The organism is Vibrio qinghaiensis, assembly GCF_002257545.1.
GTDB lineage: Bacteria > Pseudomonadota > Gammaproteobacteria > Enterobacterales > Vibrionaceae > Vibrio > Vibrio ordalii.
Genome location: NZ_CP022741.1, coordinates 979,634 through 1,094,976 on the forward strand (window position 1 = coordinate 979,634; position 115,343 = coordinate 1,094,976).

100 protein-coding genes, 1 tRNA gene and 4 pseudogenes (2 of these 105 running past the window's edge) are annotated in these 115,343 nt (G+C 44.3%); 68 read left to right on the forward strand and 37 right to left on the reverse strand.

Going from position 1 to position 115,343, the window contains the following annotated elements; genetic code table 11:
• Positions 1 to 477: the 3' portion of an ABC transporter permease gene (locus tag CCZ37_RS04605; protein WP_094499869.1), read on the forward strand. Its footprint begins 468 nt before the window's first position; 477 of the gene's 945 nt are visible here — the last part of the coding sequence; the start codon falls outside the window, past its left edge; the stop codon is at positions 475 to 477.
• Complete coding sequence (locus tag CCZ37_RS04610; RefSeq protein ID WP_094499870.1) at positions 474 to 1,268, forward strand: ABC transporter ATP-binding protein; 795 nt, start codon at positions 474 to 476, stop codon at positions 1,266 to 1,268. Before CCZ37_RS04605 ends, CCZ37_RS04610 begins: the two co-directional genes overlap by 4 nt.
• A gap of 118 nt (positions 1,269 to 1,386) precedes the next feature.
• Here the strand turns inward: CCZ37_RS04610 and dusC are convergent, their stop codons facing one another.
• Complete coding sequence (gene dusC, locus CCZ37_RS04615; protein WP_010319724.1) at positions 1,387 to 2,343, reverse strand: tRNA dihydrouridine(16) synthase DusC; 957 nt, start codon at positions 2,341 to 2,343, stop codon at positions 1,387 to 1,389.
• A 116-nt stretch (positions 2,344 to 2,459) separates the two neighbouring features.
• Between dusC and CCZ37_RS04620 the strand changes: the two genes are divergently transcribed.
• From CCZ37_RS04620 to serS, 4 genes are all read left to right on the forward strand, one after another.
• On the forward strand, positions 2,460 to 3,062 hold the full coding sequence (locus CCZ37_RS04620) for a YecA family protein (RefSeq protein WP_010319723.1): 603 nt from the start codon (positions 2,460 to 2,462) through the stop codon (positions 3,060 to 3,062).
• A gap of 316 nt (positions 3,063 to 3,378) precedes the next feature.
• A complete protein-coding gene (gene lolA / locus CCZ37_RS04630; RefSeq protein ID WP_010319722.1) occupies positions 3,379 to 3,981 on the forward strand; it encodes an outer membrane lipoprotein periplasmic chaperone LolA in 603 nt (200 codons plus the stop codon).
• A 48-nt stretch (positions 3,982 to 4,029) separates the two neighbouring features.
• Positions 4,030 to 5,379, forward strand: coding sequence for a replication-associated recombination protein A (locus CCZ37_RS04635; RefSeq protein ID WP_010319721.1), 1,350 nt, complete (start codon positions 4,030 to 4,032; stop codon positions 5,377 to 5,379).
• A 102-nt stretch (positions 5,380 to 5,481) separates the two neighbouring features.
• Entirely contained in the window at positions 5,482 to 6,789 is a 1,308-nt protein-coding gene (gene serS / locus CCZ37_RS04640) for a serine--tRNA ligase (RefSeq protein WP_094499872.1), read from the forward strand.
• 79 nt (positions 6,790 to 6,868) lie between these two features.
• On the opposite strand, the gene bioA is transcribed toward serS, so the two are convergent.
• Positions 6,869 to 8,158: an adenosylmethionine--8-amino-7-oxononanoate transaminase gene (gene bioA, locus CCZ37_RS04645; protein WP_094499873.1), complete on the reverse strand. Its 1,290-nt coding sequence runs from the start codon at positions 8,156 to 8,158 to the stop codon at positions 6,869 to 6,871.
• Between the two features lie 134 nt (positions 8,159 to 8,292).
• Here bioA and bioB point away from each other — a divergent pair, with 134 nt between their 5' ends.
• The 4 genes from bioB to bioD are packed head-to-tail and all read left to right on the forward strand — an operon-like array spanning position 8,293 to position 11,969.
• Entirely contained in the window at positions 8,293 to 9,345 is a 1,053-nt protein-coding gene (gene bioB / locus CCZ37_RS04650) for a biotin synthase BioB (RefSeq protein ID WP_017048088.1), read from the forward strand.
• On the forward strand, positions 9,317 to 10,480 hold the full coding sequence (bioF, locus tag CCZ37_RS04655) for an 8-amino-7-oxononanoate synthase (protein WP_094499874.1): 1,164 nt from the start codon (positions 9,317 to 9,319) through the stop codon (positions 10,478 to 10,480). The genes bioB and bioF overlap by 29 nt, the downstream gene beginning before the upstream one ends.
• A 2-nt stretch (positions 10,481 to 10,482) precedes the next feature.
• Complete coding sequence (gene bioC / locus CCZ37_RS04660) at positions 10,483 to 11,286, forward strand: malonyl-ACP O-methyltransferase BioC (protein ID WP_010319716.1); 804 nt, start codon at positions 10,483 to 10,485, stop codon at positions 11,284 to 11,286.
• On the forward strand, positions 11,283 to 11,969 hold the full coding sequence (bioD, locus tag CCZ37_RS04665; RefSeq protein WP_208613928.1) for a dethiobiotin synthase: 687 nt from the start codon (positions 11,283 to 11,285) through the stop codon (positions 11,967 to 11,969). The genes bioC and bioD overlap by 4 nt, the downstream gene beginning before the upstream one ends.
• A 61-nt stretch (positions 11,970 to 12,030) precedes the next feature.
• On the opposite strand, the gene dsbB is transcribed toward bioD, so the two are convergent.
• Both dsbB and nhaB read right to left on the reverse strand, forming a co-directional pair.
• Entirely contained in the window at positions 12,031 to 12,570 is a 540-nt protein-coding gene (gene dsbB / locus CCZ37_RS04670) for a disulfide bond formation protein DsbB (protein ID WP_033197439.1), read from the reverse strand.
• A gap of 76 nt (positions 12,571 to 12,646) precedes the next feature.
• Complete coding sequence (gene nhaB / locus CCZ37_RS04675; RefSeq protein WP_010319713.1) at positions 12,647 to 14,233, reverse strand: Na(+)/H(+) antiporter NhaB; 1,587 nt, start codon at positions 14,231 to 14,233, stop codon at positions 12,647 to 12,649.
• Between the two features lie 655 nt (positions 14,234 to 14,888).
• Here nhaB and fadR point away from each other — a divergent pair.
• Positions 14,889 to 15,728 carry a fatty acid metabolism transcriptional regulator FadR gene (gene fadR, locus CCZ37_RS04680; protein WP_010319711.1) on the forward strand — a complete coding sequence of 280 codons (840 nt, stop codon included), beginning with the start codon at positions 14,889 to 14,891 and terminating at the stop codon, positions 15,726 to 15,728.
• 52 nt (positions 15,729 to 15,780) lie between these two features.
• On the opposite strand, the gene CCZ37_RS04685 is transcribed toward fadR, so the two are convergent.
• Together CCZ37_RS04685 and CCZ37_RS04690 are read right to left on the reverse strand one after the other, a co-directional pair.
• Positions 15,781 to 16,941, reverse strand: a complete 1,161-nt coding sequence (locus CCZ37_RS04685; protein WP_094499876.1) for a DUF1887 family protein — start codon at positions 16,939 to 16,941, stop codon at positions 15,781 to 15,783.
• A 176-nt stretch (positions 16,942 to 17,117) separates the two neighbouring features.
• Positions 17,118 to 19,109 (reverse strand): methyl-accepting chemotaxis protein, encoded by a 1,992-nt coding sequence (locus CCZ37_RS04690; protein WP_094499877.1) that lies wholly within the window; start codon positions 19,107 to 19,109, stop codon positions 17,118 to 17,120.
• Positions 19,110 to 19,466: 357 nt separating this feature from the next.
• Between CCZ37_RS04690 and hinT the strand changes: the two genes are divergently transcribed.
• From hinT to CCZ37_RS04725, 7 genes are all read left to right on the forward strand, one after another.
• On the forward strand, positions 19,467 to 19,817 hold the full coding sequence (gene hinT, locus CCZ37_RS04695; RefSeq protein WP_010319708.1) for a purine nucleoside phosphoramidase: 351 nt from the start codon (positions 19,467 to 19,469) through the stop codon (positions 19,815 to 19,817).
• A 66-nt stretch (positions 19,818 to 19,883) separates the two neighbouring features.
• The gene (locus CCZ37_RS04700) at positions 19,884 to 21,275 is read left to right on the forward strand and encodes a COG3014 family protein (protein WP_094499878.1); all 1,392 of its coding nucleotides are present in this window, start codon (positions 19,884 to 19,886) and stop codon (positions 21,273 to 21,275) included.
• Positions 21,275 to 21,664 (forward strand): YcfL family putative periplasmic lipoprotein, encoded by a 390-nt coding sequence (locus CCZ37_RS04705; RefSeq protein WP_010319706.1) that lies wholly within the window; start codon positions 21,275 to 21,277, stop codon positions 21,662 to 21,664. The genes CCZ37_RS04700 and CCZ37_RS04705 overlap by 1 nt, the downstream gene beginning before the upstream one ends.
• A gap of 22 nt (positions 21,665 to 21,686) precedes the next feature.
• Positions 21,687 to 22,277, forward strand: coding sequence for a penicillin-binding protein activator LpoB (gene lpoB, locus CCZ37_RS04710; RefSeq protein ID WP_010319705.1), 591 nt, complete (start codon positions 21,687 to 21,689; stop codon positions 22,275 to 22,277).
• 34 nt (positions 22,278 to 22,311) lie between these two features.
• Positions 22,312 to 23,163: a phosphotransferase gene (locus CCZ37_RS04715; protein WP_010319704.1), complete on the forward strand. Its 852-nt coding sequence runs from the start codon at positions 22,312 to 22,314 to the stop codon at positions 23,161 to 23,163.
• 101 nt (positions 23,164 to 23,264) lie between these two features.
• Complete coding sequence (gene ycfP / locus CCZ37_RS04720) at positions 23,265 to 23,807, forward strand: alpha/beta hydrolase YcfP (RefSeq protein WP_010319703.1); 543 nt, start codon at positions 23,265 to 23,267, stop codon at positions 23,805 to 23,807.
• Positions 23,808 to 24,161: 354 nt separating this feature from the next.
• Positions 24,162 to 25,451, forward strand: coding sequence for an NAD(P)/FAD-dependent oxidoreductase (locus CCZ37_RS04725; RefSeq protein ID WP_094499879.1), 1,290 nt, complete (start codon positions 24,162 to 24,164; stop codon positions 25,449 to 25,451).
• A gap of 114 nt (positions 25,452 to 25,565) precedes the next feature.
• On the opposite strand, the gene CCZ37_RS04730 is transcribed toward CCZ37_RS04725, so the two are convergent.
• From CCZ37_RS04730 to CCZ37_RS04745, 4 genes are all read right to left on the reverse strand, one after another.
• Complete coding sequence (locus tag CCZ37_RS04730) at positions 25,566 to 27,635, reverse strand: beta-prism lectin domain-containing protein (RefSeq protein WP_094499880.1); 2,070 nt, start codon at positions 27,633 to 27,635, stop codon at positions 25,566 to 25,568.
• Positions 27,636 to 28,045: 410 nt separating this feature from the next.
• Positions 28,046 to 28,816 (reverse strand): peptidoglycan binding protein CsiV, encoded by a 771-nt coding sequence (locus CCZ37_RS04735; RefSeq protein ID WP_094499881.1) that lies wholly within the window; start codon positions 28,814 to 28,816, stop codon positions 28,046 to 28,048.
• 28 nt (positions 28,817 to 28,844) lie between these two features.
• Entirely contained in the window at positions 28,845 to 32,306 is a 3,462-nt protein-coding gene (gene mfd / locus CCZ37_RS04740) for a transcription-repair coupling factor (RefSeq protein ID WP_094499882.1), read from the reverse strand.
• A gap of 8 nt (positions 32,307 to 32,314) precedes the next feature.
• On the reverse strand, positions 32,315 to 32,884 hold the full coding sequence (locus CCZ37_RS04745; RefSeq protein WP_094499883.1) for a PilZ domain-containing protein: 570 nt from the start codon (positions 32,882 to 32,884) through the stop codon (positions 32,315 to 32,317).
• 165 nt (positions 32,885 to 33,049) lie between these two features.
• Between CCZ37_RS04745 and lolC the strand changes: the two genes are divergently transcribed.
• From lolC to lolE, 3 genes are read left to right on the forward strand one after another with little or no spacing between them, the layout of a single operon-like run.
• The gene (gene lolC, locus CCZ37_RS04750) at positions 33,050 to 34,258 is read left to right on the forward strand and encodes a lipoprotein-releasing ABC transporter permease subunit LolC (RefSeq protein WP_094499884.1); all 1,209 of its coding nucleotides are present in this window, start codon (positions 33,050 to 33,052) and stop codon (positions 34,256 to 34,258) included.
• Positions 34,251 to 34,937 carry a lipoprotein-releasing ABC transporter ATP-binding protein LolD gene (gene lolD, locus CCZ37_RS04755; RefSeq protein ID WP_010319233.1) on the forward strand — a complete coding sequence of 229 codons (687 nt, stop codon included), beginning with the start codon at positions 34,251 to 34,253 and terminating at the stop codon, positions 34,935 to 34,937. Before lolC ends, lolD begins: the two co-directional genes overlap by 8 nt.
• On the forward strand, positions 34,938 to 36,182 hold the full coding sequence (gene lolE / locus CCZ37_RS04760) for a lipoprotein-releasing ABC transporter permease subunit LolE (RefSeq protein WP_094499885.1): 1,245 nt from the start codon (positions 34,938 to 34,940) through the stop codon (positions 36,180 to 36,182).
• A 169-nt stretch (positions 36,183 to 36,351) separates the two neighbouring features.
• Here the strand turns inward: lolE and CCZ37_RS04765 are convergent, their stop codons facing one another.
• The gene (locus CCZ37_RS04765; RefSeq protein WP_010319231.1) at positions 36,352 to 36,861 is read right to left on the reverse strand and encodes a DUF2062 domain-containing protein; all 510 of its coding nucleotides are present in this window, start codon (positions 36,859 to 36,861) and stop codon (positions 36,352 to 36,354) included.
• A gap of 6 nt (positions 36,862 to 36,867) precedes the next feature.
• Between CCZ37_RS04765 and CCZ37_RS04770 the strand changes: the two genes are divergently transcribed.
• The 5 genes from CCZ37_RS04770 to kdsB are packed head-to-tail and all read left to right on the forward strand — an operon-like array spanning position 36,868 to position 42,815.
• Positions 36,868 to 39,111, forward strand: a complete 2,244-nt coding sequence (locus CCZ37_RS04770; RefSeq protein WP_094499886.1) for a DNA internalization-related competence protein ComEC/Rec2 — start codon at positions 36,868 to 36,870, stop codon at positions 39,109 to 39,111.
• A 32-nt stretch (positions 39,112 to 39,143) separates the two neighbouring features.
• The gene (msbA, locus tag CCZ37_RS04775; protein ID WP_010319229.1) at positions 39,144 to 40,892 is read left to right on the forward strand and encodes a lipid A ABC transporter ATP-binding protein/permease MsbA; all 1,749 of its coding nucleotides are present in this window, start codon (positions 39,144 to 39,146) and stop codon (positions 40,890 to 40,892) included.
• Positions 40,893 to 40,895: 3 nt separating this feature from the next.
• Positions 40,896 to 41,903 carry a tetraacyldisaccharide 4'-kinase gene (lpxK, locus tag CCZ37_RS04780; RefSeq protein ID WP_094499887.1) on the forward strand — a complete coding sequence of 336 codons (1,008 nt, stop codon included), beginning with the start codon at positions 40,896 to 40,898 and terminating at the stop codon, positions 41,901 to 41,903.
• On the forward strand, positions 41,884 to 42,063 hold the full coding sequence (locus CCZ37_RS04785) for a Trm112 family protein (protein ID WP_010319227.1): 180 nt from the start codon (positions 41,884 to 41,886) through the stop codon (positions 42,061 to 42,063). Before lpxK ends, CCZ37_RS04785 begins: the two co-directional genes overlap by 20 nt.
• The gene (gene kdsB / locus CCZ37_RS04790; protein WP_010319226.1) at positions 42,063 to 42,815 is read left to right on the forward strand and encodes a 3-deoxy-manno-octulosonate cytidylyltransferase; all 753 of its coding nucleotides are present in this window, start codon (positions 42,063 to 42,065) and stop codon (positions 42,813 to 42,815) included. Before CCZ37_RS04785 ends, kdsB begins: the two co-directional genes overlap by 1 nt.
• 139 nt (positions 42,816 to 42,954) lie before the next feature.
• Here kdsB and CCZ37_RS04795 read toward each other — a convergent pair whose 3' ends face one another.
• The 5 genes from CCZ37_RS04795 to pflA form a co-directional block, all read right to left on the reverse strand.
• Entirely contained in the window at positions 42,955 to 44,493 is a 1,539-nt protein-coding gene (locus CCZ37_RS04795; protein ID WP_094499888.1) for a SpoVR family protein, read from the reverse strand.
• A gap of 12 nt (positions 44,494 to 44,505) precedes the next feature.
• On the reverse strand, positions 44,506 to 45,777 hold the full coding sequence (locus CCZ37_RS04800) for a YeaH/YhbH family protein (protein ID WP_094499889.1): 1,272 nt from the start codon (positions 45,775 to 45,777) through the stop codon (positions 44,506 to 44,508).
• A gap of 80 nt (positions 45,778 to 45,857) precedes the next feature.
• A complete protein-coding gene (locus CCZ37_RS04805; RefSeq protein WP_094499890.1) occupies positions 45,858 to 47,792 on the reverse strand; it encodes a PrkA family serine protein kinase in 1,935 nt (644 codons plus the stop codon).
• 287 nt (positions 47,793 to 48,079) lie between these two features.
• A complete protein-coding gene (locus tag CCZ37_RS04810; RefSeq protein ID WP_010319222.1) occupies positions 48,080 to 48,580 on the reverse strand; it encodes a YfbU family protein in 501 nt (166 codons plus the stop codon).
• 297 nt (positions 48,581 to 48,877) lie between these two features.
• Positions 48,878 to 49,618, reverse strand: coding sequence for a pyruvate formate lyase 1-activating protein (pflA, locus tag CCZ37_RS04815; protein ID WP_094499891.1), 741 nt, complete (start codon positions 49,616 to 49,618; stop codon positions 48,878 to 48,880).
• 201 nt (positions 49,619 to 49,819) lie between these two features.
• Here pflA and CCZ37_RS04820 point away from each other — a divergent pair, with 201 nt between their 5' ends.
• Complete coding sequence (locus CCZ37_RS04820; RefSeq protein ID WP_094499892.1) at positions 49,820 to 51,697, forward strand: methyl-accepting chemotaxis protein; 1,878 nt, start codon at positions 49,820 to 49,822, stop codon at positions 51,695 to 51,697.
• A gap of 16 nt (positions 51,698 to 51,713) precedes the next feature.
• On the opposite strand, the gene CCZ37_RS04825 is transcribed toward CCZ37_RS04820, so the two are convergent.
• From CCZ37_RS04825 to CCZ37_RS04835, 3 genes are all read right to left on the reverse strand, one after another.
• The gene (locus CCZ37_RS04825; protein WP_208613929.1) at positions 51,714 to 52,700 is read right to left on the reverse strand and encodes a lipid A deacylase LpxR family protein; all 987 of its coding nucleotides are present in this window, start codon (positions 52,698 to 52,700) and stop codon (positions 51,714 to 51,716) included.
• Between the two features lie 201 nt (positions 52,701 to 52,901).
• Positions 52,902 to 55,178 carry a formate C-acetyltransferase gene (gene pflB / locus CCZ37_RS04830; RefSeq protein ID WP_010319218.1) on the reverse strand — a complete coding sequence of 759 codons (2,277 nt, stop codon included), beginning with the start codon at positions 55,176 to 55,178 and terminating at the stop codon, positions 52,902 to 52,904.
• 268 nt (positions 55,179 to 55,446) lie between these two features.
• Positions 55,447 to 56,988: a DUF3360 family protein gene (locus CCZ37_RS04835; RefSeq protein ID WP_094499894.1), complete on the reverse strand. Its 1,542-nt coding sequence runs from the start codon at positions 56,986 to 56,988 to the stop codon at positions 55,447 to 55,449.
• Positions 56,989 to 57,601: 613 nt separating this feature from the next.
• Here CCZ37_RS04835 and CCZ37_RS04845 point away from each other — a divergent pair.
• From CCZ37_RS04845 to CCZ37_RS04860, 4 genes are all read left to right on the forward strand, one after another.
• A complete protein-coding gene (locus CCZ37_RS04845) occupies positions 57,602 to 58,372 on the forward strand; it encodes an ABC transporter ATP-binding protein (RefSeq protein WP_094499895.1) in 771 nt (256 codons plus the stop codon).
• A gap of 104 nt (positions 58,373 to 58,476) precedes the next feature.
• Complete coding sequence (locus tag CCZ37_RS04850; RefSeq protein ID WP_208613930.1) at positions 58,477 to 59,253, forward strand: ABC transporter substrate-binding protein; 777 nt, start codon at positions 58,477 to 58,479, stop codon at positions 59,251 to 59,253.
• 208 nt (positions 59,254 to 59,461) lie between these two features.
• Entirely contained in the window at positions 59,462 to 60,202 is a 741-nt protein-coding gene (locus CCZ37_RS04855; RefSeq protein ID WP_010319215.1) for an ABC transporter permease, read from the forward strand.
• A 2-nt stretch (positions 60,203 to 60,204) separates the two neighbouring features.
• Positions 60,205 to 60,882 carry an ABC transporter permease gene (locus CCZ37_RS04860; protein WP_094499897.1) on the forward strand — a complete coding sequence of 226 codons (678 nt, stop codon included), beginning with the start codon at positions 60,205 to 60,207 and terminating at the stop codon, positions 60,880 to 60,882.
• Positions 60,883 to 60,987: 105 nt separating this feature from the next.
• Here CCZ37_RS04860 and xthA read toward each other — a convergent pair whose 3' ends face one another.
• Together xthA and CCZ37_RS19290 are read right to left on the reverse strand one after the other, a co-directional pair.
• Entirely contained in the window at positions 60,988 to 61,797 is an 810-nt protein-coding gene (gene xthA / locus CCZ37_RS04865) for an exodeoxyribonuclease III (RefSeq protein ID WP_094499898.1), read from the reverse strand.
• A gap of 327 nt (positions 61,798 to 62,124) precedes the next feature.
• A pseudogene (locus CCZ37_RS19290) lies at positions 62,125 to 62,475 on the reverse strand (phage integrase); the annotation flags it as partial.
• A gap of 159 nt (positions 62,476 to 62,634) precedes the next feature.
• Between CCZ37_RS19290 and CCZ37_RS04875 the strand changes: the two are divergent.
• The 4 genes from CCZ37_RS04875 to CCZ37_RS04890 are packed head-to-tail and all read left to right on the forward strand — an operon-like array spanning position 62,635 to position 65,269.
• Positions 62,635 to 63,033 (forward strand): ASCH domain-containing protein, encoded by a 399-nt coding sequence (locus CCZ37_RS04875; RefSeq protein ID WP_094499900.1) that lies wholly within the window; start codon positions 62,635 to 62,637, stop codon positions 63,031 to 63,033.
• Position 63,034: 1 nt separating this feature from the next.
• Positions 63,035 to 63,586: an ATP-binding protein gene (locus CCZ37_RS04880; protein WP_094499901.1), complete on the forward strand. Its 552-nt coding sequence runs from the start codon at positions 63,035 to 63,037 to the stop codon at positions 63,584 to 63,586.
• Between the two features lie 17 nt (positions 63,587 to 63,603).
• Positions 63,604 to 64,788 carry a hypothetical protein gene (locus CCZ37_RS04885; protein ID WP_094499902.1) on the forward strand — a complete coding sequence of 395 codons (1,185 nt, stop codon included), beginning with the start codon at positions 63,604 to 63,606 and terminating at the stop codon, positions 64,786 to 64,788.
• A gap of 13 nt (positions 64,789 to 64,801) precedes the next feature.
• Positions 64,802 to 65,269 (forward strand): GNAT family N-acetyltransferase, encoded by a 468-nt coding sequence (locus tag CCZ37_RS04890; protein WP_157729199.1) that lies wholly within the window; start codon positions 64,802 to 64,804, stop codon positions 65,267 to 65,269.
• Positions 65,270 to 65,297: 28 nt separating this feature from the next.
• On the opposite strand, the gene CCZ37_RS04895 is transcribed toward CCZ37_RS04890, so the two are convergent.
• The 3 genes and pseudogenes from CCZ37_RS04895 to CCZ37_RS19295 form a co-directional block, all read right to left on the reverse strand.
• Positions 65,298 to 66,347, reverse strand: coding sequence for an N-acetyltransferase (locus CCZ37_RS04895; protein WP_094499904.1), 1,050 nt, complete (start codon positions 66,345 to 66,347; stop codon positions 65,298 to 65,300).
• A gap of 8 nt (positions 66,348 to 66,355) precedes the next feature.
• Positions 66,356 to 67,933 (reverse strand): coiled-coil domain-containing protein, encoded by a 1,578-nt coding sequence (locus CCZ37_RS04900; RefSeq protein ID WP_094499905.1) that lies wholly within the window; start codon positions 67,931 to 67,933, stop codon positions 66,356 to 66,358.
• Between the two features lie 18 nt (positions 67,934 to 67,951).
• Positions 67,952 to 68,044, reverse strand: a pseudogene (locus CCZ37_RS19295) (transcriptional regulator); the annotation flags it as partial.
• A gap of 195 nt (positions 68,045 to 68,239) precedes the next feature.
• On the opposite strand from CCZ37_RS19295, the gene CCZ37_RS04905 reads away from it, so the two are divergent.
• Positions 68,240 to 68,476, forward strand: a complete 237-nt coding sequence (locus CCZ37_RS04905) for a hypothetical protein (RefSeq protein WP_094499906.1) — start codon at positions 68,240 to 68,242, stop codon at positions 68,474 to 68,476.
• Positions 68,461 to 69,000, forward strand: a pseudogene (locus tag CCZ37_RS04910) (methyl-accepting chemotaxis protein); the annotation flags it as partial. The gene CCZ37_RS04905 and the pseudogene CCZ37_RS04910, both read left to right, overlap by 16 nt.
• A 33-nt stretch (positions 69,001 to 69,033) precedes the next feature.
• Here the strand turns inward: CCZ37_RS04910 and rsmS are convergent.
• The 4 genes from rsmS to dinG are packed head-to-tail and all read right to left on the reverse strand — an operon-like array spanning position 69,034 to position 72,660.
• Positions 69,034 to 69,204, reverse strand: a complete 171-nt coding sequence (gene rsmS, locus CCZ37_RS04915; RefSeq protein WP_013856554.1) for a pleiotropic regulatory protein RsmS — start codon at positions 69,202 to 69,204, stop codon at positions 69,034 to 69,036.
• Between the two features lies 1 nt (position 69,205).
• Complete coding sequence (priC, locus tag CCZ37_RS04920) at positions 69,206 to 69,754, reverse strand: primosomal replication protein PriC (RefSeq protein WP_026027178.1); 549 nt, start codon at positions 69,752 to 69,754, stop codon at positions 69,206 to 69,208.
• Complete coding sequence (locus CCZ37_RS04925) at positions 69,751 to 70,530, reverse strand: sulfite exporter TauE/SafE family protein (RefSeq protein WP_094499907.1); 780 nt, start codon at positions 70,528 to 70,530, stop codon at positions 69,751 to 69,753. The genes priC and CCZ37_RS04925 overlap by 4 nt, the downstream gene beginning before the upstream one ends.
• Positions 70,531 to 70,584: 54 nt before the next feature.
• Entirely contained in the window at positions 70,585 to 72,660 is a 2,076-nt protein-coding gene (gene dinG / locus CCZ37_RS04930; RefSeq protein ID WP_094499908.1) for an ATP-dependent DNA helicase DinG, read from the reverse strand.
• A gap of 513 nt (positions 72,661 to 73,173) precedes the next feature.
• On the opposite strand from dinG, the gene CCZ37_RS04935 reads away from it, so the two are divergent.
• Positions 73,174 to 74,199, forward strand: a complete 1,026-nt coding sequence (locus tag CCZ37_RS04935; protein WP_094499909.1) for a porin — start codon at positions 73,174 to 73,176, stop codon at positions 74,197 to 74,199.
• Positions 74,200 to 74,274: 75 nt separating this feature from the next.
• Positions 74,275 to 74,937, forward strand: a complete 663-nt coding sequence (locus CCZ37_RS04940) for a DUF2057 family protein (protein ID WP_094499910.1) — start codon at positions 74,275 to 74,277, stop codon at positions 74,935 to 74,937.
• A gap of 40 nt (positions 74,938 to 74,977) precedes the next feature.
• Here CCZ37_RS04940 and CCZ37_RS04945 read toward each other — a convergent pair whose 3' ends face one another.
• The 4 genes from CCZ37_RS04945 to CCZ37_RS04960 all read right to left on the reverse strand — a co-directional run bounded on the left by CCZ37_RS04945 (position 74,978) and on the right by CCZ37_RS04960 (position 78,095).
• Positions 74,978 to 75,445 carry a YchJ family metal-binding protein gene (locus CCZ37_RS04945; RefSeq protein WP_010319206.1) on the reverse strand — a complete coding sequence of 156 codons (468 nt, stop codon included), beginning with the start codon at positions 75,443 to 75,445 and terminating at the stop codon, positions 74,978 to 74,980.
• A gap of 67 nt (positions 75,446 to 75,512) precedes the next feature.
• Positions 75,513 to 76,727 carry an EAL and HDOD domain-containing protein gene (locus CCZ37_RS04950; protein ID WP_094499911.1) on the reverse strand — a complete coding sequence of 405 codons (1,215 nt, stop codon included), beginning with the start codon at positions 76,725 to 76,727 and terminating at the stop codon, positions 75,513 to 75,515.
• 102 nt (positions 76,728 to 76,829) lie between these two features.
• Positions 76,830 to 77,564, reverse strand: a complete 735-nt coding sequence (lpxH, locus tag CCZ37_RS04955) for a UDP-2,3-diacylglucosamine diphosphatase (RefSeq protein ID WP_094499912.1) — start codon at positions 77,562 to 77,564, stop codon at positions 76,830 to 76,832.
• Between the two features lie 36 nt (positions 77,565 to 77,600).
• Positions 77,601 to 78,095 (reverse strand): peptidylprolyl isomerase, encoded by a 495-nt coding sequence (locus CCZ37_RS04960; RefSeq protein ID WP_010319203.1) that lies wholly within the window; start codon positions 78,093 to 78,095, stop codon positions 77,601 to 77,603.
• Between the two features lie 179 nt (positions 78,096 to 78,274).
• Here CCZ37_RS04960 and cysS point away from each other — a divergent pair, with 179 nt between their 5' ends.
• The 16 genes from cysS to nadA all read left to right on the forward strand — a co-directional run bounded on the left by cysS (position 78,275) and on the right by nadA (position 92,342).
• Positions 78,275 to 79,657, forward strand: a complete 1,383-nt coding sequence (gene cysS, locus CCZ37_RS04965; protein WP_094499913.1) for a cysteine--tRNA ligase — start codon at positions 78,275 to 78,277, stop codon at positions 79,655 to 79,657.
• An 81-nt stretch (positions 79,658 to 79,738) separates the two neighbouring features.
• Positions 79,739 to 80,260, forward strand: coding sequence for a crossover junction endodeoxyribonuclease RuvC (ruvC, locus tag CCZ37_RS04970; RefSeq protein ID WP_010319201.1), 522 nt, complete (start codon positions 79,739 to 79,741; stop codon positions 80,258 to 80,260).
• Positions 80,261 to 80,361: 101 nt separating this feature from the next.
• Positions 80,362 to 80,982 carry a Holliday junction branch migration protein RuvA gene (gene ruvA / locus CCZ37_RS04975; RefSeq protein ID WP_094499914.1) on the forward strand — a complete coding sequence of 207 codons (621 nt, stop codon included), beginning with the start codon at positions 80,362 to 80,364 and terminating at the stop codon, positions 80,980 to 80,982.
• A complete protein-coding gene (gene ruvB, locus CCZ37_RS04980) occupies positions 80,979 to 81,983 on the forward strand; it encodes a Holliday junction branch migration DNA helicase RuvB (protein ID WP_017042275.1) in 1,005 nt (334 codons plus the stop codon). Before ruvA ends, ruvB begins: the two co-directional genes overlap by 4 nt.
• 469 nt (positions 81,984 to 82,452) lie before the next feature.
• A complete protein-coding gene (cydA, locus tag CCZ37_RS04985) occupies positions 82,453 to 84,039 on the forward strand; it encodes a cytochrome ubiquinol oxidase subunit I (RefSeq protein WP_094499915.1) in 1,587 nt (528 codons plus the stop codon).
• 17 nt (positions 84,040 to 84,056) lie between these two features.
• Complete coding sequence (gene cydB / locus CCZ37_RS04990) at positions 84,057 to 85,193, forward strand: cytochrome d ubiquinol oxidase subunit II (RefSeq protein WP_010319197.1); 1,137 nt, start codon at positions 84,057 to 84,059, stop codon at positions 85,191 to 85,193.
• 11 nt (positions 85,194 to 85,204) lie between these two features.
• Positions 85,205 to 85,312 (forward strand): cytochrome bd-I oxidase subunit CydX, encoded by a 108-nt coding sequence (cydX, locus tag CCZ37_RS04995; RefSeq protein ID WP_010319196.1) that lies wholly within the window; start codon positions 85,205 to 85,207, stop codon positions 85,310 to 85,312.
• On the forward strand, positions 85,305 to 85,607 hold the full coding sequence (ybgE, locus tag CCZ37_RS05000) for a cyd operon protein YbgE (protein WP_094499916.1): 303 nt from the start codon (positions 85,305 to 85,307) through the stop codon (positions 85,605 to 85,607). The genes cydX and ybgE overlap by 8 nt, the downstream gene beginning before the upstream one ends.
• A gap of 161 nt (positions 85,608 to 85,768) precedes the next feature.
• Entirely contained in the window at positions 85,769 to 86,212 is a 444-nt protein-coding gene (gene ybgC, locus CCZ37_RS05005) for a tol-pal system-associated acyl-CoA thioesterase (protein ID WP_167372383.1), read from the forward strand.
• On the forward strand, positions 86,202 to 86,885 hold the full coding sequence (tolQ, locus tag CCZ37_RS05010) for a protein TolQ (RefSeq protein WP_010319193.1): 684 nt from the start codon (positions 86,202 to 86,204) through the stop codon (positions 86,883 to 86,885). The genes ybgC and tolQ overlap by 11 nt, the downstream gene beginning before the upstream one ends.
• Positions 86,886 to 86,888: 3 nt before the next feature.
• Positions 86,889 to 87,332 (forward strand): protein TolR, encoded by a 444-nt coding sequence (tolR, locus tag CCZ37_RS05015; RefSeq protein WP_010319192.1) that lies wholly within the window; start codon positions 86,889 to 86,891, stop codon positions 87,330 to 87,332.
• A gap of 12 nt (positions 87,333 to 87,344) precedes the next feature.
• Positions 87,345 to 88,421 (forward strand): cell envelope integrity protein TolA, encoded by a 1,077-nt coding sequence (tolA, locus tag CCZ37_RS05020; RefSeq protein WP_094499917.1) that lies wholly within the window; start codon positions 87,345 to 87,347, stop codon positions 88,419 to 88,421.
• Positions 88,422 to 88,448: 27 nt separating this feature from the next.
• Complete coding sequence (gene tolB / locus CCZ37_RS05025; protein ID WP_415679662.1) at positions 88,449 to 89,786, forward strand: Tol-Pal system beta propeller repeat protein TolB; 1,338 nt, start codon at positions 88,449 to 88,451, stop codon at positions 89,784 to 89,786.
• Positions 89,787 to 89,816: 30 nt separating this feature from the next.
• Positions 89,817 to 90,356, forward strand: a complete 540-nt coding sequence (gene pal, locus CCZ37_RS05030) for a peptidoglycan-associated lipoprotein Pal (protein ID WP_010319189.1) — start codon at positions 89,817 to 89,819, stop codon at positions 90,354 to 90,356.
• 15 nt (positions 90,357 to 90,371) lie between these two features.
• Positions 90,372 to 91,148, forward strand: coding sequence for a tol-pal system protein YbgF (ybgF, locus tag CCZ37_RS05035; protein ID WP_094499918.1), 777 nt, complete (start codon positions 90,372 to 90,374; stop codon positions 91,146 to 91,148).
• 132 nt (positions 91,149 to 91,280) lie between these two features.
• Positions 91,281 to 92,342 carry a quinolinate synthase NadA gene (nadA, locus tag CCZ37_RS05040; protein WP_026028138.1) on the forward strand — a complete coding sequence of 354 codons (1,062 nt, stop codon included), beginning with the start codon at positions 91,281 to 91,283 and terminating at the stop codon, positions 92,340 to 92,342.
• 112 nt (positions 92,343 to 92,454) lie between these two features.
• Here nadA and CCZ37_RS05045 read toward each other — a convergent pair whose 3' ends face one another.
• Entirely contained in the window at positions 92,455 to 93,036 is a 582-nt protein-coding gene (locus CCZ37_RS05045; RefSeq protein ID WP_019283300.1) for a UPF0149 family protein, read from the reverse strand.
• A 161-nt stretch (positions 93,037 to 93,197) separates the two neighbouring features.
• Between CCZ37_RS05045 and CCZ37_RS05050 the strand changes: the two genes are divergently transcribed.
• The 4 genes and pseudogenes from CCZ37_RS05050 to CCZ37_RS05065 all read left to right on the forward strand — a co-directional run.
• On the forward strand, positions 93,198 to 95,621 hold the full coding sequence (locus CCZ37_RS05050) for a hybrid sensor histidine kinase/response regulator (RefSeq protein ID WP_208613931.1): 2,424 nt from the start codon (positions 93,198 to 93,200) through the stop codon (positions 95,619 to 95,621).
• Between the two features lie 237 nt (positions 95,622 to 95,858).
• Positions 95,859 to 96,308 (forward strand): L-alanine exporter AlaE, encoded by a 450-nt coding sequence (locus tag CCZ37_RS05055; protein ID WP_094499920.1) that lies wholly within the window; start codon positions 95,859 to 95,861, stop codon positions 96,306 to 96,308.
• 168 nt (positions 96,309 to 96,476) lie between these two features.
• Positions 96,477 to 96,564, forward strand: a tRNA-Ser gene (locus tag CCZ37_RS05060).
• Between the two features lie 319 nt (positions 96,565 to 96,883).
• Positions 96,884 to 97,368: pseudogene (locus CCZ37_RS05065) on the forward strand (integrase arm-type DNA-binding domain-containing protein); the annotation flags it as partial.
• Positions 97,369 to 97,583: 215 nt separating this feature from the next.
• On the opposite strand, the gene CCZ37_RS05070 reads toward CCZ37_RS05065, so the two are convergent.
• Positions 97,584 to 98,357, reverse strand: coding sequence for a type 2 periplasmic-binding domain-containing protein (locus tag CCZ37_RS05070; protein WP_094499921.1), 774 nt, complete (start codon positions 98,355 to 98,357; stop codon positions 97,584 to 97,586).
• Between the two features lie 452 nt (positions 98,358 to 98,809).
• On the opposite strand from CCZ37_RS05070, the gene CCZ37_RS05075 reads away from it, so the two are divergent.
• The 6 genes from CCZ37_RS05075 to CCZ37_RS05100 all read left to right on the forward strand — a co-directional run bounded on the left by CCZ37_RS05075 (position 98,810) and on the right by CCZ37_RS05100 (position 107,952).
• Positions 98,810 to 100,447, forward strand: a complete 1,638-nt coding sequence (locus CCZ37_RS05075; RefSeq protein ID WP_094499922.1) for an ABC transporter substrate-binding protein — start codon at positions 98,810 to 98,812, stop codon at positions 100,445 to 100,447.
• A gap of 67 nt (positions 100,448 to 100,514) precedes the next feature.
• Positions 100,515 to 101,489 (forward strand): ABC transporter permease, encoded by a 975-nt coding sequence (locus tag CCZ37_RS05080; RefSeq protein ID WP_010319054.1) that lies wholly within the window; start codon positions 100,515 to 100,517, stop codon positions 101,487 to 101,489.
• Between the two features lie 8 nt (positions 101,490 to 101,497).
• Positions 101,498 to 102,490, forward strand: coding sequence for an ABC transporter permease (locus CCZ37_RS05085; RefSeq protein ID WP_010319053.1), 993 nt, complete (start codon positions 101,498 to 101,500; stop codon positions 102,488 to 102,490).
• Positions 102,487 to 103,440 (forward strand): ABC transporter ATP-binding protein, encoded by a 954-nt coding sequence (locus CCZ37_RS05090; RefSeq protein ID WP_094499923.1) that lies wholly within the window; start codon positions 102,487 to 102,489, stop codon positions 103,438 to 103,440. Before CCZ37_RS05085 ends, CCZ37_RS05090 begins: the two co-directional genes overlap by 4 nt.
• Positions 103,441 to 103,451: 11 nt before the next feature.
• Entirely contained in the window at positions 103,452 to 104,438 is a 987-nt protein-coding gene (locus tag CCZ37_RS05095; RefSeq protein ID WP_094499924.1) for an ABC transporter ATP-binding protein, read from the forward strand.
• A gap of 64 nt (positions 104,439 to 104,502) precedes the next feature.
• A complete protein-coding gene (locus CCZ37_RS05100; RefSeq protein WP_094499925.1) occupies positions 104,503 to 107,952 on the forward strand; it encodes a hypothetical protein in 3,450 nt (1,149 codons plus the stop codon).
• 117 nt (positions 107,953 to 108,069) lie between these two features.
• Here CCZ37_RS05100 and CCZ37_RS05105 read toward each other — a convergent pair whose 3' ends face one another.
• A complete protein-coding gene (locus tag CCZ37_RS05105; RefSeq protein ID WP_010319049.1) occupies positions 108,070 to 109,068 on the reverse strand; it encodes a LacI family DNA-binding transcriptional regulator in 999 nt (332 codons plus the stop codon).
• Between the two features lie 532 nt (positions 109,069 to 109,600).
• Between CCZ37_RS05105 and CCZ37_RS05110 the strand changes: the two genes are divergently transcribed.
• On the forward strand, positions 109,601 to 111,196 hold the full coding sequence (locus tag CCZ37_RS05110) for a glycoside hydrolase family 16 protein (RefSeq protein ID WP_094499926.1): 1,596 nt from the start codon (positions 109,601 to 109,603) through the stop codon (positions 111,194 to 111,196).
• A 64-nt stretch (positions 111,197 to 111,260) separates the two neighbouring features.
• Here CCZ37_RS05110 and CCZ37_RS18840 read toward each other — a convergent pair whose 3' ends face one another.
• Positions 111,261 to 111,449 carry a hypothetical protein gene (locus CCZ37_RS18840; RefSeq protein WP_157729200.1) on the reverse strand — a complete coding sequence of 63 codons (189 nt, stop codon included), beginning with the start codon at positions 111,447 to 111,449 and terminating at the stop codon, positions 111,261 to 111,263.
• A 191-nt stretch (positions 111,450 to 111,640) separates the two neighbouring features.
• Between CCZ37_RS18840 and CCZ37_RS05115 the strand changes: the two genes are divergently transcribed.
• Positions 111,641 to 112,924, forward strand: coding sequence for a carbohydrate porin (locus CCZ37_RS05115; RefSeq protein WP_094499927.1), 1,284 nt, complete (start codon positions 111,641 to 111,643; stop codon positions 112,922 to 112,924).
• A 167-nt stretch (positions 112,925 to 113,091) separates the two neighbouring features.
• Here the strand turns inward: CCZ37_RS05115 and CCZ37_RS05120 are convergent, their stop codons facing one another.
• The gene (locus CCZ37_RS05120; protein ID WP_094499928.1) at positions 113,092 to 113,961 is read right to left on the reverse strand and encodes a helix-turn-helix domain-containing protein; all 870 of its coding nucleotides are present in this window, start codon (positions 113,959 to 113,961) and stop codon (positions 113,092 to 113,094) included.
• 133 nt (positions 113,962 to 114,094) lie between these two features.
• On the opposite strand from CCZ37_RS05120, the gene CCZ37_RS05130 reads away from it, so the two are divergent.
• Positions 114,095 to 115,343: the 5' end (the start) of a glycoside hydrolase family 3 protein gene (locus CCZ37_RS05130; RefSeq protein WP_094499929.1), read on the forward strand. It continues 1,568 nt past the right edge of the window; the window shows 1,249 of its 2,817 coding nt (coding positions 1-1,249); the start codon lies at positions 114,095 to 114,097; its stop codon lies beyond the right edge, outside the window.

The following is a 115,343-nucleotide window of genomic DNA, read 5'->3' on the forward strand; positions in this document are numbered from 1 at the left end:
GGACTTGGGCTGCGTGCTACGGGCGTTAATGCCCGCATGGTGAGAGCACAAGGCGGAAGCACCTCGTTTTATACCTATTTTGCTCTTGCGTTATCGAATGGTTTTGTCGGTTTTGCTGGGGCACTGTTTGCGCAAACCAACAGTTTTGCTGATGTAACTTCGGGCGTAGGGACGATTGTAGTTGGCCTTGCTGCTGTGATTTTGGGGCAGACGTTGATCCCCGGTCGTCGGATCTGGGTTGCAGTGCTGGCGGTCATCGTCGGTTCAGTGCTGTACCGTTTAGCGGTCGCCTTTGCTTTGAGCTCGGGTATGTTCGGTTTGCAGGCATCAGATCTCAACTTAGTTACTGCTGTGCTGGTGGCCATTGCACTGATTGCGCCAAAAATGAAAAGGAACTTCAAAGTAAAAAAGGGTAATTCTCCTGCTCAGAGGTCGGTTGTTGCTAAGCAGGATAAAGCGTCAGGAGAAACATTATGATTCGTTTAGAAGATATTCAAGTCACGTTTAACCCTGGCACAATTTTAGAAAATAGAGCGTTAAGAGGTGTTCACCTCGAAGTAACTGAACATCAATTTTTAACTGTGATTGGCTCAAATGGTGCAGGGAAATCGACCTTACTAGGTGCTGTAACGGGCGAAACGCCCATGATGGCAGGCAAAGTACTCATCGATGAAGTCGATGTCACGCGTCAGAGCGTGGATCAGCGCGCACGTTTATGCGCTCGCGTGTTCCAAGACCCACTTGCCGGTACATGTGGCGATTTAACCATTGAAGAGAATATGGCTTTAGCCTACATGCGCGGCAAGCGCCGAGGGTGGGGGCTGTCACTTTCTTCATCACGTCGCAAGTTGTTTCAAGAGCGAATCGCTATCCTTGGTTTGGGATTAGAAGATCGTTTAGGCGATAACATCGGCTTACTGTCTGGTGGGCAGCGTCAAGCGGTTAGCTTAGTGATGGCAACCTTATCTGACAGTAAATTGTTACTGCTTGATGAGCACACTGCGGCTCTGGACCCTAGAATGGCGGCTTTTATCATTGATTTGACCAAAACAATCGTCAAAGAATTTAACTTGACGGTGATGATGGTAACGCACTCGATGAAAGATGCCTTAGCGTGTGGTGATCGCACTGTGATGCTTCACCAAGGTGAAATTGTTCTTGATGTGTCTGGTGAGCAGCGTGCCAATATGAAAGTGCCTGATCTACTGGAAATGTTTTCGAAAGTTCGAGGCGAAGAGCTGGCAGATGATAGCCTTCTGCTCAGTTAATGGTTTTATTTCGTTATCACAGTGGGTTAGTTAATACAGTGAGTTAGTTATCACAGTGGTTGACTAAGCAGCGACAGGCTTTCTCGGCGTGAGGTTGAGAAAGCCTGATGAAAACGCATTATAACGTGTTTTGTAACCGATCACGGTAACGCTGAATGTGCTCCACAATAGGTTCCGATTTGGTGAAGGTCCTGATTTCGCGAAAGAGCTCGTTAGCTTGAGGATATTCTTGACGCAAGTAGGTAAACCATTGCTTGACTCGATTGGGATAGTAAAAGCCTTTATCGCCTCTAATTTCAAATTGCGAATAGCGCAGGAGCAGATCAACCACTTCATGCCAAGGCATCACTTTATGGTTATGTTTGACCACATTGCCTAAATTGGGAACGTTGAATGCGCCTCGACAAACCATTAATGACTCTACGCCCGTCGCTTTAATACAGGCTTGACCATCGTCATAGTTCCAAATTTCGCCATTAGCGATCAGAGGCAGGGACGTCTTCTGGCGTATCTGATTAATGTAATCCCACTTAATTTCACTGGCGCGATAACCGCCCGCTTTTGTTCGGGCATGAACTGTGAGCTCGTTTGCTCCAGCTTGTTCAATCGCATCGACAATTTCAAAGCAGTCGTTAGGGTCTTCCCAACCTAAGCGAATTTTAGCCGAAACAGGGACCGCTTTCGGTACCGCATCTCGGCATGATTTTACCACTTGATAAATCAATTCCGGATGTTGTAACAGCGCCGCACCGCCTTTGTGTTTGTTGACCGTTTTCGCTGGGCAACCAAAATTCAAATCAATGCCGTGCGCGCCTAATTCAGCAACTCGTGCGGCATTTTCTGCCATCCAATGTGGCTCTTGGCCGAGCAGTTGAACGTGCACGGGAACACCTGCTTGCGTTTTTGAGCCAGTTTTCAGTTCAGGACAAAGGCGATAAAAAACGTGGTCAGGCAATAATTGGTCAACGACACGCACAAATTCAGTCACGCACAGATCGTAATCATTCATCTGGGTGAGTAGTTCACGCATCAAGTGGTCTAGCACACCCTCCATCGGGCCCAAAATTACACGCATCATCATTTCGCCTTAAAAATTCGAGGCGAGATTGTAGTGGTTACCGAATCAAAAGTCACTAAACGCAAGAGTTGGTATATAATCCTTGGTCAACCATTTTAACTGTACAGATTTTCATGACTTACTCATTGCTCTCTCTTCCTCAATCAGCTCCTCAATCCGCTCATTTTTTTGAAGGGGCTATTTTGGCATCCAATTTCGCCACTAAGCCGTTAGAACCCACAACTTGGTTAGAACCTTTAGTGGGGGAGCAAGTCAAAGCACTTGAACCTATGGTGATGGCGCAAATTAATCTGCAATATAACTTGCTCAAACGTAGCGAATATTCGGCGTTAGCCTTGCTAGATAATGCGACTCAGTGGGCTGATTTTGCTGAAGGGTTTATGAGCGTCTGGCCAGTCGTTGAACCGCAATGGTTAGAGACTCAAATTGGTGATGGTAGCCTGCGCATGCTACAAGCTTTGTTGACCACCTTCATGTTAGCCATCGATGAAACACAAACACAGCAGCAGATGAGCGAAGCGGGTTTTGCAACACCACCCAGTTTGAGTGATTTTGCTGAGCAGTTGGATGTCATGATCACAGAAGTCGCGTTAATGGCTGATGAATTAATGCTCGGCATGAAAACGCAGCGCGTTAACCCATTTAAAGAGATTGGCCGCAATGATCCTTGTCCGTGCGCCAGTGGCAAAAAATTCAAACAGTGCTGTGGCCAGTAAAGTACGCCGCCTGAGGTTGAATCTCAACAAAACGCTGACAAACCCAAGCAAATAAGCCCTTATAAACGAGTTATCCTGATAAATAAGTTATTCTGATAAGCGAACGCTTCTTAAGAGAATAGGGCCTTATCAATAAACGTTATAGAAAACGTTATATACCCAAACAACTTGGAGTTGCAGGTAGGCGGCAAGTGAGTGAGTCCCCATGAGCATAGGCAAACTATGTGATTGGGGTGAACGAACGTAGCCAACACCGCTGCGGCTTCAAGTAGGAAGGGTATAGACAAAAAATTGTTATCCATGGAGTGTGGTAATCATGAAAAGAGTGTTAGCCCTGTTGTTGTGTAGTTTTTCTGTCGCTGTTTTGGCTGCGCCAAAAGAGGAGTTGAGTCAACGCCTCGCGCTGAACGCTGGTTTTAGCGCGACCTTTTCCCAGCAAGTGATCAGCCCTGAAGGTGATATTGTGATGGAAGGTCAGGGGAACGTTGATATTGTCCGGCCAAGTCTTTTCCGTTGGCAAACGACCGCTCCTGATGAAAACTTACTGGTGTCTGATGGTAAAACCTTGTGGTATTACAGCCCATTTATCGAACAAGTGAGTATTTATAATCAAGAACAAGCGACGGAACAAACTCCTTTTGTGTTGCTGACCCGTAATCGCGCCAGTGATTGGGATCACTACAAAGTTGCACAAAACGGTGATGATTTCACCCTAACGCCAACCGCGGTAGATTCAAACCAAGGGCAGTTTCAGATAGCGATTGATGAGAAAGGGATCGTGAAAGGTTTTAACGTGATTGAACAAGATGGACAGAAGAGTCTGTTTACGTTTAGCAATGTACAACTAACACCGGCCGCTAAAGCGCGTTTCACGTTCCAGATCCCGCAAGGTGTTGAGGTTGATGATCAACGTAATTGAGATAGGGACTAAGGCGTGAGTAACTATAGTGTGGGTAACTACAGCAGTGTGGGTAACTACAGCTTAGATTTTTCGGGTGATGAAGATTTCCGTCCGTTGGCCGCGAGAATGCGCCCGCAGACGGTTGAGCAGTATATTGGCCAGCAGCACATTTTAGGCGTGGGTAAACCGCTACGGCGTGCATTAGAGGCTGGTCATATTCATTCGATGATCTTGTGGGGGCCGCCCGGTACGGGCAAAACGACCTTAGCTGAAGTGGCGGCGAATTACGCCAATGCAGAGGTTGAACGTGTTTCTGCGGTGACTTCTGGCGTTAAAGAGATCCGTGCTGCCATTGAAAAAGCGCGCGAAAATAAAATGGCGGGTCGACGTACTATTTTGTTTGTAGACGAAGTGCATCGTTTTAATAAATCTCAACAAGATGCCTTTTTGCCACACATTGAAGATGGCACTGTGACTTTCATTGGTGCCACGACAGAGAATCCCTCTTTTGAACTCAACAACGCTTTGCTATCTCGTGCTCGGGTGTACAAATTAACCTCGCTGGCTAGCGATGAAATTTTGCTGGCGCTCAATCAAGCAATCAACGATGACGATCGCGGTTTAGGTAAAGTCGCAGCGCAGTTTATGGATAACGTGCTCGAACGTTTGGCTGAATTAGTCAATGGTGATGCGCGCATGTCGCTCAATTATCTTGAGCTACTGTACGACATGGCCGAAGAGAATGCGCAAGGTGAAAAGCTTATTACGCTCAAACTGTTGGCCGAAGTTGCAGGTGAAAAAGTGTCGCGCTTTGATAATAAAGGCGATATTTGGTACGACCTTATCTCTGCGGTGCATAAATCGATTCGTGGTTCCAACCCCGATGCGGCGCTGTATTGGTCGGCCAGAATGATCGCAGCAGGCTGCGATCCACTTTATATCGCTCGCCGTTTATTGGCGATAGCTTCGGAAGATGTCGGCAACGCCGACCCAAGAGGCATGCAGGTGGCGCTCGCCGCTTGGGACTGTTTTACCCGCGTTGGCCCTGCGGAAGGTGAACGTGCGATTGCACAAGCGATTGTCTATTTAGCGTGCGCGCCCAAAAGTAATGCCGTGTATAGCGCGTGGAAGCAAGCCTTAGCTGATGCGCATAATTTGCCAGAGTATGAGGTGCCGCCTCATTTGCGTAATGCACCAACCAGTTTGATGAAAGATCTTGGTTATGGAGCACAATATCGCTATGCCCACGATGAACCGGGAGCTTACGCGGCTGGCGAAAGTTATTTGCCGCCTGAAATGAGCGATACACGCTACTACCAGCCAACAAATCGAGGTTTAGAAACCAAAATTGGTGAAAAGTTAGATTACTTGGCTAGTTTAGATGCAAAAAGCCCACAAAAGCGCTATGAAAAATAGTCTCTTTTCGTTATCTTTGTCGGGTTCAATTTTCTCTACGCGTCGCTCTGATTAGAAAGGGATGCAGGCGCGTTTTTCATAACTAAAAGCATAGGATTAGCAATGCTGGATTCTAAATTACTTCGCACTGAGCTGGATGAAACAGCTGCAAAATTAGCGCGTCGCGGTTTCAAACTCGACGTTGAGACAATTCGTCAACTTGAAGAACAACGTAAGTCCATTCAAGTAGAAGTTGAAAATTTACAATCCTCGCGCAACTCCATCTCCAAAGAAATTGGCCAAAAAATGGCCGCCGGCGACAAAGCGGGCGCAGAAGCAGTCAAGCTACAAATCGGCTCTCTAGGCAGTGACTTAGACGCGAAAAAAGCGCAGTTGAATGACATCCAAGCACAATTGGATGCGATTACTCTGTCTGTACCCAACGTACCAGATGAATCGGTTCCTGACGGTAAAGATGAAAATGACAACGTAGAAGTTTCTCGTTGGGGCGAACCTAAAACTTACGATTTTGAGCTCAGAGATCATGTTGACCTTGGCGAAATGGCCGGTGGTTTAGATTTTGCTAGTGCGACTAAAATTACTGGTGCTCGCTTTATCGTAATGAAAGGCCAATTTGCTCGTCTGCACCGTGCGATTGCTCAGTTCATGCTGGACTTGCACACACAAGAGCATGGTTATACTGAAATGTATGTCCCTTATCTTGTCAATGCTGACAGTCTGTTTGGTACTGGTCAGCTACCTAAATTTGGTCAAGACCTCTTCCATACTGAGCCACTAACTGAAAAAGTGAATGATGAAGAGCCGCGTAAACTTTCGTTGATTCCTACCGCTGAAGTACCGGTAACGAACTTAGTGCGTGACACCATTTCTGACGAAGCCGATCTGCCACTGAAAATGACGGCTCATACACCTTGTTTCCGTTCTGAGGCGGGATCGTATGGTCGCGATACACGTGGTCTTATCCGTATGCACCAATTTGATAAAGTCGAATTGGTTCAGATCACGCGCCCAGAAGATTCAATGGCGGCGCTGGAAGAGTTAACCGGTCATGCGGAAAAAGTGCTGAAATTGCTTGAACTACCGTACCGTAAAGTGGTGCTGTGTGCCGGTGACATGGGCTTTGGCTCTCGCAAAACTTACGATCTTGAAGTGTGGGTTCCTGCACAAGGTACATACCGTGAGATCTCCTCTTGCTCAAACATGTGGGATTTCCAAGCGCGTCGTATGCAAGCCCGTTTCCGTCGCAAAGGCGGTAATAAACCTGAGCTTGTGCACACGCTGAACGGTTCAGGCCTTGCTGTGGGCCGTACTATGGTAGCCATTTTGGAAAACAACCAACAAGCCGATGGCCGTATTGCCGTTCCTAGCGTACTGCAACCATACATGGGTGGCGCAACGCACATCGGTTAATCATGATGTGTTGAACACAGTAAAAAACCGACTTACGAGTCGGTTTTTTTATGCATCTAATATCATCTGTTGGTTCTATTTAAGCCCCATCGAGTTGAAAGCATTGCGAATTTTGCAATGCCACCACTACAGCGTTGATCAGTTTTTCAATGTCATCTACTTGGCTAATAAACGGTGGCATCACATAGATTAAACAGCCAAAAGGACGGATCCAGACCCCTTGCTCAACAAATAGCGCTTGAATGACCTCCATATTGACAGGGCGATGCGTTTCAATCACGCCGATAGCGCCCAGCCAGCGCGTCTCTTTTACCATCTCAAAACGGTTAAGCATGGGCAGTAAATGAGCAAATTGCGCTTCAATATGCTGGGTTTGCTGTTGCCAATCGCCCTGTTCGATGAGCTCTAAGCTAGCGCAGGCGACGGCGCACGCCAATGGGTTAGCCATAAAGGTTGGCCCATGCATAAAGCAGCCCGCTTCGCCAGCACAAACCGTATCGGCGACTTGCTTGGTCGCCAGTGTGGCCGAAAGCGTCATATAGCCACCCGTTAAGGCCTTGCCGACACATAAAATATCAGGCGCGATATTAGCGTGCTCGCAGGCGAAGAGCTTTCCAGTACGGCCAAATCCAGTTGCAATCTCATCGGCAATCAGTAGCAAACCATATTGATCGCAAAGTGCACGCACGCCTTTTAAAAACTGAGGATGATAGATACGCATACCGCCAGCACCCTGCACAATTGGTTCTAAAATCACCGCCGCAAGCTCTTGATGAGCGTGCATTATTTTCTCTCGAAAATCATCGAGATCGCGTTCATCCCACTCATCCCAAAAACCGCAAGTTGGCGAATCGGCAAAAATATGCTGCGGCAAAAAACCTTTGTAGAGCGAATGCATCGAGTTTTCTGGGTCAGTGACTGACATCGCGGCAAAGGTATCGCCGTGATAGCCATGACGTAAGGTGAGAAATTTCGCTCGTGGTTGACCTTTTGCATGCCAGTATTGCAGCGCCATTTTTAAGCTGACTTCCACGGCGACAGAGCCAGAATCGGCTAAAAATACGTGCTCAAGATTGCTTGGCGCTAATGCCAGTAATTTTTTACAAAGCGTAATGGCGGGTTGATGTGTGATACCGCCAAACATCACGTGTGACATTTTATCAATTTGCTGATGCGCAGCGTAATTAAGGTGTGGATGGTTATAACCATGAATGGTTGCCCACCAAGAGGACATTCCATCAATCAAGCGTCGCCCATCTTCCAAATAAAGATCGACACCTTGAGCGTGAGTGACGGGATAACAAGTCAATGGCGTCAGCGTTGAAGTGTAGGGATGCCAGATATGTTGGCGGTCGAAGAGTAAATCCATGGTCAGTCCATATTGCTGGGTTTGTATAAAAATTAATCAAACGTAAACTTGCGTTTTCTTTGGTTGTTGACAGTTTATCGCTTGTCAGTAGACTAGCCAAGCAACAAAATAATAAAACTGAATAAGGAAGAGATGTGGAAGTTCGTCATAACTGGACCGTTGCTGAGGTGAACGCACTGGTCGAAAAGCCGTTTATGGATCTACTGTTTGAAGCGCAGCAAGTACATCGTCAATACCATCCCAAAAATTATGTCCAGGTCAGCACGTTACTTTCTATTAAGACGGGGGCGTGTCCTGAAGATTGTAAATATTGCCCGCAGAGTGCGCATTACCGGACTGATGTTGATAAAGAACGGTTGATGGAAGTCGAGCGGGTGTTAGACGCGGCGCAAAAAGCGAAGCGTTCTGGGTCGACCCGCTTTTGCATGGGAGCGGCGTGGAAAAACCCGAAAGCGCGTGATATGCCTCTCTTGAAAGAGATGATCAGTGGCGTAAAAGAGATGGGCTTGGAAACGTGTATGACGCTGGGCATGCTAACGCCTGATCAAGCAAGCGAGTTGGCCAGTGCAGGGCTTGATTATTACAACCACAACCTAGATACCTCACCTGAATACTATGGCAACATTATCACCACCCGAACCTATCAAGATCGCCTTGATACCTTATCGCACGTGCGCGATGCAGGAATGAAGATCTGCTCTGGGGGAATTATCGGTATGGGAGAGAGCGCCAATGATCGCGCTGGCCTGTTGGTGGAATTAGCGAACTTACCAACCCATCCTGAAAGTGTACCGATTAATATGCTGGTCAAAGTGAAAGGCACACCGTTAGAGCAAGCCGAAGATGTCGAAGCGTTTGATTTTATTCGTCTGATTGCCGTTGCTCGCATCATGATGCCACAATCGGCAGTACGTTTATCCGCTGGACGTGAAAATATGAATGAGCAGATGCAAGCGCTGTGCTTTATGGCAGGTGCAAACTCCATTTTCTACGGTTGCAAGCTGCTAACGACTCCTAATCCTGATGAAGATAGCGATATGCAGTTGTTTAAAAAACTGGGTATCAATAGCCAACAAGTGAGCCAAAAACCGGATGAAATTGCAGAAAGTGAGCTGCTTGAGCGTGTCGTAAAACGGGTGGCAGCTCGTCCTACTAAAGATGATCTTTTCTACGATGCCAGCGTTTAATTCACGTATTTCAGCGGCGCTCTGTGCTCGTCGCGATCTTGGGCTTTCTCGCTCTCTTATCGAGCTTGAGGGGGGTAACCAGGTTCGATTGTGCAAAGATGGCCGCCAGTATCTTAACTTTTCCAGTAACGATTACCTTGGCCTTGCGCACGACTCAGAATTGATTGCCGCTTGGCAGCAAGGGCTGAGTATGTACGGTTGCGGTAGTGGTGCATCTCCTTTGGTCACAGGCTTTAGCTCAGCCCATCGCAACCTTGAAGCCAAATTGTGTGAGTGGCTAGGTTATGAGCGGGCCGTTTTGTTTGGCTCAGGTTTTAGTGCCAATCAGGCACTGCTGTTTAGCTTGCTCAACAAAGATGATTTGCTGCTGCAAGATAAACTTAACCACGCCTCTTTGATGGAAGCAGGAATGCTTTGCGCCGCCAGTATGAAGCGTTTTCGGCACAACGATGTTGCTCATCTTAAGAAGCAACTTAACCGTGATAGTCATACGTTAGTGGTGACTGAAGGGGTCTTTAGCATGGATGGTGATTGTGCACCGCTGTGCGAAATCACGGATGCACTGCAAGGTGAAGCTTGGTTGGCAGTCGATGATGCACACGGCATCGGTGTGTTGGGCGAGGGTGGGGCAGGCAGTTGCAGTGCGGCAGGAATAAAACCACAGCTCTTAGTGGTGACCTTTGGCAAAGCCTTGGGGTTATCGGGTGCAGCTATCTTATGCAATCAAGAGGTGGGTGACTTTCTTACGCAGTTTGCTCGTCACCACGTCTATTCTACAGCCATGCCGCCAGCGCAAGCTTATGCAGTCACTCATGCCATTTCAATGGTCACTCAGCAGTCTTGGCGCAGAGAAAAACTAACTGAGCTGCAAGCTTATTACGCTGAATCTATGCAAGGTTTCGATGGCTATGTTGAAACGCTAACGCCAATCAAACCCTACCTTGTTGGTGAGGCACAAACGGCATTGAACATCGCCGAACAATTGCGACATCACGGGTGTTGGTTGACCGCGATTCGCCCACCAACGGTGGCTCAAGGCAGTGCCCGATTGCGTATCACTCTAACCGCCAACCACACTATTGCTGACATAGAGCAACTAACCACACAACTGCAACGTGCGCTAGAGGAGAGCTGAATATGTCACAAACTCATGCGATAGAGATAAATACGCTGCATGACAAAGCCGCCATTGCCCACTCTTTTAGCCGCGCGGCAAAGCATTATGATGTACATGCCGCTTTTCAACGTGACGTAGGACACCGTTTGTTGGACAAAATGCCGCGCAATCTAGTGGGAAAAAGAGTGCTCGATCTTGGTTGTGGTACGGGCTATTTTTCAGAGCAACTGCGACGTAGAGGGGCGTATGTGGTATGTGCTGACCTCTCCAGTGAGATGCTAGTACAAGCTAAAATACGTTGTGGTGATGTTGGTATCACCTACTATCAAGCAGATGCTGAGGCGCTTCCTTTCGCCAGCGGCTCTTTTGATTACGTTTTTTCTAGCTTAGCGCTGCAGTGGTGTGATGACCTTGTTCTACCACTGCGACAAACTCACCGCGTATTGAAACCACAAGGGATGGCTTATTTTGCGACATTATTGGACGGTTCGCTGTTTGAACTGAAACAAGCGTGGACAAAAATTGATACACATCAACACGTCAATGATTTCATCACACTCAATCAGGTAAAAATTGCGTTAGCGCAATCTCACTGTTGCCACCATCAATTAGACTTGCCTTCGATCACAGTTTGGTATGACAAAGCCTTGTCCTTGATGAGAGATCTTAAAGGAATTGGTGCAAATCACGTAAGTGGACGCTCACAAGGGTTAACAAGCCGCAAGGCTCTACTGCAAGTTGAGCAGGCATACCAAGCATTTCAAAACCATCAAGGTCTTCTACCTGCAACTTATCAGGTTTGTTTAGGGGTTATACATCGATGATTGATGCATTTTTTATTGCGGGTACGGACACCGACGTTGGAAAAACGGTCGCTTCAAAAGCGATTCTACAAGCATTAGCCGCCAAGGATTTGGTGACTATTGGCTATAAACCGGTTGCCGCTGGTAGCGAAAAAACCGAATTTGGCTTACGCAACTCAGATGCATTACATCTGATGAAAGCGGCAACCAAAGAGATGCCCTATGGTGATGTGAATCCATATTCTTTAGCGCTCCCTACATCACCACATATCGCCGCAAAACATGAACACGTCGAGATTGATTATGACGTACTCAGTAGCAAATTAGCTAAGCATAAAGCGAATGCTGACATTGTGTTGATCGAAGGTGCTGGTGGTTGGCGCGTTCCGATCTCTGATACCGACTGCTTGTCTACTTGGGTTAAACAAGAACAACTACCCGTGGTATTAGTGGTAGGGATTAAGCTAGGTTGCTTAAGCCATGCAATTTTAACAGCGGAAAGTATTATTGCCGACGGGTTGAAGATTGTTGGCTGGGTAGCCAACCGAGTGAACCCAGGAACTGAGCATTACGCTGAAATTATTGCAATGTTGGAATCGCGCATTCCAGCGCCTAAGCTTGGTGAAATACCCTATGTGCCAACGGTAAAACGGCAACAAATTGGTAAGTATATTAATGTTGATCCGCTGCTTGCGTTAGAGTGAGCGATGTGAATCAGCCAAAAGGCATCTTTTAGCGAGATGCCTTTTTTGATCAAGCAGGTTATTACCGCAGCTTATTGACGGGGGTTTTCGCGAACTGAGCTAAAACAATAAAAGCGAGCACCAGCAAGTTAGCAGCATAGATGACCACTAGCCACTGTGGCATTGAAAGCGTTAAAAATTGCCATACCACTTTCGAACAGTCACCGTAAGCTTCGAACATCCAAGGTGCCCATTGATTGAGTGGTGCCCAGCTTGGGAAAGTGACAAACAAATCACAAGTGGCAAAAGGAGAAGGGTTGAATTGGTAATCCACATGTTGCAGAGCTAAGGTCAAACCTTTATAAGCACTGGCTCCCCAAGCAACGAGCCCAATCCAACGCACAATCGGATTATTGGGTGCGATTAAGCCAAACAGAGCGGCTCCGCCAATTCCTAGCATCGCCACACGTTCATAAATGCACATCACACACGGTGCGAGCATCATGATGTGCTGAAAGAAAAGCGCACAAGCCTCAAAAAAAACCACAAAAAGGAGCAATAAAGTCCAAGATTTTCTCGATTGGGAGAATAGCTTCAGAGTAGTAAAAAAAGTCACATTCAATACCTGTTAAAGAGTAAAAAGCCCTGATAGTTCAGAGCTTTTTAACTTAGATAAGTTTCATTATCAACCGAATATTTTAATGCCCGGCAGAGATGACTTGAACCGCTTTGGCTGAATGGTGCGTAATCCACCCTAAGTCATAAAAATGCGCAGTCATGGGTTCAACTAAGAAGACAATGCCAAACAGGCCAACTAAGGCCAACACGATCGTATAGGGCAGAGCCATAATGACCATTTTGCCATAAGAGAGGCGGATCAATGGTGCAAGTGCTGACGTTAACAAAAATAAGAAAGCGGCTTGACCGTTTGGTGTTGCTACTGAAGGTAAGTTAGTGCCGGTATTAATCGCAACAGCTAGTAAATCGAATTGTTCACGCGTGATAACACCTTCCAATAGAGCCGTTTTGACTTCATTAATGTAGACAGTGCCGACAAAAACGTTATCAGAAACCATCGACAAAAGCCCGTTGGCGACATAGAAGAGAGCAAGCTGAGCCCCTTTATCTTCGACATGTAATACAGAGTCAATCACAGGTTTAAATAGGTGTTGATCGATAATTACGGCTACGATGGAAAAGAAAACCGCCAGCAGCGCCGTAAAGGGTAGGGCTTCTTCAAATGCCTTACCTAGTGAATGTTCTTCTATCACACCGGTAAAGGCTGTCGCTAAGATAATAACGGAAAGGCCAATTAAGCCTACTGCGGCTAAGTGCAGTGCCAAACCAACAATTAACCAGACTGCAATCGCACCTTGAATCCAAAGCTTTGCAACATCTTGGTTGGTTCGGTTCTTACGCTCAACCGCATCAAAATCGACTAGAATTTGACGAACGTTAGCAGGCAATTCAGCACCATAGCCAAATAACTTTAGTTTCTCGACCAGTACACAGGTCACAATACCGCAAAGGAAAACAGGTACGGTTACTGGAGACATACGAATGATAAACTCGCCAAAAAGCCAACCTGCTTGATCGGCGATGATCAAGTTTTGTGGCTCACCGACCATAGTCATTACTCCGCCTAAAGCCGTACCCACACCAGCATGCATCAGTAGTGAGCGCAAAAACGCACGATAATTTTCTAGGTCGTCACGTGTTAGCTCTGAAATGTGCTCATCTTGAGTATGATCATAAGCGGGTGTCACTTGGCCTGATGCGACTTTGTGATAAATCGAGTAAAAGCCAACAGCGACACTGATGACCACTGCGATAACCGTTAATGCGTCTAAAAAGGCGGACAGGAAGGCCGCGGTAATGCAAAAGGCGACTGAAAGCATCGCTTTTGAACGTATTCCGAGAAGTATTTTGGTAAAAATGAACAGCAATAGCTGTTTCATGAAATAGATACCAGCGACCATAAATACCAGTAGCAATAGAACTTCGATATTATTCACAAGTTCATGTTTTACTTGCTCTGCACTGGTCATCCCAATGGCGATAGCTTCGATAGCCAGTAAGCCGCCAGGTTGTAGCGGATAACATTTGAGAGCCATCGCTAGGGTGAAAATGAATTCAACCACAAGTAGCCAACCCGCAATAAATGGGTCGATCAAAAAGAAAACAATCGGGTTGATAATGAGAAAAGCAATAATGGCAACTTTGTACCAGTCAGGGGCTTTACCAAGAAAGTTCTTGAGAAAAGCGCTTCCGAGGGACATCGGCATGGGTAGTTCTCTTACTGTTGAGATGATAGACGCTGTCAGCTTATCTTTAATTCATTATGTGAAGTGGCCAAATAGAACGTGTTAAACACGAAGATAGTATCTATCGGCAATGTTATAGTGAAACAATAAGCCGTTTAGGGATTATGGTTTTACCAAGACACTCCTTGAGTGAGACAAGCAATCCTTACTTCGACCGTCACTCTACTCCGCAAGCTTTTTTAGTCAATAACAATCAGGTTATTGATAAAACACTTACCGATTTTTTGGTCAAAAACGCGATCAAAGTTGGGTAAGTATAGCATAAGAGTTGTGAAAAATTCACTCTGAGTCGTATTTCGAAGTGGGGTTAAGGTAATTGGCATCTAAATGACTAAAAAGAGCCAATTTTGCAAGCTTAAATTGACTGTTTTAAGTTTATTAATGTGACTTGAATCTCTTTATTTTATATATAGTTATGAATGATTTTTTTGGGTAAGTTGATAAAAATCACCATTTCATTGATTAGGTATTGTCCATAAACAAGAACTCTTAATTCGAGTTAAAACTCTATTTTGTCTGTAATAACTTCGCGGATGGTTTGTTTCCGATAACGTTCAACTAGTGGTATGATGAGTCCCATTCGACCCAAATAAATAGAAAACTGGATAAGTACTTAATGGTTATTAAGGCAAAAAGCCCAGCAGGTTTTGCTGAAAAATACATAATTGAGAGCATTTGGAATGGTCGCTTTGCACCAGGTTCTATCTTACCAGCAGAGCGCGAACTTTCAGAATTAATTGGTGTAACACGTACAACGCTTCGAGAAGTATTACAACGCTTAGCCCGTGATGGTTGGTTGACTATACAACATGGCAAACCAACAAAAGTAAACCAATTTATGGAAACTTCCGGCTTACACATCTTAGATACATTAATGACGCTCGATGCTGAAAATGCTACCAGTATTGTGGAAGACTTACTTGCGGCTCGGACAAATATTAGCCCCATATTTATGCGTTATGCATTTAAAGTGAACAAAGAGCCTGCCGAACGCACTATTACTAATGTTATCGAAAGCTGTGAAGCACTATTAAGTGCCAAATCTTGGGATTCTTTTATGGAGTTATCTCCTTATGCACAGAAAATCCAACAGCATATTAAAGATGATGGTGAAAAAGACGAATATAAACGTCAGCAAATATTGATTGCGAAAACCTTTAACTTTTACGATTACATGTTATTTCAGCGTTTAGCGTTTCACTCAGGAAATCAAATTTATGGTTTGATTTTTAATGGGCTAAAGAAATTATATGACCGAGTTGGCAGCTATTATTTTTCTAATCCAGAAGCACGCGAGTTAGCCTTGCAGTTTTACCGTGAATTATTAGCAGTATGTGAAAGTGGCAATCGTGAGCAGTTGCCGATTGTGATCCGTCATTACGGCATTGACAGCGCTCACATATGGAATCAAATGAAAACTACGTTACCGACAAATTTTACAGAAGATGATCATTAGAAAATTCGTTTTACTGTAAAAAAGCCCGTATGAAACGGGCTTTTTTTGTAGGTTAGATATCTTCGTTACCACCCGCTTCTTTAAACCAAGCGGTTAAATGTAATTTTAAATCTTTCAGTTCATCTGGGCCGATTAAGGCTAACCCTAAATCTTCTGCACGCGTAATGTCATTATGTCGGAGTGGACGAAAGCTCACGAGCATAGCGCGAGCTTGTAGTCCACCAAGCAAATCACGTAATGATTCTAGCTTATAAAGCGTATCATCGCCGTCATCACGCATACCTTTCGTTTTACATTCAATAATATGCAGTTTGTTATTCACCACTGTAGCGACATCGAGTTCATTTCTGACTTCTCGCTCACCTAATTGACGGTAGACTTGAACATTTAAAGAGCGATCTTGAATGGTTGGCATATCATCTTGGATCTGTCTTATTGTACTGTGCACTAATGTTTCTAACCATTCTCCATTGGAAAATCGGCGCGCATCTTCGTTGGCGAAGGTTAAAATGCCATTTTGATAGGTGGCGATTTGTGCTTCGACCAGATCGGTCAACAGAATATGAAGTTCACGATAGCCTTGTTGTTTTTCTGAAAGAGCAACATCTAGTCGTTGTTCTTTGCGGCACGTCGTTGCTAAATAGTTTAATGTGGCTAAACCTGGGCCCAACTCTAATGCATGACTTGCCCAACGCTCGCCGAGTTCGTAAAGTTTTTGGTCAAGCTGTGGCGGAATATGATGTTCAATAAATTCACCCCGTGCACCAAAAATGGTTAAGTAGTCTGAAATGGTGATGTGGTCTTGCACTTGGGTATCATTTTGGCCGTCTGGATAAAGCCAACACAGTTGATCACTATTTGGTTCGACGACAAAAATAGGCCACTGGTAGCTACGGAAAACCTCATAAACGGATAATAAACGATGTCTCAAACCACAACTTGCGTTCAGTTTGACTTCGTCGTATCTGACTTTCAAATCTTCTGCTAAAAGCTGGATAGCTTGTTTGATTGCTGAGGTATTGGAACCCGATGGGATTTCAAAAAACTCAGAAGTGATATCACGCTGACTCAACACAGAGTGTAAGCGTAAATACATTGACTCCTGGCCTTGATCACCGATGAAGACAATGTGTGAACTTACCGTTCGATTATCAAGCAGGGGAGTAACCAAGCGAATAGGGTCTTGGTCGATAATGCCAACATGAACAGCCATAGATCATCCTCATGTTTGGCTTGCAAAGAGTAGGAGATAGATAATAATGCGCAAGCCGATAGTTATCATATAACGATGCGACATAGAAAAAACAAGGGCGACTTTAAATAAAAAGTCGCCCTTGGGTAATAATTCACACGCTACTAACAAGTGGAATTGAGCTCGTTAACGCTTACTCACAATTTAAAGCGATGCACCAATTCATTCTGCTGATTAGCAAGCTGAGTTAGATTGACGCTTGCCTGTGCAATTTGAGACATAGCTTGATAGCTGTGGTCTGCGATCAAATTGATATCCTCAATATTATGCGCAATGTCACCGGTTGTTTCACTTTGTTCGGCAGCCGCCTGTGTAATATGAGTACTCATCTGGCTGATTTCTAGAATTAACGCTTGGATTTCCTCCATTGCGCTATTCGCCGTTGATGCTTGCTCGACAGAAAGTTCCATATCAGTCATGCAGCTTTCAATAACAGTACTCGCAGAAGATGAGCTAGATTGCAAGTTGCTGATCATGCTTTCAATTTCAGACGTTGAATCTGTCGTACGTTTTGCGAGCACTCGAACTTCGTCAGCTACGACTGCAAACCCGCGGCCTTGCTCTCCGGCTCGAGCAGCTTCGATCGCGGCATTGAGCGCCAATAAGTTGGTTTGTTCTGCAATGTTACGAATTACATCCAAGATAGAACCAATTTGGCTGCTCATCTTTTTTAACTCACCGACGGCATCAACCGATTGATTTAAGCGAGTCTCAAGTTGATTAATGGTGGTGATATTGTCACTCATAATTTTACGGCCAGATTCAGAAGCCGATTCAACTTTCTGCACCATCGCTAGCGAGCTCTGAGCACTTTGCGCTACTTCTTGTACTGAATGAGCCATTTCCGTCATTGCGGTTGCCACGCTTGCAGTTTGCTCACGTTGGGTGCTGAGTTGTGACTGCGCTTTTGAAGAGGTAGTTTGGTTATGGCTTGCTGTGTTGGTTAAATTTTCAGAAGCATCATTCAACTGTACCAAAATATGGTGCAAATTATCTGCTAGCGAATTGATGTGGCCACTTAAGCGACTAAACTCATTGTTGTAACGAATTTCAATGCGTTGTGTCATATCCCCTTTTGTCAGCCCTTCTAGAGTTTTGAGTATACGATGTAACGGCTCACGAACACTTTGCGCAATGTGGTAACCAATACCCGTAGCCACTAACACAACCGCAATACCAATCACGATCGCCTTAATAACTCCTTGCTTATAGACTTCTCCCGCTTCTCGCAGAGATGCATTTAAACCGTCGGTCGCAGTATCGTTAAAAGAGTCTAAAATTGTCATTGCCTTATCGATCTCGATGGCCAAATTCGCAATGTTTTCATAAAGGGCTTTTTTTGCTAGTAAGTAACTATTGTGTTGATCAAGCACACCACCCTTTTGCCCAATATCTTGAGAGAACTTTTGGACGAGATCATCAAATGAGTTTTTCAGTTCAGGTAGCTGGGTCGATAAGCCTCGGTAAGCGTAGTTGAGGTGCGTGACCGCTTTTTTATTCATGGTGACGGCTTTGTCAACAAAGGCGACATCCGAACTGGCCAAGGCGTCTGAAGTGATTAATTCCGCATCTTTCAATTTAATGAAATAACTTTTCGCCATGACTTTAATGGAAATACTATTTTGTCCATCGACAAAATCTTTCATTCCTGTGCTTAAATCAGCATGAAGTCTTTGAAATTCACGAGTTGATTTTTGCACTTGAGCTTGCGCCTCAAACATCGCCTGATAATTATTCATGGCTTGCTCTGCTTCGGAAAAGTAGCGGAGTTCCATCTGTTTAAGTTGGCTTATCCGCTCTTCAAGAGAGGGGTTCATTCTACTTGCTTGTTGGAGCTGGTTTAGCACGTCAGCAAAATCTTGTTTTGCTTTAGCAAATTCTGAACGCATCACATTCATGCGATCTTGGTTTTGTGTCGTCAAAAAATCCTTAAAAGATTTATCGGCAGAAAGCAGTTGAACACTTGTTTTGTTTGACAAAGAAACGAGCGGTAAGGCGGTAGTTGATACACTTTCAAAATTAGAATGAATTTGATTCATTCCTCCCATCATAATGGCGGTCGTTACTGCAAACATGATGATGATCAGTGTGAAACCAGCGTACATTCGCCTAATCACTGAACCCTTCATAATCCTCTCCCTAGAAAAATAGTGTTTTGTTTTAAAAAATAACAAAATAATCAGCATTGTATTGAATGTGAGACGTGCATTTTATGACGGATCTGGCAAAACGCATTTTTTATATTAGTATTCTGTCATTTATGCTACGCGTATGGTGTTTTTTATTGAGCTTTTGACAGGGTTAACGCATACTCAAATCCAACTACACGCCTATTATATTCAGTAGCATTAAGGTCAAATTAGTGTCAGTTCTATCGGTTGTCGATATGTTGTCGTGGGCCATTTAGGTATTGGCCTCGAACCACTTATCTCGATCTCATGTACTTTGATGTGACTGCGTAGGCCTATTCACTAGTGGAGTATTTCATGGCTGAAGAAACCATTTTTAGTAAAATTATCCGTAAAGAAATTCCTGCAGATATCCTCTATCAAGATGATTTAGTTACCGCCTTTCGGGACATTCACCCTAGAGCACCTAGCCATATTCTTATCATTCCCAATGCGTTTATTCCGACGACCAACGATGTTGAACCTGAACATGAAGCGGCTATGGGACGTATGTTTACAGTGGCAAAAAAAATCGCTCAACAAGAAGGCATTGCACAAGATGGCTATCGCTTGATCGTGAATTGCAACGCTCATGGCGGCCAAGAGGTTTACCATATTCATATGCATTTAGTTGGCGGTCGCCCATTGGGGCCGCTTTTGATGAGCTAATGCACGGGGCGCCCAGCGACCATTGGGCGCTCGATTCACATTACTGATTTACATATGGAGTATTGAGTGAAGCGTTACGTGCGACATATTACCGTTTTGTTATCGCCCTTTTTTCTCAATGCCTGCGCCAATTTTTCAGCGGGGAACCTGTTTAGCCATTATAGTGCTCAAAATGGTAGTGTTTATCAATCGGTTAAATCAGGCCAATATCAGGAAGCTCAGGATGAGCTTGCAGAGTTTGTCGCGGGTGACATTCTGGATAACTTAGAAAAAGGTCGTGTCTATTTTCTTAATCAGCACTATGTAGAGAGCAAGCGTAGCTTCGAATTGACTGACTCTGCGGTTAAAGTCCAACAAGACAAAGCTTTGATTTCATTGAGTGATACGGCAACCAGTATTGGCGCGTTAGCGGTTAATGATAATTTAATGGAATACGTTCCCGCTGATTATGAACTTGGTTTTTTACATCTTTATCTCAGTCTGAATTATCTACAGCAGAATGATTTGGATGGTGCTCTGGTTGAAGTTCGGCGAGCGAATCAGGTACAAGAGCAAGCAAGGCAGGCTAGAGAAGCGGAACTTGAAAAGGCGCAAAAAGAGCTAAAATCACAAGGTGTGACACCAAACTTAGGCAGCGTATTAGCAAACTACCCTGATGCAGGAAAAGCTTTGCAGGCGGTGCAGAATGGTTACCTTTTTTACCTTTCTGCTTTACTTTATGAAGCCTCTGGTGATGTTAACAGTGCTTATGTCGACTACCGACGCGCTTTGGCCGTCACTCCCGATAATATCGAGGTTATAGAGGGGACATTACGCGTTGCGAAACGATTAGGGATGAGAGAAGACCTAATCCAATTAGAGAAACGCTACGGGAAATCTCATTCACTGACGGCTTCTCAAGGTCGTGTGCTTATAATAGAAGAGCAGAGTGTGGTGAAAGCCTTAGATAGCTGGCGTCAATCTTTACCCTTGTATGACAGCAGAGGAAATGGCGCATTGTATTCTCTCGCCTTACCTTATTATCCTAATACATCCGTTGAATCATTTTCATCGCTAAAGATGAATGACAAAGTACTTACGTCTCATTTATTGGCGGATGTGAATTTAATGGCAAGCCGAAACTTGTCGGAGAAAATGCCCTCTATAGTAATAAGGCAAGCGTTGAGGGTGCTGGCGAAAGATCAATTGCGCAAGGAAGCGGCCAAAGATGACAATGTTGGTAATTTAGTCTTCAACGTTTGGAATCTGCTAACAGAGCAGCCCGATACGCGCAGTTGGCTAACGCTGCCAGGGCTGGTGCAAACGGCCAGTCTGCAAGTCAATGCAGGCGAGCAACGGATAAGGGTGGGAGAGCAAGAATATCAGTTTTCTGTACCGGAAAAAGGAACTACTTTGGTGTGGATTTCTCGTCAAGGACGTCATTCAACCATCTGGCATAAACAACTAGGAAGATTGTAATGAAAAAGTGGATATTGGGGTTGTTAGTCACATTCTCATTGATTGGATGTGCTGAAAATACCGCAGGATTAAGAGTTGATGGTGCTTCGCAGAAAGTGCTGTTTGGTGACAATGTATTGGGTAATCGCTTAGTTGTTGAAGACATTGCAACTAACCAAGTGGATGGCCATACAAGGGGGCTTGTTCGTTTAGTGAGTCATTACCAAGGTGACCAAATGATCGAGTATCGTTTTTCTTGGTACGACGACGATGGACTGGAAGTCAATAATAGACAAAGTCCTTGGAAGCAAAAAATCATCAGTGGAATGGAGACGCTGTCGTTGTCGGAGATTTCGGTCAATCCAAATGGAAAACAGTTTCGCGTACAGATCCGTGGGTCAAATAATTAAATTGGGAAAGTAAGGAACCAATATGAACAAAAGTATTATCGCATTGCTAGGACTCGCTGTCATTTTGGGCGGCTGTTCAAATAAAGTCAGCTACGGAGATGCACAATCCGTTGAAACGACGACAGTTGATTTCGGGTCAACAGACTTACAAAAAATTGCCGGGGAAATGGTTGATAGCATGATGATGTCCGGCTCGGTTGCTGCCATCACTCGTGATTCGCGTCCTATTGTGTTTGTCGAGCGAATCAAAAATAAAACCAGTGAGCACATTGATACGGAATCCATTACCGATACCATTAGTACTAAAATGTTGAACTCAGGCAAGTTCCGTTTTGTGGATATGGATCGTGTTGAGGCTGTTCGCGAACAGCTTAATTTCCAAAATAACGATGAGTTGGTCAATCAAAGTACTGCTATTCAGTTTGGTAAAATGGTTGGCGCGCAATATATGCTGTATGGCAACTTGTCGAGTATTGTAAAAAATGCCGGTAGCGATAAAGACGTCTATTACAAAATGACGATGCGTTTAATGGATTTGCAAACAGGTCTTATAGAATGGGCAGATGAAACCGAAATTCGTAAGCAACAGTCTAAAAGTTTGCTCGGATTTTAATCATAAAGCAGAGTAATGAAGAGAAGAGGCCCTTATGGCGAGAATGTCTTGGCGCGAAGCTTGTCAGCTTGATCCTACGTTAACCTCGTTAGAAGGCTTCTTCTCCGCTCCTCCTGACTATGCTCAAACATTAACTGGTGGGTTAACTAACCGTTGCTGGAAGATCGTGAGTGGGGAGCAGAACTTCGTTTGGCGGCCTAATACGCCGATCACTCAAGCCTTTTCTATTTCACGTTTCCAAGAATATCAAATCTTATCTGCTATCGAATCATCCCATTTAGGTCCCAAACCACTTTCTATTAATGATCAAGGCTTATTGGTTGAATGGATTGAGGGGGAGCCGCTGACGGGCGGGTTAGCTTTCGATTCACTGCTTAAAACACAGATAAAGATCCACAATCTTATTACTGCACGTATTCCTGTTGCTCCTTTTAGTTTTATCGCTCGTGTTGATCATTATTGGCTACAGCTCAAAACTGAGTACAAAAGTGATGACTTTTTAGCGTTATACCAACGTTGGCGCACCGCACCTAACCTTGCTGATGTTGGTCAGGCGTTGTGTCACTTTGATTTGGCTGGTTACAATATGGTCAAAACCGATGAAGGTAACCGCGTGATTGATTGGGAATACGCTTCAATAGCAGACCCTCGGCTCGATCTGGCTTTAAGTATTGATATTACAAAAGAAAAGCCACTAGAAGCGGTCTATCGCTATTGTCAATTGCGTGAGATTTCAGGAGTTGATGATTGGGTGGAAGGCGTAATGGCTTGGCATCCAAGAGCAACGATGATGGCCATGTTGTGGTATCTTCTTGCGCATCAATTATGGGGTGATGATTATTATCATCAACAAGCCGAGCAACTAAAAAACACATTATGTAGCTAGGATCACTGTTTCGTCGTTTTGTTGCAGTAAATTAAGGTTAAATTCTTTTAAACCACAATCTTCGTGGTAGATTAAAAACCTCAAGGAATGGGGAAATTATTATGATTATCTATCTGCACGGTTTTGATTCAACAAGCCCAGGAAACCATGAAAAAATACTGCAGTTGCAATTCATTGACAGCGATGTCCGTTTTATTAGCTACAGTACACAACACCCAAAGCATGATATGCAGCATCTGCTGAAAGAGGTGCATAAAGTGATAGAACAGTGTGATGATCCACATCCTATCATTTGTGGCGTTGGCCTTGGTGGCTTCTGGTCTGAGCGGATTGGATTCTTATGCGGAATTAAGCAAGTGGTGTTTAATCCTAACTTGCACCCGGAAACGAATATGACTGGACGCATCGACCGCCCTGAAGAGTACGAAGATATTGCGACTAAATGTGTGGAGCAATACCGGGTAAAAAATAAAGGTCGCTGTTTGGTGATTTTGTCTAAAGAGGATGAAATTCATGACAATAGTAAAACAGCAATAGCGCTGGAAAACTACTATCCCATCATTTGGGATGAAACCCAAAGTCATAAGTTCAAAAAAATCTCGCAGCACTTGCAAGCGATTAAGGAATTTAAAGAATCAAACTAAGCATCCGCTTATCTACTCAATCAAAAAACGGCTTACCAATGTAAGCCGTTTTTTCATGGTCTATCTGCCCGTCAGTGATAATGAATTTACGGTATTCTTTGGTTGCATGGCGAGTTTTGCCCTATATAATGACTGAATTATAAATATTTTGATAAATATCAAAAAAAATTGAGAGCAAATCTTAAATTTGCCTAATTTGTGTGTAGTTATATGCATTTATCCTAATAAAACGTGTTGCGAAGATAGCTCTATTTACTGAACAAGCTTTATCTGAAGCAAGCGCATTGCTGAGAATTCCTTCAGTGTGAGATTTCACACTGAATCATGTTTATTTCTTTTTTGAGGATTATTGTTGTGACACGAATTATCGTAGTCGGTGGTGGCGCGGGTGGTTTAGAGCTCGCGACTAAGCTTGGTCGCACTCTTGGCCGTAAAAATCGCGCAGCAATTACGTTAGTAGATCGTAAAGCAAGCCACTTATGGAAACCGTTATTGCATGAAGTGGCAACGGGTTCATTAGATGAAGGAGTTGATGCGCTAAGCTATCGCGCTCACGCAAAAAATCATCGTTTTGATTTCCAAATGGGTAGCCTTGCAGATATCGATCGTGAACGCAAAGTGATTGTTCTTAGTGAATTGCAAGATGAGCACGGTGAACTGTTAATGCCAAGCCGTGAATTGGAATATGACATTCTTGTTCTGGCCATTGGCTCAACATCTAATGATTTTAATACCCCAGGAGTTCGTGAGCATTGTATCTTCTTGGATAGCCCTGAACAGGCAAATCGTTTTCGTACTGAAATGAACAATGAGTTTCTAAAACTTCATGCGAAAAATGGTAACGGTACAGTTGATATTGCGATTGTTGGCGCAGGTGCAACGGGTGTTGAATTATCTGCAGAGCTACATAATGCAGTAAAAGAGCTGCGGACTTATGGTTTTGGCGATCTTGATTCAAGCAAACTGAATGTTAACCTTGTGGAAGCGGGTGAGCGGATTCTGCCCGCTCTTCCACCTCGTATTTCTAGTGCTGCGCACAGCGAATTAACGAAATTAGGTGTCAACGTTCGTACTGCGACTATGGTCACGCGAGCGGATAAGGATGGCCTAACAACTAAAGATGGCGAAAAGATTCCTGCTCATATTATGGTGTGGGCTGCTGGCATTAAAGCTCCGGATTTCATGAAAGAGATTGCTGGCTTGGAAACAAACCGCATTAATCAGTTAGTGGTTAGAAACACCTTACAAACCACAAGAGATGACGATATTTTTGTGATCGGTGATTTAGCGCAATGTACGCAAGCCGATGGTTCTTTTGTGCCACCTCGTGCACAAGCAGCGCACCAAATGGCAAGTCAAGCGTTTAAGAATATTGTCGCTAAGCTTAATGGGCGTGAACTCAAACCGTATGTTTATAAAGATCACGGTTCGTTGGTTTCATTAAGTCGTTTTTCTACCGTTGGTAGCCTAATGGGTAATTTAACCAAAGGCTCGATGATGGTTGAAGGTCGTATTGCGCGCATAGTGTACATTTCTTTGTATCGCATGCACCAAATGGCGTTGCACGGCATGTTCAAAACAGGGTTGATGATGTTAGTTGGCCGTATTAATCGTGTGTTGCGTCCAAACCTAAAGCTTCACTAATCTTCCCCGCGTATTGGCCATAAAAAAGCCTCGCCTTTGTTAAAAGGCGAGGCTTTTTGTTATCATCCCTAAACCACCGCCTTGGGCGGTGGTGGATGTTATATCAAATTCAAGTTATTTAATGGTACTTGATCGATAGGTGTTATGTGTTAACCAACTAGGCTGAGCATTGGTTGGTACTGAGCCATCTTGGTTAATGTTTGAGAAATGGAATGAATGTTGGTTCCAAATTCTCGTTGCATTTCTCCATGGTTTATGAGCATCGGCTGATTCATAAACATAGACACCGTGGTTGATTGCGCTTTCTTTTGCATAATCATTTGCGACCACAATAAGCGATGCATTGTTGTTGCCTTCGAGATCAGCTACAACAGGGTATTCCCACAAGGTGTTCGATGAGTTAGCAATCGTTGCTAATACTGCTCCTGTGCGCCCATCAAGAATACGGACTCTCAGAAGATCTTGTACGATAACTTCATCAATGCCATCACCAGTGAAATCGTAAGCCGAAACACCAATTTTACCGCTGTTATAGTCATCATTTGCTACAGACCAAACTTTGCTACCTTGTGCATTATACATATCGACAGCATGATAACCTGCATAGACAATACCGGTGTTCAGGTAACTATCATTAATGCTTTCCCCAACAACAAACTGAACTGCATTAACGTGTTTTTTGAAGGTAAAGATAGGTTTTGGTTTGCTCCAAACATTTAAGCCTACCAATTGGGTATTGCTTGGGACTGTGTATCGTTCAGTCGTTGCTTTGCTCTTCATGACGGCAACAGCATAAGGAATCGTTTTAGTTTTCCAAACAGGAGCTAGGTAAGAAACTGTTTTGGTATGCCAGCCAAAGAACCAGTAAGAAACTTGTTTTGTTCTCCACTCCAATCCAAGATATGGAACTTCTTTGGTTCGCCACTCTAATGCTGGGTATTTAAAGGCTGAGTCTTTTGAACCTAACGTTATTTTCGAACCATCATTGAGAGTGAATTCCATCTCGAGTACGCCATATGTCCACCACGTTTTATATTTGCCGTAGGTTACATCGATAGAGCGGACTTTGCTTGCATCAATAGTATGCAGTGAACCGCCTTGACCACCCACCATATTACTGGCTGTTGATCCAATAGCGTCAATCAGATCTCCTGAGCGGATTTTAAGTTGGTTGTCATCTGCTATTTTTACTGGATGACTGTGATGTAGATGGGTATATCCATAAACAGGGGACTTAGCTATTTCATTGGTAGAGTTTGTTGCTGCATTACCAAGGAAATCAGAGATAGCTTGTACACCACCGCCAGGGTTTTCAAGGTTATTAACCTCCCATTTTACTGAGCCGTCATGCTCTAATACGGCAAAGCTACTATTTTGTGCAGAGCCTTTCGAGGCTGGAACTGATACCACAATTTCTGGTTTATTGTCGCTATCTAGGTTGGCAACGGAAGAAAACCAAACCGTATCATTCGCTTGATATTGCCAAGTAAATGAGCCATCGCTTTTATAAAGAGCGCCGTTTGAAAATACTTCTTGGATACCATCGCCATCGGCATCAAAACTGATTGGTGATGGAGCCCACTCTAAACTAAATTGCAGCCCAGTATCGTAATTATAAACACCATCGGCAGAGAGAATATCAATTGAACCATCATTGTTTAAATCAGATAGTGAAATTGCGCCAACCGAGCGCCATCCAGAAGCACTCTTTAGGATTTGTTTTTTTATTTGGCCTTCATTATCTAATATATTGATGTAGGGGCTGATTGTGCTCGTTGTGACAATTTCAACCACACCATTACCATCAAGATCTGCAACCGCAGGAGAATAGCGAGCATCGGCTATAATGCCACCATTGTCATACGACCAAAGCTCAGAGCCATCGACACCACTTAATGCCCTAACTAATCCACCTTGTGTATATTTATTACCTTCAAAAGTAATAACGATAATATCAGCGATATCATTCTCGTCGATTTTGCCATCGCCATTATCATCATTTAACTGAGCAACGATAGGTGCCGCCATAACTTGGTTAGACTCAGGTTTAAATGAACTGCCTTGCCAAGACCATTTTAATTGGGTGTTTATCTCATTAGGGTTTGATGCGGTTGCAATACTGCCAACAGCAAGACTGCTTATTGACAGTAGCCCTACCGCGCATAACGAAAAATTAGAAGTCATCAGTTAACATCTCTCTCAGTATGTATGTTTGTGTAAATTCGGATTTAAATTGATGTTGTTAACTAGTGCCATGCTTTACGGAAATTTTGCAGAAATTTGGATTGAATATTGCACATCACAAGTTAGGAGTGATTATCAAGGCTTAATTAAAGGTATTCAATCCAATATGGTTCTCATAAATGAGAGGTCTTAAAAATGAAACGCTCATTAATGAAATAAATGAGCACTGACTATGCTCAAATCAGAAGAAGTCCTTATTGGCGAGAAAAAGAACGATGATCGAGAGATCAATGATTAAAGTGGATAAAAATAATCAATGCATAGATAAATGGCGAGGAGAAGAAATTTAGTGAGTTGTATGTTTGTGGTTGATGAAGACAAAACGCCCAAGCAGGGCGCTTTGTTCGGCCTTATTCTGCAACGCGGCGAACTTGAATGATCATTCCCATTAATGGATGGTCTAGATAGTGGGTTTCGTTGCTGCGCATACGGCGTTTTTGGTCCATCCGATAGCTCTTTAAAAACTCTTCCTTTTCCACCGTTGGGGAGATGGCTTCTAGGTTTCCAAGCTGAACATCGGCATTTTGCTCTTCAGGTGTAATGTCTAACTCCAATGGTTTACTTTGGAGCACGATTTCTCGCACACTCGGGGCTTTAAGGTCGATCGTAGTTTCAGCATAAAGATAGTGCTGCACATAGATTTGCAATTTACCGTCGAGTTCATAAAGAGGACCCGCGATGTTTTGTTCTAGTACACCGTTCACTGGCGATTCTTCTAGTACAGCCACTTTTTCACTACCGTCAGCATTGAATTTAGCCGAGTAATCTTTACCTGCCTGAATATGGAAAATCGGTGCGGAAGCTCTGCCTTGATCACCTTGACGCCAAGCCGTATGCAATAGCACTTCAAAGCCGGCGTGGTTTTTCAGTTTTTGTGCTTGGTCGTTAAGTTGGTAGTCTGAAAAAGGCAGCATTTTCACGCCTTTTTCTTGGCGATAGCTTAAGTCACCAAAACTACCCGCGCGTTGAATATTGATTTCTGGTAGTGAGTTAGGCCAAGACTCACTGACCTTCTCTGCATCAATTGCACGCTTAAAAATGATCACTTCTATGTCAAATTGCCGTTGTGCCAGACTTGGCAGCGAAATAAGCAAAAGTAGGAGTGGGATCAGTTTTTTCATTATGGCTCCATCATTTTTTGTGCGTAATTTATGCTCTAGGCATTAGATTTTGTTGGAATTCGCCGAGCATACTCGACACAAATTGAATTCGTTCACGTCTATCGGCTAATGGTACAGCAAACTTAAACTTAGTTGGCCCTTCCATTGCAAATTTTTTCGGTTGTGATTGCAGAAGTCTAACCAAAAATACGGGATTAATGTCAGCATCTGGATAGAACTCAATGTAGCCGCCTTTTTCATGTGCTTCGATTTTCTTCACTTTTATTCGTGCAGCATCAATTTTGACTTCAGCTACGCCGAGTAAGTTATTTGCAGCATCAGGTAATTTACCAAAGCGATCAATCAACTCAACTTTGAGCTCGGCGAGCTCATCCCGGCTAGCGACACTTGCTATCTGTTTATACATCGAGAGGCGAGTATTTACATCAGGAATGTAATCATCGGGTAATAGCGCTGGCAAACGCATTTCCACTTCAGTTTGCTCACGAAGCAAATCGTCAAGGGAAGGCTCTTTGCCATTTTTTAGCGCTTCAACCGCTTGCTCTAGCATCTCCATATAGAGAGTAAAACCAATTGATTGGATCTGACCACTCTGTTCATCGCCCAATAATTCACCTGCCCCACGGATTTCTAAATCGTGCGTTGCTAGAGTAAAACCGGCGCCAAGATCTTCAAGAGATGCAATCGCTTCTAAACGTTTCACGGCATCTTTAGTCATGGCTTTAGGGTGTGGAGTGAGTAAGTAAGCATAAGCTTGGTGATGAGAGCGTCCTACTCGGCCACGAAGTTGGTGTAGCTGCGCTAAACCAAGGTTGTCTGCTCGGTCCATAATGATGGTGTTCGCGGTTGGGACATCAATCCCGGTTTCAATGATGGTTGTGCAAACCAATACATTGAATCGTTGGTGATAAAAGTCGTTCATCACTTTTTCCAGCTCACGTTCACGCATTTGTCCATGGGCGACGGTAATTCGAGCTTCAGGGACCAGCTTTTCTAAATCGGCGGCGACTTTGTCGATAGTTTCTACTTGGTTATGTAGAAAATAAACCTGTCCACCGCGCATGATTTCACGTAATAGAGCCTCTCGAATAGTGCTCTCATCATGTTGGCGCACAAAGGTTTTGATGGCTAAGCGTCGTGCGGGTGGTGTGGCGATAATCGATAGATCGCGCATTCCGCTCATCGCCATGTTTAATGTACGCGGAATCGGCGTTGCCGTCAGCGTGAGAATATCCACATCAGCACGCATCGCTTTCACTTTTTCTTTTTGGCGAACGCCAAAACGGTGTTCTTCATCAACGATCAAAAGACCAAGATCGCTAAATTTTAGCTCGCTGGAAAGCAGTTTGTGCGTGCCAACCAAAATGTCGACTTTGCCGTCGGCGACATCTTGTAGGATCTGCTTTTGCTCTTTCGCTGATTTGAAGCGTGATAAAACTTCAACACGGATCGGCAGGTTAGCAAATCGGTCTCGAAAGTTCTCAAAATGCTGCTGCGCGAGTAAGGTTGTCGGCACTAATACAGCCACTTGTTTATTGTTGTCGGTACACACAAAGGCGGCGCGCATGGCGACTTCTGTTTTGCCAAATCCAACGTCACCACACACTAATCGGTCCATCGCTTTTTTCTGACACATGTCTGAGAGTACGGCATTGATGGCTGTGTTTTGATCATCAGTTTCTTCAAATGGGAAACCTGCTTTAAAGGTCGCGTATTGACCACGATCCAGAGCGAACTTATAGCCCGGTTTGAGCTCTCGTTTAGCGTAAACATCCAGCAGTTCTGCTGCGACATCACGGACTCTTTCGGCCGCTTTTCGTCGTGCTTTAGTCCATGCTTCACCCCCGAGTTTATGCAATGGTGCGCTTTCTTCCGCGCCGCCAGAGTAACGGCTGATGAGATTTAGTGAAGCGACAGGAACATAAAGTTTGGCTTCATTTTGATACTCAAGAGTGACGTATTCGGTCATCATGCCACCCGCTTCAAGTGTCTGTAGCCCGATATAACGGCCGATACCATGATCAATATGAACGACGGGTTGTCCTGGTTTGAGTTCGGCTAAGTTACGAATGATAGCGTCACTATTGGTGACTTTACGATCTTTCTTACGACGAAGAATGACACGATCACCGAGTAAATCACTTTCGCAGATAAACGCTAAGTTAGCATTGTTATCAATAAAGCCGTGCTCAGATGCTCCTAATACTAGGCATAGCTTTTCTTTTGCTTGGCACGCTTGGTGGAAGGTTTCTTTTTCGATAGGGCGCAGCTTTACGCGTTGCAATAGTTCTAGTAATGCTTCGCGACGGCCTTCCGATTCGACGGAAAAAATGATTTTCCCATTAAAACTTTCACTAAATTGCCGGATGGCGGCTAAAGGCTCTTTATTTTGATGCATAACCGCCAAGTCGGGTAATGCACTGACCGCTAAATTGATTCGTCCTTGCTTTTCGGTAATCGGCTCGATGCTGAGTTGTATTTGAGCCACGTTTTTGAAAAGACTAAAAAGCTCATCTTTTTTAAGCCACAATTCGTGAGGTGGCAGTAATGGGCGAAGAGGGTCAACTTTACGCTGCTGGTAACGATATTCGACGTCGGTTAAAAACTGGTCAATCGCTGTTTCGATGTTTCCTACGACAATCAGTTGGCTTTCTGGCGCGATATAATCGAACAAGGTTTCGGTGTGTTCAAAAAATAGCGGTTGCCAGTATTCAATACCTGCGGGCCAAATCCCCTTTGAGACTTGCATATAGACTGATTCTGGTTCGCGACGCGCTTCAAATCGTTGACGCCAGCGGGTGCGAAAATCTTCAATGGCACTTTCTGTGGTGGGAAATTCATGAGCAGGCAGTAAGCGTATCTCGCTGATCTCTTCAATTGAGCGTTGATTCTCAGGATCGAAGGTGCGTATGGTGTCGATTTCATCATCAAAAAAATCAATGCGATAAGGATCGCTGCTGCCCATTGGAAATAAATCAAGAATCGAACCTCGGCTGGCATATTCGCCTGGGCCAAACACTTGATCAACATGACGATAGCCCGATTTTTCCAGTTGAAGACGTAATTTATCTAAGGAAAATTGATCACCGATTTTGACCATTAAAGTATGCTGTAGCAGAAATTCTCGCGGCGTTTGACGCTGTAATATGGTGCTCACAGGCACAATGGTAATGCCTGTTTTCAAGCTCGGTAATTGATACAGGCGTGCGATGCGATCAGAAATGATCTCTTGATGAGGCGAAAAATTATCATAAGGCAAAGTTTCCCAATCAGGGAACAGCGCTACTTCGGTGTCACTAAACTGCTCAATTTCGTGCTGCAGCTTTAAGGCGGTTTGAGGATCAGGTACAGCCAATAAGGTGTGGCTATTATGCTGGTTGGCCAGTTCTGCAATTGCCAATGCTAGGCTTGCACCACGTAGGTTACCAATGTGTTTTTTGTCGCCCGCGCCAGCAGGTTTAATCAGAGTCAGTAAAGAGTGTGTAGTCATGAGAACGCTTATGGTTTATTTCGGTCTAAAGAGCGTTGACGCAGCAATTTTTGCTGCTGGTACAGTGCGGCTTTAATTAAGAGATCTTGGTCAGTATCTCGCAGTAAATCGTATTTCATCGTGATGAGATAGTGTTGATCGTCCGCTTGGCAATCAATCACCGAACTATAGCAATAAATGGCAGCCGCCGGATGATCTAAAAACAGTTTACTGCGGGCTTGGGTGCCAATTTCTAGTGCGCTTGGATAACGAAAAGAGAAGCGGCTGGCGCCAAATGTGCTGGTGATGAAGCGTGAATGCGGTTCATCTTGCTGTGATAACATAAAGGTCAGTAACAAATTCAGTTTCGAATTTTGAGTATCAAGTAACTGAACGACATGCTTGAAATCGCTACTCTTCAGCTCTAGCCGTGCACTTTCGGTGAGTGCATCCAACTGGCTAAACTCACTAGCCACAATAAATGGGGCGGGAATTTCCGCTTCAAATATCGACTTGGAAGGTAGCATAAATGCGCTGTCTAAAAGTTCAATATTGGCTGTCAGTCCATAGTGAACCGTAAAAAATTCTTGCTCGGTCATAAAGGCGTCCTTCTCATTACTTTGTTGATTATCATCATACCGGCGAACTAATCAAGGTATGTCATTGTTATCGAGCCTATTTAACCGATAATTGGCAAATTAAAGCTACAACCTTGCATCGTTTCTCGTTACAGTACTGAGCATCACTTTTAGGCGGTTTTTGTTATGTTTCATCCTATTTCGGCGTTTATCGGCTTACGTTATCTACGTGGGCGATCCGGTGATAGATTCAGTCGATTTGTTTCTTACATGTCTACGGCGGGGATAACCATTGGCGTGATGTCATTGGTGACGGTACTTTCTGTCATGAATGGCTTTGAATCTCAGCTCAAAAATAGAATTTTGGGCGTGTTGCCTCAAGCGGTAGTTTCACAAAACGGCGATCACACTTTGCTCACGCAAGATGTGCCTCAATTTATTAACCAGCTCTCTAGCGCCAGAGCGGCTGAACCGATTGTGCGCAGTGAAGCTGTGGTGCAAAGCTCATCGCAACTTGCAGCTGGTTTGTTGGTGGGAATTGAACCAAATCAACATGATCCGATTGCGGCGCACTTGATTGAAGGTCAAGTGAGCGCACTTAATCCGGGTGATTATCAACTGTTGCTTGGCCATTCACTGGCGCGGGCACTTAACGTGACAATTGGCGATAAAGTGCGCTTGATGGTGACTTCGGCTAGCCAATATACCCCCTTAGGTCGTATCCCTGCACAACGTAATTTTACAGTCGCAGGCATCTTCAATACGGGGTCTGACGTTGATGGACAACTGATGCTGACGCACATCAAAGATGCAGCGCGATTGCTTCGTTTACCATCAAATACGGTGTCGGGATGGCGGCTCTTTTTTGATGATCCTTTTGTGGTCGCAGACCTAGCTAGCGCACCTTTGCCTGAGGGGTGGCAATGGAGTGACTGGCGAGATCAGCGTGGCGAGTTGTTCCAAGCTGTTCGCATGGAAAAAAATATGATGGGTTTGATGCTTGGCTTGATTGTTGGCGTGGCGGCTTTCAATATCATTTCCGCGTTGATCATGGTGGTGATGGAAAAACAAGCTGAGGTCGCGATTTTGAAAACGCAAGGCATGACAGATCAACAAGTACTGGCCATTTTTATGGTTCAAGGTGCGAGTAGTGGAGTGATTGGTGCGCTTGTCGGTGGTGTGTTAGGCGTATTGCTTGCCAATAACCTCAATGGATTATTAGAAAGCATGGGGGTCGCGCTGTTCTCTGTGGGGGGAACGCTGCCCGTAGTGATTAACCCTATGCAAATTATGTTGGTGGTGATAGCAGCCATCACGCTCAGCTTATTCGCGACACTGTTTCCTTCCTACCGCGCGTCATCCGTAAAACCTGCCGAGGCTTTAAGATATGAATAACCTTTTACAATGCCATAACGTATGCAAAACCTACCAAGAAGGGGAGCTACGGACTCAAGTGCTAAAAGGCGTCAGTTTTGGCATTCAAGCGGGCGAGTTAGTCTCAATTATTGGGACTTCTGGATCTGGGAAAAGTACGTTATTACACATTCTGGGTGCACTGGATGAGGCAACCGAAGGTTCAGTGTCGTTTTTAGGTCAGGATTTATCGAGCTTAAGCTCCAATAAACAAGCGAACATTCGCAATCAACATTTGGGTTTTGTGTACCAGTTCCACCATTTATTAGCCGATTTCACCGCTCTTGAGAATGTTGCCATGCCGTTGCTTATTGGTGGCCAAAAAGCATCGCGTGCTAAACAGGCCGCGCAAGCATTGCTAGAAAAAGTGGGGTTGGGGCATCGCTTATCTCATCGACCCTCTGAGCTCTCTGGTGGAGAGCGGCAGCGGGTAGCGATTGCGCGAGCGCTGGTCAATCAACCCGATTTGGTGTTAGCCGATGAGCCTACGGGCAACCTTGATCACAAAACGGCGCTGGCGATTTATGATTTGATGCGTCAAATGAATCAAGAGTTTGGCACGGCATTTTTAGTGGTAACGCATGATAGCGAACTTGCTGAAAAAATGGACAGACAGATGCACATGCAAGATGGTTTGCTGATTAATGTGGAGGCACTGTAGATGTTCACCTCGCTCTCTTTAGTGATTGGTCGTCGTTTTAGCCTGGCAAAGCAGCGTAATAAAATGGTGTCGTTTATCTCGCTCTCTTCCATTATCGGTATCGCCGTGGGCGTTGCGGTGATCATTGTTGGCTTGTCGGCGATGAATGGCTTTGAGCGCGAACTGCAGAATCGAGTGTTATCTGTGATAGCGCACGGCGAGTTCGAAGGGGTTCAACAACCCATCGCGAACTGGTCGTCATTAGTCAAGCAAGCCGTGCAGCATCCAAAAGTGGAAGCGGCTGCTCCTTATGTAAAATTGACGGCATTAGCGGAGAAAGGCGCGCAACTGAAAGCGATTGAGGTGCGTGGAATTGATCCGCAAATGGAGCGCGCCGTGTCGCGTTTATCTCAATTTGTCTCTTCCGATGCATGGCAAGGTTTTGTCGCAGGTCAGCAACAGGTCATTTTAGGCAAAGGAGTGGCGGATAAATTGGGCGCGGCAGTCGGTGACTATGTCACTTTGATGATCCCCTCTGCGAATGAGAGCGCTAAAGTTCAAGCGCCAAAGCGCGTGCGCGTCAAGGTCTCAGGGCTTTTGGAGCTCAACGGCCAAATTGATCACAGCCTTGCGTTAGTGCCATTGGCAGATGCACAAGCTTACGCCAAATTAGGAGAGCGAGTGACGGGCGTTGCTATCAAGGTCTCAGAGGTATTAAATGCGACTCAAATTGTAAGAGAGGTCGGCAATACGCTTGATCAATACGTCTATCTACGCAGTTGGCAGCAAAAGTTTGGCTTTTTGTACCGTGATATTCAGTTGGTCAGAACCATGATGTATTTGGTGATGGTGCTGGTGATTGGTGTGGCGAGCTTCAACATCGTTTCAACACTTATGATGGCGGTAAAAGATCGTGCGGCTGAAATTGCCATTTTGCGCACTATGGGCGCGACTGATGGATTAGTGAAACGAATTTTTGTCTGGCAGGGTGTTTTCTCTGGTGTATTAGGCAGTGTGATAGGTGGCGTGTTAGGTGTGTTGATTGCGTGGAATTTAACAGCGTTAATCAAAGGATTAGAACGGTTAGTCGGCCATCAGTTTTTGTCTGGTGATATCTATTTTGTCGACTTTTTGCCATCACAAGTGAACCTATCGGATGTGGTGCTTGTCTCTTCGACGGCGATTGTGTTGAGCCTACTAGCTACTTGGTATCCTGCCTCTAGGGCCAGTCAACTGAACCCGGCGTCTGTGCTTAGCGCTAAATAATCTCAACTCGGATTCTTTTCGTTCATCAGCATTGAGCTATTTTTAGCAAACAAAGTTTTTAGCAAACAAAGTTTTAGCAAACAAAAAGGACCATTTGGTCCTTTTTCAACATCATGCGACATCGTTTTACATGCTCAGTTGTATAGCCAGTCTCAATCTCTTGAAGCTTTTATCTCGCTTGGCGCTTTTGCCAGCTTCTTACGACAGAATAGCGCCATAAACCGTGAATGCCGAAGTAGCCGATTATGGCGGAGATCACTCCGCACATCATGCAACCCAAAAGGAATGGCGGACCAATGGTACTCATTTGTTGCATGATAAAATGCCAAGAGAGTTCAAAGTGAAATGGTTGTGGTGGTGTTTGCATTACCCATGCCCCAAGTTTGTAGGCGAAGTAGAACAGCACTGGCATGGTGATGGGGTTGCTAATCCAGACCAAGGCTACAGAGAGCGGTAAATTGACGCCGCACATAATGGCAAGGCCAGCGGACATGATCATTTGACTCGGAAGTGGAACAAAAGCCATGAACAAACCTACGGCGAAGGCGCCCGCTGCTGAGCGGCGGTTCAAACACCATAAATTGGGGTTGTACAGCACATTGCCAAAAATTTTTAATGCCTTCTGACGCTTAATCACTTCATGGTTAGGCATAAAACGTTTGATGAACTTTCTTGGCATCGTGACATGACTCTCTTATCTAATTACTGGACTCTAGCTTCGTTTTCGCTAACCGCCATTTCTGCTTCTTATTGGCCTTGGATGCCAGATTGGAAATGGAGTATGCCTCTATTCGCCATTCTTATACTCTCTGTCGGTTATAGAAAACTGCGCTTTCTCTCAGGAGTAACAATGGCTGTAGTCGTCATTGTGATCAGCGGGAACCTATTGCGTGAGCAGTCCAACACTCTGTTCCAGGCAGGTCCGGATATTACCATAAATGGCCAGGTTAACAGCTTTTTTAGACAAATTAGTCATGGTTACGAAGGAACAATTTCGATTCGATCAATCAATGGTCAAACCTTAAACATTTTTTTGCGACCCAAAGTACGATTAGTTGCGCCTTTGCTGTTGAAAAAGGGCGATGTGGTTGAATTTACCATTACTGTAAAACCTATCTTTGGCCGGTTAAATGAGACGGGATTTGATGTAGAGTCGTACTCTTTGAGCCAAGGTATTGTGGCTCGAGCAACCGTGAGTAATGGGCAGCCTTATCGTATTGAACCCTTGCCAGAGCGGCGAACACAATGGTATCAGAAAATCAAAACTTGGCTCGCGGATGATCCTAATCTTGGTATTTTAATGGCGCTCACATTTGGAGAACGCAGTGATATTTCAGCAGCACAATGGCAAGCATTACGAGACAGTGGCCTGATTCATTTGGTTGCCATTTCTGGTCTGCACATTGGCATCGCATTTGGTTTTGGTTATAGCCTTGGGCTCGTATTGATGCGTTTGCATCACCGTATGGGGTGGTCGCCATTCGTCGTAGGAAGCTTGTGCGCACTAGGCTATGCTTGGTTGGCTGGCTTTACCTTGCCCACTCAACGCGCGCTCATCATGTGTTTGCTTAATGTGGCGATGATTATCCTCAATGTCCGTATCAATACGTTGCAGCGACTACTTATGACGTTATCGGCGGTGCTGCTCATCGATCCTTTTGCTGCGCTATCCAGTAGCTTTTGGATGTCCTTTATTGCTGTCTCAGTGGTGTTTTACCAACTTTCGCTACCTCAAACTCAGCGATTTTTTTTATGGCGTTTATTGACGATGCAGATTGGGTTAGTGCTGTGTATGCTTCCGGTAACCGCTTATTTTTTCGGTGGGGTGAGTACCAGTGCGGCGCTCTATAACTTAGTGTTTATTCCTTGGTTCAGTTTTGTGGTGGTTCCGGCGCTCTTTGTTGCTTTAGGGTGTACGGTTTTGACTTTTGATGGCGCACCTATGGTGTGGCATTGGGTGGCTAAATTACTCATTCCCGTTGATTGGTCAATACATTATTCAAGTCTCAGTTGGTTTCCTATTTCTGGTGCTGTTTTGGTTCTGTTGAGCAGTGCTCTGTTGTTGTTTGTGTTTTCACCGTTGATCTCGCGTTTTGCGCTTGCTGTCTGTGGCTTAATTATGATGGCTTCCTGGGTCACCATTCCAATCAAAACAGGTTGGCGGATTGATGTGTTAGACGTTGGGCATGGGTTGGCGGTGTTGATCGAAAAAGAAGGGCGCTACGTGCTTTATGATACTGGTGCAAGTTGGCAAGGTGGCGATCATATCCAAACTACGGTTGCCCCTGTGTTAACCAAGCGAGGAGCGAAACAATTAGACGGGTTGATTTTAAGTCACTTGGATAACGATCATGCAGGCGGAAGATCGGAAGTTGAGCGTGTTTGGCAGCCCAAATGGAAACGTGCTAGTCAAACGATAGCGGGTTATCAACCTTGTATTGCTGGCGAACAATGGCAGTGGCAACAGCTCTTTTTTGACGTTATCTGGCCACCTAAAACTGTAGCGCGGGCTTACAATCCTCACTCTTGCGTGATCCGGATCTTTGACCCAAATACCGGTTTTTCAGTGCTTCTGCCCGGGGATGTGGATGCCATGAGTGAGTGGTTACTTGCGCGAACAGAGCAATCCTTACAAAGTCATATCCTGCTTGTACCACACCACGGTAGCAGAACATCTTCTACTGTCGCTTTGATTAATAAGGTCAATCCTGAGGTCGCTATTGCCTCGCTTGCCAAAGGTGGACGCTGGCAATTACCTTCCGCACAGGTTGTTCAACGCTACCTGCAACATGGAACAAACTGGTTGGATACGGGTGAAGACGGGCAAATTAGCGTTATTTTTGGCATGCAGAACTATCAAGTCAACAGCCTGCGTACCTCTCGCTCTCAGCCTTGGTATAGGCAGATGCTCCGTAACGAGGTAGAATGAGCGCAATATTTTCTTAAGAACAAAACATGTCTATGTCACTCAATACTGACGAAACCACTTGGCAAACCTTCAAACGCCTGTGGACCTATATCCGCCTTTACAAATCTGGCCTAGCGGTTGCGGTTGTCGCATTAATCATCAATGCGGTTTCTGACACGTATATGGTGTCGTTACTTAAGCCTCTTCTCGATGAAGGGTTTGGGAATGCGGAATCTGATTTCTTGCGCGTGCTGCCTTTTATCATCTTGGGGATGATGGCGCTGCGTGGCTTCAGTGGCTTTGTCTCCTCATACTGTTTGAGCTGGGTTTCTGGCAATGTCGTGATGCTAATGCGTCGAAAAATCTTTAACCAATTCATGCATATGCCTGTCAGTTTCTTTGATAAGGAATCCACGGGTGGCTTGTTATCACGCATTACCTATGATTCAGAGCAAGTGGCTGGGGCGACCAGCCGTGCGCTGGTAAGTATTGTTCGTGAAGGTGCGAGTATCATCGGCCTATTGACCTTGATGTTTTGGAATAGTTGGCAGCTATCACTGGTCTTAATCGTTGTTGCACCAGTGGTTGCGATGGGGATTGGCATTGTCTCTAAACGTTTTCGCAAGATCTCAAAAGGGATGCAGACCACCATGGGTGATGTGACCTCTTCAGCAGAGCAGATGCTAAAAGGGCATAAAGTGGTACTGAGCTATGGTGGTCAAAACGTAGAACGTAAACGTTTTGACCATGTCAGTAATCAAATGCGTCAACAAACGATGAAACTAGTGGCCGCACAGTCTATTGCTGACCCTATTATTCAAATGATTGCGTCATTAGCATTGGTTACCGTGCTATTTTTAGCCAGCGTTGATTCTATTCGTGCTGAATTAACACCGGGTACCTTTACAGTGGTCTTCTCGGCAATGTTTGGCTTGATGCGTCCATTGAAAGCGTTAACAAGCGTCACCTCTGATTTTCAGCGTGGTATGGCGGCCAGCCAAACGTTATTTGAGCTAATTGATTTAGAAACCGAGCGAGATACTGGCCAGTTTGAAGCCGAAAAAATACGTGGTGACGTTAGAGTTCAGGATGTGACCTTTACCTACCAAGGTAAAGAAAAACCAGCGCTGTCTCATGTGAGTTTTGATATTCCTCAAGGTAAAACTGTCGCACTTGTTGGGCGTTCCGGCTCAGGAAAAAGTACTATCGCGAGCCTCTTGACTCGTTTTTATGATGTCGATTCAGGCGCTATCTATCTAGATGATCATGATATTCGCGATTATAAACTGAAGAACTTGCGCACCCACTTTGCGCTGGTTTCGCAAAATGTTCACCTCTTCAACGATACCATTGCCAATAATATTGCTTACGCGGCAGAAAATGAGTACACGCGTGAGCAAATTGAGCACGCGGCTAAGCTCGCTCATGCCATGGAGTTTATCGACAATATGCCTGATGGTTTGGACACTATGATTGGTGAAAATGGGGCCAGTTTATCCGGAGGCCAACGTCAACGAGTAGCGATTGCGCGAGCGTTATTACGTGATGCCCCCGTTCTTATCCTAGATGAGGCAACTTCGGCGTTAGATACGGAATCTGAAAGAGCGATTCAATCAGCGCTTGAAGAGCTACAAAAGAATAAAACGGTATTGGTTATTGCGCACCGCTTGTCGACGATTGAAGAAGCTGATGAAATTCTGGTGGTCGATGAGGGGGAAATTATCGAACGTGGTCATCATGCTCAGTTAATTGCACAGGATGGGGCATATGCCCAATTGCACCGGATCCAATTTGGTGACTAATCAGTGATTGAAAAAATCTGGTTCGGGCATCATCCCGTGCGTTTTTTGTTGTGGCCACTATTGTGGCCACTGAGTGTCTTGTTTCGGTTAGTCAGTCAAGCACGTAAGCGAGCATTTCAAGCGGGCCAAAAAAAGCGTTATAAGGCTCCCATTCCTGTAGTTATGGTGGGTAATATTACCGCGGGTGGTAATGGCAAAACGCCGTTGGTTGTATGGTTAGTCGAAGCTTTACAGAAACAAGGCTTCAAACCGGGAGTTGTTTCGCGTGGGTATGGTGGTAAGGCCCCGGTTTATCCATTGGTGCTGCAAAGTGATACGCCAACCGCTCACTGCGGCGATGAACCTAAATTGATTCACCAGCGCACGGGTGCTCCGGTTGCTGTTGCACCAAAGCGCTCACAAGCCGTGCAAGCCCTGCTTCCGTTAGGTGTTGATGTCATTATCACTGACGATGGCCTCCAGCACTATGCATTAGAGCGCGATATTGAATTTGCAGTCGTGGACGGCGTTCGTCGCTTCGGTAATGAGCAGTTTATGCCTTTAGGTCCGTTAAGAGAGCCACTCTCTCGGTTATCGGAAGTCGATTTTATTGTGACTAATGGCGGTCAAGCTCAATACGGCGAATTGGCGATGCACCTTTCACCTAGCTTAGCCGTTAATTTGGTGACCGGTCAGCAAGTGTCAGTGAGTCAACTGCATGCGCTAGTCGCGTTTGCTGGTATTGGTTACCCCGCACGCTTTTTTAATACACTAGAAGCTTTAGGCGCGAAGACGGTATTAACTCAAGGTTTTGCTGATCATCAAGAGTATCAATATTCAGAATTAGAGGCGCTTGCGCAACATGGAGCAAACGTCATCATGACAGAAAAAGACGCAGTAAAATGTGCAGCGTTTGCGCAAGAAAACTGGTGGTATCTTCCTGTTTCTGCGCAATTTAGTTCGCCAGATGAACAGCGTATTTTGGACAAAATAAAAGAGGTAATGGAGCCATATGGATCACCGTCTGCTTGAAATTGTAGCTTGCCCAGTATGTAAAGGTAAGCTGACTTATGATAAAGAAAACCAAGAGCTTATTTGTAAGTTAGATCGTTTGGCCTATCCAATAAAAGAAGGGATCCCAGTGTTGCTTGAACCAGAAGCGCGCAGCATGACGATGGATGAGGGACGATAATGGCTTTCAGCGTTGTTATCCCTGCTCGTTATCAGTCGACGCGTTTACCTGGTAAGCCTTTGGCTGATATTGGCGGTAAACCTATGATTCAGTGGGTTTATGAGCAAGCGCTGCAATCGGGTGCTGAGCAGGTCGTGATTGCTACTGATGATGCTCGTGTTGAAGCGGCTGTCCATGCGTTTGGTGGCAATGTTTGCATGACATCATCACATCATGAGTCCGGTACTGAGCGTTTAGCCGAAGTGGTGAAATTAATGGGCATTGCCGATGACCACATTATTGTTAACGTACAAGGTGACGAGCCACTCATTCCACCGATCATCATCAAGCAGGTCGCTAACAATTTAGCCAACAGTAGCGCGCCGATGGCGACTTTAGCGGTTGAAATTACTGATCAAGCTGAAGTGTTTAACCCTAACGCGGTTAAAGTGGTAACAGATCAAGAGGGTTACGCGCTGTATTTCAGCCGTGCAACGATTCCTTGGGATAGAGATCACTTTGCAGCTGGTGGTCAAACAGTGATTCAGCCAGTGCTGCGTCATATTGGTATTTACGCGTATCGGGCTGGTTTTATCAATACTTATATCAACTGGCAACCCAGTGTACTTGAGAAAATTGAGTGTTTAGAGCAGCTTCGAGTACTGTGGTATGGTGAAAAAATTCACGTTGCCGTTGCCAAAGAAGCTCCGCCTGCAGGGGTTGATACACCAGAAGATTTAGAGTTAGTGAGAGCGATAGTAAGCCAACGTTAGTTAAAAGAAAGGAGCAATTGTGCTCCTTTCTCTCTCCGTTTTCAGCGGTTTATAACCTGTTTTCAGAGGCTTATAACCTTTTTTCAGAGGCTTATAACCTTTTTTCAGAAGCTTATAACCTGTTTTCAGAAGCTTATAACTAAGAGCGAGTTTCATTTTGTGGTGGGCAAGTCGCTAAAATTTCACGTCGGCCACTCTCTTTGACTTCCTCTAAAATCACATCAAACCCCCATAAACGGTAAAGATGTTTTAGTACCTCATGACAGCTCTGATCTAAAGGAATTCTATCGTGTGGAACGTGTTGCAGTGTTAAAGAACGATCACCGCGCACATCGACGTTATAGACTTGAATATTAGGTTCTAAATTACTGAGATTATATTGTGCTGCAAGCTTTTCACGGATGGCGTGATAGCCAATATCATTGTGAATTGCACTAACTTCAATGAAATTTTTACGATCGTCATCCACAATGGCAAACAGCTTGAAATCGCGCATTACTTTAGGTGAGAGATACTGGCTAATAAAGCTCTCGTCCTTGAAGTTGCGCATAGCAAAATGAACCGCATCTAACCATTCTGTTCCAGCAAGCTCAGGAAACCATTCCCTATCTTCATCGGTTGGTTCTTCACAAATACGTTTAATATCTCTGAACATAGCAAAGCCAAGCGCATATGGATTGATGCCACTAAAATAGGGGCTATTGTAAGACGGTTGCGCAACGACACTGGTGTGGCTATGTAGAAATTCAAGAATGAATTTATCAGAGACAAAGCCTTCGTCATAAAGATGATTTAAGATAGTGTAATGCCAGAATGTGGCCCAGCCTTCATTCATCACTTGTGTCTGTTTTTGTGGGTAAAAATATTGGCTTATTTTCCTCACAATGCGCACAATTTCTCGCTGCCATGGTTCAAGCAGTGGCGCATGTTTCTCAATGAAATAAAGAATGTTTTCCTGTGGCTCACTTGGAAAGCGAACCTTAAGATCTTCTTCTTTGGTTTTTGCTTTGGGTACGGTGCGCCACAGTTCATTGACTTGCGATTGTAGATAAGCTTCACGCTCTTCTTGACGTGCTTTCTCTTCTGCTATCGATATTTTTTCAGGTCGTTTATAGCGGTCAACGCCATAATTCATTAACGCGTGGCATGAGTCGAGCAGCGATTCGACTTCGGGCACGCCATATTTTTCTTCGCATTCTGAAATGTAGTTTTTGGCAAATAAGAGATAGTCAATGATGGAGCTCGCATCCGTCCAAGTTTGGAAAAGGTAGTTGCCTTTGAAAAACGAGTTGTGCCCATAGCAAGCGTGCGCCATCACTAAGGCTTGCATAGTGACGGTATTTTCTTCCATCAAATAGGCGATGCACGGGTCTGAGTTAATGACGATTTCATACGCGAGCCCCATTTGACCATGTTTGTAGCCTTGTTCGGTTTGAATAAATTTTTTGCCAAATGACCAGTGGCTGTAATTGATAGGCATGCCGATGCTAGAGTAGGCATCCATCATCTGCTCTGAGGTAATGACCTCGATTTGATTAGGATAGGTGTCAAGACGGTAAAACTCAGCTACCCGACGTATTTCAGTATGGTATTTCTCTAAAAGCTCAAATGTCCAGTCTGGCCCGTCTGGTAATAATTTACTTTTTCGCTTTGAAGTTCCCTTCGCTTTTGTTGTCATTATCATGCCTCCCTAAGCTGTTTCCTTTTGGAATAGCTCCCTAAATACAGGGAATATATCATCCACGGTGCGAATGTTTTTAATGGCAAAATTACCAAATGAGGGTTGTAATTTTTCGTACTCATGCCATAAGGTTTGGTGTGAGCGGCGAGTGATTTCAATATAAGCGTAATACTGACAATATGGCAGTAGCTTCTTGGTGAGGAGCTCTTTACACCGAGGTGAATCGTCAGCCCAGTTGTCACCATCGGACGCTTGAGCTGCGTAGATATTCCATTCACCGAGTGGATAGCGCTGCTCAATGATTTCATGCATTAACTTCAGGGCGCTAGAGACAATCGTGCCCCCCGTTTCTTGAGAGTAAAAGAACTCGTGTTCATCGACTTCTTTGGCTTGTGTGTGGTGACGAATAAATACCACTTCAACGTTTTCATAAGTGCGAGTTAAAAACAGATACAGCAACACGTAAAAACGTTTAGCAATATCTTTGGTGGCTTGATCCATCGAACCGGATACATCCATTAGACAAAACATAACGGCTTGGCTCGATGGAATAGGCCGCTTCTCAAAATTTTTGAAACGCAGGTCAAATGTATCGATGAACGGCACACTTTCGATCTTTTTGCGTAGCGCTTCAATTTCTTGTTTAAGTCGCTTCTCTTCTAATGCTTGAGCTGGCTCTCTATTCTGAATGCGTAGCAACTCTTCTTCCAATTCACCCATTAAGCGGCGTTTTCCAGCAGTCATTGCAGTGCGACGAGCTAATGATTGCTGCAAAGAACGTACTACCGCAATATTGGACGGTACACCTGCGGTTTTGAAGCCCGCACGATGAGTTTTCCATTCTGTAATCTTATTGATTTGATTTTTTTCGAGATTAGGTAATTCCAAATCTTCAAACAGCAGATCCAAATATTCATCTTTAGAGATCTGGAAAATAAATTCATCTTGGCCTTCACCGTCAGAACTCGCATCACCCTGTCCTGAACCATTACCTTGTCCACCACCTTTAGGTCTCTCAATTTTATCACCGGTAATAAACTGATCATTACCCGGGTGAACTCGCTCTTTTAGGCCGCCTTTTCCTTGGTGAAACACGGGTTCTTTAATGTCGTGATTTGGGATCGACACATCTTCGCCTGACTCGGTGTTAGTGATCGAGCGACGGTTCACTGCGTCTGCAACAGATTCTTTGATCTGCTCTTTATGACGGCGTAAAAAGCGTTGTCTATTGACCGCGCTTTTGTTTTTACCGTTCAATCTTCTATCGATAAATTGCGCCATGATTATCCCCTTGAAACGTCACCTTTGCGTTAGCCATTGTTCTTATGACTAACGCATGTACAGGTTTGATTTGCTTGAAGTTAAGAAGATTTACGGACACGTAAATACCACTCAGACAGCAGCCTTACTTGTTTTTCGGTATAACCTTTCTCCATCATACGAGCGACAAAATCATCGTGTTTTTTCTGATCATCAGATGAAGTTTTGGCATTAAATGAGATAACAGGAAGCAACTCCTCGGTATTTGAGAACATTTTTTTCTCAATAACAGTACGCAGTTTCTCGTAGCTGGTCCAAACCGGATTTTGCCCATTGTTATTAGCTTTTGCGCGCAACACAAAATTGACGATTTCATTTCGGAAATCTTTCGGATTGCTAATACCAGCCGTTTTCTCGATTTTCTCTAACTCGCTATTGAGCGATGAGCGATCGAAGAGTTGGCCAGTTTCTGGGTCTCGATACTCTTGATCTTGGATCCAGAAATCAGCGTAAGTAACATAGCGATCAAAAATATTTTGGCCATATTCAGAATAAGATTCCAAATAAGCTGTTTGAATCTCTTTACCAATGAACTCGACATAACGAGGTACTAAGTAGCCTTTCAAAAACTCCATGTACCGCTCAGCAGTTTCTTGAGGGAACTGCTCGCGTTCAACTTGCTGTTCGATGACATAGAATAGATGAACGGGGTTCGCCGCGACTTCCGTTTGATCAAAGTTGAAGACGCGTGACAATATTTTAAAAGCAAAGCGAGTCGACAAACCGGACATCCCTTCATCGACACCAGCATAGTCGCGATACTCTTGATAGCTTTTTGCTTTTGGATCGGTATCTTTTAGTGTTTCACCGTCGTAGACACGCATTTTGGAGAAAAGTGACGAGTTTTCGGGCACTTTTAGGCGCGATAGGATACTAAATTGACCAAGCAATTCTAATGTACTTGGTGAGCATGGCGCTTTGGATAGTTCGCTGTGCTCAAGCAGTTTTTGGTAAATTTTCACCTCTTCCGAGACGCGTAAACAGTAAGGAACTTTAACGATATAAACTCGGTCCAAAAACGCTTCGTTGTTTTTGTTGTTACGGAATGTCTGCCACTCGGATTCGTTTGAGTGCGCTAAAATCATGCCATCAAAGGGTAGGGCAGATAATCCTTCGGTGCCGTTGAAGTTTCCTTCTTGTGTGGCGGTTAAAAGCGGATGAAGCACCTTAATTGGCGCTTTGAACATCTCAACAAACTCCATTAACCCTTGGTTGGCTTTACAGAGTGCACCGGAATAGCTATATGCATCGGGGTCATCTTGCGAGAAATGTTCCAGTTTCCGAATATCCACTTTGCCAACCAGTGATGAAATATCTTGGTTGTTTTCATCACCGGGCTCGGTTTTCGCGACCGCAATTTGATCGAGAATAGAAGGCCGTACTTTGACGACTTTGAATTTGGAAATATCGCCGCCAAACTCGTGTAATCGTTTGGCCGCCCAAGGTGATGTAATCGAGCGTAAATAGCGTTTTTCTATCCCATATTCCTGCTTGAGGATTTCGCCATCTTCAACCACATCGAACAGACAAAATGGGTGGTCATTCACTGGGCTACGAACACCATTTGCAGACAAAACATAAATAGGCATTTGCTGCATCAAGGCTTTGAGTTTCTCAGCAAGTGAAGATTTACCGCCACCGACTGGGCCGAGTAGATAGAGGATCTGTTTTCTTTCTTCTAAACCTTGGGCAGAGTGTTTGAGGTAGGAAACAATCTGTTCTATGGCTTCTTCCATACCATAGAAATCCTCAAAAGTTTTATAACGAGAAATCACTCGGTTAGAGAAAATGCGGCTCAATCGTGGGTGTTTCGCTGTGTCTATCAGCTCTGGCTCACCAATCGCCATTAACAGCCGCTCGGCGGCATTGGCATACGCACTTTTATCTTCTTTACACAGAGCTAAAAACTCTTGCAGTGATAACTCTTCATCCTTGGCGGCTTCATAGCGTGCCTGAAAGTGGTCAAAAATACTCATAGTGAATTCCCCTCTGAAAACTGTCTAACTGACAACACCGCTTAAAAACACAAATTAATAACAATTTAAGATTAGTCCGAGTTTGGCAATTTTGCTTAACAATTATGTGTTTATTTAAATTTCGTGACACTAATAACGTCGGTGAGGTTGAGTTATTTAGTGTCTGAATATCAATGATCTGAGGGATAAGTTGGTTTGGGGCTTAATAACTGTGAGGTGGAATGCAAAAAGACGCAGTGTCTGCGTCTTTTCGTTTTTCGTCAGCCTGCCTTTTTAGGCATTAAAATCTAGGCATTAAAAATTTGTGTAAATTCTGCGGTTGATAAATGGTATTGACGAGGGCAATTACGCCAAGCAGTTAACATGCGGCGGTATTTGTCCAACATTGGCATTTGGCTGTTGAAATGGTGATCGGCTTTCTCAAATTGTGGGTAAAGTCCTTCAGATTCAACCAAGAAACGCACGTAGTGAACGCGTTGTGATTCTCTGGCGATATCAAACCCTAAAAAGTGTAGGCGACGTTGATCCACATTTTTGCTTTCAGAATCGGAGAGCATTTTGTGTGATTCTTGCATGGCGTGATACATCTCCATAATATCGATTACTTCGCGGCATTCTGCTTCGGTCAAGCAACCAAATTCTTTGTTGAGTTCTCGCATTTGCAGTTCATAACCGCGTTCAACAATCGTTTGTAACCGCTTATATTTTTCGGCATTGTTTGGATCCATTTGTGACATCAAAAAATACTGATTAGATAGAATCAGTCGTTGAGCATTGGTCATTTCCATGGAAGTAGCCTCACTAAAATTTATGTTCTATTTGATGGCATAAGATTAACAGCAATTATCGGCAATGAAACATGATCTCAACACGGATTTAATATGGAAAGTATAAAATGTGCGCAATTCTTGTTACTTTTTATGTAAGTGGTTATAGATATAACTTTGTCCAAAATGAGTATTTAAAATCGCGTAGTTGACCCAATCAGCAGCAGGAGCACCGCAAGTTGTTCCTGTTGCATGGCTAGCCTCTCTATAAAAATACCAGCGTTATGCTGGTATTTTTATGGTTGTTAGATCAAGTAATCAATATTTTATGTTTGAGTGATATTGAGCCAAGATCTCGACGATTTTGTCCATGGTCTCTTTTGACGGTGGATTCACACCTTCTAATGGATATTTTAATCCCATGGCTTCCCATTTATGAGCGCCCAATTTGTGATAAGGCAACAGCTCTACTTTCTCGATATTATCCATATCTTTGATAAAATCACCAAGCATATGAGCGGCTTCTTCGTCATCAGTGTAGCCAGGAACAATCACATAACGGATCCAAGTTTTTTTACCAATGGTGTGCAAGTAGCGCGCGAAATCTAAGGTTCGCTTATTCGACACACCAATAAAATCATGGTGGATCTCATCTTTCATGTGTTTGATGTCTAACATTACTAAATCAGTGGCATCGAGCACTTCATCAATAGCATCTGTGTGTTTGCGAACATAACCGTTGGTATCTAAGCAAGTGTGAATACCTTCGGCTTGCGCCGCGCTGAATAAATCACGAACAAATTCAGGTTGAAGCATAGCTTCACCGCCTGAGCAGGTAATTCCGCCGCCAGAGGCTTTCATAAAATGGCGATAAGATTTTGCTTCGGTAATGATTTCTTCGACAGTCACTTCCTTGCCTTCATGGGTGTCCCATGTGTCACGATTATGACAATACATACAACGCATTAGGCAGCCTTGCATAAAAATAATGAAGCGAATTCCAGGGCCATCTACTGTGCCACAAGACTCAAAAGAATGAATACGACCAGTTGTTGACATCAGTTCATCTCGAATAGGTTATTTGCCCGTTATTTTATTACAAATGGTAGGGATTAAGTAGGGTTAATGTGCAATTGCTGCCGCATATCCTGGACCACATGCTGTGGCTCAAAATGAATGCCATGACATCCTGCGCATTGACTACACTGTATAGAAATAAAAACTCGTTGAATACGATAGAGTTTAAATAAGGAATAGCTCATGGATGTACAGTGTTCTCAAAAACAAAAAATCAGTCTATTTTTGCTCATCCTTTGTGTTGGTTTTTTAGGTTTAGGGATTTATACCGCAAAAAGCCTAATGGGAATGGATGATCAGTATCGGTCTAGTGGAGACGTGGCATCTGGTTCTGTGGCGATATTTACTACTCAAGCAAATTTGTTATCGATTGCATCTGAGCTAAACAGCATGCAAGGCAATCAAATCAATTCTGTTTTGAAGAAATTGGATCTGTTAATGGGAGAGGTGAATGTTAATGTGGCTTTCCTACAAAAGACCAATTTTGCTCAAGAAGGGGAAGTGTTGCTCAAGGCAGCTAAACAATTTGATCATTTTTTGCGTCCTTGGTTGCAGGTGAAATCGGAAGTGGGTTTCAATGTGAACGAAGGTAAGTTGGGCGAGCTGAAAACGTTGGCTATCACAATAGAGAAAAAGATAGATGAGACGGGGATGGTTACAATCAACTCGGATTTTCAAGTAATGGTTAAGGCGCAGCAAAATTATTTATTAGAACCCTCTGAGCAAAACTTAAGGCTGTTTAATCGTGCTATGACCAGTTTTGTCAATATGTCTGATTCTTATTCGATGCTGGATCTATATGAAAAAGAGATACAACAATTTAAACAGGCATTTTTACGATTGAGTGAGCTGTCCCAGCAGTTAAAAATGATGGAGAAACAAAGAGTCGCTACAGAGGCGCAAGTGAAGTCGGTGATTCAAGATATTTCAACCAAGCTTTCTGCGTTGAGCGAACAATATCAGTTGGCCGCCAATATGACCGCATCGCAAACACAGTGGTCTGTATTGGCGGCCTGTGCGTTACTTGCCATATTGACCATTGCTATTTTCCTTACCTTTAGTTTTTCTCTTTCTCGTTCTTTGTCGCAAGCTATTCAGGTATTGAACAATATCTCGCGTGGTGATTTGTCACGCCGTATGCCGATGACGAATAACGAAAAGGACGAATTCAATCAACTGGCATTAGCCATTAACCAAAGTTGTGAAAATTTAGGCAAATTGGTCAGTGGGGTGCAGAAAAGTAGTGAAGCTTTGTCTGGCGATGCCACATCGTTGAATATTGGCTTGGATACTTTGGTAACAAATCAATCTGACGTTTTGGGTCAGACTCAATTATTGGCATCGGCAACGGAAGAGGTTAGCGTGATGACGCAACAAGTCTCCAACTCATTAGAATTTGTTGCGAAACTCAGCCAATCTTCTATGCAAAGCGCAGAAGAGGGGGGGAAAGTAATTTCCGTTGCTATTACGTCACTGGCTGAGGTGGGAAAAATCCTAAGTTCGGCCTCGGGGCATATTCATCAACTTGAACAAGCTTCTGTAAAAGTAGACTCGGTGATGGACACGATTAATAGTATTGCTGAGCAGACTAATTTATTGGCACTCAATGCCGCCATTGAAGCGGCGAGAGCTGGGGAACAAGGTCGTGGCTTTGCTGTTGTTGCAGATGAAGTGCGAAGTTTAGCGGTAAGAACGGTCAATGCCGTGGCCGAAATTTCCGGCACTATTGAAACTATGCAAAAGGAAAGTGCCGAAGTAATCACTTATATTGCGCAATCCGAGCAGTCTATGCAGAATGCGCAAGAAAAAGGTAATCAAGCAATCCAAGCGATAGCGAAAATTATCAAAAAAGCAGATGAAGCGGCGAATAAAACAGAAGCCATTTTTGCATCGATCCGAGATTTGGCGAAAACTAGTCACTCAATGGCGGATAACATGACGCAAATATCTCGAGCCATGAGAGCCTTGGAAGAGAACAATGAACACTTAAGAGCAACAAGCAAGATTGTAGATAAACGCTCTAGCTGTCTAAGTGCGGACTGCCAAAGCTTTACCATATGATTTCAGTTTTTCAATGTTAGAAGAAGGCAAAAAGAGAAATGCTACCAACACCGTGAATGGAGCTTTTGTCCTCCTTATACTCAGGTGTATTTGCGATGAACGTTAAACTCGCGCCAACTTGTTGAATATACCAAGCCGCACCAACTACAGCGGTCGCTTGGAGATTTTGCAAGTTAACTTGGTAATATTCTGCTGGGTGATCCAATCCGTTTAAAGGCCTATCTCCTTCGATGGTGATGTCATTGAAGCGATAGCGTCCTTCTACACCTCCGAAGAGAAACCATCCAGTATCCGAAGCACCAATCATCCCTGCGGAAAAAGGGTTTTCTGCACTGATTTGAGCACTGCCAAAGTTGCCTGCAAGATCGGTCCCCCAACGCATCATGAAACCTGTCGAAACATCACTACGAAAGTTACCAACATTGACCTTTGAAACGTTAGAAAACTCAGCGTCAGTACCAGCGTAGCTGCGATAGCGTGTCAAATTAAAATGCGATTGGTAGCCAATACTACCGACGATTTTGTCTTCTACCTGGTAGGCCCATCCGTTAGGTTCGTCAGATTTAGTGATGCTGTGCACTAACTTTTGCGCTTTTTCAGAAAGCGCAGCATCGCCAATGGTTCCAATAGTTAAATTTGCCCGCGTGGCTTGTTGGGGATGCAAACTAATATAGTTAAGCTCGGTGTGTAAATACCCAGCGTAAGGTCGTTCATTCGGCTCTGGTTTGGTAAGAGAAATCTCCGAAGGAGTCCACATTTTGTGACCGATAGTGATTTCCCATTTATCTAACGGAGCTGTTCCCCAGATCGAAAGGCTGAGTGGTTTAGCCCACCAATATGGAGTAATCGCCTCTGAGGTGTAGCTTAAAAATAAACCATTGGTGTAGTCGCGATCTACGCCAAACACACCATCGTTGTCGAGGTTAAAAGCAACGGTTGCGTGTTGAGAGGCCAGCGCAGAAGCACTGAGTAACGTCAATGGAATAATGTGAAATAACTTCATACGGACACTGCAGAATATAGACAAGCTCTAATCATATAGGAAAGAATCGCTATTTAGTTGATTAATGGGCAATTGAATCAAAATAAATGTGGTAGCCGTAACATTTGTGACCGATGGATTACACATTTTTGATCTCTGAGAATAAAAAAAACCCCACTCACCGAGCGGGGCTTAACTACTTTGCTAGTAATTTAACTGAAATTATAGAGATTCAGTGAAAGTACGCGCAATAACGTCAGCTTGTTGTTCTGCAGTCAGTGAGTTAAAACGCACAGCATAGCCAGATACACGAATGGTTAGCTGAGGGTATTTCTCAGGGTGTTTAACCGCATCTTCAAGAGTTTCGCGATTAAGCACATTCACGTTTAAGTGTTGACCACCTTCAATGCCCGCTTCATGGTGGAAGTAACCATCCATAAGGCCTGCAAGGTTTGCACGTTGACTTGCTTCTTCTTTGCCTAACGCATTTGGAACGATAGAGAAAGTATAAGAAATACCATCTTGCGCATCAGCAAACGGTAGTTTCGCTACTGAAGTCAATGATGCTACTGCACCTTTTTCATCACGACCATGCATTGGGTTCGCACCCGGTGCGAAAGGCATGCCAGCACGACGACCGTCAGGTGTGTTACCTGTTTTCTTACCATATACCACGTTTGAAGTGATAGTCAGGATAGACTGAGTTGGGATTGCATCACGGTACATCTTAAGTTTACGGATTTTGCCCATAAAGGTAGAAACAAGTTCACATGCAATGTCATCAACGCGGGCGTCATTGTTACCAAATTTAGGATAATCACCTTCGATTTCGAAATCGATCGCTAGGCCATCTTCGTCACGAATTGGCTTAACTTTTGCGTATTTGATTGCTGATAGAGAGTCAGCAGCAACAGACAGGCCAGCAATACCACATGCCATCGTACGTTTAACGTCACGATCATGCAGTGCCATTAGCGCTGCTTCATAGCTGTATTTGTCGTGCATGTAGTGAATGCTGTTTAGTGCAGTCACATATTGCTTCGCCAACCAATCCATGAAGTGGTCCAATTTTGTCCATAGTTCGTCATAGTCAAGATACTCACCTGCGATCTTGTCCATTTTAGGACCAACTTGGATTTTCAACTTCTCATCAACACCACCGTTGATAGTGTAAAGCATTGTTTTGGCAAGGTTTGCACGCGCTCCGAAGAACTGCATTTGTTTACCTACAACCATTGGCGATACACAACATGCGATAGCATAGTCGTCAGAGTTCATGTCTGGACGCATTAAATCGTCGTTTTCGTACTGGATAGATGAAGTATCGATAGATACTTTTGCACAGAAACGTTTAAAGCCATCAGGTAGCTGCTCAGACCAAAGTACAGTGATATTTGGCTCTGGAGAAGGACCCATAGTGTATAGGCTGTTTAGGAAACGGAAGTTAGAACGTGTAACGAGTGTACGGCCGTCAAGACCCATACCACCCATTGATTCTGTTGCCCAAATTGGGTCACCAGAGAATAGTTCATCGTATTCAGGAGTGCGTAGGAAACGAACCATACGCAGCTTCATTACGAAGTGGTCGATCATTTCTTGAGCTTGTACTTCAGTGATTTTACCCGCTTCTAGATCACGTTGGATGAAGATATCTAGGAAAGTCGAAGTACGGCCTAGCGACATTGCTGCACCGTTTTGTGACTTAACAGCAGCTAGGTAGCCGAAGTAAGTCCACTGAATAGCTTCTTGTGCGGTTTCTGCTGGGCGAGAGATATCAAAACCGTATTTTTCAGCCATTTTTTTCATTTGGCCAAGTGCACGGTGTTGTTCGGCAATTTCTTCACGAAGTTGCATCGTTGCCGTTAGGTCTTCGCCGTTCTCAAAACGCTCTTGTAGCGAAGTGAATTGAGCAAGCTTATCCTTCATTAGGAAATCAACACCGTAAAGTGCTACGCGGCGGTAGTCACCAATGATACGGCCACGGCCATAAGCATCAGGAAGGCCAGTCAGAACACCAGACTTACGACACGCTAGGATATCAGGAGTGTAGATGTCGAAAACGCCAGCGTTGTGAGTTTTACGGTATTCTGAGTAGATTTTTGAAATCATAGGGTCAAGAGTTCTACCGTATGCTTTGCAAGAGCCTTCCACCATACGCACACCACCGTTAGGGATGATAGCGCGCTTAAGTGGCTTCTCAGTTTGTAGACCAACGATAGTTTCAAGATCTTTTTCGATATAGCCTGCATCGTGAGCAGTGATGGTAGAAATAACGTCAGTATCGAAATCGACAGGGGCCTTAGTCGCGTTTTCCTGTTTGATACCTTCCATTACTTTAGCCCAAAGCTTGTTTGTCGCTTCAGTACCTTCAGAAACTAGGAAAGATTCGTCACCTTCATACGGCGTATAGTTCTTTTGAATAAAATCACGAACGTTAACTTCATTTTGCCACTCACCTGCAGCAAAACTTTCCCAAGCTTTAGCAAATTGCTCTGCCATGACATACCTACCTTTTTAGTAGAAAAAACACGCACTGTCTTCACTGTTGAGCCAGTTATCCTCGAAAGGAGCAGTACACTCTATTAATACAATATCTATATTCACACTATTCAATTATCTGAATATAGATATTGTGCTTTGAAGCCTTGAATACAAGATTAGGCTAAAATTTTTTTGTAAACCTTAAACTAAATCAATAAAAGTTAAACTTTTCAAATAAAGTTTGGGTAGTGCGAGCACTACCCAAATTAGTATTAGTCGAATCTCATTATAGCCAAGCTTTTAAACCGTATTGGTTTTCAAGCATACCAACCGCAAGCATAGCAATTAAACAGATGATCAGCACACCACCTGGAATGATGATTTTGTCGACAAAAGACAGCTTTGATGCACGTTCTTTGTCGCCAATCAGGCCATTATTGTCCAGTAGCATGGTCAATGCCCAAGCCAGAACAGGGTTCACCACAGCGCTACCAAAGATACAAATGCCCGCTGCTTGTGAATCTTTTGTGTTTCTTACCATTTGCATACCCGCTTCTAGTAAAGGAAGAAATACCCCTACTAATAGAGCAATACGCATTACTGGCGGCCAAACCGCTACGTCCATTGGGAAGCCAAGGATAGCAATAGTCATGACCAATAAGCCTAAAATGATGGCACCACCAGGAATTGGGCGTTTAGCAATCGCCGCTGGGATCATATACGTTCCCCATGACGATGTGATATTACCACCACCAAGTGCTGTACCTACCATTTGACGAATTGAACACATGGTCATTGTGTCATCAACATCCATCAGTACTTTTTCAGTTCTCTTCGGATAGTTCAACTCTTGGAAAATTCGGTGACCAAGGAAATCTGGTGACCACATCGCAACGGCCAAAATAGCAAAGGGCAATGAAGCGATAAAGTGTTCTACTGTTGGCAAACCAAGCATCCAACCTTCAGTGGTTGAGCCCCACCAGTAAACAGGATTAAGGTTAGGTAAGCCCATCTGAGTTTCAAATTGAAGATCAAAGCCAGTACCGAATAAAAGTGCAATCGCAAGGCCTGTCATTGCACAGACAGGAATTGCCAACCAACGCATGTTGATTTTTGCAAGAAATGCATACAACACAATATTGACACCTAAAACCACTAGGCCAACGTAACCTAAGCTGCCTGCGGCGACATCGGCCGATTGCAAACTGGTAGCCCAAGTTTGGATAGAACCAATTTGACTCATTGTTCCGGTAAAGCCGAGGAAGATAAGCAACCCGCCTGCGGTTCCCTCGGAGGTTAGATTGACCAGTTTCGAGCCTCCTTTAAAGTAACTTAAGAGAAGACCAAAAACGCCAAGCAAAATTGCCAATGCCAAAGGGTGTGCACCAGCTAATGCGATTGAGCCGATAAGAGGGATCATTGGGCCATGGTTGCCAGCTAAGTTGGCTTTTGGGTTTAAGAAACCAGAGGCAATAACACAGAAGAAGAGGGCAGGAAATAACATCTCTACACGTGCAACTTCAATCGCGAAGTCTTTACCTAGATGAATGTGATCCCATGCTTGGGTTAGGCCATCAGCCCAAGACATCATTACCGCTGAGTACATGGCGATAATGCCGATTGTACCCGCGATAGCTGGTACAAAATCTTCAAGTTCAAAACGGAAGTCACGACCAGGTAAGTTCAAACCAAAGCGACGGGGCTTCATGATCTGCAGTTCGTGGTCTAGGTAATCTGAACGGCTTGCAAACTCAGATGCTGGACGATGCAGCTCTTTATAGCTTTTCGTCTCGATTTCTGAGCGCTCATTGTTGACTACGTCTGGCATAGATTCCTCATATTTGTAAAAGTTAGTAATTCGTACTGAATCCTAGTAATCCGCGAAGAAGCGGTAATGTTTTTAATTGAATATGTAGCACATCTCATATGTGCTTGCATAACAACAACTAAAAAAAGTGTGTGGTTATTTATACAACCTTATCTTTGCTCGCGAGTTTATCTTGCTTATCCTTTAGGGTGATTGATCTTGATCACTTTAAGAATAAATGTGAAAGAAAACTACAGCAGCCTAATGAAAACAGGAGGTTGAGGCGTTACTTACTTGAAATAATGTTTCATATTGTGATGTTTGTAAAAGAGTTTCAATGATATTAATGACCTTAAATATCCTATGAATCTAGGTGTACTTTATGCCTGCATAGGTTGTCGATTTTTAAGTTTATGTTAATAGAATGAATTAAGTGTTAATCGCTTGGTGTGCCATTTATATGCGCCATATGGAGAAGTATTGGCTAAAATGTGAATTTTTAATCAGATAAAATAACTAAATATCCTTATTTTATAGGTTAATAATTTGTTGCATGTTTTTGGTGTGAATGCTAGTTTGTATCAAAAATGGGAGTTGGAATACTCTGCAGTAGCAAATACAGGGAGTTAAGCGCATGACTGATGTACTGGCGCTGAATATTAAAGAGCTGCACAAAACCTTTGGTCAAAACCAAGTACTAAAAGGAATCTCACTAGAAGCTCGTAAGGGTGATGTGATCTCCATTATTGGTTCTTCTGGTTCGGGAAAAAGTACCTTTCTTAGATGCATCAATTTACTTGAAACACCAACCTCTGGTGATATTTGGGTCAATGGTGAACTCATTCAAATGAAAAAAAATCGGCAAGGTGAAGCTTCACCTGTGAGTGAAAAGCAGGTGCAACGAATTCGCTCACGCCTTGCTATGGTATTTCAGGGATTTAACCTTTGGTCGCACATGACGGTGTTAGAAAACGTTATTGAAGCACCAATTCATGTGTTAGGAGTACCGAAAGCACGAGCCATCGAGAGTGCTGAGGTGCTGCTAAAAAAAGTCGGCCTGTATGAACGTAAAGACTATTATCCTGGACACCTTTCTGGTGGGCAACAACAACGTGCGGCGATTGCTAGAGCGTTAGCCGTAGAGCCAGAAGTTATGCTGTTTGATGAGCCCACTTCCGCACTTGATCCTGAATTGGTCGGTGAAGTGTTGGGTGTTATGAGAGACTTGGCAGAAGAAGGCCGTACTATGCTGGTAGTGACTCATGAAATGGCCTTTGCTCGCGACGTTTCAAACCATGTGATGTTCTTGCACCAAGGTTTAGTGGAAGAGCAAGGAGACCCTGCCATCCTGTTCATCCAGCCTAAATCTGAACGTTTAAAACAATTTATATCCTCTATTTATTAATGTATTCATTGCGTTGTGGTGTTCACCACGACATAAATATTAAGCAAAACCAACACAAACACAACATGATAAATAAATAAGATCTCAATCACAGGAGTATGGAAATGAAAAAGTGGTTATTAGTTGCAGCCGTTGCCGCTAGTGCAATGACTGGCATGGCCCAAGCGAAAGAATGGAAGACGGTTCGTTTTGGTATAGAAGGGGCTTATCCTCCTTTTAGCTGGACAGAGGCTGATGGATCTCTCAAAGGCTTTGATGTTGATATGGCCAATGCGTTGTGCAAGGAGATGAAAGTGGAATGTAACATCGTTCCACAAGATTGGGATGGCATTATCCCATCACTGCTCGCACGTAAATATGACGCGATTATTGCAGCCATGTCGATTACCGACGAGCGCAAGAAAAAAGTCGATTTCACTGGTAAGTACGCATTAATTCCCAATAAATTTATCGCCAAGAAGGGAGCTGCGTTGGATTTTTCTAAAGAAGGTCTAAAAGGGGTGAAAATTGGTGTACAACGTGCAACAACGCACGATAAGTATCTTACTGATAATTATGGCGATGCAGTTGAAATTGTCCGCTATGGTTCATTTGATGAAGCCTATCTTGACCTAGCCAATGGCCGTATTGCGGCAGTATTGGGTGATGCCTCTGCATTGGAAGAGGGTGTGCTTAACAAAGCGGGCGGCGAAGCGTATGAGTTCGTCGGCCCATCATTAACCGATCCGAAATGGTTTGGCGATGGTTTTGGTATTGCGGTTCGTAAGCAAGACAAAGATCTCACTCAAAAACTTGATATGGCGATTAAATCTCTTCGTCAACAAGGGATCTACCAACAAATTGCGGCCAAATACTTTGATTACGATGTCTACGGTGAATAAGCTGTAACATCATATCTTACCCATATAATTAGAAGGTGAGAGTGGGCCGAGCATATGAATATGTTTATCGATCTCTCTGTAATTAGGACTGGTTAGCTCAGTTGACTCCACCTTCTCAATTATGATGGGAATCCATTGATTCTTAACGGCTGGATCCTAGTTCCAGAAGTACCCAGTCGTTAAATTCTCCAGGGACTAGGGATGAATTATGTTGGACCTACACGGCTATGAAGCCTCAATTTTGAAGGGAGCGGTGCTGACCATTGAAGTTGCCGTGCTCTCTTTATTACTTGCCATGTTACTTGGCATGCTAGGTGCACTAGCCAAGCTTGCACCTTACCGTTGGGCAAGAGCCATTGCCACCCTTTATACGACCATCATTCGCGGTATTCCAGACCTTGTGTTAATGATGCTTATTTTCTTTGGCGGTCAAATTTTGTTGAATAATAGCCTTTATTCAATCAACGAATGGCTAAACAGTTGGTTTATGGCAAGTGACCCGAGCCATGAATGGACCGCTTATCTCCCCGATTATATTGATGTTAGCCCTTTCATTGCAGGGGTGCTAACCATAGGTTTCATTTTCGGTGCCTATATGGCTGAAACCTTTCGTGGCGCTATTATGGCGGTTGATAAAGGGGAGATGGAAGCGGCGAAAGCGTATGGTATGAGTTCCACGTTAGCATTTAGACGCATTTTGCTTCCTCAAATGGTCCGTCATGCGTTACCAGGATTTGGTAACAACTGGTTAGTATTGCTCAAAACGACGGCACTTGTTTCCATTATTGGATTAGAAGATATGGTCAGAGTCAGCTCACTCGCGGCGGGTTCGACAAAAATGCCATTCACCTTTTATATGGCTGTTGCAGTGATCTTCCTTTTCTTTACCAGTGTATCAACTGGTCTTCTCAAATTGGTTGAGCGCAAGTTCAGCATTCACACGAGGTAAATATGGATTTTTCCCTTATTACTCAAAGCCTACCAATTTATTTTAGTGGGCTGTGGACAACGGTTTGGCTGGTGGGGTTGTCGTTAATCATCGGTTTGAGCCTTGCCATCCCCTTAGCGATTGCTAGAAATAACCACAACTATTTTATTCGTACTCCAGCATGGGCTTATACCTACTTTTTTCGTGGTACACCGTTATTGGTCCAGCTTTATCTCATCTACTATGGAATGGATCAATTTTTCCCGGTGAAAGATACCTTGTGGGAAAACGCTTGGTTTTGCGCGTTGGTTGCTTTTGTTCTCAATACGTCCGCCTACACGGCTGAAATTATTCGCGGCGCGATCAATGGATTGCCGAAAGGCGAAGTTGAAGCGGCGAAAGCATACGGAATGAGTACTTGGAAAACGTATCGACGAATTATTCTACCGAGTGCGTTAAGGCGCGCACTGCCCGCTTATAGTAATGAAGTTATCTTCATGCTCCACGGCTCTGCGGTTGCTGGTATTGTTACCATTATGGATTTAACGGGAGCTGCGCGTTTAGTGAATTCTCGTTATTATGCCCCATTCGAGTCATTTTTAACCGCAGGTTTGTTCTATATGGGCTTGACCTTCATTATTTTGTTCTGCTTCAAACAGGCTGAAAAACGCTTCTTAGCTTATTTGCGCCCATTAAGCTGAAGGGCTGCGAGTAGCACGTGCGAGTTTGTTTCTATAATCAAGGCATAGATTAAAATAAGAAGCGCGCTGAATGCGCGCTTCTTATTGGCACTTTACTTTCTGTTCCTACAAAGAAAAACTGGACCAAATTGGCGCGTGATCAGAAGGTTTTTCTATTCCACGAAGCTCATAGTCGATGCCGACCTCTTGGCATTTTTCTGCTAGGTTCGGGGTCGCTAAAATGACGTCGATTCGCAGCCCACGGTTATCATCAAAGCCGCGTGAGCGATAATCAAACCACGAAAATTGATCATTTACATCCGGATTTAACTGACGGAATGTGTCAACAAAACCCCAGCCGATTAAAGTTTGTAACCATTCGCGCTCTTCAGGTTGGAAAGAGCATTTTCCCGTTTGCAACCAGCGTTTTCTATTGGCTTCACCAATCCCAATATCCAAGTCGATAGGGCTGATGTTAATGTCTCCCATCACAATTATTTGTTCGTCAGGGGAATGATGTGTCGTTAAGTAACCCATTAGATCTTTATAAAACTGACGCTTATAGGGGTATTTTGTTTCATGGGAAATATTCTCCCCTTGAGGAAAATAGCCGTTGAGTATGGTTGTTTTTTGGCCGTTGTCATCTTCAAAAGCGGCCATAATCATGCGTTTTTGATGATCTTCATTATCGCTAGGAAAGCCTTTCTGTACTGAAATGGGTTCCTTTTTGCACAACATGGCGACGCCATAATGTGCTTTTTGACCATGAAAATAGACGTGGTAGCCCATGGCTTCAACCTCCTCAAGAGGAAAAGCGTCATCGTGTACTTTGATTTCTTGAAGTCCAATGACATCAGGTTGATGCTTATCAATAATCGCTTGCAGTTGATGAAGGCGAGCTCTCAACCCGTTGATGTTAAAACTGATGACTTTCATATAATTCTGAACCTCTTGGTGTGTCTGGTAATTTGTTGTAATTTATAGGTTTTAATTCTTTTTAATATGCGGAATTACTCGTTATTTAACGATCTAATCTGACCGCCGTCGCCATTTTTAGGCGCTATATTTTCCTATCTGCAATCGGATTTAAGCGTATTACTTCTGACAGATGATTTGGAGAAAAGTGAGCATAAATCATCGTGAGTTCAATCTTCGAATGTCCTAGCGCTTGTTTCAAGTCAAGAATATTACCATCTTTACGCATGAAATCGTGATTGTTTGAACTTATAGCCATTCGTTGTTTCCACGCCCACGATCTATACCAACTCGATTTGCACGGTAATGTGCAAAATCTCGCTGAGTGAGTTGTGAAGCGATTGGTTCATTAAGAGCGTTTATGATGTCAGTCATCCGTTGGTATGTGTGAGAGCCCGATTTAAGGCCTTTCCCATGGAGATTGAACCATAAATCTAGCATGTCACTTAATCTCCTATGATCAGGTTTATCACCCAGCCAAGGCTTATCGTCCACATTTCGCATGGTGAACTTTTCAAAAGCGGCAGCTTCGCCTTTGGTGGCGAACGACTTACGCACGGGCTTACCTCTGCGCCTGTTTGGGTAGCATTCACATAACCAAGGCTTTTTGGAACCATCTTTTAAGTTTCGGATAGACATGGAAAACTTCGAGGAATTTTGTGTATTTGGACAGTATTAATTTTGTTGCATTATTTCAATGTTCAATGTCAGATGTTTCAAACAAAGTCCTATTTTGTAATGCTATTTGATACTGAACGGTTTAATATTCACGGTTATGAAATTTCTTGAGAGTTACATATGAAGGCACTTCTTTCGATAAAACCTGAGTTTGTTGAAAAAATTCTTTCGGGTGAGAAGTTATTCGAATACAGAAAAGCTATTTTCAAGCGTCCAGAAGTTAAGTCAGTTGTCATTTACTCAACGATGCCAGAAGGTTTAATCGTAGGTGAGTTTGAAATTGGAGAGATTTTGGCAAAGCACCCAGAAGATTTATGGGAGCAAACCAAAGACGCATCAGGAATCAATAAACAATTTTTTGATGAATATTTTTTAGACCGAGAAGTAGCTTATGCTATTGAGATCAAGGAGTTTAAAAGATACGAAACACCGATTAATCCTTACGAAATAGAAGCTGGCTTTAAGGCCCCTCAATCATTTAAATACATAGAACCATCATCTGAGTTATGTATCAGTTGATATGGCTAGAACTGATGATGTTGGTAAGGAAACCATGAAAAAAGTGGTGTTTGTATCGGGAGTACACGGTTCAGGTAAGGGTACTTTGTGCCATGCGTTAAACAACTTATTAGGTATTAACAGCTATTCAGCGAGCAGCCTGATTAAAAGCAATTCAGATTACATTGAAGACAGCAAATTCATCGATTCCGCAGATAAAAATCAAGCCGCTCTGATTCTAGGGCTTTCAAAGCTAACTGATGATAAATTGCTGCTTGACGGGCACTTTTGTTTACTCAACAAAAGCAAAGAAATCGTTAAGTTGGACTATTCTGTCTTTGATGCAATGGAACTTTCTTTAGTGGTTTATGTTGAATGTGAACCAGTAGAGTTAAGCCGACGTCTGATGACGAGAGATGGTGCCGATTTTTCAGTTGATTTGCTGCGTTCATTTCAGAATACTGAATATGAACACGCTCACAGCTTCTGTCTAGACAGGAATATACCACTAGTTAAGTTTCATTCTGGAATAGATGAAACATCGAACATTGTTGATGAAATAGAAAATTTATAATTAACTGAGGATGTTTAATGGCTAGTAGTTTCGGATTTTGGTTGGAAAAACAAGACTCTTTTCAGAATAAGCCTTTAGGTATCAATTCAGAATTGCATATAAATTACTGGGCTCTTCCCGACGAAAATATTCATTATATAGATATAGGTGTTAAATTAAACAACGTATTTAAGGATGATCAGCTATCTTCTAAGATAACGGGCGTTTATTTTTACTTACCTTTTGAAAAGAAATATGTTGAATATGATGGTGAGTTGGGAACTATAGTTTGTAAAGATAGCGAACTGTTGTCAGCTATTTTTAATAGTTATGTGACAGATATCTCATATGTTGCCGGTTCGGGTATTTATAAGATCACTTTGCCGGGCGGCAAAGATATGAATTTTTTTACTCAAATTGATGAAGAAAATGGTGATGGGGAGTCTGGGGTAAAAATCGGGGAATTAAAAGATAAAAGAGAAGTTGGTGTTAAACTGTTCTTTCCCATAAAGTTATTTACTCGAGCGATTGACGAAGATATACCTACTTACTTTAGATTTAGAATAAAACTATTAAATATAAAAGCTTTAAGCCGTATATCCAATATTACTAAGACCAAAGTTCCGACTTTATTCGGTGATTTTTCTAAGATAGAAGTGATAGATTTTAGAATTAATGAAGCTAGAAATTTACCTTACAAGATAAGAGAAAAAATTATCGATTTTGAATCTATTAATGTTATTCATTTCTTTTTAATTAGAGAAGCTATATCTGAATTTAAAGTTTCGCATTCCAATTATGAGAGATGTAGAGTATTAGAAACGGAACTTTGGGATAAATATCTAGATATTGATAATACTAAGTCTCAAAAGTTAATTTATCACTGGAAACAAAAAACGCCTGGGAATCCTACCGAAGATGAATTAAATGAGAAAAATCGGAAAGGTGATAAATCAGATTTATTCATAAATCACTTTTCTGCTTTTGCTAAGTTTTCGTCAAACACGATACCTTGGAAGGCTATCGTTATTGCCGTAGTATTCTCTATTTTAATTGGTGTTGCTTCTGGCCTCGCAACTAATACGCTCTGGGAGTATGCAAAGCCTTCCACTACGAATGGCTTTTTGCCAACAGACGATGAAGGAAATTCTTGTGATGTTAATAAGCTACCAAAACTTACCCCTCAATTCACATGTAGAATGTATTGGCCTCTAGTAGAATAAACAGGAAATTGAAGTGACAGATATTATTATAAAACCATCATTTAAAATCGAGTTAGCGGGTCCTAATTTCGATGTAACAAAGATAGTTCCAGCGTTAGAGTCTGTTGCTCCCTTGTATCCTGAATTTAATAGTTGGTTTAAAGATAAGTTTCTATCAAGTTTCTACAAAGGTAAGCGGGACATACTTCTAGCCCATAATGGCGATAAGCTTTGCGGTCTTAGCTTGCTTAAAAGGTCACCAGAAGAAAATAAGATTTGTACTTTCTATGTTATGCCTGAGTTTCAAGGTAAAGCACTTGGTAGTCAGTTGATGGACAAATCACTAGATTACTTTCAGGGAAAAGATGTATTAATCTCAGTCTCGAATGAAAGGATAGCTGAATTATACCCAGTGCTCGCGGCTAAAGGATTTGTTCTCGATGAGTGTGTTGAGCATATGTATCGATATGACAACATTGAGCATTTTTTCAAAACTAAATAAAAAAGCACCACTAATGTGGTGCTTTTTGTCATTTCAATAAGAATCGACTATCAACTTCGCCAAGTTCTGTGATGATATCGAATTGTCTATCTGAGAGCTTCATCACTCCCCAGTAATCACTTCTATTTAAGCCAGCAATATCCGCTAATTGTTGTCTATTAGGGCGCTTGTTAAACGCGACGTTGTAAGTAAAGTTGATAATAAAAGGATACTTTTTCTGTCTATAGATATTAGTCAGTTCTGGTTCATCAAATATGCTGAATTTTAGGCAGTACTTAACAAATTCTTCTTCCGATTCAAAGCTATCTATATGGCGCACGCCTTCGACAACGCAAAGAGAAGTGGCTACCGATCTAAATTCAGCTGGTCCTTGACCATCCCCCGTTCGATAGATAACGATTGTATCTCCGCGTTTGAAATCTAACACTCTATCCATTGCACAGATATATATCTTATGGATGCTGTTAGAGTGTGAGATGTCACGCACTACGTTTGGAGCTTCAGAGTGGAGTTTTGAGTCAGGAAACAGCCTTGTATGGAACATCGGATAAATACTAAGCATGTACTTATCGTTGCCTTTCGTTTGAACAAAAGGATAGTCCTTGTCAACGTCGCCCGTTATCTTGTTCAAATCGCGAAGCAGAACGGTTTCGCCACCTTTAGTACCGTATTTTTCAAAACCATAACGTTTGAAAAGCTCAACTAGATAGCTATGCTTTTCTGCAAAAACAGTGACATAAATGTCTTCAACTCGCGATGGAGAAGCTAACGCGTAGTCGAAGATTTTCTTTAAATATCTGTCACCACGGCGGGTTTGCTTTGGATTGAATTTAAATGTACCAACTTTCATGTGCTGTGTGTCTGGCAACAATGGAGTAGTGTCATCGCCGGGACCATTTTCATATTTACAGTACAGGAAGCCTTCGATAAGTCCGCTGTCGTTGTAAAGTACAAGTGCGTTATTGGTTGCCTTTTTTAAAACCCATTCATTGAAGCCTGCATAGTCTTCTTTTAGCGTATCAAAAAAAGGGTCTTCCAGATTTATCTCTGAAAATTTTTGGATCTTCAAATTTTCCACGAAACCTCCTAAGACTCTTCAGTACTTCGTTTTACTTTTCTAACGCGGTTATGCGGGTCAAGTTTGTCGATAGAACGAACTATTTTCATTGTTTCCTTTAGGTCGCGTAAAAAGTCAGGCACATTTTTGGTATCTGCTTTGCCATCATGAAACGAGAAAAACGTTTTAACCAAATCCTTCTTAATACCTTGACGTTCACATGGTTCTAGTTCGTTTAGATATGGGGCAATTGCCGCCAATTGAACACCTCGTTGACGATAAACGTTCTCTTTTGAACGGTGCACGGCAGCTTCTTTTAGAAAGTAGATTCCTGGTGCGGTAAGCAGTATAAGTATTGATATTCTCTTGAAGAACCATAGACTACCCGCTTCTTCAGATGCTAGTAAGTTAGTTGTAGCAATTATCTTTTCAGTAGTTGGATCTATAACTGTTTGTGTTGGAACACTGACAAGCCAGCTAAGCCACGGTACGTTTATACCAAGAGAATTGCTAAAAATAGCGATACTCATTGCAACCGCACCCAGTAAGAAGATTACACCAAGAATTTGGTGAACTAAGAAAGTCTTGAACTCTCTATTGGCCTGTATGATGTGTTCGTGAGCCATTGCTTTTTTAGACAATGTTCCCACTATATCAGTAGCTCTTGTAACCTGAATATTTAGTAGTTCTTTTACTTTTTTGTACTGTGCGATTTCTTCATTTATAGCTTCAACAATCTTTTCTTTGGCTTTTTCTTCAGCGATTTTCAGCTCTCTAGTAAGTTGTTTGCTCGCGTTAGATATCTCAATTTTTAAAAGCTGTGCTTCATCTTGAAGTTTGTAAACATCTTTTAGTATCGAATCTTTGCTTTCACTTATTGCTTCTGAAATAGAACTTTCGATATTCGTTATTGAGGTAGTTATCTCTGTATTGCGAGTTTGCAGCTGTGAAAATCGTCTTTCGAAATGTTCAATTCGTTCGCCGACAGTAATGTCAAATCGGTCATTTAAATCGTCTATTTTAGCCCTGAATTCATTGTGTAATTGATTTACTAACTCATCTGAATTTTTGCGTATCTCATTTCGCTGAGAGTTTACAGATGAGCGAAAATCACTATAGCGATCTTCAAATAATCGCTTGAGTTCATCTTGTAATTGCTCTTTCAGCTCGGAGGTTTCGGATCTGATATCGTTTATTGCGTCCGACTTTATCCGTTCTAAGTGTTTTTCATGCTGACCAGTCTTCCGATCTAGTTTGTCTGAAAACTCTTTTAAAATGTTACTGTCACTTTGTTCTTGCTCATTCATTAGCTTTTGACATTTTCTTATTAATGTTCTTGCTTTAATTTTGTTTTGCTTTGAACTGAAATTTAATGATAAATCTTTGGCTATTGACAGTATTTTATCAATATATTCAGATGGATGTGAATGATCAGTAAACAAACTTAATGGGTCATTTACTTCTGATGATAATTCTTCCATCCAGAGTCTTAGTTCATCTATGCTTTGAATTACTTGACCATTAGCAATTTGTTCCGACGCTATCATTTGTCGGTTAAAATTGACTTTTATATATTCGATTAAATCTATAATGTCCTTTTGATCCATTTTTGCTTAGTCCCCAAACTAATTCTTCAAAAGTGTCAAAGCAACTCTATCCACAACCTTCACATCACCTTCATCAACAGTAATCGTTGAGCCATTAAAGCTAATAGCTAAAGCCTGATTTGACGTGGTTTTTGTGGCTTTGCATCAATATTTCAATAACTTCCTTCCCTCCAACATACTTTGGCGGTCGAATTGGGAACTGGCATGTTTCCATCTGCGATCAATCATTCAAAATGAAATCGAACGGTATGAGTTGTACCTCTATCGTCCGTTATTAAACAATCAACGACTTACAAGGATAGCACCATGCTTTCATATCAAATAGCACTTAATGCGTCTTTTATGACTTACGAGCAGTATTCGCAGCTTTCTGGTATGCCAAAATGCACCATCATGGATTGGGTGGCAGAAGGCAAACTTCTTATTAAAACCAAAGGGAAAGCGAAAGAAACACCCATGATCAATATGGTTGCTCTACATGAAATGGCAACGCGCGAAGCATTGCAGTTGCTGTGGTCATACTCATGCGATTTTCCTCCCTGATTCCCACCAAAGAATATTGTCCGTTGTGGCTCAATGTCAATATTACCGAAATCCTAACGGTCATTGAGGGGATTTCACAGCAAAAAAATTTGCCCGCATTAAATGCGGCTATAGAAGCGGCTCGGGCAGGAGACTAAGGTCGAGGATTTGCTGTTGTAGCCGATGAGGTTCGTAATTTAGTCCAGCAGATTGAGAAGTCAATGGATGAAATACGCAAAGTGATTGAAAAGGTCCAGCAAGGAAACGCGTTAGCAAATGGAACTGCGATGCAAGTTCAAAAGGCCGTTGCTGAATTAGAAATAGTGTTTGAATCCATCTCAGCAATTAACGATATGAATAGCCAGATTGTGAAAGCGGCCCAAGAACAGCAAGCCGTCTCTGGTGAAGTCAACCTCAACCTATCCAATATTCGTGATCTTAGCGCGCAGATATTGACACTGGTCGGTGAATCAGAATCGGTTGGAGCTCAGATAAGCCAACTCTCGGCCAAGCAGCAACAGTTGGTTGGGCAATTTAAAGTCTAACGGCTGAAAGAGTAAGAAGTCGATGTTTGCTTCTTACTCTCTCGCAGTATCATCCAATTTACGCAATAAATCCTGCTGTACGATTTTCAGCGCTTCAAGTGCGGTGTGTGGTTCAATCTGATTGGTTTCTAATAAGTAGATGAGATCGACAGCGAGCTTTATCTCTTCAGACGCACCGTCTAGCGGTACAGTAGGATCATTCATTTTATTGGTTTTTCTCCCTGAACGTAATTTGTTTCTCAATTTTGGCTTTGGCTTCTTGGCAACGCTTGAGCCGCTGCTCTACGGTCAATAACGCTTTTTGTGCTTGCTGCTGACTAACAGCAGAATTTTGCTTGAGCCCGAGTTCTTTTTCTCTCACCATATCCATCAGCCTCCGCTCCCATTCTTGGTGCTGGGCCAGCTCTTGATATAACGCATTGATCGGTTTGCGATAATAGCTGCGATGCTTGGGCTCACTTTTTCTGATCGATACTGTCGATATTTCGCGTTGGATTGCCGCAATTTGTGCAAGCAGTCGATCGGTTAGATATTGAGCTCGTTGACTGGTTAGCCGTTGGCTCTCTTGTTCGCGCACGATGGAATCAAAGGTCGCTTTTGCTTCCATAACACAAGGGATTAATAAGTGCGCTTTACAGTGGAACAGGCGCTCATCAAACAGAGCCTGATGGTGTTCACCACGAGTTCGGTCAACACTGGCGGCTTGTTGCTTCAACTCTTCAATTAAGGACTTCAATTGAGAAAAATGGTTCATAAGCCTGCAAACCATGCATCATAAGTCAGCTTAATTGCAAGCACACTGACCACACTCACAAACACCGGACGAATAAATTTAGCGCCGAAACGAATCGCTGAATGTGCGCCAACAAAAGCTCCAACCATCAAACAAACTCCCATAGTCAGTCCCAACACCCAGTCAATATGCCCCAAAATGGCAAAGGTAACCAATGACGTTACATTACTGGTAAAATTCATCGCTTTAGCAAGGCCAGAGGCCAATAAAATGTTGAGTCGGTATAACGCCATCGAACTGACTGTCCAAAATGCGCCAGTCCCTGGCCCTGCCAGTCCGTCATAAAATCCAAGTATCAAGCCTTGCGCATACTGCTTTTTGTGAAGTACAGGGCTGGGGGGCGGGCTGACATTCTGGTGTGCATGTGGTGTTTTATGCCATATCGTATAGATAGCGGCAGCTAGAATAATAAGCGGCAGCACTTTTTGTAGCCAATCGGTGCTGATCGCATCGACAGCAAAAGTACCTATGGTTGCGCCAATCAAGGTGGCAATGAAAGCTCTGCCCCAGCAACTTGGTTGAAACAGCTTCTTCTGATAGTAGGTTAATGCGGCAGTTGATGAGGCAAATGTTGCTGCCAGCTTATTCGTTCCTAGTGCGATGTGCGGCGGAAGACCGATTGATAATAACGCGGGTACAGTAAGCATGCCACCGCCGCCAGCGACGGCATCGATAAAGCCAGCAATAAAAGCAACAAGCGCCAACACAATCAAAGTGGTTGGCTCAACAAATTCCATGAATAAAATCGGCCCTGAGTAATGAGATGAAAGGGCGCAGCGTTAAGCCCCTAGCTAATATTCTATTGTTCTTTTAAATGGAGGAAGCGAGTCCAATAATGATTTTCCGTAGCGTTTTGAAACGATTCGGCGATCGAGAATTACGACTCTACCAGAATCACGCTCTTTGCGCAGCAATCTCCCGACGGCTTGGATCAGCTTTTTGCTGGCTTCAGGAACGGTTATCTGAATAAAAGAGTTTCCGCCTCGCTTCTCTATGTATTCGGCGTGAGCTTGCTCAACTGGAGAGGTTGGTACGGCAAACGGAATTTTTGTGATCACCAGATTCTCCAAAAGTTCTCCTGGTAAGTCTAGCCCTTCCGAAAAGCTACTGGTGCCAAACATCACGCTCGTTTTACCACACTGCACTAGCATTTTATGTTTATTTAGAATTTCTGTGCGTGATATTTCACCTTGGACTTGCAGCGCCCAGCCTCGTTTAACAAAATCTGTTGATATTTTTTCAGCCACTTCGCGCATTTGCCAGTAAGAAGCAAACAGCACTAAATTAGCTTTGTTTGGCTGAATAAACTCAGCGAGCCGCTCTACCAGATAATCAGTATACTCTTTCGCTTGCGGTTCAAAACGCATTGCTGGAATGAGTAACTCGGCCTGATTTTGATAATCAAACGGTGAAGCGAGTGCTAGGAAACGTGTGCCATCTTCTGCCTTTTCACTGATCCCTGCTTGCGAGCAAAAGTAGCTGAACGAGTTAAGAGCTCGCATCGTCGCGGAGACTAAGATTGCGCCTATGCAGCGGCTCCAGATCTGTTGATCAAGTTGCCAACCAATTTCTAGCGGTGAAACGTTAACAATGAAATCACCTTCACGTTCAGGGTGAATTTCAAGCCAACGTGCCAAAGGGGCTCCTTTTTCTCGCTTGGGCTCCGCCATCAGCAACCATACTTGGGCAAGGTTCTCTAAACGCTGAATATAAAAGCCTAATTCAGTCAGTGCTGGTTCTGCCAACCGAGCGGCGAGTTCGCCTTCCTTAACTCGCTCAGCAATCAAGTCCGCAATTTTAGCGACGGATTGATTGGCTTTTTGAGAGAGCCGCTTCAGGGTTTTAGATTCTTCTTCAAGCCATTGTGGCAGTTCGCCATGCTCAAAACGGTATCGCTTTTCTTCAAATTGTTCGGGCACAAACTGCTTTGTCAGTTGGCTCAAGCTTGGGATAAGCTGTTGCAGTGTCTCCTGCAGTTCGTTACGAAAACGTGCCACTCGTTTTTCTTCGGCTAAGCTTGAAAACTTGGTTACGGATTGATTGAGTTTTTCTAACCAACTTGCTGCGCCTTTCAAGCTTGCGGACGCTGAAGCGTGATCTCGTGCGACATGAGGTAAGTGGTGTGCTTCATCAAAAATGTAAATGGTGTTTTCGGGCTCAGGCAGAATGACACCACCGCCAAGGTCAGCATCCGCCATGACCAAGCTGTGGTTGGCAATAATGACATCGGCTTTATCCAGTTCCGAACGCGCCTTTTGAAAAGGACAATCTCTGTGGCCAGAAAAGCTACCATTACAACTATGCTTATCACTAACAATCAGTTGCCATAACTCATCTTTAATCGCTTTTGGCCACGAGTCGCGATCACCGTTCCATTTTCCTTGAGCCAGTTTTTCATACATGGTGGTGAACAATTCAACGTCTTTTTTTTGTGGTTTTGATTCGAACAGGGCAATTTGTGAGCCATCCACCCCACACGCCGCCGCGAGTTTTTCGGTGCAACAGTACCGTTGACGTCCTTTGGCAAGGATAAAAGAGAATTGACGATCAGTGATGCGTCTAAATAAAGGCAAATCTTTGCTGATCAGCTGTTCTTGAAGTGCCACTGTGGCTGTCGAAACAACAACCTTTCTATTATTCAACACTGCAACAGGAACCGCTGCCATTAAATAGGAGAGTGATTTCCCTATTCCTGTACCCGCTTCAGCAATCAAGATTCGGTTGGACTTGTGATATGAACCACACAATGTTTTTGCAATCTCAGCAACAAGATAGTTTTGTCCTCGACGAGGAATGAAGTTTTCGAGCTGAAATTGCAGATTTTGATAACTATCCCGAATGGATTTTTGGATTTTTGTTGTAAGCATACACAGACCTAAATAGCAGAGTGCCGAGTCTAGCACAGTTCACTAAAGGATACGCAGTTCACGAAATCGTATGCTTTTAGAACAAATCTAGATCTTGTTCACAAAAAAAAACTGAACCTTCAGGAACTTATATTTAATTCTTATTATGAAAAATATAAAACTATCCTGATTGCAGAATGATGATATTAATGTCGGTTTAGTGCCGTTTAATGCGATTCTTATGGCATTTAATGCTAATGTTGCATGATTGTTGTTTTTTAGATTATATGATGTTTTTGCTTGGAAGTCGCCCGTAATTTTATGAAAATTTCATGTAACCATATGTTTTTAATTGTCTTTACCTTTATTTTTGTTTGTTTTTTAGGATATTTGACATGCAGGATAATCTTTTGCAATCTAATCCTTGAGATTTAATGGCGGCAACGAACCGAGTTTAAATTTGGAAGTTGCCAGCAAAAACAAAGGGAACCGGATAAGGAATTCCCATACATAAGAAAAGGCAGTGGATTAATTATGAAAAAGACTCTATTAGCACTAGCAGTGCTTGCGGCAGCAAGCTCAGTTAACGCAGCAGAAGTATTCAAATCTGAAGAAGGTTCGGTAGATTTCTACGGCCAATTGCGTCCGACTATGCTATTCCTAGACAAGACAGACCATACCGCAGAGCTAAACACTAGCTCTTCACGTGTCGGTGTCAATGGTGTCTACGTTGTAAACGATAACTTAAAAATTCTGGGTGAAGTTGAAATCGGCGTAGCATTAGGTGATAACTATGGCGCTGGTGCTGATTCAAGTGAGCGTACTGATGATACTGTTTTTGTACGTCGCCATATATTTGGTTTTGATATGGGTGAATATGGTGTTGTTCGAATTGGTAAAGAAGGTACGTTTGCTGATGATGTATATGGTGCAGATTACTCTTACTTCTTTGGTGGTTCTGCGCTTCTTTACGGACATGCATGGAACAATGACTCTCAAATCAAATACGCTTTCGAAAATGACTCTTTTTGGCTAAAAGCAGGTTACGCGTTAGGTGAGAAAGATAAAAATGAAGAAATTCGCGAGGTATTTGTAGGTAAATCTTTCGGTGATCTATCTATGCACGCAGGCGTTCTTTCTTCTGTAAACAAAATTGCAGTTGGCAGCGTAGCTCACAATACTGAAAACCTATCTTTCGAAGTGACCGGAGAATACGCACTTGGCGAGCACACTTTAGGTGTGACTTACTACTACAATGAAGCTGAAGATAAAGCAGCTAATAAGACAGTTGATTCTCATGGGATTTCTTTAGCAGGTAAGTTTGCTGTGGCTGATAAGACGACCCTTTATGCTGGCTATGAGTTAGTACTAGGCTCTTCTAACGAATCTGGAACGGTTGATTCGGACGCTTCTCTATCGTATGTTGGTGTTGAGTATAAATTCTCTAAATGGGCTCGTGTCTTTACTGAGCTAGGTTATAACTTTGAAGGTACTACAACAGCAGATGCTAAGACTGACGATAAAACTAACTTCGGTGTCGGTGCACGTTTCTACTGGTAATAGCTAGAATTTAATTCCTAATTGTAAGACCCGGCTTTTGCTGGGTCTTGTATTTTCCAGTAGAGGAACATACTAATGAAAATTTTTCCGTCAATAATTATTATTCTTGCGGCTTGCTTTACTATGAGTGCTGCTTTGGCAAATATCTTACTGGTAGATGAAGATGTTAAGGTATTAGCTATCAATATGGAAAAACCAGATTTTGATAAAAGCTATAGCGCGAAAGGTAATCGAATCTTCTTAAAAGAAGGGATAAATCAAATTGTTTTTAAATATCAACCTGAATTTGTTGGTAAGGATTTGATAAAAACGGTGTATGGAGATGTGATTATTGCTAAGTTCAAAGCTTCTTCAGCAGAAATGATATTTGAACTTCCAACATTTAAATCCTATCGAGAAGCACAAAGGGAAATTTCACCGCTTGATTGGAAGTTGAAGGATACAAAAAAAGGTGAGTACATAGACATAGTACAGGACACCTTGATTGAGAATGGGGTACAGATTGGTCGTAATTATGTGCAAGAAGCTAGAGACTACAATATAAAAGGTGGTGTAGCCGCCATACCTGTGAGCTACATTACAATCGGCAGTGGAACGGAAAGTTTTTTACCTGAACAATCACAAAGTACTAAATCTACATCTCAAGAAAATCAGTCAGTAGATTTGATGAAAATGATCTATTTGAAGGCATCTCCTAAAGAACAAAACCAGTTTAAGTTATGGCTTAATAATCAATAGGGTGATAATTATGGTCATTGTGAAATATGGTTTTAATCTTCTACCCACAACACTTCTTAAATTTCTTGCCGCTACTGCAATGACATGGGTCATTTCGTCCTAGCTTCGTTGGTGTGTTCTCCTGTGGAAATTCACCATCAATGTAGAACCAGATACCATCTTCTCGTATAAATCGTGAACGCTCTTGCAGACAAAATTGCTGTTGATTCTGTGTGTAATAGGCTTTGAAATGAACGAAGCCTTCATTTTCGTTGTTGCGGATACTTGCGGAGATGACGTCTAGCCCACACCATTGGCTGTTGATTGATTCTTCAATTGCGTCGCGTTGCTGTGGTGCATTGCAACTCGGATGATAGGTATTGATGACGAAATCAACCAAGCCCAGAACATGGGCACTATAGCGGGCTCTCATCAGTTGTTCTGGATAGATGGCTAAGGCTGAATCACTGTGGATTGGTTCACAGCAGTGTTGGTAATCTAAATGGCTACCACAATAGCATTGGTTCATAAATCCTCTCAAATTGCCCATGCAGATAAGACGGGGAAGTTTAAGGGGATCTAAACTCGATGTCTACTCAGGAGTGGACACCCAGTAAATCAGCTGTCCATTTCACAGCTTCGTTGTAACACTCTTTTACCACGGGTTCTTCGATACTTAATGTATGAGCAATTTTCTCAACATTTTGCCAGTCAGCCTGTTCATAAGCTCGAGTTAATTCAAGTACCAGACCTAATTCTCCTTTCCCCTCTATTAGTGCAAGTTTAACGTATTCGTCGATAGGCATCTCTTCCATGATACTTTCTAAAGGTTGATCAAGTAGGCTATCGAGTAACGAAAACATTCCTGTCAGGAAGGCCGAGCCGGGTTCAACATTAATTTTTGCTGTTACACCGATCAGTTCGCAATATCTTGCCCTTTGAATAGACAAGCCATACAAATAATCCGGTTTAGATTCTTGCGTCGAAGCAATCGCAACCAAGGAAATAAACTTTCTCAATCGTTGTTCACCGAGATAAATCAGTGCTTGTTTAAATGAGTGGATCTTTGAACTTACGGTCGCGGATGAGTTAACGAAGGTTAACAGTTTATAAGACAAGGTAAGGTCTGTAGCGACAAGCTCCTCAATGGCTTTGTAATCGAGGTTAGATTTGGCTACTTCTTTAAACAGTTGCACCACAGTAAGAAATGACGGCTCTAACGCTTTGCGCTGTAACATCTCTGGTTTGCTAAAAAAGTAGCCTTGAAAATAGGTAAAGCCCGCCTTTCTGGCTTGTTTAAATTCTTCATAGGTTTCTACTTTTTCTGCAAGGAACTCAATTTTCGTCGCGCCAAGTTTTTTAATGAAGCGAGTGGCTTTTTCAAGAGAAATAATGCGGATGTCAAATTTGATAATTGATACATAAGGGAGGAAAGCGAGCCAGCCGGAACTGGGTACAAAGTCATCAAGCGCAATTCTGTAGCCAAGCTGTGCCATCTTTTTTATTGCTTCTAATAGCTCTTGGGTTGGTTCGCAATCTTCCAAAACCTCAACAACCAGACTTTGTGCAGGAAAAAGCGTCGGAACGAGGTTAATCAGGCTTTGATAAGGGAAATTGACAAACCCTAAATGCTTACCCAGCGTATTGTAATGAGTAGATAAAAAATGATCAGAGAGTAACCGGCTCGTTGCTAAGTCTGGGTCTATATCTGGAAAGGTGTTCTTAGGGCCGTCTCGAAATAGCAGCTCGTAGCCGATGGTTTTTCGGTCACGATCGAGTATCGGCTGTCTGGCGATATAGGAGTATTTCAAGGCAAGACTCTTATCTAGTTATTGATATCATTGATATTACTTATTATAGCTTAACTTGTGATACGACCACTTAAACCAATAGTACCAGAATGCGACTTGACGTCAGTTTTTAGAACTAAATGGCCGAGTCTGCAGTTCGTAACCATCATTAGCATAGACCAAGACTGAGCCTTGGGTGTACCAGTCACCCAAAACAATTCGCGTTGCGGTGCCATGAAGTTGATTTTTGTGATGAATCTCTGGTCGATGAGTATGGCCATGAATCATTAAGTCAACCTCATATTTTGCAAGAACCTTATCCACTTCACTTTGTGTGACATCCATAATATCCATAGCTTTCATTTGTTTATCGTTATGGATGCCCGACTGTACTTTACCCACAATACGAACCTTTACAAAAAATGGCAGCCGATTAAATACCCATTGTAGCCAAGGCTGGTGAACCTTCTTTCGATAGGCTTGATACTTTATATCGTCAATACAGAGTGTGTCACCATGCAATACCACGGTTTTTTTTCCATAAAGGTCAATTACTTGTTCTTCTTGGAGAAGGGTGATCCCGGTTTCTTTCGCAAATCGTTTGCCAAGCAAGAAGTCGCGGTTTCCTTGAGTAAAATAGCAAGGAACCCCTTCGCGAGTCAGTTGCTTAAATTCCGATTTTATTTGGTTGGCGAAAGGTGAGTTATCATCGTCACCTATCCAAAATTCGAAAAGATCGCCAAGCACGTACAGCGCATCGGCATGAATGGCTTCTTCGCGCATGAAACGGATAAAACACTCGGTGATATCTGGTCGAGAAGGGCTTAGGTGTAAATCAGAAATAAATAGTGTATGCATAATAAAAATAAGGAGCGCTATGCGCTCCTTTTACCGTTACTCTTCGATGGTTGTGCCAGAAATGAACACTTCTTCTAGTGGAACATCTTGATGCATGCCCATAGAGCCTGTGCTTACTGCTTTTATTTTGTTCACAATATCCATACCTTCGATCACTTCAGCGAACACGCAGTAGCCCCAGCCATCTCGGCTTTCTGAACGAAAATCTAGGAATGTGTTGTTGTTCACGTTGATGAAAAACTGAGAACTGGCCGAGTGTGGGTCCATAGTGCGCGCCATGGCAAGAGTACCGATCTTATTGCTTAGGCCATTGTTGGCTTCGTTTTTAATCGTTGCGCGAGTTGTTTTTTCTTTTAGGCCAGAGGTCATGCCGCCGCCTTGAATCATGAATCCATCGATAACGCGGTGGAACAGAGTGTTATCGTAAAAACCGTCACGGCAGTACTGTAGAAAGTTTGCGCTTGTTTCTGGTGCTTTTTCTTCATTAAGTTGAATTTTAATATCACCAAAATTCGTGTGAAGGATGATCATGATAGTTACCTTTATCTATTTTTCGTTGAGGCCCGGATTTTAACTGAACTTTGGACACATTCAAATCAACAAATGTCTTTAGGGGCCGTATTATTGCGAGAGAATAAGGATGACCAAGCTAGGCTAGAGTTGTTATACTGTGAAGCCATTTTAGTTCAAACAGTTATTAGATAGAGATCATGCTGAAAATATATAACTCAATCACTAGACAAAAAGAAGAATTCAAACCAATTCATGCCAACAAAGTGGGTATGTATGTCTGTGGAGTCACCATTTATGATCTCTGTCATATTGGCCATGGTCGCACCTTCGTTTCTTTTGATGTAATTTCTCGCTACTTGCGCTACTTAGGCTATGACCTTACATTTGTGCGTAACATCACTGATATTGATGACAAAATCATTAAACGTGCTGCCGAAAATGGTGAATCTTGCGATTCGCTAACCGAGCGCTTAATCGCAGACATGCATGCAGATTTCGATGCATTGAATATGAAACGTCCAGATGTCGAGCCTCGTGCAACCGCTTATATCCAAGAAATCATAGGCTTGGTGCAACGACTGATTGAACGCGGTTTTGCTTACGTTGCTTCTAATGGTGATGTGATGTTTGAAGTCAGCAAATTTGACGAATACGGCAAGTTATCCAAACAAGATCTCGATCAGCTTCAAGCGGGCGCTCGTGTTGATGTTGATCTTGCTAAGCGTAGCCCACTTGATTTTGTGTTGTGGAAAATGTCGAAGCCGGGCGAGCCCACTTGGGAATCCCCATGGGGAGAAGGACGCCCGGGTTGGCACATCGAATGTTCGGCGATGAATTCAGCGATTTTGGGTAACCACTTTGATATTCATGGTGGAGGCTCTGATTTGCAATTTCCTCACCATGAAAATGAAATTGCTCAATCGTGCTGCGCACATGACACTCCCTATGTGAACACATGGATGCACAGTGGCATGGTGATGGTGGATAGAGAAAAAATGTCTAAATCATTAGGGAATTTTTTCACAATCCGCGATGTACTTGCTCACTATGATGCGGAAACGGTGCGCTATTTCTTGATGTCGGGGCATTATCGCAGCCAATTAAATTACAGCGAAGATAACCTAAAACAAGCGCGTGCCTCGCTAGAGCGTCTATACACTGCGTTGAGAGGGTTGGATTTAACCGTTCCAGTTGCAGGCGGTGAAGAGTATGTCAGTCGCTTTACGATAGCGATGAATGATGACTTTAATACGCCAGAGGCTTATTCCGTATTGTTTGATATGGCACGTGATATCAACAAGCTGAAGACAGAAAATCTTCAGCAAGCCAGCGCGCTTGGCGCACTTATGCGTGAGCTTGCCGATGTGATTGGTATTTTGCATCAAGATCCAGAAGCGTTTCTTAAAGGGGACACTAATGGTGATGACCAAGTGGCTGAAATTGAAGCTTTGATCAAACTGCGTAATGACTCACGTGCAGCGAAAGATTGGGCTAATGCTGACGTGGCACGCGATAAGTTGAACGAACTCGGCATCATTTTAGAAGATGGCCCAAGCGGAACTACTTGGCGTCGTAAATAATCAGGCAGTGAACTTGTCGATGATGGGCTTGAACTTTATTGGTTAAGCCCATTTTGTTTTTCGTCTACGATTAAGGTTTTCATGTCAATTATTTTAGGTATAGATCCCGGCTCGCGAATCACAGGTTATGGTGTGATCAGGCAGCATGGACGATATTTGTACTATCTTGGTAGTGGATGTATTCGTACATCCGAAAAAGAGTTACCTGGTCGGCTCAAGCAAATTTACGCTGGTGTGACGGAAATCATCACACAATTTCAGCCTGATGCTTTTGCCATCGAGCAAGTCTTTATGGCAAAGAATGCGGACTCAGCACTCAAACTCGGGCAAGCAAGGGGCAGTGCTATTGTGGCGGCGGTTAATGCAGATCTTCCAGTCTATGAATATGCCGCTCGACTGGTTAAACAATCTGTAGTTGGTACGGGTAGTGCTGATAAAGCGCAGGTGCAACATATGGTCCAGCAAATGCTTAAATTATCGGCTAAGCCACAAGCGGATGCCGCCGATGCTTTGGGTGTGGCAATTTGTCATGCGAATACCAATAAAACCTTGATTGCCTTAGCTGGGCGGGCAAGCAGTGCTAAAAAAGGCCGATATCGCTGAAAAACCGATCTCGAGCGAGGTGGTATTTTTTCTACTGGCTATACATCCAGTTATTTATTATCATCCAAGTCAAATAACCTCATTTCTCTAAGGAATTTCCTGTGATTGGACGTCTTCGCGGCATTCTGATTGAAAAGCAACCTCCAGAGCTACTGATTGAAGTCGCTGGCATTGGTTATGAAGTCCAAATGCCAATGAGTTGCTTCTATGAACTCCCTAAATTAGGCGAAGAAGCGGTCATTTATACCCATTTTGTGGTTCGAGAAGATGCGCAGCTTTTATATGGTTTCAACACGGTAAAAGAGCGAGCTTTATTTCGTGAAGTGATTAAAGCGAATGGCGTCGGGCCAAAATTAGGCTTGGGTATTTTGTCCGGAATGACGGCCGGACAATTTGTTTCATGCGTTGAGCGTGAAGATATCTCCACATTAGTTAAGCTTCCTGGGGTGGGTAAAAAAACCGCTGAACGTTTGGTTGTTGAGATGAAAGATAGGTTGAAAGGTTGGGGAGCTGGCGACCTTTTCACTCCCGCTACTGACGCTGCGCCAGTCGATAACAATTCCTTGGAAGCGCTCACGAGCAATGCGGAAGAAGAAGCGATCAGTGCGTTACTTTCTTTGGGTTATAAGCCTCAACAGGCTTCTAAAGTAGTGGCGCAAGTAATGAAAGCTGGCATGACCAGCGAAGCGCTGATTAAAGAAGCCCTGAGAGCAATGGTATGATTGAAGCTGATCGCTTAATTGCCCCTGATAGTCCTATTTTTAAAGATGAAGATATTATTGATCGCGCGATTCGTCCCAAAAAATTAGCGGATTATCGTGGTCAAGATCATGTGCGCAATCAGATGGAAATCTTTATTAAAGCGGCACAAATGCGCAGCGAGCCACTCGACCACCTCCTGATTTTTGGCCCTCCAGGGCTTGGAAAAACAACATTAGCTAATATCGTTGCCAATGAGATGGAAGTGAATATCCGCACAACTTCCGGCCCGGTATTGGAAAAAGCAGGAGATTTAGCGGCATTACTGACCAACCTTGAAGAGAACGACGTTCTTTTTATTGATGAAATTCATCGTTTAAGTCCGGTGGTTGAAGAAATTCTCTATCCCGCAATGGAAGATTACCAGCTCGATATTATGATTGGCGAAGGCCCAGCCGCTCGTTCCATTAAAATCGATTTACCTCCTTTTACGCTGATTGGGGCAACAACTCGCGCTGGCTCGTTAACCTCTCCCTTGCGAGATCGTTTTGGTATCGTGCAGCGTCTTGAGTATTACAAAATTGATGATCTACAGTACATAGTCCAAAGAAGCGCGGACTGTTTAGGATTGTCGATGGAAGCGGATGGTGCACTTGAGGTAGCAAGGCGTGCAAGAGGTACCCCTCGGATTGCAAACCGTTTACTGCGTCGAGTTCGAGATTACGCTGAAGTGAAAGGCAACGGGCACATATGTATAGAGACTGCAGATAAAGCGCTAAATATGTTGGATGTTGATAGCCAAGGTTTTGACTATATGGATAGAAAGCTATTGCTAGCGATCATGGACAAATTTGGCGGTGGTCCTGTTGGTCTCGATAACCTAGCCGCTGCAATCGGTGAAGAAAAAGATACCATTGAAGATGTGTTAGAACCCTTTCTTATCCAACAAGGTTATTTACAACGGACCCCAAGGGGGCGAATGGCGACCGATCGCGCTTACCTTCACTTCGGAATTGAAAAATAAGTTTGCAGTTCATTGTTGCTTTTTCTCGATAGTTACAAAGTGTGACCCATGTCTTCTTTATGGCATTTTTTTACCACCGAAGAGTTAATAATATGGAGTGCGTTGTTAACTCTCTGTGTGATTCGTTGTCCTAACCTCTAGCTCCTTCACTAAATGCTTACAATAATTTCATTCTTCCTTTGATGTAGATCATTTTGTTCTTTTTTTGTTCAGGTTTGCCGTGTAAAAATTGATATAAATCAAGGTATTTTTCTCCTATAAACCTTTTGAAACAACTTGTAATTAGCAGTAGTATTAGCCCTAGCTATATTAGCTGATGCTTAACAATTAACTAACCATAACGGTACATGCTCGCAACAAAAATCCGAAATTTTCCAACATTTGGTGAGTTTTTATCACTGATGAATTTAAGGGTTTTAACCAGCTCAGCATGTCAAAAGTGTCATTCAGCCGGCACAAAGGAGTTACCATGATTGACGTCGTTGATCTATCGCGGTTGCAGTTTGCACTGACAGCGATGTATCACTTCCTGTTCGTTCCATTGACTCTAGGTATGGCTTTTCTTTTAGCCATCATGGAATCTTTGTATGTAATGACTGATAAGCAAATCTATAAGGACATGACAAAGTTCTGGGGTAAGCTTTTTGGTATTAACTTTGCCCTTGGTGTGGCCACAGGCCTCACTATGGAGTTCCAGTTCGGTACAAACTGGTCATACTATTCCCACTATGTAGGTGACATTTTTGGCGCCCCTCTTGCGATTGAAGCACTTGTAGCCTTCTTTTTAGAATCAACCTTTGTCGGTTTGTTCTTCTTTGGCTGGGATAGACTATCAAAACGCCAGCACTTGGGCGTGACTTGGCTAGTTGCGCTGGGGTCTAATTTCTCGGCACTTTGGATTTTGATTGCGAATGGTTGGATGCAAAACCCAGTCGGCGCAGAATTCAATTTTGAAACCATGCGTATGGAAATGGTCAGTTTTGCTGAAGTCGTTTTCAACCCAGTTGCTCAAGTGAAATTTGTGCATACCGTCGCTTCTGGCTATACCACGGGTGCGATGTTTATTTTAGGAATTAGTTCTTACTACCTACTGAAAGGTCGCGATATCGCTTTTGCCCGTCGTTCATTTGCTATTGCCGCGTCATTCGGTATGGCTGCCATTTTGTCTGTAATTGTACTTGGTGATGAATCAGGTTATGAAGTCGGCGAAGTTCAAAAAGTAAAACTTGCGGCGATTGAAGCAGAGTGGCACACAGAACCCGCACCCGCTGCTTTCACCTTGTTTGGTTTGCCAAATCAAGATGAGATGCACACCGACTATGCGATCAAAATTCCTTATTTAATGGGGATTATCGCTACGCGCTCTCTCGACACCGAAGTCACAGGGTTGCGTGATTTGCGCGATGATCACGTCGATCGCATCCGTAACGGTATGTATGCCTATGGTTTACTAGAAAAACTTCGTGCGGGTGAAAAATCTCAAGCAAATATGGATGCATTTGACGAAGTGAAAGGTGACTTAGGTTATGGTTTACTTCTGAAGCGCTATACCGACAAAGTGACTGATGCAACGGAAGAGCAAATTCAAGCCGCCGCTGATGATTCAATTCCAACCGTATGGCCGCTATTCTGGTCATTCCGTTTGATGGTCGGTGTCGGTTTTGTGATGTTGTTTGTATTTGGTGCGGCATTTGTTCAAACCTGCCGTCAAAAAATCGAGCAGAAACCATGGGTTCTTAAAGCGGCATTATTCAGTATTCCTCTGCCGTGGATTGCGATTGAAGCGGGTTGGTTTGTTGCTGAATATGGCCGTCAGCCATGGGCGGTTGGTGAAATATTACCGACCAATGTTGCCGCTTCTGCACTAACTCTTGGCGAATTATGGACTTCACTGTTCGCGATTCTTGCACTGTACACTGTGTTCTTGATTGCTGAAGTTTACTTGATGGTTAAATTTGCTCGTAAAGGGCCTAGCAGCCTGAAAACTGGTCGTTATCACTTTGAGCAAAACGCAAACTCTGTTGAAGACAAAGTTAGCCGTCAAGTTGAAGCATAAGGCAGGGAGATAGAATAATGTTTGATTACGAAATCTTGCGACTAATTTGGTGGGTGCTGATCGGCGTACTGCTGGTTGGTTTTGCAATCACGGATGGTTTTGATATGGGCGTTGGTGCTCTTGTTCCTGTCATTGGTAAAAATGACAGTGAACGTCGTGTCATGATCAACTCGATTGCCCCACACTGGGATGGTAACCAAGTTTGGCTTATCACGGCAGGTGGCGCACTGTTTGCGGCTTGGCCGTTAGTCTATGCGACATCATTTTCCGGATTTTATTTGGCGATGATTGTTACATTGGCTGCATTATGGCTTCGTCCGATTGGTTTGGATTACCGTTCAAAAATTGAAGATCCAAAGTGGCGTAATACTTGGGATATCTGTATTTCAATTAGTGGTTTTGTACCACCAGTCATCTTTGGTGTTGCCTTTGGCAACTTACTACAAGGCGTACCATTCCAACTTAGTGATTTCTTGATGCCAACGTATCACGGTTCATTTTTTGGTCTGTTGAACCCATTTGCTCTGCTTTGTGGCTTAGTTAGCTTGTTTATGATTATTTTACAAGGTGCCGCTTGGCTACAGATGAAAACCACCGATGAGCTGCATACACGCGCTCGTGGTGTTGCTCAACTGATGGGTTTGTTGGTTACTGTTACTTTTGTCGCCGCAGGTTTTTGGATCCAAAATATCGATGGTTATGTGATTACCAGCGTCATTGATACACATGCGGCATCAAACCCACTCAATAAAGAAGTGATACGTGAAGCAGGGGCATGGATGGCTAATTTCAACGCTTATCCATTACTATGGATAGCGCCAGCTTTGGGTGTTGTCATGCCACTAATTGCTGTGTTGGCGTCGCGTTTTGAAAAAGGAGGTCTCGCATTCTTGGCTTCTAGCTTAGCCAATGCGGGTGTAATTTTCACCGCTGGTTTTGCTATGTTCCCATTTATCATGCCTTCAAGCTTAGTACCAAGTAACAGTTTGACCATGTGGGACTCAACATCGAGTGAATTGACGTTGAACTTAATGACAGTAGTTGCTTTTGTAATGGTACCTATCATTCTTGGTTACACCACTTGGACTTACTACAAGATGTTTGGTCGTCTTGATAGCAAGTTTATTGAAGAAAACAAAAACTCACTTTACTAAGGAGCATAGATATGTGGTATTTCGCATGGATTCTAGGTGTGCTTTTAGCGTGTGCATTTGGCATTATCAACGCTCTTTGGTTAGAGCATTCTGAAATGATGGACAAAGACCGTGAGTAAACTTGCTTTGCAAGTCACTGAATACCATAAACCGCTTGATAAGACTCTGTTCAGAGTCTTATCGCTTGTGCTTGGTTTTTATCATGTTGCCATGATTATGTGGGATCCTGAGCTTTATTCTCAGAGCATTGGTGGTTTTAACGTGGTTATTTCACCACTCATGATATGGGCGCTGTGTGCAAGTATGGTTTTTGGTGTTGGTTTTAGACCACGCAAATGGTTTTGGCAATTATTGTTTAGCCCCTACATTTCATTATCGATCTTAATTTATCTAACGACTATTCGACTAGTTTGATATTTACTATGTATGAATAGCCTATCGAAGGTTGATTAAGGACCCACATTAGTGCTGCCTCTTTGAGACAGCACTAATTTTTTGTTTCAAGTTTTGTAAAAGTCCACTCAATGCTTGTACTAACGCCAATGAGTTGCGTTATAGTACTTACCTAAATCTGTATGTATGTTGGAACCTTTGTGCAAAATACAGCTTCAGCCTTTTCCTTTTATTGGCCTGTGACGATTTACTATGAAGATACGGATGCTGGCGGTGTCGTCTATCACTCAAACTATCTTAAATTCTTTGAACGAGCCCGAACCGAAATGTTACGTGCAGTTGGAGTGTCTCAGCAGACGCTTTTGCAGCAGAACATCGGCTTTGTGGTCAGACACGTTGACATCGATTTTCTACAAGCTGCACGTTTAGACGATATGCTGACGGTAAAAACCGTAATTTCGGCTTTGAAAAAAGCTTCTTTGCTCTTCTGTCAAGAGCTCGTCAATCCTGAAGGCAAAGTATTGTGTAAAGCAATAGTTAAGGTAGCATGCATCGACAATAAAAACATGAGACCAAAAGCGATGCCTCAATCAATTATTTTGGAGTTAACCCATAGTGACTGCTGATATCTCAATTCTCGATCTGTTTTTGCAAGCCAGCTTATTGGTCAAGATGGTGATGCTAATCCTTTTGGGGATGTCTATCGTTTCATGGGCGATGATCATCAAACGCAGCAAAGTACTTTCCTTAGCGGAAAAAAATGCTGAAGCTTTCGAAGATAAGTTTTGGTCTGGTACTGACTTATCTGTTATTTATCAAGACGTAAAAAAGCGTAAAGATGAACTTTTGGGTACAGAAGAGATTTTTTATTCTGGTTTTACCGAATTTGCACGTTTACGCAAGACTAACGCCACTTCACCCGATTTCATCATGGAAGGCACGGGACGTGCGATGCGAGTTGCCGTTGCAAGAGAGGTGGACGAGTTAGAAACCAGTTTGCCATTTCTAGCGACTGTGGGGTCTATCAGCCCGTACATTGGATTATTTGGTACGGTATGGGGTATCATGCACTCTTTTATTGCATTAGGTGCAGTGAAGCAAGCAACATTAGCAATGGTGGCTCCAGGTATTGCGGAGGCGCTGATTGCGACGGCAATGGGTTTGTTTGCGGCGATTCCTGCTGTAATGGCTTATAACAGTTTAAGCAACAAAGTCAGTAAATTAGAGCATAATTACGCCACATTCTCTGAAGAGTTTCATAGTATTCTTCATCGCCAAGCGATGGCCGGTAGGGAATAGACAATGGTTGGTTACCAGCGTAAAAAGCGCAAGTTAACAGCCGAGATTAACGTTGTTCCCTATATCGACGTTATGCTCGTGTTGCTGATTATTTTTATGGTGACATCGCCGTTTGTGACCCAAGGAGTTGATGTAGAACTTCCTAAAACCACTACGGCAAAGTCGACGTCGGATCTGAAAGGTGATAGTGATAGCAGCTTTATCATTGTGGAGATCGATAAAGAAGGCCGCCTCGGGCTGAGCGTAAATGATGATGAGGTCGAGCGGGGTCTTTCGCTACAAGATGTCATTATCAGAGTTAAAGCTGAATTGTCGTTGAAACCGGATTCACCGGTTGCGGTTGGTGGTGATGCAGCAACGCCTTATGCAGAAGTGATACTGGTTCTGGATGAATTGAATCGTGCGGGTATTTCAAAAGTAGGTTTGCTAACCGAAATTAAAGGATAGTTTGTACTGTTCATGAAAGATCATAAATCCAAAAAAAGCGATTACAAAAAGCCCATCATTATCTCGGCTGCTTTGCATATAGTGTTGATCACTGCTTTGTTATGGGGATCGGATTTTAACCTAACTAAGCCCGAGCCTGTAGGGCCGATGGTTCAAGCCGTGGTGATTGACCCACAATTGGTACAAAAACAGGCACAGCAAATTCGTAATCAGCGTGAGGCCGTCGCCAAAAAAGAGCAGGATCGGCTGGATAAGTTACGCCGCGAAAGTGAGCAGTTGGAAAAAAGCCGCAAAGCGGAAGAAGAGAATATTCGCCAATTAAAAGAGCAACAAGCTCAGGAAGCCAAAGCGGCCAGAGAAGCTGAAAAGCAACGTGCCGCAAAAGAACAAGAGCGTAAAGTAGCAGAAGAGCGAGCCCGTAAAGAAAAAGATCGAGCATTAAAAGCAGAAACGGAACGCAAGATAAAAGAAGAAGCAGTTAAAAAAGCGGAACAGGAGCGCATTGTTAAAGAGGCTGAAATTGCGAAAGCGGAAAAAGAACGCATTGTCCGCGAAAAAGAAGCTGAGCAGGCCAAAGAGAAAGCTCGTAAAGAGCGTGAAGCCGCAGAGCGAGCCGAGAAAGAGCGAATAGCCAAAGAACAAGAAGCGAAAAAAGCGGCCGAGAATGCAAAAAAAGAGAAAGCACGCTTGGAGAGATTGGAACGCGAACGCAAAGAACAAGAAGCGGCACTGAACAACATTTTTTCCGGGTTAGAATCAGAAGCCGAGCAAAATAGCTCAGCTCGTTCTCAATTTGTAATGAGTGAAGCTCAGCGATATGGAGCAATTTATGTGCAGCTCATTCAACAAAATTTGCTGCTTGAAGAGAGTTTTAAAAGCAAACAGTGCAAAGTGAACCTGCGGCTTATTCCTACGGGAACGGGAGCGGGAGCGGTACTCGGGAATCTAAGCATTATTGAGGGAGACTCTAGGCTATGCGCGGCGACAAAACGTGCTGTTGCGCAGGTGGGCACATTTCCACTTCCTAAAGATGATCTTGATGTAGTCAATAAATTGAAAAACATTAATTTAACTGTAGACCCAAATTAAAAGGAAAAGCTTGTGTTAAAGCGATTGATGTTAGGATGCCTACTTACCATTATAAGTAGCGTACAGCTCGCCAACGCCGCATTGGAGCTTGTGATAACCGACGGTATCAATTCAGCAAGGCCGATTGCTATCGTACCGTTTAAGTGGGAAGGTAAAACAAAATTACCACAGGATATTTCTGCGGTGATCGCGTCAGACTTACAGCGTAGTGGTAAATTCAGTCCAATCGATACTAATAAAATGCCACAAACCCCTTACAATGAAACCGATGTCAAGTTTGATGCTTGGACCAGCATCGGCGTTGATGCTTTGCTCACGGGTAGCATTACGCAAAATGCTGAAGGTAACTATGTCATCAACTATCAGTTAGTGGATGTGGTCCGTGGGCAATTGACGCAAGGGCAAAGTAAGGCATTAAGTAATGATGGGCAGTTGGTACTCTCTAAAGATCACGTGTTATTTAATAAAGTTGCTACCGTACCCGCCAATCGTATGCGTGAGTATGCGCACCGAATTTCAGATTTAGTCTACCAAGAACTTACGGGCGATAAGGGTGCCTTTCTTACTCGCATTGCCTACGTGGTGGTCAATGACGATGAGCAATATCCTTACCAGCTAAGAGTTGCCGACTATGACGGTTACAATGAACGGTTGGTACTTCGTTCAAAGCAGCCTTTGATGTCGCCGACTTGGTCACCTGATGGCAAGCAACTGGCGTACGTGAGCTTCCAAAACGGCCAAGCGGAAATATTCATCATGAATATTTATACTGGTGAAAGAGAGAAAGTGACCTCGTACCCACGCCATAATGGGGCACCAAGGTTCTCGCCAGATGGGAAAACCCTCGCCTTGGTGTTGTCTAAAACGGGCAGCTTACAGGTTTATACTCTGGACTTGGCAACCAAGAAGCTGAAACAAATAACGAGTGGCAGATCAAATAATACAGAACCGTTCTGGCATCCTGATGGTAAATCGCTAATATTTACTTCGGATCGGGGTGGTAAACCACAGATATATCAAGTAAATTTATTTGGCGGTTCTACCAATCGTCTGACATGGCAAGGCACTCAGAACTTAGGTGGTCAAATCACACCTGATGGCCGATTCCTTGTTATGGTAAACCGAAGTAATTCGGGTTTTAATCTGGCGAAACAGGATTTGGAAACAGGTTCAGTGCAAATTCTAACAAAGACTTTGCTCGATGAATCTCCAAGTATTGCACCCAATGGTGGTATGGTCATATACAGTTCTATTTATAACAAAGCGAATGTACTTTCGATGGTGTCTATAGATGGGCGTTTCAAAGCTAGATTACCGGCAACAAATGGTCGCGTTAGGGCTCCTGCGTGGTCTCCGTTTTTATAGCAAGTAAGTATCAAAAAGTAAGGAAAAAAAATGCAACTTAATAAAGTTCTTAAAGGGCTGCTGATTGCGCTACCAGTACTTGCAGTAACTGCATGTAGTTCAAGCGATGAAGCGACTAACGCTTCTGGTACTCAAACTAACCAGTCTACTTCAGGTTCAGCAAACAGCGTCGATACAACCGTAGTTTCTCCAATTGATGCGAATGGCCAACTCGCTGAACAAGAGCTAAAGGAACAAGCTCTTCGTGAAACCCAAACCATCTATTTCGCATTTGACAACGCGACAATTGCTGGTGATTACGAAGATATGCTTGCTGCACACGCGGCTTACCTAAGCAAAAATTCAGCAATGAAAGTTACCATCGAAGGCCATGCTGACGAACGTGGTACGCCTGAATATAACATCGCGCTAGGTGAGCGTCGTGCACAAGCTGTAGCAAAATATCTACAAGCGCTAGGTGTACAAGCTGACCAAATCTCGATCGTTAGTTACGGTGAAGAGAAGCCACTTCTTCTTGGGCAATCTGAAGAAGTGTATGCGAAGAACCGCCGCGCGGTTCTCGTATACTAATCGAGGAATTGCCTCATGTTCAGTAACTTTAAGCGAATTGTAACGCTTACGTTACTGGCAAGTGCAGCGGGTCAAGTGCCCGCTGCACCAGCTCCAGTAGCCGATCTTAGCAACAGCGTTTCAGTCAGCACATCTCGCGCTAAAAAACCATCATCTGAATCTGATGTGCAACGTCTTGAACGTCTGCTTGAAAACCGTAATAGTGTTCAACTTAAAATGCAGCAGCAGCTCGATGATATGGCACTTGAAGTCAGTGAACTACGTGGTCAGCTAGAACGTAACAGTTACGATATGCAGCAAATGTTGCAGCGTCAACGTGAACTCTTTATCGAGTTAGATCGCGTACGTGGCGAAATGAAGAATAAAACCACAAGTTCGTCACAGCCGACAGTTGACACTGATATTGCAGGAACGTTTAGCAGCAATGTTGATGAGCAAACCGCTTATCAAAATGCGGTTGATTTGATCCTAAAGAAAAGGGATTACAGCGGTGCTATTGCTGCGTTTCAGCAGTTCCAAAAAGATTACCCGGATTCTAATTTTGCCTCTAATGCCCATTATTGGCTAGGGCAGCTCTATTTTGCGAAAAAGCAAGATAAAGAAGCGGCGCAAAGTTTTGCTGCGGTGATCACTTACAGTGATTCTAACAAGCGTGCTGATGCGCTGGTTAAGTTGGGTGATATTGCCAAGCGCAATAATAACTTGGCACAAGCCAATAAGTACTATCAGCAAGTTGTCGATGAATATCCTAGTAGTGCATCGGCAAAGGTAGCTAAAGAGAATTTGAATTAATAGTAATTTGAGTTATTAAATCAGAGGCCGTAAGGCCTCTTTTCAAATATGCAATTTATGAATCACTTTTGATCCTTCGTTAGGTGCGGTGTACAATGCTCGGATTCTTGGAAGTTGCGTAGAGCAAGAGCAATGAGCCACATATTAGATACGATTGAAACTATTTATCCATTTCCGCCAAAGCCCATTCCACTGACGGTTGAGCAAAAACAAGCCTATACAGCAAGTATCAAACAACTCTTAAAAGAAAAAGATGCAGTACTGATTGCGCATTACTATACCGACCCTGAAATTCAAGCTCTTGCTGAAGAAACTGGTGGTTTTGTTGGTGATTCATTAGAGATGGCCAAGTTTGGTAATCGCCATCCTGCCAGTACATTGATCATCGCTGGTGTGCGCTTTATGGGCGAATCAGCAAAAATCTTAACCCCTGAAAAACGCATTTTAATGCCAACGTTAAAAGCAGAATGCTCTTTGGATCTAGGGTGCCCTGCCGATAAATTCACAGAATTTTGTGATGCACACCCAGATCATACCGTTGTTGTGTATGCAAACACATCGGCGGCGGTCAAAGCTCGTGCCGATTGGGTGGTGACATCAAGTATCGCGCTGGATATTGTCGAACACTTAGATGCGGAAGATAAACCGATTATTTGGGGGCCAGATCGCCATTTAGGCTCATACATCGAGAAAAAAACAGGTGCAAAGATGTTGCTCTGGCAAGGTGAATGCGTCGTTCACGACGAGTTCTCTGCCGATGCATTGCGTAAGATGAAAGCACTGTATCCCGATGCGGCCATCCTTGTACATCCAGAATCACCAGCCAGTGTGGTAGAACTTGCGGATGCTGTAGGCTCTACCAGCCAGTTGATTAAGGCAGCAAAATCCTTACCTCAACAGAAAATGATTGTGGCGACCGATAAAGGCATCTTTTTTAAGATGCAGCAGTTAGTCCCTGAGAAAGAATTAATTGAAGCACCGACGGCAGGAGCTGGGGCAACATGCAGAAGCTGCGCGCATTGTCCTTGGATGGCGATGAATGGTCTGCGAGCGATTGAGTCAGCTCTTATGGAAGGCGGTAAAGATCACGAAATCTTCGTCGATGAAGCCGTGAGAGTGAAATCACTCATCCCATTGAACCGTATGTTGGATTTTGCGGAACAGTTAAATTTGCAAGTCAAAGGGAATGCCTAATTCCTTTCGGCGGTAGTGGATGAAAAAAGGCTCTTATTCAGAGCCTTTTTTATCGCAAGCAAATTGATGTGAAATTAACGTTATTCGAAAATAAAACTATTCAAAAACACAGTTATTGCTCTAGCGCCAACTGAGCGCCGCGTTGCGTTAAGCCACACAACATCACCGGTATGGCCTGATAGATTTCTTCAAACTGGTCGAGTCCTTGCATACCTTGTTGGGAAAGTGTTGCCAAGGACGTCTCCGGATCATAAAGCATACTCAGCGAAAGGAGTACGCCCCCAAGTAGCGCATTGTCTTGGCTATCTTCAGGCATTAACGTTTCCCAATCATCACGCGTAAGTTGCCAACCTTGAAGAAAACCTTCACAAAAATCACGGACACGTTCAGTCACTATTTCTTGTTCATCGAGTGAGCAACCCACAGGCCAGCTCCATTGATTTTCGAGCAAAGCAGGGCGATAGTCATTCCACATTTCAACGATCAGTTGGAAATAGGTTTCTAGCTGTTTGCCTTCGCTAAATGGCGCGATCTCTTCTCCTCCCCATAGAAAAGGGAGCCATTCCTCTGGTGGGAGCAAGTTAGGCGCTGACGCCATGGATGCGACAAAACCTTGAGTTTTGGCCTCATTAAGCAATTTATCTTCTAGTTCGGGTTGGGTAAGGAGTTCTTGTAAATTCACAGCAGATCCCATCAGTTGCCGAGTGTATTTGCGTTCATTTTAACGTTAAAGCGATGCGATGTGCGAATTTTGCTGATAATTTGTTGGCTTTAGTGAGGTTTTACAACAATCAACATATTGCTCGCTAAGATTGTTCACTATAATTTGCACAAAAGAAAAAGTTGAAAGGATTTATGAGAGCACTTATTTCATTGAAGAGAAAGAGCATTATCGCTCTTGCTTTGTATCTCTGCTTTTTTATTGCGATCACAGGTAGCGTCACTTATTGGGTGGTCGAAGCGCCACTACGAGCTGAATTAAATCAGAATTTAGATCTTCGTGCGGAAGTACTATCAGCTCAAATCCGCGAACCTCTCAATCGTTCTATTGGCGTGCTCCAAAGCATAGTGAGCCTTGGACAAGCTGCAGCCAACCAAGCTGAGCAAGACAGAATGCTCTATTCGCTGTTCACTATACTTGATGATGTTGTCGTCAGTGGTGGACTATGGCCGAAACCCTATAGTATTAATGCATCGCAGCGATACAGTGGTCTGTTTTATAACCGAGCCGCTGATGGTCAAGTCGACAAACTACACTCTTGGAACAATCCAGAAGCACATGGCTACGATAACGAAGAGTGGTACAACGCAGTAAAAGAGAAGCCTGTTGGTAGTGTTGCATGGTCAGAAGTCTATGTAGATGCGTACACGCATGTTCAAATGATCACGGCTTCATCGCCCTATTACGTTAACGGTGAATTTGCTGGAGTAGCAACAGTCGATCTGTCATTGGCGGGGTTAGCCACATTTATTGCCAGTCAAGCGGAGCTTTATAACCTTGGCGTATCCTTAAGTGATTCGGGGGGATCCCTGATCACTGAACATAATTTTATAATACGTGAAGAAGCTAACGTAAGTCATTTCGGTTTTGGTGATTTTGAATGGCGAGTTGATGTTATTAATGCCCATCGGTTAGTGAATGACGAAGTGTTTGATCTGGTGATGAATATCGAACGGAGTATCATTCCAATCCTTTTAGTTTGCGTTATGATCGGTTATTACTTGATCAATCAATATGTGATCAAACCGATTACCATCATCGCCAAAAAAGTGAGTGATTCTAAACAAGGCGGTATTATTGATATGCCGTATCGAAGCCAAGATGAGATCCGCCAGCTTATCGATTCCTTTAACCAAAAAACCGTTTATCTTGAAGCGGAAAAAGTGAAAGCTCAAGCTTCGACTCAAGCCAAAAGTGCCTTCTTAGCGACCCTGTCACACGAAATCAGAACTCCAATGAATGGTGTTTTAGGAACCGCGCAAATCTTATTGAAAACAGAGCTTTCCCCAGAGCAGAGACAACACCTCAATAGTTTGTATGAATCGGGTGAGCACATGATGGTGCTGCTTAACGAAATTCTCGATTTCTCCAAGATTGAACAAGGGCGATTAGAACTTGATAACACCCGTTTCCCCTTGGATTCACTGATTGGTAGTATTAACAGTGTTTACCATACCTTATGCAATGAAAAAGGACTGCAGTTTAGGATTTACAGCGATATTGTTCACGATCGCTGGTATTACTCAGATAAAGCACGATTGAGACAGATTCTGTTTAATTTACTGAATAATGCGGTCAAGTTTACCTCTCACGGCTTTGTCGAAGTGACTCTAAAAGAGCAGCAGATGGAAGATAAACGGTATCTTTCTATTCGTGTACGAGATTCAGGGATTGGTATAGCAAAAGAGGCTCAGGAAAAAATATTCCGCCCATTTGAGCAGGCCGAATCATCGACGACAAGGCGTTTTGGTGGAACGGGGTTGGGCTTAGCGATTGTAAAACAAATTGTAGAGCTAATGGATGGGACAGTCACGGTAACCAGTGAGTTAGGAATTGGTACCAGTTTTCACGTTATGCTGGCGATAGAAACAACGGCGCCTGGGACCATTGAAGTCAAGCCACACCGCAAGCTTAATTACCAAGGGCTGAAAGCCCTTATCGTGGAAGATAACCGGACCAACTCTATCATCATCGAAACCTTTATGAAGAATAAAGGGTTTACATGCGATTGTGTTGAGAATGGTGAATTGGCAATTCAAGCGGTTGTTGGCGGGAATTATGACCTGATATTGATGGATAACCATATGCCCGTAATGGATGGTGTAGAAGCGGTGTCTGCGATTCGGATCTTAGTTGGGGAGCAACGTAATGTGCTCATTTTTGGTTGTACTGCTGATGTTTTCAAAGAAACACGTGAGCGAATGCTGTCGGCCGGCGCTGATTATATTGTCACCAAACCCATTGATGACAATGAATTAGATGATGCTCTTTTCCAATTTGTCGAAAAACTGTATCAATATCATCCAGAGTCCTCGATGCCGCTAAAGATAGGCTCTGCAGAGGAATCATTAGTGACGTTTTATATGGCCGTAGAAAATCAAAATATAGAACTTGCATTAGCCATGATTCAACGTTTGATACAGCAGTTGCCGGAGATTGAAAACACTCATATTCATCAAGTGTTACTCGACACCAAAACGAGCTTAGAAAAGCAGAACTTACCTACACAGCAACAAGTCGATCTGCTAACGGTGTTGCTTACCGATTTTTGCAATTAAATAACCATTTTGAGATTTAGCAAGAATGCGTTGTAACAAAAATTTAAAGAATAGCGTTAGATTCTAGTTTGCAATTTAAAATTGGTTATAAATTTACCTAAGTCAGTTGAATTTGGTCACTAAATCTACAAAATATATGTTCTAATTCCCTCATCATCTATCTTAATGCTGTTTTCTAGGTATCTGTACCGCTTATTGGTGTATTGGCTAGTTATATCTATTGTGTAGAGGGAAGTAATGAAAGCTCGTGGCCCATTTTGTATTCGTCATGCTGCGGCGGACACATTCGCAATGGTTGTTTTTTGCTTTATCTCAGGAATGCTCATTGAAATTTTTATCTCAGGAATGACTTTCGAGCAGTCGCTAGCATCACGTACACTGTCTATCCCAGTTAATATCGCAATAGCATGGCCTTATGGCGTATTTCGTGACTTTATTCTGCGCCAGGGACGTCAATGGTCTGAGACTGGCTTAATGAAGAATGTCTCGGATTTGGTTGCTTACGTTCTATTTCAATCTCCTGTCTATGCCGCCATTCTATGGGCTGTAGGCGCATCGACAGAGCAGATCATAACTGCAGTATCAAGCAATGCCATTGTGTCGTGTGGAATGGGTGTTCTCTATGGCTATTTTTTAGATATGTGCCGCCGTTGGTTCCGTGTCCCTGGCTATCATCGTAGCGCCTAATCGTGACACTCACTGAAGAAAGGCTTGTATTGAATTTCATCAAATAAGTCAATAAGTAGTCAAACGAACCAAAGTGGTGGGCTTTTTTATTATTTTGGCTTGACCTAATCCTATAGAATCATTAAATTAGCGCCTCGTTAGCCAAATGCGCTAACCACAATATAATTTGGTGAGTTGTCCGAGTGGCTTAAGGAGCACGCCTGGAAAGTGTGTATACGGCAACGTATCGAGAGTTCGAATCTCTTGCTCACCGCCATCTTATTGAAAAAAGACGTCTTAGGGCGTCTTTTTTCTTATTTAAAACTTCTTAAAATCAATAAATTATAGCCCGTATTCTTCCGTATTCTTCCGTATTCTTCCGTATTCTTCCGTATTCGTCTAGCCAAATCCATTGTTTCAAGTAATACCCAAAGCAATACAAAGGCGTTTTTCTGATGTGAGTATTACTTTTTGCCCTTTCTTATGCTGATATTAAATCATGATGTCTTTGTTTTTATTTAACAATGTTGGGTGTAAGTAATACCATGATTTTGAGGTTCTTCGGCGTTGTTCAGGTCTTACTTGAGGGATAGATGATGGCCTATAAATTGACGGTAAGACAGGTACAAAGCGCAAAACCTAAGGACAAGGTTTATCGATTATCGGATGGAGGTAATTTGTACTTTTGTCTACGGCTCAATAATTCGAGATCTTGGCAGTTTCGCTATACAAGGCCAGGACAAGATAAAGTGACTTACCTGTCTGTCGGCACTTACCCAGATATGAGTTTGGCGGAAGCGCGAGATAAAGCCTTAGAGTCAAGAAAGATGCGTGCAGAAGGCATCGTCCTCAGTTAACGAGAGAAGAACAAAAAGCCCAAGCGATTCTCGAGCAAAATGCGATTTTCCAGTTTGTTGCTGAACAATGGAAAGCGACGAAAGAGGGGAGAATCAAAGAAAAGACACTTCTGGGTAATTGGCGCAAGCTTGAACTTTACGCATTTCCAAAACTGGGGTCGATTCCAGTCACTAAGATTTCCGCACCGATTGCGATTGCAGCTCTTCGTCCTGTCGAAAAACGGGATTAAGAAGTGTTTCTTAATCAATTTATGTAAAACATGACGCTAGTAACGGACATTAACTACTGACAATAGAGCTAATGACCAACGAGTTTGGTATCTGGCGCAGAGCCGAGAAGTTGTTGTGCATAAGAAATTTCACTTTCTGTTACTGGTCCCAAAGCCGCATCGGAGACTAAGTGCGTTTTTGTGGCCTTCGAAGAGTCGGTGAGCTAATTTCAAAGATACACGGGTGCGAAATCATGCCACTCTTCAGGTAACTGAGAGTTAACTAAGCGAAATACTTTTCGTGTTTTTGGAGAAATATGGTGAACCGCAGAGCCGTAATGTTTGCGGTAGATGTGCTCTAACACTCCATGTTGTTCGAGTTTTTGTAACCCTTGCTCAAGGTATTTTTGCAGTTTGGCTTGGCTCGGATTCACATAAAAGACGATAGGCAAAGGGTAGAAAAGCATCAGGCTCGGCTCTATGGCGAGCCTAGCCGTCTCATGTGGATACTCATCTAGCAGGCTCTGTGCTTCGTTGATACCGAGCGGGATAAAATCACACAACCCTTCTTGTAGCAGTAAAAACTGTTGTGCCAGTGTGCCACGTTCCAAGACCTGAAAACCATTTTGCCGCAAGAGTTCGGCGTCTGCCCAAGTGCCGGGAATGCCAGCGATTCGCTGTTGCAACTCAGAGAGCGATAAGTGAGTAAACTGATCTTGTTCACTACGGCGTACAATCAAGACACGGCAACCCAAGATGCCGCCGCAAATGGCGTGAGGCACCATCAGGTATGTTCCTTTGGCAAATTTACGGTTGCCGGCGACCGTGGTAGTGAGATCGGTACCGAATGTAAAAATGCTGGCTTCATCGGAGGCGAGAGGATAGTCCGTGGCATCATGGACGATGTCACAAGGCAGTTGCTGTGCTTGCAGGACCGCACGCAGCACATCGAGTTCGTGCTCTTGTCGTATCCATGATTTGTTACCATTCCAGAAATTGAGCATAGTAAGTAACTCCAACTTGTAATCTAACCTTATCATTTCACAGAATATTTAAACAAGAAAGCGCTTTCTTAATTGTATGGAGAATTGTTCAAAAAATGGACAGCCATGATGATTCACACTCTTATCGGAGAATAAACGTTTGTTATGTCACAAAATTCATGACTGTTTTTATGTTGTAACCAATTGATTTTAATGACTTCTATTATTTTAGCTTAACGGGGGGTGATGTTAACTTATTGATAAGTATGAGTTAACTGAATCTGTGATCTCTGGTCGGTTTTATCCATCTCCATTTGAATAGTTGCCTGCAAAGGGGAAGAATCCATAAAAAGAAAGCGCTTTCTTTCTCGTTTTGCCATCAATAAAACCGTTATTGTACGCACAATGGGAAGTGCATCGAAAAATAATAAGAAATCGCTTTCATGGGGTGTAACTAAAACAAGGATAATGTGATGCAAAAGAAAACTCTGCTCGCTACTCTCGCTGCCGGCCTTATGTTAACTGCAACCGCGACCACTGCGGCTGAGGTTAAACAAGGCGGTACGTTGACAGTGCCAATCATCAACACGGGGTTTGTTGATAACTTCAACCCATATACCACTAAAGATCTGTTGCACGGAGTGATGTTTGAATCTCTGTTGGTATTCAATAACATGACGGGGAAAACGGATTTCCGTTTGGCAAAATCGGTTGCTTACTCGGACGACTTGAAAACCCTCACTCTGACACTGCGTGACGGCTTGAAATGGTCTGATGGCTCACCGCTCACGGCAGACGACGTGGTCTATAGCTTTATGCTCACCAAAGACGCGCCAGCGTTTGACCAAAAAGGGATTTGGTCTGCTAAGAACCTGCAAACCATCACTGCCAAAGACGCCACAACGGTGGTATTTAACCTGAATGAAGCGGACTCTACCTTCGTTTGGAACCTAGAGCGTTACCACATTGTTCCTAAGCACATCTGGTCAAAAGTGGCAGACTTAACCACCTTTACCAACCCAAATCCAGTGGGTAGCGGCCCGATGACGGTGGTGAAATACGTTAAACCGCAACAAATGGAATTGTGCCGTAACCCGAACTACTACCTTGAAGGTCGTCCATATCTTGATTGCGTCAACTTCCGCTCTTACAACGACAACTCGCAAATTCAACCAGCGTTGATCAAAGGAGAAATCGACTGGGGATCAAACTTCATTGCGGATGTGGAATCGACGTTTGTCGCGCAAGATAAAGCCAACAACCACTTCTGGTACCCAGCCAACGATGCGATTCACCTATACGTCAACACCAAGAAAGCGCCTTTTGATGACTTGCGTGTGCGTCAGGCATTGTCAATGGCTTTGGATCGCCAAGAGATTGTCGATATCGCTGCTTATGGCTACCCAACGCCAAACTACAACGTTGGCGGCATTGGTGAGCTGTACAAAACGCATATCGACCCTAAGATTGCGCAAAAATATGGTTATTTGACCCAATATAACCCAGAGAAAGCGAAACAGTTGCTAGAAGAAGCGGGCATTGTGGATCGCAATGGTGATGGTTTACGTGACAACAAAGATGGCTCAACGGTTCAGTTTGATATCGAAGTGGTGAATGGCTGGACCGACTGGATCCAAGTGGTGCAGATGGTCACGGAATACTTTGACGAAATCGGCATCAAAGCCAACGTGAAAACCGTGGACTGGGCGGTGTATGACGCTAACTTGAAAGAGAGCAAGTACACCATGTCGATCAACTGGTCGATGGTCGCCACCAACCCAATTTTGGCCTACCAAGAGTATTTCTCGACATCGCGTATCGGCAAAACATGGCACGCGGGCCACGGTGTGAACTCGCCAGAGATCGACAAGTTGATTGAAAGCTTCGGCAAAATCGGCGATGCGAAAAAGCAAGAAGCAATCCTTTCTCAATTGCAGAAATACACCGCAGAAAACCTACCATTTATTCCTCTGTTCTCTAACCCAACTTGGTTCCAATACAGCACCAAGAAGATTGTTGGTTGGCCAAATGCAGAAAACCCATATGTACAGCCAGTGTGGTATGACGGCGGTAAGCGAGTGATCATCCTCAACAACTTACACCTGAAATAAGTGGTTTGTGTTTTCAATTGTTAGGAGTCACCGCCACGGTGGTGGCTCCTAGGTTAAAAGGTGTGTTATGTCGTTTTTACTTCGCCGTTTTGGCTTTTATTTTACTGCCTTCCTGATTGCGATTTCATTCAACTTTATGTTGCCGCGCTTGATGCCTGGAGATCCGGTGGATGCTCTGTTTGCGGCAGCCCAAGGTCGAATGGATCCGGCTCAGATGGACGCAGTTCGTGAGATGTATGGTTTTGTCGATGGCAACCTGTTCGAGCAGTATCTGGCTTACATGAAAAGCGTGTTTACGCTTGAGCTTGGCCCTTCGGTACTGATGTTCCCTGTAAGCGTATCGGATGTGATTGCCATGGCGCTGCCATGGACCATGTTTCTTGCGCTGGGCTCTTTGATTGTCGCATTGATCATCGGTGTCAGCATTGGTACCTATGCGTCTTATCGTCGTGAAGGACTGTTTGGCCAAGTGGTGCCACCGGTGTTGGCCTTCATTAGTAACTTCCCTTATGTCGTCACCGCGCTGCTGCTGTTCTACTTCTTTGGGTTGAAGTTGGAATTGCTGCCGCTGGCGTACACCTACGACCCAGCGTTAGAACCGGGCTTTAACCTGGAATTTATTGGCAGCGTAGCGAAACACGCGGTGCTTCCAGTGGGTTCGATGGTGGTGGTCGGCATCGCGACGTGGGTGTTTAACATGCGCAACGCGATGATCAACGTGCTCGGTGAAGATTACGTCACCATGGCCGAAGCGAAAGGATTGAGCAGTTTCCGCGTGATGTATCGCTATGCTGGCCGCAACGCGATTTTGCCAGTGGCGACCGCAATTGCCATGGCGATCGGTTTCTCCTTCGCTGGTTCTATCATGACTGAAGTAGTATTCAACTACCAAGGGCTGGGCAACATTCTGCTGAAAGGGATTGTTGCGCGTGACTACCCGCTGATCCAAGCCATCTTGTTGATTCTCGTGACGGCAGTTTTAACGGCGAACTTTATTGCCGATCTGCTCTACGTCTGGCTTGACCCCCGCATTTCAAATTAAGGTGTACCATGGACAAGACAATCAATACTAATAAAGCGTCCGAACCCGTTGAAATGATCGCTCGTGAGCCTCGTTTCTCGTGGAAAAAGACCAAAAAAACACTAGGTAAAATTTACGCATTTTTCTATGGCAACCCGCCAGGGATTATTGGTGGTTTGTTACTGACTATCATCCTCTGCGGTGCGCTGTTTGCGCCAGTATTGGCGACGCACAACCCAGAAAAACGCGTGGCTCGCCCGCACGTCGCGCCAAATGCAGAATACGTGCTTGGTACCACGCGCAGTGGCCGCGATGTTTACAGCCAAGTGCTGCATGGCGCGCGCAAATCACTCACCGTAGCCATCGCTGCGGGTGTCATTGCCATGAGCCTAGCGGTGATCATTGGTGTTTCATCCGGCTACTTTGGCGGCAAAATTGATGAGCGCCTTAACTTTCTGACCAACGTCTTTCTGGTGTTCCCACAACTGCCCTTGCTGATTGTGCTCGCCGCCTTTCTTGGTCAGGTGGGATCCTTGGTGATCACCGTTTTGCTCGGAATAACGTCGTGGCCTTGGGGCGCTCGGGTCATCCGCTCGCAAACCATGGCGATTCGCAATAAAGAGTTCATCATTTCGGCGGAAGTAATGGGCGAGTCAAAAATTCGCATCCTCTTAGTGGAGATCCTGCCAAACCTTGTTTCCATCGTATTCGGTGGCTTCTTGGGCACCGTGATTTACGCCATGGGCGCGGAAGCGGGCCTAGGTATTCTTGGCTTAGGTGACGCAACCGAGGTGAGCTGGGGCTCAATGCTTTACTGGGCGCAAACCTCCTCGTCTCTCTACACTGGCGCATGGTGGGAGATGCTGGTACCAGCGTCGGCACTGGCTATTACCGGCGGCGCATTGGCGCTGATCAACATGTCGATCGACCAAGTGAGTAATCCGAAACTGCGCACTGGCCCACACATCAAACTGTGGCATCAATTGAAAAAGCAAGCCGATAAACGTCGAGGCCTACTATGAGTCAGTTACTTGAAATCAATAACTTGTGCGTAGATTACGTCTCACCCAATGGCGTGGCGCGCGCAGTGAATAACGTTAGTCTTTCCATCGCACCTGGTGAAACGCTCGGACTGGCTGGCGAATCGGGCTGTGGTAAAAGCACCTTAGCGTTTGCCATCTCGCGTCTGCATAAAGCACCAGCGCTGATCTCGGAGGGGGAAATCCTCTACAAAGGACAAGACGTGCTGAAGATGAACGATCGCCAACTGCGCGATTTCCGTTGGAACGATGTTTCGGTGGTGTTCCAAAGCGCGATGAACTCGCTCAACCCGGTGATCACCATTGGCGAGCAACTGACGGATGTGATTTTGGCGCACCGTAAAGTGCCTTACACACAAGCCCATGAGCGAGCGGTAGAATTGCTGAAAATCGTTGGTATTCATGGCGATCGTATGAGCAGCTTTCCGCATCAGTTGAGCGGCGGGATGAGACAGCGTGTGGTGATTGCGGTGGCACTCGCCCTTGAGCCCAAACTGATCATCATGGATGAGCCAACCACGGCGCTGGATGTGGTGGTTGAGCGTGAAATCCTCAACGAGCTGTACGAACTCAAGAGCAAGTTTGGCTTCTCGATTCTGTTCATCAGTCACGATTTGAGTCTGATGGGTGAAATCGCTGACCGCATTGGCGTGATGTACGCCGGCAACCTGATTGAGCTGGGTGAAGCGCAGCAAGTGTTTGGCAATCCGCAGCACCCTTATACCAAAGGATTGATCTCGTCATTCCCGACCATTCACGGGCCAAAAGAGCGTCTTTACGGTATTCCGGGTAACCCGGTCAATCTGCTCAACATCCCAACAGGATGTAATTTCCAAGAGCGTTGCGGAGTGTGTGCATCTGTATGTAAGCAGCAAGATCCACATCTCAAACGTGTCGGCAACGGCAGCTTAGTCTCTTGTCATTCAGCGTAGTTGGGGGAAATATGCAACAAGTAAACACACCTGAGGTGATTCTTTCGGTTAAGAATCTGGTGAAAGATTTTCCTCTGGGTCAATCGGTGAAAAGTAATCTGATGCGCGCGGTGAACGACGTGTCGTTTGAACTGCGCAAAGGCGAAGCGTTGGCGATTGTTGGTGAGTCGGGCTCCGGTAAAAGTACCGGAGCACGTATTTTAACCCGCATCTACGATAAAACCGCAGGGGAAGTCAGCTTCAAAGGCCAACCGCTGGCTGATTACATCAAAGAAAATGGTGAGTTGGAATACGCACGCCAAGTGCAGATGATTTTCCAAGACCCCTTTGGCTCACTCAATCCGGTGCACACCATCTATCACCACATTGCGCGTCCGTTGCAGATCCACAAACGAGCCGATAACGCCGCTATTCCCAAACTGGTGTTTGAACTGCTTGAGCTGGTGGGTCTGTCGCCAGCCAAAGAGACGGCGGAAAAATACCCGCACGAGCTCAGCGGCGGTCAGCGTCAGCGCGTCGCGATTGCGCGTGCCATCGCTGTTGACCCGGAAGTGATTTTGGCCGATGAGCCGATCTCGATGCTGGATGTGTCGGTCCGTTTAGGCATTTTGAACTTGATGGCGGATCTGAAAGACAAACACGGCATCTCATTTATGTACATTACCCACGACATAGCAACCGCGCGTTACTTTGCAGAAAAAACCGCGGTGATGTACGTCGGCCATATGGTGGAGTGGGGTGACAGTGATAGTGTGACGCAAAACCCGCAGCATCCGTATTCGCAGTTGCTGCTTTCGGCAGTGCCGGAAGTCGGCAGAGCGGGGCGACGGGAACTGCAAGCGAAAAAAGGCGAGATTCCACTGTGGAAACCCAGCAGTGTTGGCTGCCCATTTGTGGCTCGTTGCTTGAAAGCCACCGAATTGTGTACGCGTTCGCTGCCAGAAGCCACCCAAATTGCAGAAAACCACTTTGCTCGTTGCCATCACCTGGCTGGGTGATGGTTAGCTTCTCTATTTAAAAAAGCGCAAAGAGAAAGCGCTTTCTTTTAGTCGGAATGAAATTATGAATCTTACACAGGTTAAAAATCAAACGGTCACAGGTTCTTTTGTTGATTTACTTGGCGAGCGTTACTACAAAATCGCCAACCTAGATAAAATGGCCCCATTTTTCATTAGTGTGGTTTCGTCCAGCGATCATTGGCTGTTTATCTCCTCAACAGGCAGTTTGTCGGCGGGGCGCATTCGTCCTGAAAATGCCCTTTTTCCCTACAAGTCGGTGGATCATATCCATGAAAGTGCGGAAAACACTGGCTCAAAAACTATTGTCCGTGTGCAGCAAGATGGCCGTTGGGTACTGTGGGAACCGTTCAACCGTTTCCACGATGGCTTGTACCAAGTCGAGCGCAATCTCTACAAAAACAGCATTGGTGACAAAATCGTTTTTGAAGAGCTTAACCACACGTTAAAGTTGAAATTCCAATACACTTGGGCCAGCAGCGAAGAATTTGGCTTTGTGCGCCGCGCGCAAATTAGCGATCTCGCTGGCCAAGAGCGTGAACTCGATATTCTCGACGGTTTACAAAACCTATTGCCATCGGGCGCGCCATTGGTAGCGTTGCAAACACGCAGTGCCTTGGTGGATGCCTACAAGTGGAATGAGCAAGTTGCAGGCACTTCACTGGCGCTCTACACCATGTATGCCAAGTTAAGTGACCGCGCAGAGCCTGCCGAATCACTGTTAGCGACCACGGTGTTTAGCATCGATAACGACTACGGGCAGATTTTGCTCAGCAGCGAACAGTTAGGTGCTTTCCGTTGTGGTGAACCGATTGCCAATGAGCCATTGACGCGTGGCGTGCGCGGCAGCTACTTGATCAACAAAACCATCAAGCTGCCAGCAGGGCAGAGCAAGCACTGGCTGATTGTCGCCGATATCGACAAAAATCATTGTGATGTGCGCGCTTTAGAGCAGCAGCTTGCGACGCCAGCCAATGTGGAACAGCAGATCGAGGCGAGCATCGCGCAAAATCAGCAAGAGCTGATTGCCCTGATGTCGGGCGGGGATGCTTGGCAAGTGACCGCAGAGGAAACCACGTTTGTGCACCACTACGCTAACGTGCTGTTCAACAGCATGCGCGGCGGCGTGATTGAAAACAACTACCAACTCGACAAACAAGATGTGCTGAAAACCATGCGCAAAACCAACCAACAGGTGGTGGCACGCCAGCGAACCTTCTTTGCCGACCTGCCTGAGAGCTTCACTCATGCAGAATTAGTTCGTCTGGCAAAGCTCACTGGCGATGCACAGTTGCTGCGTTTGAGCTACGAATACTTGCCATTAACCTTTGGCCGTCGCCATGGTGACCCAAGCCGCCCGTGGAACCACTACGAAATCAAACTCAAAGATGAAAAAGGTGAGCGTTTACTCTCTTACCAAGGCAACTGGCGCGATATTTTCCAAAACTGGGAAGCGCTGGCGCTGAGCTATCCGGGGTTCATCTCTTCATTCATGGCGAAGTTTGTTAACGCCTCGACCATGGATGGCTACAACCCCTATCGCATTACCAAAGAGGGCATCGACTGGGAACTGCTTGAAGCGGATGACCCTTGGAGCAACATCGGTTACTGGGGCGATCACCAGATCATCTATTTGCTGAAGTTCCTCGAGTTGGCGAAGAAATATCAACGTGAAGAGCTCAAGGAGTTGCTCACTGGCGATCTATTTAGCTACGCCAATGTGCCGTACGAACTGTGTGGCGTGGACAAGTTGTTCACCAATCCAAAAGACACGGTGGCGTTTAATCACGAACTGCAACAGCGTATCGAAGAAAAAGTCGCGCAACTGGGCAGTGATGGCCGTTTGATCCTCGAAGGCGAAGGCAGCGTTTACATGGTGAACTTGTGCGAAAAAGTGCTGGTGCCTTTGCTGTCGAAACTGAGTAATTTGGTGCTGGATGGGGGGATTTGGCTTAACACTCAGCGCCCGGAATGGAACGATGCCAACAACGCGATTGTCGGCAATGGCCTCTCGATGGTGACTTTGTACTACATGCGTCGTTATGTGGCCTTCTTGCAGGGATTGATGAGCGAACTGCCGTCATCGGTCTCGATGTCGAAAGAAGTGTTTGATTGGATGCTCGCCATCACCCGTATTTTGCAAGACGCGACCAAAGAGATCCGCCAAGGCACGGTGAACCGTCAAACACGCAAAGCGACTTTGACCCTGCTCGAAAAATCGGCTGACGACTATAGACAGCGCGTTTACCGCATGAACGGTTTCTCAGGCAAAACCAAAGTAGAGAAAAGCGCGCTAGAGAAACTGCTGGAAACCAGCCTTGTGGTGCTTGATGCCAGCATCGAGAACAACTTGCGTGAAGACGGTTTGTACAATGCCTATAACATCCTGACTTACTCGGGTGAAAGCTTAAATATCGAAAATCTCTACCCAATGCTGGAAGGGCAAGTGGCGGTATTGAGCGCGGGCGTGCTGACACCGAAACAAGCCGTTGAGTTGTTAGACAAACTGTTTAGCAGCGAAATGTACCGTGACGATCAGCAAAGCTTTATGCTCTATCCAGATCGCCAGTTGCCCGCGTTTGTTGAGCGCAATCGCATCGCGCCTGCACAAGTTGAAGCAACTCGTGTCATTAGCGAGATGCTAGCCAAGGGCGATCAGCGCATTGTGCAGCGTGATATCCAAGGCGATTGCCATTTCCACGCTGCGTTTGAAAATGTCGATGGGCTGCGCAAGGCGGTCGCACAGGTGAAAGCAGATTATCCTGAGCTTGGCAAAGAGCAGTGGGACGAGCTGGATGCGCTTTACGAGCAAGTGTTCAACCATCGCGCCTTTACTGGTCGCTCTGGCACTATGTTTGGTTACGAAGGCTTGGGCTGCATCTACTGGCACATGGTTTCAAAGCTGCTGCTGGCGGTACAAGAGAACTACCAACACGCTTGGGAGCAAGATGCAAACAGCGAAGAGACTAAGCAGTTGGCGCACTACTACTACCGCGTTCGTCAGGGTATTGGTTTTAACAAAACGCCACAAAATTACGGCGCGTTCCCAACCGACCCATACTCGCATACGCCAAAACACGCTGGCGCTCAGCAGCCTGGCATGACGGGCCAAGTGAAAGAGGAAGTGCTGACCCGCTTTGCCGAGCTCGGTATTGAGGTTAACGTGCAGCGCATTGGTCTTCAGCCAACGCTATTGAGAAAGCAAGAGTTCCTCATTCAAGCAACCCCCTTTAGCTGTTTGAGCGTCTCGGGTGAAAAACGCAGCTACGTGGTGGAAGCCGGTCAGTTAGCCTTCACTTACTGCCAAGTGCCGTTTATTTACCAGCTCAGCGAGCAGGATAAAGGGCATATTGAAGTGATGATGAGTGACGACAGCGTGCAGTTGTTTGAGCAACTTGAGCTCGATGAGCGCATCAGCCAAGCGATTTTTGCTCGCACGGGTGAAGTGGAAAAAGTGGTGGTGAGTTTGCCAGAGTCGATGCTGTATCGCGGTTAATTGCTAAGTCAATCAAGCTGAAAAAACGATGGCCTCATCATATGAGGCCATTTTGCTTTTCACAACGAGAGGCTAAGGCATAGGGATCTCGTTGTTTCTTCATCGAACCGCCGTCATTTATTGGCAGGCTTTCACCGAATCTCGCACCACCAGCTCTGGCGTCAGCTTGTGCTTTAATGGATAGTTTTGCTTGTTGACCAAGGCCAATACCCCTTTGGCAGCTTCGCAGCCCATTTCCATCACTGGGAAGTTCACCGTGGTTAAGCGTGGGCGAATGTGCTGGCTGTGGGTATCGTTATCAAAACCTACCACAGAGAGATCGTCGCCAATCGCAAATCCGCGTTCTGCGGCCACGTCATAAACTGCGAGAGCAATGTTGTCGTTTTGGCAGAAAATGGCGGTGATTTGTGGATCGCGATCGAGCAGACGGCGCGCCGCTTCGTGGTTGCCTTGATGGTCAAAACGCCCTTCGACAATCAAATTGGTATCGTAGGCAATACCAAACTCAGCCAGTGCATTGCGATAACCTTGTAAGCGATCGCGGCTATCACCTTTGCTTAGCTGACCAGTAATGCACGCCACTTTGCTGTGGCCATGTTCCAGCAGGTGCTTGGTCGCCAAATAGCCGCCGAGTTCGTTATCAATAAAAATGCAGTGATTGGCAATTTCAGGAATGTAGCGGTTCAAAACAATCGTGGCGTTTTGACGCTCAACCACGTCAATCAGTTCATCGTCAGAAAGAGTATCAGAATGGACAATCAAACCGTCCACCTGCTTTGAGCGCAGGAAGTTGATCGAATCTTGCTCTTTGGTGTGAGACTCCTGACCACTGGTGACGATCAAGTGAATGTTGTTTTGTCTTACGGTATTTTCCGCGTGGTGCATCAGTGGGCCATAAAATGGGCCGTCTAGCGAGCCGACCAACATGCCAATGCTGTTGGAACGGCTTGAAGCGAGCGCCTGTGCAAAGGCATTCGGTTTGTAACCGAGCTTTTCAATCGCTTCGAAGACTTTCTTACGATTGGCTTCTTTGACCGTTGGATGGTTATTGAGTGCTCTTGAAACCGTTGATTGAGAGACATTCGCCAGCTCGGATACTTCTTTAATGGTGATCAATGGAACTCCCCTTATGTTGCCTTTTGAGTTCAAGTCGACAGTGTAACCTCGTGTTCTCACAGCACCTAGCGCTCTTGACATCGAGATTAAAAAATTTGGAACTGAACAAGGTTCAGCGCATCTGCGTCAAATCCAATCACAATTAAAACGTGGTAGAAGCGATTATAATGTGATCTATGCATAAAGAAAGCGCTTGCTTATTGGTGGCGCTCACGTTTTTCTCCCTTATTTTTTTCTAGAATGGTTTTATCGACTGAGAGCATTGCGAGCTGCGTGTTTGTCAATGTTATTTCTGTTGCTTAGCGAGAGAGAACTTCGGACTATAGTCAATTTTCTCGCTCTTTTTTTAAACAAAAAGAAATCGCTTTCTTTTTGTTATCTATAACGCTAGGACTTATAACGTGAATCTCATGATGAGCTTCTATAGTGCTTCATTATTTGGTTACTTTGACCAACGAGTGAAGTCTGGTGTCTACGAATCTAATAAATTTTGATAGCAGTGTGGCGATGAATTACTGCCGATGGAGGAACGATGAAATTACACAATCGTAATCGAATTAACCAGCTTGCTTTGGCCGTTTCCCTTGGCCTTTTGGCGGGCTGCAGCCAAACCGGCGACAGCGCATCCGGAACCGATCTTGTCCAAACCAAAAAGCCAGTGATGCTACTGGATCAACCTACGCCACCGAGCGCACAGTGGCAACTGGTGTGGGCCGATGAGTTTGACGGCAGTGAAATCAACAAGCGCAATTGGAGCCTTGAACAAAACTGTTGGGGCGGTGGTAACAACGAGCAGCAGTGTTATACCAAGCGCAGTCGCAATGCTTTTGTTCAAGATGGTTACTTGCACATTGTGGCGCACAAAGAGAGTTTCACAGGCCCGGATGATGCTGAGGGTAAGCCGGGGATGAACAAAACGTTGCCGTTTACTTCGGCACGTTTGCGCTCTAAAGATAAGCGCGACCACAAATATGGCCGCTTTGAAATTCGCGCCAAACTGCCATCAGGGCAGGGAACGTGGCCAGCGATTTGGATGCTGCCGACCGACAGCAAATACGGCACTTGGGCGGCCTCTGGTGAAATCGACATCATGGAAGCGGTTAACCTGAAAGCGCAATCCGATGCGCCAGGAGCACAAGCGGGTGATGGTGAAAATCGCATTTACGGCAGCCTGCATTATGGCAAAGCATGGCCAGATAATGTCTACAGTGGGCAAAGCGCGTCACTGCCGAACAACATCAACCCTGCTGATGACTTCCATACCTACGCGATTGAGTGGGAAGAAGGGGAAATTCGTTGGTACGTCGACAACATTCACTACGCGACACAAACGCAAGATGAGTGGTACAGCCAATACAAAGTCGATGGTGCTCTGGTCAACGCCAAAGGCGCAGCACCGTTTGATGAACGTTTCCATTTGCTGCTCAACCTTGCCGTGGGCGGCTCTTGGTCGGCCAATGCTAACCAAAAAGGTATTGATAAATCGGACTTCCCGAAAACCATGCTGGTCGATTACGTCAAAGTGTACCGCTGCTCGGTGGATCGCTGGAAAGGCAAAGGCTGTGCAACCATTGGTGAGCAAGCGGTGAAGGTCAAAGGGCATCAAGCCCCTGCGATTTTGGCGCAAGATGATCGCTACGCTGAGGGGCCAAACCTAGATATTTTCTCCGAAAGCCTCAACAGTAACTTGGCGTATGGCAGTTACGACCCAATGGACATTATTTCACACCAAGAAGTGGCCGATGGCGAGCATGGTCAAGTGCTGAAGATCACCAAGCAAAATGGCGCAGGTAATCTCTATTTCCGCTCGCCGACCACCGACGTGAGCCATTGGTTAGAGAGTGGCGAGCTGATTTTTGATATCAAAGTCGAGTCGATGACTGAGGGCAGTGAGTTGATGGTGAAGATCGACAGTGGCTGGCCAAAGACCAGTGACATGACGGTGACGCTACCAGCGATGGGTGAATGGGGCGAAGTGCGTATTAAGCTGGCGGATTTACTCGCTCAGTCAAACCGCTTTGTTGCAGGTAATCAAGCGGATCCAACCATGATCAATAACTTATTGGTATTTGAACCTACGGCTGCGATGACATTCAGTTTAGATAACATTCGTTTCGAAAAACGCTGATCAATGCGCACTCTATCAAGCTCGTGGTGAAAATCACGGGCCTTTTCGTTTTTTAAGGCTCTTTTTATTTTTTAAGGTACAAAACGGCTTGAAAGTGTTTCTTTCTTTCTTTCTTTCTTTCTTTCTTTCTTTCTTTCTTTCTTTCTTTCTTTCTTTCTTTCTTTCTTTCTTTCTTTCTTTCTTTCATTGATAAGCTAAATATCAATTTGTGACGAATAACCAAGAAAGCGCTTTCTTTGATGAGGCTGATCACGGTTTTATCTTAGAAGATCCTTTTATACTTCTCTTGCACTGAACAAGGCGGTTGAGGCTATTAATTTATAAGCTTCATTGCATAGTTGAACGTGAATACTTAGTTTGCGTTCGTCACCAATGTTCAGTTTTTTTATAAAGAATAAAGAAAGCGCTTTCTTTTAAGGGCTAATGATGGAACATGGAGTTAATATGAAACTTTCTAAGCTTACCCTCGCTTGTCTCGTTGCGACTGCGGGCCTATCCGCTGCACCCGTTGTTCATGCTGAAAAATCAGATGGTTTTGAGTTCCACGGTTACTTCCGTGCGGGCGCACTGTACAGCAAGAATGACGATTTTAAACGTTCAAAATTCCCAGCGTCTAAAGAGCGCCTAGGCCGCTTGGGCATTGAATCGGACAACCATTTTGAGCTTGCGCTACAGAAAAACTTTGAAAACGATGACGGCCAAAAAATTCGCATCAAAACGCGTGTTGGTGCCGATAACGCACAGTCAGCTGGCAACAACCAGCTTGGCACCAACGCAGATGCGGCGAATAGCAGCATCGGTATGGTGGAAACCTTCGTTGAGTTTGATGGTGTTACTGAAACTGGCACACTTTGGGGCGGTACGCGCTTCTACGGCAAAGACAACTACATCTTCATGACCGACTTCTTCTACACCGACATGTCGGGTACCGGTGTGGGTATCGAAGGTGTTCAACTGGGTGATTACAAGTGGGATTTTGCGTATATCGCCAGTGATAACGCAGAAGATTCATTCTGGGCAACCAACTCGAACAACCCCATGCACTCTGTGCACGTCGGCGTTGATTTAAATGGTGTGGAACTGCACGCCATGGGCAAATACCTACCAGACAACTTGGTCGATGGTACAGAATACGCCAGCAACGGTGTTGAGATGACCGTGATTGTCCACTCAGACAAAGTATTCGGTTTATCAGACAAAGGCTTTACTAAGTACATCGCTCAGGCAGGTAAAGGCCTCGGTTCTGGTCAGCTACTGGGCGGCACACTGACCACTTACAATGCGTACAAGCCAGGCAATGGCTCGTTGGAAGGCCCTTCAAAAATGAAGAAAGTGGAAAGCGGTGATGTCTCTGCTCGTGCATTGGTATGGGGTGGCTACTTCTTTGAAAACGGCGTCAGCATCTTCCACTCTATCCAAGGTCAATACAACGATCTCGACAACGGCGGCAAAGACAGCTGGGCGTCGGCGATGATTCGTCCATCGTTCCCAGTGGCGCAAAACTTCTTCATCGCGACAGAAGCAGGCTTCCAGTACAACAAATGGGAAGATGCAAACGGCGTGGGTGACGATGCCACTAACTACAAACTGACGGTTGCACCAACTATTATCGTCCCAACCGGTTTTGGTCCTGCACCTGAAATCCGTTTCCTTGCAACATACCTAGACGGATCAATGCGTGATAAAGCGGACATCCTTGTGGGTATCCAAGCAGACATGTGGTGGTAAGCCACCTGTAGGGTAATGGGAGAGATTACCCAGTAGGGAGTGGCACTTTAAGGGACCGCCACTCCCAGTTTGGCAACAGGCAAGTCGGGCTACACGGGGGAACTTGTTTTTGTTGTATGAATGCATGCCACTGCCATTCATTACGCCGCTGACAACAGCGGCTTTTTTCATTTCGGCTGCCGATCGTATTGGCGAGGGCTTAGGCCAAACTTCTGCTTAAAGCACTTGGAAAAATAGTTGCTATCACTGAATCCACACTGATCCGCCACCTGTTGAATCGACATGCCAGGTTCGTTATTCAAGAGATCGCGCCCGTAATTGAGCTGCATTTCACGCAAATATAAGTTGGGGGAGGTGTTGAGAAACTGCTTAAACAGCCGCTCCAATTGGCGCTGGCTGACAAACGCCGCTTGAGCGACATCGCCACTGTGGATGTCGCCGTCGGCAAAATGCTGCTCAATAAAAATCAGTGCGCGGCTGAGCGCCAGCGTGGTGTTGGGCAGTTCGTGCGTTTGCTGCTGATACATACGCGCAAGGGTGATGACCAATTGCTGCATCAAACTGGTGAGCATGGTTTCAAAGCCGCTTTCCCCTTGTTGATATTCGTGGCTAATCGCCTCAATCAACTGCGTGATCAATGGCTGTTGTTCATCATTGAGCGTGAGCTTAGCGCGGTATTCGCCAGTTTGGCGGGCAATCGGCTCAACCTTAAACATCGCCTGATAACCAGAGAGTTTTCTCAATGAGGGCGTTTCGAAAAACGGCGTACCCGCTTCAAACATCAAATTGATGATTTCCAGCCGATCAACATCCTGAAAGGCGTGCTCAATATCGCCGTTGATCACAAACACATCCCCAGCAGTGAGCGGATAGACATGAGAAGCAACAAGGTGGTTACCTTTGCCACTCACCACCAAAAACAGCTCAGAAAAATCGTGTTTATGCAGGCCAAAATCGCTGTGATGGTGGCCATCAACGTAAGCAAATTTGAAGTGGGGATAGCGAAGATGATGTTGCAACTGATAGGTGATGCTCATGTCGCTATTTTCCTTTTATTGGTCGGAATATTGGTAGAATTGCGCACTTGGCAAGCTTACACTGAAGCTCAATCAATGAGAATGCCGCAGGCAAAAATAAGGCCAAGATAGGGCAAAAGAGGGCGATAAAGCGATGAGAAATCCAGCGATAGAAAAAGCGCAGCAAGCACTGGTGTCAGTGAGCCGACAAGCCGCGGCAGAAGGCATCGTCCTGCTGAAAAATGATGACCAAGCCCTACCGATTCAGCCATCGCAGGTGCTCTCCTTGTTTGGCCGTTGCCAGATAAATACCTATCGCAGCGGCACAGGTTCTGGCGGCGCGGTGAACGTGCCTTATGCAGTGAATGCATTGCAAGGTTTGCAAGCCAATCCGACTATTCAACTTAATACTTCGTTAGTCGCTCTGTATCAAGATTGGCTAGCCCACCATCCGTTTGATGATGGCGGCGGTGGCTGGGCGGCAGAGCCGTGGTTTCAACATGAAATGCCACTGACCGATGAGGTGGTGGCGCAGGCCGCAGCGCAGTCAGACAAAGCGCTGGTGTTTATTGGCCGCACCGCCGGTGAAGATAAAGATTACGCCGATGAAGCAGGCAGCTACCGCTTAACGGAATTGGAAACGGACATGCTAACCAAAGTGTGCCGCCATTTCTCCTGTGTGATCGTGGTGATGAACGTCACCAACATTATCGATATGTCGTGGTTAACTCGCCTTGAAAACCATCACGCGATCAAAGCGGTACTCTATAGTTGGGCGGCGGGGATGGAAGGTGGTCATGCGCTGGCCGATGTGTTGTCTGGGGCTGTCTCACCCAGTGGCCGTTTGACCGATACCATCGCCCATCGTTTGCAAGATTACCCCTCTTCCGCCCATTTTGGCCGCAAAGATTTCAATCTCTATGCAGAAGATATTTACGTTGGCTATCGCTACTTTGAAACCTTTGCCCCAGAAGCGGTGCAGTTTGAATTTGGTGCGGGCTTATCCTATAGCCAATTTGAGCGCCGTTTGCTGCAGTGCTCGAGTGACGTGGTTGATGCTGGCGGCGATCTCACCAACGCCAAGTCGCTCTATTTTGAGATTGAAGTGCGCAACATCGGCCAGCAATTTAGCAGCAAAGAAGTGGTGCAGCTGTATGTTGAAGCGCCACAAGGCCAACTTGGCAAACCCGCCAGAGCGCTGTGTGGGTTTGCAAAAACCAGCGAGCTAGCGCCAAACGGCAGCGAAGTGGTACGCATCTGTGTGCCGGTGGCTTTGCTGGCGTCGTTTGATGATAGCGGCGCGAGTGGCTACCCAAACAGTTATGTGCTTGAAGCAGGGCAGTATCATTTCTACCTTGGCGGCAGCGTGCGCCAAGCGCAGAAAATCGACACGACATGGTGGG

What these genes read in the sequence shown, in the direction of transcription:
- CCZ37_RS04610 (WP_094499870.1), top strand. Translation starts at nt 474, where the DNA reads ATGATTCGTTTAGAAGATATTCAAGTCACGTTTAACCCTGGCACAATT.
- dusC (WP_010319724.1), bottom strand. Translation starts at nt 2,343, where the DNA reads ATGCGTGTAATTTTGGGCCCGATGGAGGGTGTGCTAGACCACTTGATG.
- CCZ37_RS04620 (WP_010319723.1), top strand. Translation starts at nt 2,460, where the DNA reads ATGACTTACTCATTGCTCTCTCTTCCTCAATCAGCTCCTCAATCCGCT.
- lolA (WP_010319722.1), top strand. Translation starts at nt 3,379, where the DNA reads ATGAAAAGAGTGTTAGCCCTGTTGTTGTGTAGTTTTTCTGTCGCTGTT.
- serS (WP_094499872.1), top strand. Translation starts at nt 5,482, where the DNA reads ATGCTGGATTCTAAATTACTTCGCACTGAGCTGGATGAAACAGCTGCA.
- bioA (WP_094499873.1), bottom strand. Translation starts at nt 8,158, where the DNA reads ATGGATTTACTCTTCGACCGCCAACATATCTGGCATCCCTACACTTCA.
- bioF (WP_094499874.1), top strand. Translation starts at nt 9,317, where the DNA reads ATGATCTTTTCTACGATGCCAGCGTTTAATTCACGTATTTCAGCGGCG.
- bioC (WP_010319716.1), top strand. Translation starts at nt 10,483, where the DNA reads ATGTCACAAACTCATGCGATAGAGATAAATACGCTGCATGACAAAGCC.
- bioD (WP_208613928.1), top strand. Translation starts at nt 11,283, where the DNA reads ATGATTGATGCATTTTTTATTGCGGGTACGGACACCGACGTTGGAAAA.
- nhaB (WP_010319713.1), bottom strand. Translation starts at nt 14,233, where the DNA reads ATGCCGATGTCCCTCGGAAGCGCTTTTCTCAAGAACTTTCTTGGTAAA.
- fadR (WP_010319711.1), top strand. Translation starts at nt 14,889, where the DNA reads ATGGTTATTAAGGCAAAAAGCCCAGCAGGTTTTGCTGAAAAATACATA.
- CCZ37_RS04685 (WP_094499876.1), bottom strand. Translation starts at nt 16,941, where the DNA reads ATGGCTGTTCATGTTGGCATTATCGACCAAGACCCTATTCGCTTGGTT.
- CCZ37_RS04690 (WP_094499877.1), bottom strand. Translation starts at nt 19,109, where the DNA reads ATGAAGGGTTCAGTGATTAGGCGAATGTACGCTGGTTTCACACTGATC.
- hinT (WP_010319708.1), top strand. Translation starts at nt 19,467, where the DNA reads ATGGCTGAAGAAACCATTTTTAGTAAAATTATCCGTAAAGAAATTCCT.
- CCZ37_RS04705 (WP_010319706.1), top strand. Translation starts at nt 21,275, where the DNA reads ATGAAAAAGTGGATATTGGGGTTGTTAGTCACATTCTCATTGATTGGA.
- lpoB (WP_010319705.1), top strand. Translation starts at nt 21,687, where the DNA reads ATGAACAAAAGTATTATCGCATTGCTAGGACTCGCTGTCATTTTGGGC.
- CCZ37_RS04715 (WP_010319704.1), top strand. Translation starts at nt 22,312, where the DNA reads ATGGCGAGAATGTCTTGGCGCGAAGCTTGTCAGCTTGATCCTACGTTA.
- ycfP (WP_010319703.1), top strand. Translation starts at nt 23,265, where the DNA reads ATGATTATCTATCTGCACGGTTTTGATTCAACAAGCCCAGGAAACCAT.
- CCZ37_RS04730 (WP_094499880.1), bottom strand. Translation starts at nt 27,635, where the DNA reads ATGACTTCTAATTTTTCGTTATGCGCGGTAGGGCTACTGTCAATAAGC.
- CCZ37_RS04735 (WP_094499881.1), bottom strand. Translation starts at nt 28,816, where the DNA reads ATGAAAAAACTGATCCCACTCCTACTTTTGCTTATTTCGCTGCCAAGT.
- mfd (WP_094499882.1), bottom strand. Translation starts at nt 32,306, where the DNA reads ATGACTACACACTCTTTACTGACTCTGATTAAACCTGCTGGCGCGGGC.
- CCZ37_RS04745 (WP_094499883.1), bottom strand. Translation starts at nt 32,884, where the DNA reads ATGACCGAGCAAGAATTTTTTACGGTTCACTATGGACTGACAGCCAAT.
- lolC (WP_094499884.1), top strand. Translation starts at nt 33,050, where the DNA reads ATGTTTCATCCTATTTCGGCGTTTATCGGCTTACGTTATCTACGTGGG.
- lolD (WP_010319233.1), top strand. Translation starts at nt 34,251, where the DNA reads ATGAATAACCTTTTACAATGCCATAACGTATGCAAAACCTACCAAGAA.
- lolE (WP_094499885.1), top strand. Translation starts at nt 34,938, where the DNA reads ATGTTCACCTCGCTCTCTTTAGTGATTGGTCGTCGTTTTAGCCTGGCA.
- CCZ37_RS04765 (WP_010319231.1), bottom strand. Translation starts at nt 36,861, where the DNA reads ATGCCAAGAAAGTTCATCAAACGTTTTATGCCTAACCATGAAGTGATT.
- CCZ37_RS04770 (WP_094499886.1), top strand. Translation starts at nt 36,868, where the DNA reads ATGACTCTCTTATCTAATTACTGGACTCTAGCTTCGTTTTCGCTAACC.
- msbA (WP_010319229.1), top strand. Translation starts at nt 39,144, where the DNA reads ATGTCACTCAATACTGACGAAACCACTTGGCAAACCTTCAAACGCCTG.
- CCZ37_RS04785 (WP_010319227.1), top strand. Translation starts at nt 41,884, where the DNA reads ATGGATCACCGTCTGCTTGAAATTGTAGCTTGCCCAGTATGTAAAGGT.
- kdsB (WP_010319226.1), top strand. Translation starts at nt 42,063, where the DNA reads ATGGCTTTCAGCGTTGTTATCCCTGCTCGTTATCAGTCGACGCGTTTA.
- CCZ37_RS04795 (WP_094499888.1), bottom strand. Translation starts at nt 44,493, where the DNA reads ATGACAACAAAAGCGAAGGGAACTTCAAAGCGAAAAAGTAAATTATTA.
- CCZ37_RS04800 (WP_094499889.1), bottom strand. Translation starts at nt 45,777, where the DNA reads ATGGCGCAATTTATCGATAGAAGATTGAACGGTAAAAACAAAAGCGCG.
- CCZ37_RS04805 (WP_094499890.1), bottom strand. Translation starts at nt 47,792, where the DNA reads ATGAGTATTTTTGACCACTTTCAGGCACGCTATGAAGCCGCCAAGGAT.
- CCZ37_RS04810 (WP_010319222.1), bottom strand. Translation starts at nt 48,580, where the DNA reads ATGGAAATGACCAATGCTCAACGACTGATTCTATCTAATCAGTATTTT.
- pflA (WP_094499891.1), bottom strand. Translation starts at nt 49,618, where the DNA reads ATGTCAACAACTGGTCGTATTCATTCTTTTGAGTCTTGTGGCACAGTA.
- CCZ37_RS04820 (WP_094499892.1), top strand. Translation starts at nt 49,820, where the DNA reads ATGGATGTACAGTGTTCTCAAAAACAAAAAATCAGTCTATTTTTGCTC.
- CCZ37_RS04825 (WP_208613929.1), bottom strand. Translation starts at nt 52,700, where the DNA reads ATGAAGTTATTTCACATTATTCCATTGACGTTACTCAGTGCTTCTGCG.
- pflB (WP_010319218.1), bottom strand. Translation starts at nt 55,178, where the DNA reads ATGGCAGAGCAATTTGCTAAAGCTTGGGAAAGTTTTGCTGCAGGTGAG.
- CCZ37_RS04835 (WP_094499894.1), bottom strand. Translation starts at nt 56,988, where the DNA reads ATGCCAGACGTAGTCAACAATGAGCGCTCAGAAATCGAGACGAAAAGC.
- CCZ37_RS04845 (WP_094499895.1), top strand. Translation starts at nt 57,602, where the DNA reads ATGACTGATGTACTGGCGCTGAATATTAAAGAGCTGCACAAAACCTTT.
- CCZ37_RS04850 (WP_208613930.1), top strand. Translation starts at nt 58,477, where the DNA reads ATGAAAAAGTGGTTATTAGTTGCAGCCGTTGCCGCTAGTGCAATGACT.
- CCZ37_RS04855 (WP_010319215.1), top strand. Translation starts at nt 59,462, where the DNA reads ATGTTGGACCTACACGGCTATGAAGCCTCAATTTTGAAGGGAGCGGTG.
- CCZ37_RS04860 (WP_094499897.1), top strand. Translation starts at nt 60,205, where the DNA reads ATGGATTTTTCCCTTATTACTCAAAGCCTACCAATTTATTTTAGTGGG.
- xthA (WP_094499898.1), bottom strand. Translation starts at nt 61,797, where the DNA reads ATGAAAGTCATCAGTTTTAACATCAACGGGTTGAGAGCTCGCCTTCAT.
- CCZ37_RS04875 (WP_094499900.1), top strand. Translation starts at nt 62,635, where the DNA reads ATGAAGGCACTTCTTTCGATAAAACCTGAGTTTGTTGAAAAAATTCTT.
- CCZ37_RS04880 (WP_094499901.1), top strand. Translation starts at nt 63,035, where the DNA reads ATGGCTAGAACTGATGATGTTGGTAAGGAAACCATGAAAAAAGTGGTG.
- CCZ37_RS04885 (WP_094499902.1), top strand. Translation starts at nt 63,604, where the DNA reads ATGGCTAGTAGTTTCGGATTTTGGTTGGAAAAACAAGACTCTTTTCAG.
- CCZ37_RS04900 (WP_094499905.1), bottom strand. Translation starts at nt 67,933, where the DNA reads ATGGATCAAAAGGACATTATAGATTTAATCGAATATATAAAAGTCAAT.
- CCZ37_RS04905 (WP_094499906.1), top strand. Translation starts at nt 68,240, where the DNA reads ATGCTTTCATATCAAATAGCACTTAATGCGTCTTTTATGACTTACGAG.
- rsmS (WP_013856554.1), bottom strand. Translation starts at nt 69,204, where the DNA reads ATGAATGATCCTACTGTACCGCTAGACGGTGCGTCTGAAGAGATAAAG.
- priC (WP_026027178.1), bottom strand. Translation starts at nt 69,754, where the DNA reads ATGAACCATTTTTCTCAATTGAAGTCCTTAATTGAAGAGTTGAAGCAA.
- CCZ37_RS04925 (WP_094499907.1), bottom strand. Translation starts at nt 70,530, where the DNA reads ATGGAATTTGTTGAGCCAACCACTTTGATTGTGTTGGCGCTTGTTGCT.
- dinG (WP_094499908.1), bottom strand. Translation starts at nt 72,660, where the DNA reads ATGCTTACAACAAAAATCCAAAAATCCATTCGGGATAGTTATCAAAAT.
- CCZ37_RS04935 (WP_094499909.1), top strand. Translation starts at nt 73,174, where the DNA reads ATGAAAAAGACTCTATTAGCACTAGCAGTGCTTGCGGCAGCAAGCTCA.
- CCZ37_RS04940 (WP_094499910.1), top strand. Translation starts at nt 74,275, where the DNA reads ATGAAAATTTTTCCGTCAATAATTATTATTCTTGCGGCTTGCTTTACT.
- CCZ37_RS04945 (WP_010319206.1), bottom strand. Translation starts at nt 75,445, where the DNA reads ATGAACCAATGCTATTGTGGTAGCCATTTAGATTACCAACACTGCTGT.
- lpxH (WP_094499912.1), bottom strand. Translation starts at nt 77,564, where the DNA reads ATGCATACACTATTTATTTCTGATTTACACCTAAGCCCTTCTCGACCA.
- CCZ37_RS04960 (WP_010319203.1), bottom strand. Translation starts at nt 78,095, where the DNA reads ATGATCATCCTTCACACGAATTTTGGTGATATTAAAATTCAACTTAAT.
- cysS (WP_094499913.1), top strand. Translation starts at nt 78,275, where the DNA reads ATGCTGAAAATATATAACTCAATCACTAGACAAAAAGAAGAATTCAAA.
- ruvC (WP_010319201.1), top strand. Translation starts at nt 79,739, where the DNA reads ATGTCAATTATTTTAGGTATAGATCCCGGCTCGCGAATCACAGGTTAT.
- ruvB (WP_017042275.1), top strand. Translation starts at nt 80,979, where the DNA reads ATGATTGAAGCTGATCGCTTAATTGCCCCTGATAGTCCTATTTTTAAA.
- cydA (WP_094499915.1), top strand. Translation starts at nt 82,453, where the DNA reads ATGATTGACGTCGTTGATCTATCGCGGTTGCAGTTTGCACTGACAGCG.
- cydB (WP_010319197.1), top strand. Translation starts at nt 84,057, where the DNA reads ATGTTTGATTACGAAATCTTGCGACTAATTTGGTGGGTGCTGATCGGC.
- cydX (WP_010319196.1), top strand. Translation starts at nt 85,205, where the DNA reads ATGTGGTATTTCGCATGGATTCTAGGTGTGCTTTTAGCGTGTGCATTT.
- ybgC (WP_167372383.1), top strand. Translation starts at nt 85,769, where the DNA reads ATGTATGTTGGAACCTTTGTGCAAAATACAGCTTCAGCCTTTTCCTTT.
- tolR (WP_010319192.1), top strand. Translation starts at nt 86,889, where the DNA reads ATGGTTGGTTACCAGCGTAAAAAGCGCAAGTTAACAGCCGAGATTAAC.
- tolA (WP_094499917.1), top strand. Translation starts at nt 87,345, where the DNA reads ATGAAAGATCATAAATCCAAAAAAAGCGATTACAAAAAGCCCATCATT.
- tolB (WP_415679662.1), top strand. Translation starts at nt 88,449, where the DNA reads ATGTTAGGATGCCTACTTACCATTATAAGTAGCGTACAGCTCGCCAAC.
- pal (WP_010319189.1), top strand. Translation starts at nt 89,817, where the DNA reads ATGCAACTTAATAAAGTTCTTAAAGGGCTGCTGATTGCGCTACCAGTA.
- ybgF (WP_094499918.1), top strand. Translation starts at nt 90,372, where the DNA reads ATGTTCAGTAACTTTAAGCGAATTGTAACGCTTACGTTACTGGCAAGT.
- nadA (WP_026028138.1), top strand. Translation starts at nt 91,281, where the DNA reads ATGAGCCACATATTAGATACGATTGAAACTATTTATCCATTTCCGCCA.
- CCZ37_RS05045 (WP_019283300.1), bottom strand. Translation starts at nt 93,036, where the DNA reads ATGGGATCTGCTGTGAATTTACAAGAACTCCTTACCCAACCCGAACTA.
- CCZ37_RS05050 (WP_208613931.1), top strand. Translation starts at nt 93,198, where the DNA reads ATGAGAGCACTTATTTCATTGAAGAGAAAGAGCATTATCGCTCTTGCT.
- CCZ37_RS05055 (WP_094499920.1), top strand. Translation starts at nt 95,859, where the DNA reads ATGAAAGCTCGTGGCCCATTTTGTATTCGTCATGCTGCGGCGGACACA.
- CCZ37_RS05070 (WP_094499921.1), bottom strand. Translation starts at nt 98,357, where the DNA reads ATGCTCAATTTCTGGAATGGTAACAAATCATGGATACGACAAGAGCAC.
- CCZ37_RS05075 (WP_094499922.1), top strand. Translation starts at nt 98,810, where the DNA reads ATGCAAAAGAAAACTCTGCTCGCTACTCTCGCTGCCGGCCTTATGTTA.
- CCZ37_RS05080 (WP_010319054.1), top strand. Translation starts at nt 100,515, where the DNA reads ATGTCGTTTTTACTTCGCCGTTTTGGCTTTTATTTTACTGCCTTCCTG.
- CCZ37_RS05085 (WP_010319053.1), top strand. Translation starts at nt 101,498, where the DNA reads ATGGACAAGACAATCAATACTAATAAAGCGTCCGAACCCGTTGAAATG.
- CCZ37_RS05090 (WP_094499923.1), top strand. Translation starts at nt 102,487, where the DNA reads ATGAGTCAGTTACTTGAAATCAATAACTTGTGCGTAGATTACGTCTCA.
- CCZ37_RS05095 (WP_094499924.1), top strand. Translation starts at nt 103,452, where the DNA reads ATGCAACAAGTAAACACACCTGAGGTGATTCTTTCGGTTAAGAATCTG.
- CCZ37_RS05100 (WP_094499925.1), top strand. Translation starts at nt 104,503, where the DNA reads ATGAATCTTACACAGGTTAAAAATCAAACGGTCACAGGTTCTTTTGTT.
- CCZ37_RS05110 (WP_094499926.1), top strand. Translation starts at nt 109,601, where the DNA reads ATGAAATTACACAATCGTAATCGAATTAACCAGCTTGCTTTGGCCGTT.
- CCZ37_RS05115 (WP_094499927.1), top strand. Translation starts at nt 111,641, where the DNA reads ATGAAACTTTCTAAGCTTACCCTCGCTTGTCTCGTTGCGACTGCGGGC.
- CCZ37_RS05120 (WP_094499928.1), bottom strand. Translation starts at nt 113,961, where the DNA reads ATGAGCATCACCTATCAGTTGCAACATCATCTTCGCTATCCCCACTTC.